This is a genomic window from Microbacterium sp. JZ31 (genome assembly GCF_016805985.1).
Lineage (GTDB): Bacteria > Actinomycetota > Actinomycetes > Actinomycetales > Microbacteriaceae > Microbacterium.
The window spans coordinates 2,653,635-2,768,667 of the sequence record NZ_CP017661.1 but is presented as its reverse complement, the minus strand read 5'-3'; the positions used below and the strand labels follow the sequence as shown (position 1 = coordinate 2,768,667).

Annotated in this window: 93 protein-coding genes, 1 tRNA gene and 4 pseudogenes (2 of these 98 only partly in view); 57 read left to right on the top strand and 41 right to left on the bottom strand. The window is 71.3% G+C overall.

Translation table 11 applies throughout. From position 1 onward, the window contains the following. Positions 1-956, bottom strand: partial view of a branched-chain amino acid ABC transporter permease gene (locus BJP60_RS13150; RefSeq protein WP_203136260.1) — the 5' portion only. 25 nt of this gene lie to the left of the window's left edge; 956 of the gene's 981 nt are visible here — the first part of the coding sequence; its start codon is at positions 954-956; its stop codon lies beyond the left edge, outside the window. 9 nt (positions 957-965) lie between these two features. After that, a complete protein-coding gene (locus BJP60_RS13145; protein WP_203136259.1) occupies positions 966-2,294 on the bottom strand; it encodes a branched-chain amino acid ABC transporter permease in 1,329 nt (442 codons plus the stop codon). A 280-nt stretch (positions 2,295-2,574) separates the two neighbouring features. Between BJP60_RS13145 and guaB the strand changes: the two genes are divergently transcribed. The 4 genes from guaB (at position 2,575) to BJP60_RS13125 (ending at position 6,544) form a co-directional block, all read left to right on the top strand. Beyond that, positions 2,575-4,077 (top strand): IMP dehydrogenase, encoded by a 1,503-nt coding sequence (gene guaB / locus BJP60_RS13140; protein ID WP_203136257.1) that lies wholly within the window; start codon positions 2,575-2,577, stop codon positions 4,075-4,077. A gap of 127 nt (positions 4,078-4,204) precedes the next feature. Next, on the top strand, positions 4,205-4,474 hold the full coding sequence (locus tag BJP60_RS13135; RefSeq protein ID WP_203136256.1) for a DUF2277 domain-containing protein: 270 nt from the start codon (positions 4,205-4,207) through the stop codon (positions 4,472-4,474). 86 nt (positions 4,475-4,560) lie between these two features. Then, positions 4,561-5,682, top strand: coding sequence for a GuaB3 family IMP dehydrogenase-related protein (locus BJP60_RS13130; RefSeq protein ID WP_203136255.1), 1,122 nt, complete (start codon positions 4,561-4,563; stop codon positions 5,680-5,682). Continuing rightward, positions 5,672-6,544, top strand: a complete 873-nt coding sequence (locus BJP60_RS13125) for an SURF1 family protein (RefSeq protein ID WP_203136254.1) — start codon at positions 5,672-5,674, stop codon at positions 6,542-6,544. The genes BJP60_RS13130 and BJP60_RS13125 overlap by 11 nt, the downstream gene beginning before the upstream one ends. On the opposite strand, the gene BJP60_RS13120 is transcribed toward BJP60_RS13125, so the two are convergent. Then, positions 6,541-7,056, bottom strand: a complete 516-nt coding sequence (locus BJP60_RS13120; protein ID WP_238439435.1) for a nitroreductase/quinone reductase family protein — start codon at positions 7,054-7,056, stop codon at positions 6,541-6,543. The genes BJP60_RS13125 and BJP60_RS13120 overlap by 4 nt on opposite strands. A 103-nt stretch (positions 7,057-7,159) precedes the next feature. On the opposite strand from BJP60_RS13120, the gene BJP60_RS13115 reads away from it, so the two are divergent. Continuing rightward, positions 7,160-7,639: a DUF3817 domain-containing protein gene (locus tag BJP60_RS13115; RefSeq protein WP_203136252.1), complete on the top strand. Its 480-nt coding sequence runs from the start codon at positions 7,160-7,162 to the stop codon at positions 7,637-7,639. Continuing rightward, complete coding sequence (guaA, locus tag BJP60_RS13110; RefSeq protein ID WP_203136251.1) at positions 7,636-9,231, top strand: glutamine-hydrolyzing GMP synthase; 1,596 nt, start codon at positions 7,636-7,638, stop codon at positions 9,229-9,231. The genes BJP60_RS13115 and guaA overlap by 4 nt, the downstream gene beginning before the upstream one ends. 41 nt (positions 9,232-9,272) lie before the next feature. Here the strand turns inward: guaA and BJP60_RS13105 are convergent, their stop codons facing one another. The 4 genes from BJP60_RS13105 to BJP60_RS13090 are packed head-to-tail and all read right to left on the bottom strand — an operon-like array spanning position 9,273 to position 14,512. Next, positions 9,273-10,940 (bottom strand): dipeptide ABC transporter ATP-binding protein, encoded by a 1,668-nt coding sequence (locus tag BJP60_RS13105; protein WP_203136250.1) that lies wholly within the window; start codon positions 10,938-10,940, stop codon positions 9,273-9,275. Next, positions 10,937-11,803, bottom strand: a complete 867-nt coding sequence (locus BJP60_RS13100; protein ID WP_203136249.1) for an ABC transporter permease — start codon at positions 11,801-11,803, stop codon at positions 10,937-10,939. Before BJP60_RS13100 ends, BJP60_RS13105 begins: the two co-directional genes overlap by 4 nt. Then, the gene (locus BJP60_RS13095; protein ID WP_203136247.1) at positions 11,800-12,840 is read right to left on the bottom strand and encodes an ABC transporter permease; all 1,041 of its coding nucleotides are present in this window, start codon (positions 12,838-12,840) and stop codon (positions 11,800-11,802) included. The genes BJP60_RS13100 and BJP60_RS13095 overlap by 4 nt, the downstream gene beginning before the upstream one ends. 31 nt (positions 12,841-12,871) lie before the next feature. Beyond that, positions 12,872-14,512: an ABC transporter substrate-binding protein gene (locus BJP60_RS13090; RefSeq protein ID WP_203136245.1), complete on the bottom strand. Its 1,641-nt coding sequence runs from the start codon at positions 14,510-14,512 to the stop codon at positions 12,872-12,874. Positions 14,513-14,701: 189 nt separating this feature from the next. Here BJP60_RS13090 and BJP60_RS13085 point away from each other — a divergent pair, with 189 nt between their 5' ends. From BJP60_RS13085 to BJP60_RS13075, 3 genes are read left to right on the top strand one after another with little or no spacing between them, the layout of a single operon-like run. Next, the gene (locus BJP60_RS13085) at positions 14,702-15,769 is read left to right on the top strand and encodes an acyl-CoA dehydrogenase family protein (RefSeq protein ID WP_203136244.1); all 1,068 of its coding nucleotides are present in this window, start codon (positions 14,702-14,704) and stop codon (positions 15,767-15,769) included. Beyond that, the gene (locus BJP60_RS13080; RefSeq protein ID WP_203136243.1) at positions 15,718-15,975 is read left to right on the top strand and encodes a hypothetical protein; all 258 of its coding nucleotides are present in this window, start codon (positions 15,718-15,720) and stop codon (positions 15,973-15,975) included. The genes BJP60_RS13085 and BJP60_RS13080 overlap by 52 nt, the downstream gene beginning before the upstream one ends. Before the next feature lie 47 nt (positions 15,976-16,022). Next, complete coding sequence (locus BJP60_RS13075; protein ID WP_203139360.1) at positions 16,023-17,387, top strand: NtaA/DmoA family FMN-dependent monooxygenase; 1,365 nt, start codon at positions 16,023-16,025, stop codon at positions 17,385-17,387. Positions 17,388-17,443: 56 nt separating this feature from the next. On the opposite strand, the pseudogene BJP60_RS13070 reads toward BJP60_RS13075, so the two are convergent. The 3 genes and pseudogenes from BJP60_RS13070 to BJP60_RS13060 form a co-directional block, all read right to left on the bottom strand. Beyond that, positions 17,444-17,976: pseudogene (locus tag BJP60_RS13070) on the bottom strand (ClpP family protease). 106 nt (positions 17,977-18,082) lie between these two features. Beyond that, positions 18,083-18,709 carry a ClpP family protease gene (locus BJP60_RS13065; protein WP_203136242.1) on the bottom strand — a complete coding sequence of 209 codons (627 nt, stop codon included), beginning with the start codon at positions 18,707-18,709 and terminating at the stop codon, positions 18,083-18,085. A 75-nt stretch (positions 18,710-18,784) separates the two neighbouring features. Further along, positions 18,785-19,141, bottom strand: a complete 357-nt coding sequence (locus BJP60_RS13060; RefSeq protein ID WP_203136241.1) for a helix-turn-helix domain-containing protein — start codon at positions 19,139-19,141, stop codon at positions 18,785-18,787. A 224-nt stretch (positions 19,142-19,365) separates the two neighbouring features. Here BJP60_RS13060 and BJP60_RS13055 point away from each other — a divergent pair, with 224 nt between their 5' ends. Further along, positions 19,366-19,809, top strand: coding sequence for a nitroreductase/quinone reductase family protein (locus BJP60_RS13055; protein WP_203136240.1), 444 nt, complete (start codon positions 19,366-19,368; stop codon positions 19,807-19,809). Between the two features lie 7 nt (positions 19,810-19,816). On the opposite strand, the gene BJP60_RS13050 is transcribed toward BJP60_RS13055, so the two are convergent. Continuing rightward, on the bottom strand, positions 19,817-20,728 hold the full coding sequence (locus BJP60_RS13050; RefSeq protein ID WP_203136239.1) for a transglutaminase domain-containing protein: 912 nt from the start codon (positions 20,726-20,728) through the stop codon (positions 19,817-19,819). Positions 20,729-20,762: 34 nt separating this feature from the next. Here BJP60_RS13050 and BJP60_RS15415 point away from each other — a divergent pair, with 34 nt between their 5' ends. From BJP60_RS15415 to BJP60_RS13025, 5 genes are all read left to right on the top strand, one after another. After that, the gene (locus tag BJP60_RS15415; RefSeq protein ID WP_203139352.1) at positions 20,763-20,978 is read left to right on the top strand and encodes an SIP domain-containing protein; all 216 of its coding nucleotides are present in this window, start codon (positions 20,763-20,765) and stop codon (positions 20,976-20,978) included. Positions 20,979-21,094: 116 nt separating this feature from the next. Next, on the top strand, positions 21,095-21,982 hold the full coding sequence (locus tag BJP60_RS13040; protein WP_203136238.1) for a formate/nitrite transporter family protein: 888 nt from the start codon (positions 21,095-21,097) through the stop codon (positions 21,980-21,982). Positions 21,983-22,071: 89 nt separating this feature from the next. Then, complete coding sequence (locus BJP60_RS13035) at positions 22,072-23,370, top strand: sensor histidine kinase (RefSeq protein WP_203136236.1); 1,299 nt, start codon at positions 22,072-22,074, stop codon at positions 23,368-23,370. Continuing rightward, positions 23,358-24,035 carry a LuxR C-terminal-related transcriptional regulator gene (locus BJP60_RS13030; RefSeq protein ID WP_203136234.1) on the top strand — a complete coding sequence of 226 codons (678 nt, stop codon included), beginning with the start codon at positions 23,358-23,360 and terminating at the stop codon, positions 24,033-24,035. Before BJP60_RS13035 ends, BJP60_RS13030 begins: the two co-directional genes overlap by 13 nt. Continuing rightward, a complete protein-coding gene (locus tag BJP60_RS13025) occupies positions 24,032-24,910 on the top strand; it encodes a hypothetical protein (protein WP_203136232.1) in 879 nt (292 codons plus the stop codon). Before BJP60_RS13030 ends, BJP60_RS13025 begins: the two co-directional genes overlap by 4 nt. Positions 24,911-25,074: 164 nt before the next feature. On the opposite strand, the gene BJP60_RS13020 is transcribed toward BJP60_RS13025, so the two are convergent. The 6 genes from BJP60_RS13020 to BJP60_RS12995 all read right to left on the bottom strand — a co-directional run bounded on the left by BJP60_RS13020 (position 25,075) and on the right by BJP60_RS12995 (position 31,361). Then, positions 25,075-26,487 (bottom strand): aspartate aminotransferase family protein, encoded by a 1,413-nt coding sequence (locus BJP60_RS13020; RefSeq protein ID WP_203136230.1) that lies wholly within the window; start codon positions 26,485-26,487, stop codon positions 25,075-25,077. Between the two features lie 20 nt (positions 26,488-26,507). Next, positions 26,508-26,975 (bottom strand): Lrp/AsnC family transcriptional regulator, encoded by a 468-nt coding sequence (locus BJP60_RS13015; protein ID WP_203136228.1) that lies wholly within the window; start codon positions 26,973-26,975, stop codon positions 26,508-26,510. An 87-nt stretch (positions 26,976-27,062) separates the two neighbouring features. Beyond that, on the bottom strand, positions 27,063-28,244 hold the full coding sequence (locus tag BJP60_RS13010) for a glycoside hydrolase family 1 protein (protein ID WP_203136227.1): 1,182 nt from the start codon (positions 28,242-28,244) through the stop codon (positions 27,063-27,065). A 13-nt stretch (positions 28,245-28,257) separates the two neighbouring features. Next, positions 28,258-29,130 (bottom strand): carbohydrate ABC transporter permease, encoded by an 873-nt coding sequence (locus tag BJP60_RS13005; RefSeq protein ID WP_203136226.1) that lies wholly within the window; start codon positions 29,128-29,130, stop codon positions 28,258-28,260. Position 29,131: 1 nt separating this feature from the next. Continuing rightward, on the bottom strand, positions 29,132-30,058 hold the full coding sequence (locus tag BJP60_RS13000) for a carbohydrate ABC transporter permease (RefSeq protein ID WP_203136225.1): 927 nt from the start codon (positions 30,056-30,058) through the stop codon (positions 29,132-29,134). Positions 30,059-30,062: 4 nt separating this feature from the next. Further along, positions 30,063-31,361: a sugar ABC transporter substrate-binding protein gene (locus tag BJP60_RS12995; RefSeq protein WP_203136224.1), complete on the bottom strand. Its 1,299-nt coding sequence runs from the start codon at positions 31,359-31,361 to the stop codon at positions 30,063-30,065. A gap of 151 nt (positions 31,362-31,512) precedes the next feature. Between BJP60_RS12995 and BJP60_RS12990 the strand changes: the two genes are divergently transcribed. The 3 genes from BJP60_RS12990 (at position 31,513) to BJP60_RS12980 (ending at position 35,118) form a co-directional block, all read left to right on the top strand. Then, positions 31,513-32,157 carry a TetR/AcrR family transcriptional regulator gene (locus BJP60_RS12990; protein WP_203136223.1) on the top strand — a complete coding sequence of 215 codons (645 nt, stop codon included), beginning with the start codon at positions 31,513-31,515 and terminating at the stop codon, positions 32,155-32,157. A gap of 74 nt (positions 32,158-32,231) precedes the next feature. Next, a complete protein-coding gene (locus BJP60_RS12985; RefSeq protein WP_203136222.1) occupies positions 32,232-33,755 on the top strand; it encodes a glucoamylase family protein in 1,524 nt (507 codons plus the stop codon). A 79-nt stretch (positions 33,756-33,834) separates the two neighbouring features. Continuing rightward, on the top strand, positions 33,835-35,118 hold the full coding sequence (locus BJP60_RS12980; RefSeq protein ID WP_203136221.1) for an alpha/beta fold hydrolase: 1,284 nt from the start codon (positions 33,835-33,837) through the stop codon (positions 35,116-35,118). A 154-nt stretch (positions 35,119-35,272) separates the two neighbouring features. Here BJP60_RS12980 and BJP60_RS12975 read toward each other — a convergent pair whose 3' ends face one another. Next, positions 35,273-36,181 carry a Bax inhibitor-1/YccA family protein gene (locus BJP60_RS12975; protein WP_203136220.1) on the bottom strand — a complete coding sequence of 303 codons (909 nt, stop codon included), beginning with the start codon at positions 36,179-36,181 and terminating at the stop codon, positions 35,273-35,275. 135 nt (positions 36,182-36,316) lie between these two features. On the opposite strand from BJP60_RS12975, the gene BJP60_RS12970 reads away from it, so the two are divergent. The 4 genes from BJP60_RS12970 (at position 36,317) to ligD (ending at position 42,250) form a co-directional block, all read left to right on the top strand. Further along, positions 36,317-37,327: a glycerophosphodiester phosphodiesterase family protein gene (locus BJP60_RS12970; protein WP_203136219.1), complete on the top strand. Its 1,011-nt coding sequence runs from the start codon at positions 36,317-36,319 to the stop codon at positions 37,325-37,327. A 47-nt stretch (positions 37,328-37,374) separates the two neighbouring features. Next, positions 37,375-39,795 carry an ATP-dependent helicase gene (locus BJP60_RS12965; protein ID WP_203136217.1) on the top strand — a complete coding sequence of 807 codons (2,421 nt, stop codon included), beginning with the start codon at positions 37,375-37,377 and terminating at the stop codon, positions 39,793-39,795. Between the two features lie 83 nt (positions 39,796-39,878). Next, positions 39,879-41,153: an SseB family protein gene (locus BJP60_RS12960; RefSeq protein ID WP_203136214.1), complete on the top strand. Its 1,275-nt coding sequence runs from the start codon at positions 39,879-39,881 to the stop codon at positions 41,151-41,153. 47 nt (positions 41,154-41,200) lie between these two features. Further along, complete coding sequence (gene ligD, locus BJP60_RS12955) at positions 41,201-42,250, top strand: non-homologous end-joining DNA ligase (RefSeq protein ID WP_203136213.1); 1,050 nt, start codon at positions 41,201-41,203, stop codon at positions 42,248-42,250. Here the strand turns inward: ligD and BJP60_RS12950 are convergent. Continuing rightward, positions 42,247-42,783 (bottom strand): ATP-dependent zinc protease family protein, encoded by a 537-nt coding sequence (locus BJP60_RS12950; protein ID WP_203136211.1) that lies wholly within the window; start codon positions 42,781-42,783, stop codon positions 42,247-42,249. The genes ligD and BJP60_RS12950 overlap by 4 nt on opposite strands. A gap of 33 nt (positions 42,784-42,816) precedes the next feature. Between BJP60_RS12950 and BJP60_RS12945 the strand changes: the two genes are divergently transcribed. Continuing rightward, the gene (locus BJP60_RS12945; RefSeq protein WP_203136210.1) at positions 42,817-44,010 is read left to right on the top strand and encodes a RimK family alpha-L-glutamate ligase; all 1,194 of its coding nucleotides are present in this window, start codon (positions 42,817-42,819) and stop codon (positions 44,008-44,010) included. 305 nt (positions 44,011-44,315) lie between these two features. Here BJP60_RS12945 and BJP60_RS12940 read toward each other — a convergent pair whose 3' ends face one another. Next, positions 44,316-45,374, bottom strand: a complete 1,059-nt coding sequence (locus BJP60_RS12940) for an ATP-dependent DNA ligase (protein WP_203136208.1) — start codon at positions 45,372-45,374, stop codon at positions 44,316-44,318. 164 nt (positions 45,375-45,538) lie between these two features. On the opposite strand from BJP60_RS12940, the gene BJP60_RS12935 reads away from it, so the two are divergent. Beyond that, a complete protein-coding gene (locus tag BJP60_RS12935) occupies positions 45,539-46,444 on the top strand; it encodes an alpha/beta hydrolase (protein WP_238439433.1) in 906 nt (301 codons plus the stop codon). A 119-nt stretch (positions 46,445-46,563) separates the two neighbouring features. Here BJP60_RS12935 and BJP60_RS12930 read toward each other — a convergent pair whose 3' ends face one another. Together BJP60_RS12930 and BJP60_RS12925 are read right to left on the bottom strand one after the other, a co-directional pair. Next, the gene (locus BJP60_RS12930) at positions 46,564-48,015 is read right to left on the bottom strand and encodes a phytoene desaturase family protein (RefSeq protein WP_203136206.1); all 1,452 of its coding nucleotides are present in this window, start codon (positions 48,013-48,015) and stop codon (positions 46,564-46,566) included. Positions 48,016-48,095: 80 nt separating this feature from the next. After that, on the bottom strand, positions 48,096-49,325 hold the full coding sequence (locus tag BJP60_RS12925; protein ID WP_203136204.1) for an acyl-CoA dehydrogenase family protein: 1,230 nt from the start codon (positions 49,323-49,325) through the stop codon (positions 48,096-48,098). Positions 49,326-49,449: 124 nt separating this feature from the next. Here BJP60_RS12925 and BJP60_RS12920 point away from each other — a divergent pair, with 124 nt between their 5' ends. From BJP60_RS12920 to sucD, 3 genes and pseudogenes are all read left to right on the top strand, one after another. Continuing rightward, complete coding sequence (locus BJP60_RS12920; RefSeq protein ID WP_203136203.1) at positions 49,450-49,611, top strand: hypothetical protein; 162 nt, start codon at positions 49,450-49,452, stop codon at positions 49,609-49,611. A 150-nt stretch (positions 49,612-49,761) separates the two neighbouring features. Further along, a pseudogene (sucC, locus tag BJP60_RS12915) lies at positions 49,762-50,927 on the top strand (ADP-forming succinate--CoA ligase subunit beta). 30 nt (positions 50,928-50,957) lie between these two features. Next, positions 50,958-51,859, top strand: a pseudogene (sucD, locus tag BJP60_RS12910) (succinate--CoA ligase subunit alpha). A gap of 231 nt (positions 51,860-52,090) precedes the next feature. On the opposite strand, the gene BJP60_RS12905 reads toward sucD, so the two are convergent. Continuing rightward, positions 52,091-53,554 (bottom strand): NCS2 family permease, encoded by a 1,464-nt coding sequence (locus BJP60_RS12905; protein ID WP_203136201.1) that lies wholly within the window; start codon positions 53,552-53,554, stop codon positions 52,091-52,093. Positions 53,555-53,679: 125 nt separating this feature from the next. Here BJP60_RS12905 and BJP60_RS12900 point away from each other — a divergent pair, with 125 nt between their 5' ends. Continuing rightward, positions 53,680-54,120, top strand: a complete 441-nt coding sequence (locus BJP60_RS12900) for a nitroreductase family deazaflavin-dependent oxidoreductase (RefSeq protein ID WP_203136199.1) — start codon at positions 53,680-53,682, stop codon at positions 54,118-54,120. Positions 54,121-54,126: 6 nt separating this feature from the next. On the opposite strand, the gene BJP60_RS12895 is transcribed toward BJP60_RS12900, so the two are convergent. The 3 genes from BJP60_RS12895 to BJP60_RS12885 form a co-directional block, all read right to left on the bottom strand. Then, positions 54,127-54,864 carry a methionine ABC transporter permease gene (locus BJP60_RS12895; protein WP_249420942.1) on the bottom strand — a complete coding sequence of 246 codons (738 nt, stop codon included), beginning with the start codon at positions 54,862-54,864 and terminating at the stop codon, positions 54,127-54,129. Continuing rightward, positions 54,861-55,886, bottom strand: a complete 1,026-nt coding sequence (locus BJP60_RS15455; RefSeq protein WP_203136197.1) for a methionine ABC transporter ATP-binding protein — start codon at positions 55,884-55,886, stop codon at positions 54,861-54,863. The genes BJP60_RS12895 and BJP60_RS15455 overlap by 4 nt, the downstream gene beginning before the upstream one ends. A gap of 62 nt (positions 55,887-55,948) precedes the next feature. Then, positions 55,949-56,788 carry a MetQ/NlpA family ABC transporter substrate-binding protein gene (locus BJP60_RS12885; protein WP_203136196.1) on the bottom strand — a complete coding sequence of 280 codons (840 nt, stop codon included), beginning with the start codon at positions 56,786-56,788 and terminating at the stop codon, positions 55,949-55,951. Between the two features lie 211 nt (positions 56,789-56,999). Here BJP60_RS12885 and BJP60_RS12880 point away from each other — a divergent pair, with 211 nt between their 5' ends. From BJP60_RS12880 to BJP60_RS12805, 16 genes are all read left to right on the top strand, one after another. After that, the gene (locus BJP60_RS12880; protein ID WP_203136194.1) at positions 57,000-58,235 is read left to right on the top strand and encodes an acyl-CoA dehydrogenase family protein; all 1,236 of its coding nucleotides are present in this window, start codon (positions 57,000-57,002) and stop codon (positions 58,233-58,235) included. After that, entirely contained in the window at positions 58,232-59,599 is a 1,368-nt protein-coding gene (locus BJP60_RS12875) for an NtaA/DmoA family FMN-dependent monooxygenase (protein ID WP_203136193.1), read from the top strand. Before BJP60_RS12880 ends, BJP60_RS12875 begins: the two co-directional genes overlap by 4 nt. After that, complete coding sequence (locus tag BJP60_RS12870) at positions 59,596-60,828, top strand: acyl-CoA dehydrogenase family protein (protein ID WP_203136191.1); 1,233 nt, start codon at positions 59,596-59,598, stop codon at positions 60,826-60,828. Before BJP60_RS12875 ends, BJP60_RS12870 begins: the two co-directional genes overlap by 4 nt. A gap of 79 nt (positions 60,829-60,907) precedes the next feature. Then, positions 60,908-62,224, top strand: coding sequence for a cell division protein PerM (locus BJP60_RS12865; protein ID WP_203136189.1), 1,317 nt, complete (start codon positions 60,908-60,910; stop codon positions 62,222-62,224). A 4-nt stretch (positions 62,225-62,228) separates the two neighbouring features. Next, entirely contained in the window at positions 62,229-62,816 is a 588-nt protein-coding gene (purN, locus tag BJP60_RS12860; RefSeq protein WP_203136188.1) for a phosphoribosylglycinamide formyltransferase, read from the top strand. Positions 62,817-62,869: 53 nt separating this feature from the next. Further along, positions 62,870-64,480, top strand: coding sequence for a bifunctional phosphoribosylaminoimidazolecarboxamide formyltransferase/IMP cyclohydrolase (gene purH, locus BJP60_RS12855; protein ID WP_203136186.1), 1,611 nt, complete (start codon positions 62,870-62,872; stop codon positions 64,478-64,480). 352 nt (positions 64,481-64,832) lie between these two features. Beyond that, entirely contained in the window at positions 64,833-65,870 is a 1,038-nt protein-coding gene (locus BJP60_RS12850; protein ID WP_238439432.1) for a LacI family DNA-binding transcriptional regulator, read from the top strand. Positions 65,871-65,897: 27 nt separating this feature from the next. Beyond that, positions 65,898-67,190, top strand: coding sequence for an extracellular solute-binding protein (locus BJP60_RS12845; protein ID WP_203136184.1), 1,293 nt, complete (start codon positions 65,898-65,900; stop codon positions 67,188-67,190). 1 nt (position 67,191) lies between these two features. Next, the gene (locus tag BJP60_RS12840) at positions 67,192-68,163 is read left to right on the top strand and encodes a carbohydrate ABC transporter permease (RefSeq protein ID WP_203136182.1); all 972 of its coding nucleotides are present in this window, start codon (positions 67,192-67,194) and stop codon (positions 68,161-68,163) included. Next, positions 68,160-68,999, top strand: a complete 840-nt coding sequence (locus tag BJP60_RS12835) for a carbohydrate ABC transporter permease (protein ID WP_203136180.1) — start codon at positions 68,160-68,162, stop codon at positions 68,997-68,999. Before BJP60_RS12840 ends, BJP60_RS12835 begins: the two co-directional genes overlap by 4 nt. A 2-nt stretch (positions 69,000-69,001) precedes the next feature. Further along, entirely contained in the window at positions 69,002-70,060 is a 1,059-nt protein-coding gene (locus BJP60_RS12830; RefSeq protein ID WP_203136178.1) for a glycoside hydrolase family 130 protein, read from the top strand. Positions 70,061-70,214: 154 nt separating this feature from the next. Beyond that, positions 70,215-72,176 (top strand): hypothetical protein, encoded by a 1,962-nt coding sequence (locus BJP60_RS12825; RefSeq protein WP_203136176.1) that lies wholly within the window; start codon positions 70,215-70,217, stop codon positions 72,174-72,176. A 108-nt stretch (positions 72,177-72,284) separates the two neighbouring features. Then, a complete protein-coding gene (locus BJP60_RS12820; protein ID WP_203136174.1) occupies positions 72,285-73,766 on the top strand; it encodes an AlkA N-terminal domain-containing protein in 1,482 nt (493 codons plus the stop codon). Continuing rightward, positions 73,763-74,266 carry a methylated-DNA--[protein]-cysteine S-methyltransferase gene (locus tag BJP60_RS12815; protein WP_203136173.1) on the top strand — a complete coding sequence of 168 codons (504 nt, stop codon included), beginning with the start codon at positions 73,763-73,765 and terminating at the stop codon, positions 74,264-74,266. The genes BJP60_RS12820 and BJP60_RS12815 overlap by 4 nt, the downstream gene beginning before the upstream one ends. Positions 74,267-74,656: 390 nt before the next feature. Further along, on the top strand, positions 74,657-76,522 hold the full coding sequence (locus BJP60_RS12810; protein ID WP_203136172.1) for an ABC transporter ATP-binding protein: 1,866 nt from the start codon (positions 74,657-74,659) through the stop codon (positions 76,520-76,522). Continuing rightward, positions 76,519-78,333, top strand: a complete 1,815-nt coding sequence (locus tag BJP60_RS12805) for an ABC transporter ATP-binding protein (RefSeq protein WP_203136171.1) — start codon at positions 76,519-76,521, stop codon at positions 78,331-78,333. Before BJP60_RS12810 ends, BJP60_RS12805 begins: the two co-directional genes overlap by 4 nt. 181 nt (positions 78,334-78,514) lie before the next feature. Here the strand turns inward: BJP60_RS12805 and BJP60_RS12800 are convergent, their stop codons facing one another. The 3 genes from BJP60_RS12800 to BJP60_RS12790 all read right to left on the bottom strand — a co-directional run bounded on the left by BJP60_RS12800 (position 78,515) and on the right by BJP60_RS12790 (position 82,159). Then, complete coding sequence (locus BJP60_RS12800; protein WP_203136170.1) at positions 78,515-78,964, bottom strand: GNAT family N-acetyltransferase; 450 nt, start codon at positions 78,962-78,964, stop codon at positions 78,515-78,517. A gap of 87 nt (positions 78,965-79,051) precedes the next feature. Next, entirely contained in the window at positions 79,052-80,575 is a 1,524-nt protein-coding gene (locus BJP60_RS12795) for a L,D-transpeptidase (protein ID WP_203136169.1), read from the bottom strand. Between the two features lie 153 nt (positions 80,576-80,728). Beyond that, a complete protein-coding gene (locus BJP60_RS12790) occupies positions 80,729-82,159 on the bottom strand; it encodes a family 20 glycosylhydrolase (protein ID WP_203136168.1) in 1,431 nt (476 codons plus the stop codon). Between the two features lie 114 nt (positions 82,160-82,273). Here BJP60_RS12790 and BJP60_RS12785 point away from each other — a divergent pair, with 114 nt between their 5' ends. The 6 genes from BJP60_RS12785 (at position 82,274) to BJP60_RS12760 (ending at position 88,642) form a co-directional block, all read left to right on the top strand. Then, positions 82,274-83,422, top strand: a complete 1,149-nt coding sequence (locus tag BJP60_RS12785) for an ROK family transcriptional regulator (protein WP_203136167.1) — start codon at positions 82,274-82,276, stop codon at positions 83,420-83,422. An 81-nt stretch (positions 83,423-83,503) separates the two neighbouring features. After that, positions 83,504-84,778 carry an extracellular solute-binding protein gene (locus BJP60_RS12780; protein ID WP_203136165.1) on the top strand — a complete coding sequence of 425 codons (1,275 nt, stop codon included), beginning with the start codon at positions 83,504-83,506 and terminating at the stop codon, positions 84,776-84,778. A 148-nt stretch (positions 84,779-84,926) separates the two neighbouring features. Beyond that, complete coding sequence (locus BJP60_RS12775) at positions 84,927-85,874, top strand: carbohydrate ABC transporter permease (protein ID WP_203136163.1); 948 nt, start codon at positions 84,927-84,929, stop codon at positions 85,872-85,874. 74 nt (positions 85,875-85,948) lie between these two features. Next, on the top strand, positions 85,949-86,824 hold the full coding sequence (locus BJP60_RS12770; protein ID WP_203139343.1) for a carbohydrate ABC transporter permease: 876 nt from the start codon (positions 85,949-85,951) through the stop codon (positions 86,822-86,824). Next, positions 86,821-87,870: an ROK family protein gene (locus BJP60_RS12765; RefSeq protein ID WP_203136161.1), complete on the top strand. Its 1,050-nt coding sequence runs from the start codon at positions 86,821-86,823 to the stop codon at positions 87,868-87,870. Before BJP60_RS12770 ends, BJP60_RS12765 begins: the two co-directional genes overlap by 4 nt. Next, a complete protein-coding gene (locus BJP60_RS12760; protein ID WP_203136160.1) occupies positions 87,863-88,642 on the top strand; it encodes a glucosamine-6-phosphate deaminase in 780 nt (259 codons plus the stop codon). The genes BJP60_RS12765 and BJP60_RS12760 overlap by 8 nt, the downstream gene beginning before the upstream one ends. Positions 88,643-88,702: 60 nt before the next feature. On the opposite strand, the gene BJP60_RS12755 is transcribed toward BJP60_RS12760, so the two are convergent. The 5 genes from BJP60_RS12755 to BJP60_RS12735 form a co-directional block, all read right to left on the bottom strand. After that, positions 88,703-89,539: an alpha/beta fold hydrolase gene (locus tag BJP60_RS12755; RefSeq protein WP_203136158.1), complete on the bottom strand. Its 837-nt coding sequence runs from the start codon at positions 89,537-89,539 to the stop codon at positions 88,703-88,705. A 231-nt stretch (positions 89,540-89,770) separates the two neighbouring features. Then, positions 89,771-91,129, bottom strand: coding sequence for an FAD-binding oxidoreductase (locus tag BJP60_RS12750; protein WP_203136156.1), 1,359 nt, complete (start codon positions 91,127-91,129; stop codon positions 89,771-89,773). Positions 91,130-91,132: 3 nt separating this feature from the next. Beyond that, positions 91,133-91,495, bottom strand: coding sequence for a YrdB family protein (locus BJP60_RS12745; protein ID WP_203136155.1), 363 nt, complete (start codon positions 91,493-91,495; stop codon positions 91,133-91,135). Between the two features lie 236 nt (positions 91,496-91,731). Further along, positions 91,732-92,841: a hypothetical protein gene (locus BJP60_RS12740; protein WP_203136154.1), complete on the bottom strand. Its 1,110-nt coding sequence runs from the start codon at positions 92,839-92,841 to the stop codon at positions 91,732-91,734. A gap of 128 nt (positions 92,842-92,969) precedes the next feature. Further along, complete coding sequence (locus tag BJP60_RS12735; RefSeq protein WP_203136153.1) at positions 92,970-93,389, bottom strand: hypothetical protein; 420 nt, start codon at positions 93,387-93,389, stop codon at positions 92,970-92,972. A 142-nt stretch (positions 93,390-93,531) separates the two neighbouring features. Here BJP60_RS12735 and BJP60_RS12730 point away from each other — a divergent pair, with 142 nt between their 5' ends. The 5 genes from BJP60_RS12730 to BJP60_RS12710 all read left to right on the top strand — a co-directional run bounded on the left by BJP60_RS12730 (position 93,532) and on the right by BJP60_RS12710 (position 97,591). Further along, positions 93,532-93,855, top strand: a complete 324-nt coding sequence (locus tag BJP60_RS12730; RefSeq protein ID WP_203136152.1) for a hypothetical protein — start codon at positions 93,532-93,534, stop codon at positions 93,853-93,855. A gap of 76 nt (positions 93,856-93,931) precedes the next feature. Continuing rightward, complete coding sequence (locus BJP60_RS12725; RefSeq protein WP_238439431.1) at positions 93,932-95,389, top strand: FAD-dependent oxidoreductase; 1,458 nt, start codon at positions 93,932-93,934, stop codon at positions 95,387-95,389. Between the two features lie 191 nt (positions 95,390-95,580). Continuing rightward, complete coding sequence (locus BJP60_RS12720; RefSeq protein WP_203136151.1) at positions 95,581-96,087, top strand: hypothetical protein; 507 nt, start codon at positions 95,581-95,583, stop codon at positions 96,085-96,087. Between the two features lie 146 nt (positions 96,088-96,233). Beyond that, positions 96,234-96,794: an NADPH-dependent FMN reductase gene (locus tag BJP60_RS12715; protein WP_203136150.1), complete on the top strand. Its 561-nt coding sequence runs from the start codon at positions 96,234-96,236 to the stop codon at positions 96,792-96,794. An 80-nt stretch (positions 96,795-96,874) separates the two neighbouring features. Then, complete coding sequence (locus BJP60_RS12710; protein ID WP_442923426.1) at positions 96,875-97,591, top strand: NUDIX hydrolase; 717 nt, start codon at positions 96,875-96,877, stop codon at positions 97,589-97,591. Positions 97,592-97,646: 55 nt separating this feature from the next. On the opposite strand, the gene BJP60_RS12705 is transcribed toward BJP60_RS12710, so the two are convergent. The 4 genes from BJP60_RS12705 to aceA all read right to left on the bottom strand — a co-directional run bounded on the left by BJP60_RS12705 (position 97,647) and on the right by aceA (position 103,092). Next, positions 97,647-98,816, bottom strand: coding sequence for an RtcB family protein (locus BJP60_RS12705; protein ID WP_203136149.1), 1,170 nt, complete (start codon positions 98,814-98,816; stop codon positions 97,647-97,649). A gap of 334 nt (positions 98,817-99,150) precedes the next feature. Next, positions 99,151-99,960 (bottom strand): alpha/beta fold hydrolase, encoded by an 810-nt coding sequence (locus BJP60_RS12700; RefSeq protein WP_238439430.1) that lies wholly within the window; start codon positions 99,958-99,960, stop codon positions 99,151-99,153. A 124-nt stretch (positions 99,961-100,084) separates the two neighbouring features. Then, positions 100,085-101,746, bottom strand: a complete 1,662-nt coding sequence (aceB, locus tag BJP60_RS12695; RefSeq protein WP_203136147.1) for a malate synthase A — start codon at positions 101,744-101,746, stop codon at positions 100,085-100,087. A gap of 44 nt (positions 101,747-101,790) precedes the next feature. Then, positions 101,791-103,092, bottom strand: a complete 1,302-nt coding sequence (gene aceA / locus BJP60_RS12690; RefSeq protein ID WP_203136145.1) for an isocitrate lyase — start codon at positions 103,090-103,092, stop codon at positions 101,791-101,793. A gap of 147 nt (positions 103,093-103,239) precedes the next feature. Between aceA and BJP60_RS12685 the strand changes: the two genes are divergently transcribed. Then, positions 103,240-104,688 (top strand): XRE family transcriptional regulator, encoded by a 1,449-nt coding sequence (locus tag BJP60_RS12685; protein ID WP_203136143.1) that lies wholly within the window; start codon positions 103,240-103,242, stop codon positions 104,686-104,688. Between the two features lie 34 nt (positions 104,689-104,722). Here BJP60_RS12685 and BJP60_RS12680 read toward each other — a convergent pair whose 3' ends face one another. Further along, the gene (locus tag BJP60_RS12680) at positions 104,723-111,799 is read right to left on the bottom strand and encodes a DUF11 domain-containing protein (protein ID WP_203136141.1); all 7,077 of its coding nucleotides are present in this window, start codon (positions 111,797-111,799) and stop codon (positions 104,723-104,725) included. A 209-nt stretch (positions 111,800-112,008) separates the two neighbouring features. Here BJP60_RS12680 and BJP60_RS12675 point away from each other — a divergent pair. Then, positions 112,009-112,097 (top strand) — tRNA-Ser (locus BJP60_RS12675). 94 nt (positions 112,098-112,191) lie between these two features. On the opposite strand, the gene BJP60_RS12670 is transcribed toward BJP60_RS12675, so the two are convergent. Then, the gene (locus BJP60_RS12670; RefSeq protein WP_203136139.1) at positions 112,192-114,528 is read right to left on the bottom strand and encodes a transglutaminase family protein; all 2,337 of its coding nucleotides are present in this window, start codon (positions 114,526-114,528) and stop codon (positions 112,192-112,194) included. Further along, positions 114,515-115,033 (bottom strand): annotated as a pseudogene (locus BJP60_RS15335) (DUF58 domain-containing protein); its annotated part runs 105 nt beyond the window's last position; the annotation flags it as partial. The gene BJP60_RS12670 and the pseudogene BJP60_RS15335, both read right to left, overlap by 14 nt.

The following is a 115,033-nucleotide window of genomic DNA, read 5'->3' as shown; positions in this document are numbered from 1 at the left end:
TTGTCGCCGAGGATGCCCTGCGGCATGAAGACGACGAGCAGCATGAGAGCGACACCCACGAGGATGAAGCGCAGCGTACCCGCCTGAACGGTCGACATGAAGGGCAGGATGCCCGCGTCGACCAGCGCGGGGAGGACGTTCGACAGGAACGTCTGGATCACCCAGAACACGAGCGATCCGAGCAGCGGACCGAACACGGTGGCCGCACCGCCGAGCAGCAGCGCCGTCCACACGAAGAACGTCAGCGACGTCACGTACACGCCCGGGCTGACGGCCGAGGGGAGCGCGTACACGACGCCGCCCGCGGCCATGATGACGCCGCCGAGCACGAGCGACTGCATCTTGTACGAGAAGACGTTCTTGCCGAGCGAGCGGATCGCGTCCTCGTCCTCGCGGATGCCCTTCATCACGCGGCCCCACGGGCTGCGCGTGAGCATCCACATCACGAGCACGGCGAACGCGAGGGTCAGCAGGCCCATGATGCGCACCCACCAGCCGGTCTCGTTGTAGGTCCACGGTCCGAAGCCGTACGTGCCGGGCGGGATCGGGTTCATCTCGCGGAAGCTGCCGTGGTAGCCCGACAGGCCGTCGGCCGATCCGGTCACGTCCGCGAACTGCGTCGTGAGGAACAGCAGGCGCAGCACCTCTGCCGCAGCGATCGTGGCGATCGCGAGGTAGTCGCCGCGCAGGCGCAGCGTCGGGATGCCCAGGATGAGCGCGAACACGGCCGCGGCCGCGAGCCCGACGAGCGCGGCCAGCCACCAGGGGAAGCCGAACGTCAGGACCGAGATGGCGTAGCCGTACGCGCCGAGGGCCATGAAGCCCGCGACACCCATGTTGATCAGGCCGCCGTAGCCGAAGTGCATCGCGAGGCCGAGTGCGGCGATCGCGTAGCCCAGCGTCGCGGGGCTGAGGACCGAGGACAGCGTGTTCTCGAAGATCTGCAACCAGTTCATGAGCGCCGCCTATCCGATTCGCTCGCGGCGGCCGAGGATGCCCTGCGGCCGGACCAGAAGGATGATGATGAGGACCACGAGCGCACCGGCGTATCGCAGGTCGGCCGGGATCCAGAGGCTCGACGCCTCGGTGAGGATGCCGATGATGATCGCGCCGATGAGCGCGCCGAACGCGGTGCCGAGACCGCCGAGCGTGACCGCCGCGAACACGAGCAGCAGGATCTGCGCACCCATGTCCCAGCGGATGCCGGGGCGGTAGTAGGCGTACAGGATGCCCGCGAGACCCGCGAGCGCGCCCGAGATGATCCACACGATGCGCACGACGTGGTCGACGTCGATGCCGGACGCCGCCGCGAGCGACGGGTTGTCGCTGATGGCGCGGGTCGCCTTTCCGAGCCGGCTGCGCGTGAGCCACAGCGCGAAGGCGACGATCACGACGATCGAGATGCCCATCGAGATCAGGTCGTTGAGCGTCGTGGTCACGGCGCCGAACAGCGGGATCGTGACCGAGGGCACGATGGCCGGCAACTGGGCCGTGTCGCCGCCGATGAAGTACTGGAAGATGTAGCGCATCGCCAGCGACAGGCCGATCGACAGGATCATCAGCTGCACGACGCCCGTCCCCTTGCGCCGCAGGGGGCGCCAGATGATGACGTCCAGCACGAAGCCCAGTACCGCGCTCAGCACGATCGCGACGGGGATGCCGAGCCACACCGGCAGGGCGAGGGTGGCGGGGCCGACCAGGAACAGCGCCGCGACGGCGCCGAAGGTCACCATCTCCGCGTGCGCGAAGTTCGAGATGCCCGTGGTGCCGAACACCAGCGAGAGTCCGACGGCGGCGAGCCCGAGCATCAGACCGAAGTTGATGCCCTGGAAGATGCGCTGCACCAGCTGGTCGAAGAAGCCCGTGACGTTGCGCTCCGCCTCGCCGATGAAGAAGTTGGCGGCCGTGATGCCGCCGGGGCCGACCGTCACCTCCTTCACGTTCGGGGTGTCGTCCTCGCCGGTCTCGTCGACGACCGCGATGCCGTCCGGCAGGGTCGACTCGTCGAGCGTGACGACGTACACCGAGTCGTTCTCGGGTACCTTCACGCCCCAGCGGCCGTCCGCGTCGGTCACGACCTCCTGGACGCCGCCGGCGCCGTCGACCGTGAGCTCGACGCCCTCGAGGGGCTCGCCGTCGAGCCGCACGTTGCCGTTGATGGAATAGGGGTCACCTTCCGCCGCGTGCGCGGCCGCGGGCAGCAGCAGCGCGGCGAGGAAGGCGGCGAAGAACGTCGCGAGAGCGACGATCGCGCCGGATCGGGTACGCCTCAAGGAGGCGGTTCTGGGGTTCATTGATCCTCCGGTCCGCGGGCGGCGGGTGGGGTAGCGCCGCACCGGGGTGCGTGAACGGGTCGTTCAAACGTAAGACCCTAATATGACGGGATCGTTTCGGGCGTGTCCCATCCCGTGGTCATGAGCAATCTGCACACAGCAGATCCCTCTTCGTCGAGCGATCTGCATCCGGAATATCTCCAGCCCCGCGAGCCTTAGAATTCCTATACGGGGGAGGATGGCACACCCGGCCCCTTCCGCGATACGAGCTCATCCACATCGCTCAGGCGGGAGAATCGTCTTGACTGACCACGATCCGTTCGGCTTCGTCGGACTCACCTACGACGACGTGCTGCTCCTTCCGGGCCACACGGACGTCATCCCCAGCGAGGCCGACACGTCGTCGCGCCTCACGCGCAACATCCGCGTCGCGGCCCCGCTGCTCTCCAGCGCGATGGACACCGTGACCGAGTCGCGGATGGCGATCGCCATGGCCCGTCAGGGCGGCATCGGCATCCTGCACCGCAACCTCTCGATCCAGGATCAGGCGAGCGCGGTCGACCGCGTCAAGCGCAGCGAGTCGGGCATGATCACCGACCCGATCACGACGACCCCCGACGCGACGATCGAGGAGGTCGACGCGCTGTGCCGCAAGTACCGGATCTCCGGTCTGCCGGTCGTGGACGAGTCGGGCCGCCTCGTCGGCATCGTCACGAACCGCGACATGCGCTTCGTCTCGGAGTTCGAGCGCACGACGACGCTCGCGAAGGACGTCATGACGGCCGAGGGTCTTGTGACCGGCCGCGTGGGCATCTCGCCCGAAGAGGTCGTGGCGCTCTTCGCCAAGCACCGCGTCGAGAAGCTGCCGCTCGTCGACGACGAGGGCAAGCTCACGGGCCTCATCACCATCAAGGACTTCGACAAGAGCGAGAAGTACCCCAACGCCACCAAGGACGCGCTCGGTCGCCTCCGCGTGGGCGCGGCCATCGGCTTCTTCGGCGACGCCTGGGAGCGGGCAGAGGCGCTGCGCGACAAGGGCGTCGACGTGCTCGTCGTCGACACCGCGAACGGCCAGTCGCAGGGCGTGATCGATCTCGTCAAGCGGCTGAAGGCCGATCCGACCTTCGCGCACATCGACGTCGTCGGCGGCAACGTCGCGACGCGCGAGGGCGCGCAGGCGCTCGTCGACGCGGGCGTCGACGCGGTCAAGGTCGGCGTCGGCCCGGGCTCCATCTGCACCACGCGCGTGGTCGCGGGTGTGGGCGTGCCGCAGGTCACCGCGATCTACGAGGCGTCGCTCGCCGCCCGCCCTGCGGGAGTGCCGGTCATCGCCGACGGCGGCCTGCAGTATTCGGGCGACATCGCCAAGGCGCTCGTCGCCGGTGCGGACACCGTGATGCTCGGATCGCTGCTCGCGGGCACCGAGGAGGCGCCGGGAGACATCGTGTTCCAGGGCGGCAAGCAGTTCAAGCTGTACCGCGGCATGGGGTCGCTCGGCGCGATGCAGACGCGCGGCAAGCAGACGTCCTACTCCAAGGACCGCTACTTCCAGGCGGATGTGCCGAACGACGACAAGCTGATCCCCGAGGGCATCGAGGGGCAGGTGCCGTACCGCGGCCCGCTGTCCGCCGTCGTGCATCAGCTCACGGGCGGCCTGCGGCAGTCGATGTTCTACGTCGGCGCGCGCTCGATCGACGAGCTGAAGGCGCGCGGCAAGTTCGTGCGCATCACGTCGGCTGGGCTCAAGGAGTCGCACCCGCACGACGTGCAGATCGTGGTCGAAGCGCCCAACTACCGCCGCTGATCCGCTGCAGATCCGAAGGGATCCGCGCATCCGAAGCCCTTTCATCCCGAGACGGCCTTCGGATCCGTGGATCCCTTCGCTTTCGCGGGTCTTCCGAGGGCCGGGTGACCGGACTAGCGTGACCGGCATGTGCCGCAACATCCACACTCTCCACAACTTCGAGCCCGCGGCCACCTCCGAGGAGGTGCACGCCGCGGCGCTGCAGTACGTCCGCAAGGTCGCGGGCACGACGAAGCCGTCGAAGGCGAATCAGGAGGCCTTCGACCACGCCGTGCACGAGATCGCGCACGTCACGCAGCACCTGCTCGACGCGCTCGTGACGAACGCGCCTCCCAAGAACCGCGACGTCGAGGCCGCCAAGGCGAAGGCCCGCTCGGCCGCCCGCTACGCCGCCTGAGCCGAGACCCCGCTACTCGCCCACCGGCGGGCGAGCGGAGCCGGAGACTCCGCAAGGCGTCCCGGGGCGCCGGGTAGGCTGTGACGGTGACGACGGACATCGAGCTGGGCCGCGGCAAGCGCGCACGACGGGCGTATTCGTTCGACGACATCGCGGTGGTGCCCTCCCGCCGCACCCGGAACCCGGAGGACGTCACGACCGACTGGTCGATCGACGCCTTCCACTTCGACATCCCGGTGCTCGGCGCGCCGATGGACTCCGTGGTGAGCCCCCGGACGGCGATCATGCTCGGTCAGCTCGGCGGCCTGGGCGTGCTCGACCTCGAGGGCCTGTGGACGCGGTACGAGGATCCCGAGCCGCTGCTCGCCGAGATCGCGTCGCTTCCCGACGAGGTCGCGACGAGCCGCATGCAGCAGCTGTACTCCGAGCCCGTCAAGCCGGAGCTCGTCACGGCGCGCATCAACGAGATCCGCGCCGCGGGCGTCACGGTCGCCGGCTCGCTCACGCCGCAGCGCACCCAGGAGCTCTACCAGACGGTCGTCGCGGCCGGTGTGGATCTGTTCGTGATCCGCGGCACCACGGTGTCGGCCGAGCACGTCTCGAGCGAGGCCGAGCCCCTCAACCTGAAGAAGTTCATCTACGACCTGGATGTGCCGGTGATCGTCGGCGGCGCCTCGACCTACACCGCCGCACTGCACCTCATGCGCACGGGAGCGGCGGGCGTGCTCGTCGGCTTCGGCGGCGGCGCGGCGTCCACGACGCGCGCGACGCTCGGCATCCACGCGCCGATGGCGAGCGCCGTGGCGGATGTCGCCGGTGCGCGCCGCGACTACCTCGACGAGTCGGGCGGCCGCTACGTGCACGTGATCGCCGACGGCGGCGTGGGCACGTCCGGCGACATCGTCAAGGCGCTCGCGATGGGCGCCGACGCCGTCATGCTCGGCGTCGCGCTCGCGCGGGCGACGGACGCCCCCGGCGCGGGCTTCCACTGGGGCCCCGAGGCGCACCACGCCAAGCTGCCGCGTGGCCGGCGCGTGCGGGTCCCGCAGGTCGGGACGCTCGAGCAGGTGCTCTACGGGCCGGCGCAGCTGGCCGACGGCACGGCGAATCTGATCGGTGCGCTGCGCAAGTCGATGGCGACGACCGGCTACTCCGACCTCAAGGAGTTCCAGCGCGTCGAGGTCGTCGTCGCCCCGTATGACCACTGACCCCGCACCCGAGGTGCTCGACTTCCCGCCGACGCTGCGGGAGGTCATGCTGCGCCCGCGCTGGCTCGCCATGCTCGCGTTCGCGCTGCTGGTCGCCGGTGTGTTCGCCTGGCTGGGGCAGTGGCAGCTCTCGAGCGCGATCGACACGGATCCCGTGCCCGAGGGGGCGACGGAGGAGGTCCGGCCGATCGAGGACGTGGTCGCGCCGGGGCAGTACCTCGAGGAGCCGCTCGTCGGACAGCGCGTCGAGGTGGCCGGCCGCTGGGTTCCCGGCGACTTCATCGTGGTGTCCTCGCGCTACAACGACGGCGTCGAGGGCTTCTGGGTCACAGGCCAGTTCCGCGTGGATGCCGAGCGGCCGACCTCGATCGCCGTGGCCGTCGGCTGGGCGCCGACGCGCGAGCGCGCCGACGCCGCCGTCGAGGCGCTGAACGGCCTGGCGACGTCGGCTCCGGAAGGGTCGGCGGATCCGGTCTCCCTCACGGGCCGCATCATCTCGGACGAGGGCGCCGTGCTGCCGCCGGCGGGCGCCGATCCGCTCGAGCTGACCCGGATGTCGCCGGCCGCGCTGCTGAGCCGCTGGCACGAGCCCGACGGATCGCCCGTCGCGGCGATCGACGTCTACCGGCCCTATCTGACGTCGTCGGACCCGACGGGCGGGCTGGGCGATGCGGGGCTGGAGGCGATCTCGTCACCCGCTCCCGAGCTGGCGAGCCCCGTCAACTGGCTCAACATCTTCTACGCGGTCGAATGGGCGGTGTTCGCCGGCTTTGCCTTCTACCTCTGGTACCGCCTCGCGAAAGATGCTTGGGAGCGCGAGCTCGAGGAGCGCGAAGGCGTCACCGACCCCGACGAGGACTAGCTCGCGCGCGCGGTGCCCCGGCCGTGCGGCTCGAGCACGATCACGGGCGTCTCGCCGGAGCGCAGCGCCGCGAGGTCGTTCAGGTCGCCGTCGTAGCTGTCCATGGCGCGGAACGCCTCCCACAGCCGGTCGCGCTCGGCGCCCTTCGCCTCGGTGGCGATGACCTCGCGCTGCTCGCCGCCGGGCAGGTCGACGGATGCCACGGGATTCGCCTGCAGATTCAGCCACCACGCAGGCGGTGCATCGCCCCAGCCGTTCATCGCCATGGTGACGAGGTTCGAGCCGTCCTCGAAGTACGCGAGGATCGCGATCCGCTCGGCGCCCGAGCGGCGCCCGATCGTGTGCAGCCGCATCATGCCGAACACCCGAGGCGTGGGTCGGCGCAGGCCGAAGCGTCCGCCGGTCAGCCGGTACAGCCCGCGATGCACGCGCCACGCGGTCGTGATGAACCAGCGCGGCGGGATGCGCGGGGAACCGGCGTCGGGGTCCTCGTGCTGCGTGTCGGGTGCCACGAGCGATCCTCTCTTCCCCCGCCTCGAATGGTACCGACGGCGGGGGTCCGCGCAATGCTCCGCGGGGATCGGACGCTCAGCGACCCCACGTAGACTGAGATCCATGCCGCAGCCCAAGCTCGCCACGTTCCCGCAGATCCGTGGGGCGCTGCGGTTCTACCAGATCTGCTCCGTCATCACCGGTGTCGGCCTGCTGCTGCTGTGCGCCGAGATGGTGCTGAAGTACACGCCCCTCGCCGTCGAGCTGTTCTTCCTCGACTCGCAGGGACTGTTCGCATTCCGCGAGGTCGTGCCGCAGGGCGACGAGCTCGTCTCGACGGGCGACGGCATCAACCTGTCGCTCGGCATCCTGATCGTGCACGGCTGGTTCTACGTCGTGTACCTGTTCGCGTGCTTCCGGGTCTGGAGCCTGATGCGCTGGCCGTTCTGGCGGTTCATCCTGCTCGCCGGCGGCGGCGTCATCCCGTTCCTCTCCTTCTTCATGGAGTTCGTCGTCGCGCGCGACGTGAAGCGCTACCTGGCCGAGCGCGAGACAGCGGCCGCCGAGAAGAAGGCCGCGCAGGCCCAGGAGGTCACCCAGTGACGGAAGCCGCAGACGTCTCGCAGGACACCGTCCAGCGTCCCGTTCTGGTCGTCGACTTCGGCGCCCAGTACGCGCAGCTGATCGCGCGCCGCGTGCGCGAGGCCGGGGTCTTCAGCGAGCTGATCCCGCACACCGCCACCGCGGAGGAGATCGCGGCGCACGATCCGGTCGCGATCATCCTGTCGGGCGGCCCGTCCTCGGTGTACGAGCCCGGCGCGCCCACGCTGGATGAGAAGGTGTTCGACCTCGGCGTGCCGACGCTCGGCATCTGCTACGGCTTCCAGGTCATGGCGCAGTCGCTGGGCGGCGAGGTCGCCAACACGGGGCTGCGCGAGTACGGAGCGACCGACGCGGCGCTCGTGGGCGACGGCGGCGTGCTGCTCGGCGGCCTGCCGGCAGCGCAGAACGTGTGGATGAGCCACGGCGACCAGGTCTCGCAGGCTCCGGAGGGCTTCGAGGTGCTGGCCTCCACCGCCGCCACCCCCGTGGCCGCGTTCGGCAACGCCGAGAAGAACTTCTACGGCGTGCAGTGGCACCCCGAGGTCAAGCACAGCGACCACGGCCAGCAGGTCATCGAGAACTTCCTGCACAAGGCCGTCGGGCTGCCGGCCGACTGGAACGCGGGCAACGTGATCGCCGAACAGGTCGAGCGCATCAAGGCGCAGATCGGCGACGCGCGCGTGATCTCGGCGCTGTCGGGCGGCGTGGACTCGGCCGTGTCGACCGCGCTCGTGCACAAGGCCGTCGGCGACCAGCTCACGGCGGTGTTCGTCGACCACGGCCTGCTGCGCAAGGGCGAGCGCGAGCAGGTCGAGAAGGACTACGTCGCCTCGACGGGCGTGCGCCTGATCACGGTCGACGCCGAGGACGTGTTCCTCGGTCACCTCGCCGGCGTCACCGACCCCGAGGAGAAGCGCAAGATCATCGGCCGCGAGTTCATCCGCGCGTTCGAGAAGGTGCAGCTCGACCTCGTCGCCGAGGCCAAGGAGTCCGGCGAGAAGGTCAAGTTCCTCGTGCAGGGGACGCTCTATCCCGACGTCGTCGAGTCGGGCGGCGGCGCGGGCACCGCGAACATCAAGAGCCACCACAACGTCGGCGGCCTCCCGGAGGACCTCGACTTCGAGCTCGTCGAGCCGCTGCGCACGCTGTTCAAGGACGAGGTGCGCGCGATCGGTCGCGAGCTCGGCATCCCCGAGGCGATCGTCGGACGCCAGCCGTTCCCCGGACCGGGCCTCGGCATCCGGATCATCGGCGAGGTCACGCGCGAGCGCCTGGACATCCTGCGCGAAGCGGATGCGATCGCGCGCGAGGAGCTCACGAAGGCCGGTCTCGACAACGAGATCTGGCAGTGCCCGGTCGTGCTGCTGGCCGACGTGCGCTCCGTGGGCGTGCAGGGCGACGGCCGCACGTACGGGCACCCTGTCGTGCTGCGCCCCGTCTCGAGCGAGGACGCCATGACCGCGGACTGGACCCGCCTGCCCTACGACGTGCTGTCGAGGATCTCGAACCGGATCACGAACGAGGTCCGCGAGATCAACCGCGTCGTGCTGGACGTCACCTCGAAGCCCCCGGGCACGATCGAGTGGGAGTGAACAGCTGAGAGGCCGCCCTTTCGAGGGCGGCCTCTCGCGTGTCAGGACGCGGCGCGATCCCGGCCCGGGATGGCCTCGATCAGCCGCACCGTGTACGGATCGCGCGGTGACCGGAACAGCTCGGCGGTCGATGCGCTCTCCACGAGACGACCGTGCTCGAGGACGCTCACCTCCTCCGAGATCTGCCGCACGAGGCTGAGATCGTGCGAGATGAACAGGTAGGTCAGGCGATCCCTGTCGCGCAGGTCCATCAGCAGGTCGACCACCTGCGCCTGCACCGTGACGTCGAGCGCGGAGGTGGGCTCATCGAGGACGAGGATCTCCGGACCGAGCGCGAGAGCCCGCGCGATGGCGACGCGCTGTCGCTGTCCGCCGGAGAGCTCGCGCGGGCGGCGGCCGAGCAGCTCGCGGGGGAGCGCGACGTGGTCGAGCGCCTCGGCCGCCCGGCGACGTCGTGCGGCGGTGGACCGCTCGCCCGCGAGAGCGAGGGGCTCCTCGATCAGCCGCTGCACGGACAGGCGCGGGTCGAGCGCCGCCAGCGGGTTCTGATAGACGAGCTGCAGGCGACGGGCGTGCGGGTTCGCATGCGGGGCGCGTTCGCTGAGCGTGCGGTCGCCGACCGCGACCGTGCCCGCATCGAACCCCGTGATGCCCGCGACGATGCGCGCGATCGTGGACTTGCCGGATCCGGATTCCCCGACGAGGGCGTGCACGCCGCCTCGGCGGATGCGCAGATCGACCCCGTCGACCGCAGGGCGGGGCGCTCCCGGGAAGCTCTTGACGAGCCCGCGCACCTCGATGGCGGCAGGCGCGCTGTCGCTGATCGCGTGGAGGCGATCGCGATAGCGCTCGGGGCTCAGCGCGGGGGCGTTGGCGAACAGCGTGCGCGTGTAGTCGGCGCTCGGCGCGTCGAGCACGTGCGCGGTCTCACCGGCGTCCACCACCCGTCCGGCGTGCAGCACCGCGATCTGGTCGGCGCGGTCGCGCGCGAGGGCCAGGTCATGGGTGATGAACAGCACCGCGAGCCCGAGATCGCGGCGCAGCGCGTCGATCAGGTCGAGGATCGTCCGCTGCACCGTGACGTCGAGCGCCGATGTCGGCTCGTCGGCGATGAGCAGGCGCGGCGATCCGACGATCGCGATCGCGATCAGGACGCGCTGCAGCTGGCCGCCGGACAGCTCGTGCGGGTGAAGCCGCAGCTTGTGCGCCGCGTCCGCGATGCCCACGCGCTCCAGCAGCTCCACGGCGCGCGGGGTGCGCTGGGGCCGCGGCACGCCGCGGCGGCGCAGCTCCTGCCGTAGCCGCGAGCCGATGGTCTGGAGCGGATCGAGCGAGCTCAGCGGATCCTGCGGGACGAATCCCACCTCGCTGCCGCGCAGCCCGCGCCACGCGCGGTCGTCGAAGCCTGTCACGTCGTGGGCGCCGACGCGCACCGATCCGGCGGTGATGGCGCCGTTGCGGGGGAGCAGCCCGGCGGCGGCCAGCGCGATCGTCGACTTCCCGGATCCCGACTGACCGACCAGCGCGAGCGTGCGCCCCGGCGGGATCGTGAGGGACACGTCGGAGACCACGCCGGTCGTGTCGCGACCGCGGCGGTACGCGACCGACAGGCGGTCGATCGCGAGGACCGGCGCGTCCGCGCTGGGACGTTCTCCCGACGCCTGCGCGTCCCCAGGCGCGATGCGGGTGTCCAACTCGGTGATGGTCATGCGTCCCTTCCGTTCCGTGTGTCGGTCAGCAGCCCCGCGACGCGGCCGATGGACAGCACCGTGACCACGATCACGAGTCCGGGCAGCAGCGTGAGCGTCGCGTTGGACGAGATGTACTCGCGCCCCTCGGCGACGAGCAGGCCCCACTCCGGCTCGGGCGGCGGGGCGCCGTAGCCGAGGAAGCTGAGGGCCGCGATCCAGAGGATCGACGAGCCGAACTGCAGGGTCGTCATGGACAGCACGGGCCCGTACGAGTTCGGCAGCACGTGGCGTCCCAGGACGGCGAGCGTGCCGAGACCGAGGTGACGGCTGGACTCCACGAAGGTCAGGGCGCGCACGCGCAGCACCTCCGAGCGCATGAGTCGCGCGAACGTGGCGACCGACGCGATCCCGACCGCGATCGCGGCGTTGATGGCGCCGAAGCCCAGCGCCACCACGATCACCATCGACAGGAGCAGTCCGGGGATCGACAGCAGGACGTCCACCACGCGGCTGATCACGGCGTCGACCGCGCGGCCGAAGTACGCCGAGATGAGCCCGAGCAGGGAGCCGAGCCCCAGGCCGAGCACGACCGCGATGAACGAGGCGAGCAGCGTGCGGCCGGTGCCGTGGATCACGCGCGCGAGCACGTCCCGCCCCAGGTAGTCCGTGCCGAACCAGTGCACGGGCCCCGGCGGCAGCAGCGTCTCGCCGGGCGCGACCTCCAGCGGATCGTACGGGCTCAGCAGGCCGGGCGCCGCCACCGCCAGCGCGAGCACGAGCAGGAAGCCGATCGCGGCGATGTCGAATCCGCCGAGGCGCCGGCGGCGCGACGCGAGTCGGTGGGGGGTCGATCCCGGTGCGGTGTCGATCACGGCGCTCATGCGTTCGCTCCCTGCTTGTCCGGTGCCGCGGCGGTCGCCGGCGTGATGGCGGCCGCGGGCTGGGCGGCGAGTGTCAGCGCGCGGGCGGCGCCGAAGCGGCGGCGCGTCGTGGCCAGGCGCGGGTCGATCAGCGGATACACGAGATCCGTGATCAGGTTCACGGTGGTGAAGACGATGGACACGAACATCACCACCGCGAGCACCACCGGTCCGTCCTGCACCCGCACCGACTGCTCGGTGAGGAATCCCAGGCCGGTGCGGGAGAAGATCGTCTCGGAGATGACCGAGCCCGCCAGCAGCTCGCCGACCGTCAGCCCGAGGAGCGTGATGGCGGGGATGGCGCCGTTCTTCAGGATGTGGCGTCCGATGATCCAGCCCGGCGCGGTGCCGGACGCCCGGAGCACGGTGACGAAGGGCTCATCCGCGGCGCGCGTCAGGCCCTGGATCAGCACCTGCGCGATGGGCGCGCTCACGCCGATCGCGAGCGTCGCCGCGGGGAGCACGAGCGACTTGAACCCCTCGTCGCGGATGGAGGAGAACCAGCCCAGCTGATACGCGAACAGCTGCAGCAGGAACAGGCCGATCAGGAAGCTGGGGGTCGCGAGCGCCAGGACGGGGAGGGTGCGGATCGCCGCGCGCAGCCGCGGCCAGGGCGCGAAGACGGCCGCGACCGCGACGACGAGCGCCAGCACGGTCGAGAACAGCAGCGCCAGCCCGGCCAGCTCGAGCGTCTCACCGAGACCCTGGGCCATGAGGTCGGCCACGAGCCGTCCATCGCGCAGCGAGTATCCGAGATCCCCGCTCAGCACGCGCTGCACCGAGATCAGGAACTGCTCGAGCGGTGGACGATCGAGGTTGTAGTAGTTCAGGATGACCTGCGCCTGCTCGGGCGGGATCGGGTTCTGCGGATTGTCGATGCGGCCCTCGATCGGGTCGCCCGGCAGCAGGAACAGCACCGCGTAGACGAACACGTAGGTGAGGGCCACGACGAGCGCGGACTGCCCGAGCCGCCGTGCGATCGCGAATGCGAGTGTCATGGGTGCCGTTCCTGTCTGCCCGCTCAGCGGGTCACTTCTTGTCGGTCCACGTGTCGTAGAACCACGGCCGCGCCTCGTACGTCGTCCGGAAGTCGTGCACGTGGGGCTGGACGCCGAACACCTGGGTGTCGTCGAGGATCGGCAGCGCGTAGGCCTGCTCGATCACGTAGCGCTGGATCTCGCCGACGATCTCCGCGCGCTCCTCGTCGCTCGTCGCCGCGGCCTGCGCGGCGTACAGTCCGTCGAGCGTCTCGTCGGGCTGCGCGAGGTTGTACGAGTTGGTGCCGGTCGATGCGTAGTTCACGGTCTGGCGCACCCAGGCGTCGGCCTCGGGCCATCCGTTGCGGCGCACGCCGATGCTGCCGTCCTCGAGCGTCGCCGAGTAGTTCGCGTAGTCGGTCTCCTTGATCTCGAGTTCGATGCCGAGCTGCTTCAGCTGCCACTGCACGAGCTGGAAAAGGGGCTTCGCGGTGCTGTCGAACACGTCGACGTAGGTCAGGATGTGCAGGCGCTCGCCGTCCTTCGTGCGGTACCCGTCGGCGTCGCGCTCGGTCCATCCGGCCTCGTCGAGCAGGCGGTTCGACTCATCCGGGTCATAGGCGAGCTCGTCCGAGAGGTCGACGTACCCGAACGTGGTGGGCGTGACGGTGCTCGTCGCGACCTGCCAGTTGTCGGTGTAGAGGTCGTCGATGATCTGCTGACGGTCGATGCCGTGCTGCAGCGCCTGGCGTACGCGGACGTCGTCGAGGTGGGGCGCCGACTGGCGCACATCCCACACGTTCGCGTTGCCGGCACCCTGCACGCCCACCACCTGGATGCCCACGTCCTCCAGGGTCTTCTCCTCGCTCGGCAGGACGTAGCGGATCAGGTCCGCCTCGCCGGAGCGGAGCGAACCGAGCCGCACGCTGTCCTCGGTCACGGGGATCACGACGATCTCGTCGAGATAGGCCTCGCCCTGGTGCTCGAGGCTCGGCGGCGCCCAGTCATAGCCCTCGCGCTTGGCGAAGACGATCTCCTCGCCGTACTTCTCCGACTCGACGACGAAGGGACCCGAGCCGATGATGCCCGTGATCTGCGACTGTTTCTCGATCGTCGAGTCGATCGTCGCGTCCGCCACGAGCGACGTGCGCCAGAACGACAGCACGTTGAGGAACGGCGCGTACGGCTCCTTCAGCGTCACGGTGACCGTCTGAGCCGCGTCGTCCGCTTCGACCGACGCGATCGCGGGGAACCAGGTGTTGGCGGGGATGCCGCGCTCGGTGTCGCCGAAGGCCTGCCACTCGAGGTTGCGTTTGACGTTGGCCGCGTCGAGCGCCGTGCCGTCGCTGTAGGTGACCCCCTCGACGATGTCGAAGGTGTAGACGAGGCCGTCCTCGGACACGGTCCAATCCGTCGCGATGTACGGCTGGAGCTCGCCCGTCTCCGGATCGCGGAAGAGGAGGCGGTCCGTGATGTTCGTCACGTACGCGCTGTCCTGCCACGTGCCGCTCGTCTGCAGCTGGGTGTTGCTGGACAGCTCCGCATCGAGGTAGACGAGCGTGCCGCCGCTCTTGTCCGCCTCGCCACCGGCGGCCTGGGCCTGGGGCGTGACCGAGCACCCGACGAGCAGGGCGCCGACGGCCATGGCGCCGGCCAGGCCGAACGCGAGGCGGCGGGTGTGACGTGTGCGCATGGGTACTCCTTCATGGGGACGGAACAGGATCCGCCGACGGGTCCGGCCGTCGGTCAGGCGTCATGCAAGCACGGCGGGCGCGGCCGCGACGGGTCGAAGTCACGGGCGGTAACCCTGTTACGCAACGCGGCGACGCGGGGCGTAACGTTCCCGCGCCGCGCTCCGGCCGCCGCCCTAGAGTCGGGCCCCATGAGCACTGCAGCACCCGTCGGACGCGTCCGCCCCGCCACCTTGGAGGAGTTCGATCGCGAGCTCGATGCCCTGCTGATCGGGGTCGCCGAGCGTGCCGCGGAACAGGAGCGGACCCGCACGCTTCTGCGCGAAGACGTCCGCGCGCTGCAGGCGCTCGGCTTCGGTGCGCTGCGGCTGCCGAAGGAGGACGGCGGGCTCGGCGCCACGTTCGAGCAGCTCGTCGAGCGGGTGGTGCGGATCGCGGCCGCCGACTCGAGCCTCGCGCACCTGTATCGGGGGCACATCGCGTTCGTGGAGGGGCTGCTCGGCGGATACGACTCCGATCCGGCGCACAACCGGCTCTGGGTCGATCGGATCGCCGCGGGCGACCTGGTCGGCAATGCGCAGTCGGAGCGTCAGGAGACAGCGCAGATCACCACGACGCTCGCGCGCGACGGCGAGCGGATCACGCTGACCGGCCGCAAGTACTACACGACGGGGAGCATCTACGCCGACTGGATCCACCTGAGCGCCCTCGACGGAGAGCAGAGGGTCGGGGTCACGGTGTCCGCCCTGGATCCGGGCGTCGATTCGGTCGACGACTGGGACGGCTTCGGCCAGCTGCTCACGGGCACCGGCACGACGACGTTCGATCGCGTGCCGGTCGATCCCGCCGACATCGTGGTGGCGGGCGAGGACGCCCGGCGCGGCGACCACATCGCCTCCGTCTTCCAGATCGTGCTGCTGGCGGTGATCGCGGGCATCGGTCGCGCGGCGCTGCGGGACACGGTCGAGTACGTGCGCCCGCGGCGCCGCATCTTCGGGTTCGCGGGCGAGGCCGCACCGCGCGCCGACGCGCTCGTCCAGGAGACGATCGGCGCGGTCAGCGCGGCGAGCGAGGCCGCCGTGCGGCTCGTGCTCTCCGCGGCACGCGACGTGGACACCGCCCCGCGCGCCACCGCGCCGGCGAGGACCAGGCGTTCGGCGATCTGCTGCTCGGGGTCTTCCGGCTGCAGCAGGTCGTGGCGCCGCTCGTGCTCGATGCCATCACGGAGCTGTTCGAGGTCGGTGGTGCGTCCGCGGTGAGCCGTTCGATCGCGCTCGACCGGCACTGGCGGAACGCCCGCACCGTGCACTCGCACAACCCCGCCGCGCAGCGCCGCCGGGCCGTCGGCGACTTCGAGCTGAACGGCGCGCGGCCGGAGTGGAGGGGTGCCGCGGCGCACACCCCCGCGCCGCCGGTCGTCGCGGATGCGGTCGTGGCGCACCGCACCCCGGAGGCGGCCTCGTGAGCGGGAACCGTCCGGAGCGGAAGCGGCTCATCCTGAACCTGTTCGAGATGAACACGCCCAGCCACATCACGCACGGGCTCTGGCGGCTCCCCGGCAACAACCGAGAGCGCTTCAACGACATCGAGTACTGGATCGAGCTGGCGCAGCTCCTGGAGCACGGCGGCTTCGACGGCGTCTTCCTCGCCGACGTGGTCGGCACGTACGACACCTTCCGCGACGGTCCGGAGACGGCGCTGCGCGAGGGCATGCAGATCCCGAGCAACGACCCGCTGCTCGTCGTGCCGGCGATGGCGGCGGTGACGCGGCGCCTGGGCTTCGGCGTGACCTTCTCCACGACGTACGAGCCGCCGTTCGCCTTCGCGCGACGGATGTCGACGCTCGATCACCTCACCAAGGGAAGGATCGGCTGGAACATCGTCACGTCGTACCTGCCGAACGCCGCGCGCAACTTCGGGCTGGATGCCGAGGTGCCCCACGACAAGCGCTACGAGATCGCGGACGAGTACCTCCACGTGCTGTACAAGCTGTGGGAGGGCTCCTGGGACGATGACGCCGTCCTGCGTGATCGCGACGGGGGCGTCTACACGGATCCCGCCAAGGTGCGCTACATCGACCACGTCGGCGAGCACTTCAAGGTCAAGGGCCCTCACCTGTCCGAGCCTTCTCCGCAGCGCACGCCCGTGCTCTACCAGGCGACGGGGTCGCCCGCCGGCATCGCCTTCGCGGGCAGCCACGCCGAGGTCGTCTTCACGGGTGGCCGCTCGGTGGACGACTTCCGTCGCAACGCGCAGGCGATGCGCGATGCGGCGATCCTGCAGGGCCGGCGCGGCGACGACGTGAAGTTCGTCGTGCAGGCGGGCGTCGTCGTCGGCCGCACCGAGGAGGAGGCGGCGGACAAGCTGCGCGCGTACCGCGCGCACCAGAGCCTCGACGGGATCCTCGCCCACTCGAGCCTGCCGGTGGATCTGACCGCCTATCCGCCGCAGACGCCGATCGCGAGGGTCGTCGACGACGCGCGCGCATCCGGCGTCTCGCTGCCGTTCCTCGCGGGTGCGACGGGGACGGTCGGCGAGGCGCTGCAGCGGATCATCGCCGGCCGGGAGGACCGCTTCTTCGTCTCCGGCACGCCGAAGGTCGTCGCCGACGAGATCGAGCTGTGGCTCGACGAGGCCGGCATCGACGGCATCAACCTGCGTCAGTACCACTCGTTCGACACGGCCCGCGATTTCGCTGAGCTGGTGGTGCCCGAGCTGCGCCGACGGGGCAGGCTGCGCGAGGACGACGCGCCCGCGACGCTGCGCGAGCGCCTGTTCGACCGCGGGGACCGGCTTCCCGAGAACCACACGGGCGCGCGCTATCGCGGTGGCGCCAACCTGCAGTCGCCGATCGACGAGCTGGCAACGGCCCGCTGAGCCGCGTCGCCTCCACGGCGTGGCCCGCCGCTCAGCCCCCGCGGATCCGATGCCGCTCAGCCGCGCTCGGCGATCACGCGGTCGACGAGGCCGTAGTCGACCGCCGCCTCGGCGGTGAACACCCGGTCGCGGTCCGTGTCGTGGCGCAGCTGCTCGCGCGAGCGCCCCGTGTGCGTCGAGAGGATCGCCTCGAGATCGCCGCGCACGCGCACGAGCTCGTCGGCGTGGAGGATCAGATCGGGGATCGCGCCCCGGCTCTGCGCTCCCGGCTGATGAAGCACCACGCGGGCGTGCGGCAGGATGGCGCGCCGCCCCGCCGCGCCCGCCGCGAGCAGCACGGCGCTCGCGCCGACGGCCTGCCCGATGCACGTCGTCGCGACGGGCGGGCGGATGTACTGCATCGTGTCGTGCACGGCGAGCGCCGCCTGCGGATCGCCGCCCTCGGAGTTGATGTACAGCTGGATCTCCCGCTCGGGGCATCGGCTTCGAGGTGCAGCAGCTGCGCGATCAGCGCGTTCGCGACGCCCGCGTCGATGCCCGTGCCGAGGTAGACGACGCGCTCCGTGAGCAGCTCGGAGTAGACATCCATGATCCGGTCGCCGCGCGCGTCCCGTTTGATCACGTTGGGGATGGTGTACGAGGATTTCGACTCGGTCACTTCGTTCCCTCGCTCAATCTGGTCGCTCCGCGACGCATCATGCCGCTGCCTCCGTATTCGCGCTCAGCCCGATCCGGGTCCGCTGCCGCGGCATGAGCTCGTCGAAGCCGCGCACGACCCCGTCGATGAAGCCGTAGTCGAGCGCCTCCTGCGCCGTGTACCAGTGGTCGTGCAGCGAGTCCTCGAACACGCGCTCGAGGGGCTGCCCGGTGTCCGCGGCGATGAGCCCCAGCACCGTGTCGCGCATGTGCCGCAGGTCGTCGGCCTGCAGCTCGACGTCCACCGCGGTGCCGCCGATGCCCGCCGACCCCTGGTGCAGCAGCACCCGCGCGTGTGGCAGCGCTCGCCGCTTGCCCGGCGTGCCCGCCGAGAGCAGGAACTGCCCCGCGCTGGCGGCCATGCCGATCGCGACCGTGGACACGTCGCACGGCACCAGGCGCATGATGTCCCGGATCGCCAGCATGGCGGGGACGGATCCGCCGGGGGAGTGGATCCACAGCGCGATGTCCGCGACGGGATCCTCGGCCGCGAGCGAGAGCAGCTGCGTGGCGAGCAGCGTGCCGTTGTCGTCGTCGAGCGCGCCGTCGAGCATCAGCACGCGGCGGTGGTACAGCTCGCGGCGCGCCTCCGGGGTGAACTGGGGGATCTTCGGTTCGTCTGCCATGGCCCCAGCGTGCGCGCCTCGGGCGCCGCGTGGGGCGGGTTCCACCGTGGGCGGATCCGCCGACGGCAGAGCGGATCAGGCCGCGAGCGCGAGGACCTGGGCGCCGCCGGACATCGCGGGCGCGGGGGCCGGCGCGCTCGCGCGCAGATCGTCCGCGATGCCGGCGGTCAGATCCAGCAGGCTCTCGCCGAGCGCCCCGAGCACGGCCGCGATCATCTCGCTGGATGCCTCCTTGCGCCCGCGCTCCATCTCCGAGAGGTACTGCACGGAGATCCCGGCGCGGCGCGCGACATCCGCGAGCGTCTCCCCGCGCTCGCGCCGCAGGCGGCGCAGCCGCTCGCCCACGAGGTGGCGCCACAGCGGATCCGGATCGGGCGACGGGCCGCGGCGCGCGTCCTCGCGGCCGTCGGGGAGGGGAAGCAGCTCGGCCATGCCCTCACGGTAGGCACCCGGCCGCGCGGGCGCATCCGGTTCCGCCCAGGGCAGAACGGCGACGCGTGAGGCGAGGTCGCCTCCCCTGGCCGTTGAGCGAGCGAAGCGAGTCGAAACGGGGTGACGACGCCCGAGGCTTCAGCCGGTGGCGGTCCGGGCCGTTTCGACTCGTCGCTTCGCTCCTCGCTCAACGGACAGGGGTGTGAGGCCGCTAGGTTGATCGCGTGGCGAGGTACGTGAGGCCCACGGCGGCCGACGCGGTGTTCAACGGGCTTGTGGGCTTCCTGACGCGGATCGGGCTGCCCCTCGCGGGCAGCCGCCTGCTCGCGGTGCGCGGCCGGTCGAGCGGCGAGTGGCGCACGACTCCGGTCAACCCGCTCAGGGTCGCGGGCGAGCGTTATCTGGTGGCCCCGCGCGGGCACACGCAGTGGGTGCGCAACCTCCGCGTCGCGGGCGCGGGGGAGCTGCGCTCGGCGCGCCGGGTGGAGCCCTTCGTTGCGGAGGAGGTCCCCGACGCGGACAAGGCGCCGATCCTGCGCGCCTACCTCGTCGCGTGGGCGTGGGAGGTCGGCCGCTTCTTCGAGGACCTCGACAAGAACGCGACGGACGAGCAGCTGCGCGCCGCCGCGCCGGGGTTCCCCGTCTTCCGCATCCGTCCCATGCGGTGAGGCGGGCTCACACCGCGCGCGTGAGCGGCACCCGGATCGGCTCGTCCTCGAACGGCGACGCCTGGACGACCACGTCGCGCGGGTTCAGCCCGTCATCCGTGCGGTAGCGCTCGAGAAGCCGGGACTCGGCGTCGGCATCGCCCGCGTCGGCGGCGAGCAGCAGGGCGGCGACGTCGTCGATCCACGCCGCCTCGCCCTCGCTCACGCCCCCGCCGGGCGGCTCGATGCGGCCCCAGCCGTCCCACAGCAGCAGCTCGTCGCCGAAGCGGTGCGCGACCTCGTAGATGACCTCCTCGAGCAGAAAGCGGTCGCCGCGCAGCATCGGCACCTCCGGTGCGACGCCGAACGTGTCGGGATCCAGCTCCCCCTCGCGGAAGCGCGCCCAGGCCTGTGCGGCCGTCAGGAAGCCGCGCGCCTGACCGAACGCGATGTCCGTGGGATCGGGGAGCCCGGGCAGCGGGCCCTCGACCTCGGGGTCGAAGCGCCGCCAGCGCCCGTCCAGCCAGGCCTCGACGATCACGTGGTCGTGATGCCAGCCCGGCGTGAAGTAGCCGGCGAAGCCCACGCGGCTGCGCGCGGGGATGCCGTGCTGGCGCAGGGTCGCGACGCACAGCAGCGTGTGGTCGCGGCAGCAGCCCTGCACGCGCGCCGTCGGCGGCCGCGGCCGGTCGAGCGGCGCGGGGTGGCGCGCCTGATCGGTCGACAGGATGTCCTCGACCCAGCGCAGGCAGATGTCGCCGCGCGTCTCGGTGGGCAGCTCCTCGCCCGACGCGCGGTAGTGCACGATGACGTTCCGCGCGATCGCCGACAGGGCGGCAGGATCGCTCGGCAGCGCGTCGAGCAGGGCCGCGTGCGCGCCCGGGGCGGAGTACGGGGTGTGCGCGGCGTGATCGACGGCCGTCACCGGGGTCTTCTCCATGGCGGCATGATGCCACTCGTGCGCTTCGCCGGCCATAAGCTCAGGGTCGCCCAACCTCCGATCCGACGGGAGTCGCCGTGACCTTCTCGCGGTCGAGGCGCACCCGCCCGCCGAGCCGCACGCCCTGACGGCGTACCTCGCGGGCGAGCAGGCGCTCGTCGCGGCCGCCCGGCGCCACCTCGTGTCGGTCGGCGTGCCGAAGCAGCGCATCTCGTTCACGGGCTACTGGCGCATCGGCCGCGCGGGCTGATCTCACATCGCGCCCCGGCGGCGCGTGAGGGATGTGTCACCGGCCGTAACGCGGAAGGGGCGGTGGCGGAAACGACCGCACGGGACGCTGGGGGCAACCGTCCCCGAGGAGCCGCCATGTCGTACGTGAAGCCCGCCGAACTGATCACCGCCATGATCGACGCCGGTGAGTCGAAGATCCTGATGTCCACCCGCGACACGCTGATCCGCGGATTCATGGGAGGCGCGACGCTCACGATCGCCGCCGCGTTCGCCGTGACCGTCTCGACGAACACGGGTGAGCCGCTGATCGGCGCGCTGCTGTTCCCCGTCGGGTTCGTGCTGCTCTACCTGCTCGGGTACGACCTGCTGACGGGCGTGTTCACGCTCGCGCCCCTCGCGCTGTTCGACCGCCGCCCCGGCATCACGCTCGGCGGCATCGGCCGCAATTGGGGGCTGGTGTTCCTGGGCAACTTCGCCGGGGCCTTCACCGTCGCGGTGCTCATGGCGATCTACTTCACGTACGGCTTCACGACCGAGCCGAGCGCGGTCGGGCACGCGATCGGCGAGATCGGTCACGGGCGCACGCTCGGCTACGCGGAGCACGGCTTCGGCGGGATGCTCACGCTGTTCGTGCGCGGCATGCTCTGCAACTGGATGGTGTCGATGGGCGTGGTCGCGGCGATGATCTCGACGTCCGTCACGGGCAAGGTGCTGGCGATGTGGCTGCCCATCATGCTGTTCTTCTACATGGGCTTCGAGCACTCGGTCGTGAACATGTTCCTGTTCCCCGTGGGCCTGCTGCTCGGCGCCGACTTCACGATCATGGACTACCTGATCTGGAACGAGATCCCGACCGTCGTCGGCAACCTCGTGGGCGGCCTGACCTTCGTCGGCCTGATGATCTTCGCGACCCACGGCCGCACGGGCCCGAAGCGCGTGGTCGTGACGCGGCCGAACGGCAAGAGCTTCGCGGCGTCGCCCACGCGCGTTCCCGACCGCCTGCTCGCGCAGGCGCGCGACTGACAACCCGCGGTAGCGGTTCCGGATATCCCGAACCGGGATGTCCGGATCCCTCGGTGGGGCGGGCGGCGGCGCCGTCCTAGCTTTAGGACATGACCACTCAGGCTCCCTCCTCACCGGCCGTCCCGGCCCCGGGTGCTCCCGCCCGACGCCGGCTGCCGGCCCACTCATCGCCGCTGCGGCTCGCGGGCGCTCTCGCGCAGCTCGCGGCCCTCGGCGTCATCGGCCCCATCCTGGCGGGCGCCATCGGGCTGCTGCTCGGCCTCGGCATCGGCCTGCTGCCCGTGCTCGCGATCGGCGCCGTGTTCCTGCTCGGCCTCGTGTATCTGCTGTTCGCGATCGGCTGGATCGAGATCGCCCGCATCGACGGCCTGTACGACGCGGGCCTGCCCGCGCTCCGGGCGCGCCGCATGCCGCGCCGCACGTTCGGCGGCTTCCTGTCGATGGTGTGGCACCAGTTCATCGACGCGCCCATGTGGCGCGCGATCGCCAACCTCGCGATCGCGACCATCCTCGGCTGGATCACGCTGTGGCTGTTCCAGACCCTCGTGTCCTCGGTCGCGCTGGCGTTCGCGCCGCTGTACGCACCGGACGGCGTCGCCGGCTTCCTCGGCTTCGACGTCATCGCGGGCTGGGCGCCGCTCGTCGGCATCCTGACCTTCGTCGCGTCGGCGGCCGCGCTCGTCGGCATCGCGCTGTTGCACGGCGTGCTCGCCCGCGTGATCGTCATCCCGACGCGCGAGGCGCAGCTGGCAGAGCAGGCTCGCGTGTCCGACGTGCAGCGCGCCGGTGCCCTCCGCGCCTCCGAGGTGGAGCGCACGCGCATCGAGCGCGATCTCCACGACGGCGTGCAGCCGCGGCTCGTGTCGGTCGGCATGACCTTGGGACTCGCGCAGCAGAAGCTCGGCGACGACCCGGACGGCGCCCGCGCGCTGATCGAGGAGGCGCACACCTCCACCAAGGCAGCGATCACCGAGCTGCGGCAGCTGGCGCGGGGCATCCACGCCTCGGTGCTCGACGACCGCGGGCTCGACGCGGCCCTGTCGGCGCTCGCCGGACGGTCGCACATCCCCGTGCGGCTCGACGTGCGCCTGGACGGACGGTGCAGTCGCGACGCCGAGGCCGCCGTGTACTTCGCGATCGCCGAGTCGCTGACCAACGCCGCGAAGCACTCGCGGGCCAGCGAATGCCGCGTCACGGTGCGCGTGCGCGACGACGGCACACTGTGGGCCCGCGTCGAGGACAACGGCCTGGGCGGCGCCCGCGTGCTGCCGGGCGGCGGTCTGGACGGCATCTCCAACCGCGTGCTCGCGGCCCGCGGCACCGTGCGGCTCGACAGCCCGCTCGGCGGGCCCACCGCCCTGGAGGTGAGCGTGCCATGCGCATCCTGATCTGCGAGGACTCCGTCCTGCTGCGCGAGGGCCTCGTGCGCCTGCTCGACGGCAGCGGCCACACGGTCGTCGCGGCACTGCCCGACGCATCCGGCCTGCAGGCCGCGGTCGACCAGACGGCCCCCGAGCTCTGCATCCTCGACGTCCGCCTCCCGCCCACCTTCACGGACGAGGGCATCCGCGCCGCGGTGCAGCTGCGGGCCCGGCGCCCCGAGCTTCCGGTGCTCGTGCTGTCCCAGTACGTCGAGGAGCGCTACGCGAGCGAACTCATCACCGGCCAGGGCGGCGCGCTCGGCTACCTGCTCAAGGACCGGGTCGCGGACGTCGCCGAGTTCCTGGCGTCGGTCACCCGGATCGGGCAGGGCGCGACGGTGCTCGACCCCGAGGTCGTCGCACAGCTGCTCACCCGTCGGCGCGAGGACGACCGGATGTCGCGCCTGACCGAGCGCGAGCGCACGGTGCTCGCACTGATCGCGGAGGGCAAGTCGAACCAGGCGATCGCCGGGATGCTCTTCCTCTCCGAGGCGAGCGTCGAGAAGCACATCACCGCGATCTTCCAGAAGCTGGGCCTCGAGCCCGACGAATCCGGCAACCGCCGCGTGCTCGCGGCGCTTGCGCACATCGAGAGCAGCGGCGGATCGCCGCAGACAGGAACGGCACGATGAACACGACCGTCACGCCTCCGCCTCCCGCGCCGGCCTCGTCGCCGGCTCCGGCCACGCCGCCCCGCAGCGGTGGTCCGGGCAAGCCCGTCGCGATCATCCTGATCGTGATCGGCGCGCTCCTCCTCCTCGGCACGATCGCCGGCGCGATCCGATCGACCGTCGCGGCGGCCACGCGCGTGACCGACACGCTGACCGCGGAGGTGTCCGGCGTCTCGTCGCTCGACGTGCAGGCGGACGCCGCCCAGTTCCGCATCGAGTTCGCCGACGTGGAGGAGGCGACGCTCGAGATCACCGACTCGCAGAGCGAGTGGACGATCCGCCGGGACGGCGACGAGCTGCGCGTGTCCAGCCGCGACGGCCTGCTCGACGGCTGGGGTCGCTGGGACGGCCCGCGCTGGGGCTGGGGCTGGGGCCGCGACGAGGAGCGGGTCGTGCTGACGCTCCCCGAGTCGCTCGAGGGCGTCGACGCACGGCTCGCGGTCTCGGCCGGCGCTCTCGACAGCGACGGGTCGTTCGGCGCGCTCGAACTCGAACTGGGCGCCGGCAGCCTCGACGTCCGCGGTTCGGCCGAGTCGCTCGCCGCCGACATCAACGCCGGCGCGGCGCGCATCGCGCTCGCCGAGGTCGGCGAGGCGCAGTTCACGCTCGCGGCGGGCCGGCTCGAGGCCGAGCTCACCGGGGCACAGCCGGAACTCGTCGACATCGGCGTGAGCGCGGGCTCCCTCGACCTCACGCTGCCGGCCGGCGAGTACGACGTGCAGGAGGACATCTCGGCCGGGGCGATCGACAACCGCCTCGAGACCGCCAGCGCGTCCGAGCACCAGGTCGCGGTGGACATCGCCGCGGGGCACGTGAGCCTCCGCTCCGCCGGCTGATTCCGCGATCCGGACCGCCGGCGGCGCGAAGCCGTCGGCGGTCCGGGCCGTTTCGACTCGGTCGCTGCGCTCCCTCGCTCGACGAACAGCCAGCTGCTGTGTTCGTTGAGCGACGAGCGCGAGGAGTCGAAACGGCGCAATCCCCGCCCCGGCCGCATGCGGGCTCAGAGCATGGCGGACGCCTCCGACAGCACGCCGCGCAGAATGTCGGTGATCTCCTCGAACTCGGCCTGTCCGCACGTCAGCGGCGGCGCGAGCTGGATCACGGGGTCGCCCCGGTCGTCCGCGCGGCAGTAGAGGCCGGCGTCGAACAGCGCCCGCGACAGGAAGCCGCGCAGCAGACGCTCGGACTCGTCGGCGTCGAACGTGGCCTTCGTGCCCTTGTCCTTCACGAGCTCGATGCCGAAGAAGTACCCGTCGCCGCGCACGTCGCCCACGATCGGCAGGTCGAGCAGCGTCTCGAGCGAGGCACGGAACGCGGCGGAGTTCGCACGCACGTTGTCGTTCAGGCCCTCGCGCTCGAAGATGTCGAGGTTCGCCATCGCGACGGCGGTCGAGACGGGGTGCCCGCCGAACGTGTAGCCGTGCAGGAACGTCGTGGTGCCGGTCGCGAACGGCTCGTAGATCCGGTCGCTCACGATCGTCGCGCCGAGCGGGGAGTAGCCGCTCGTGATGGCCTTGGCGCACGTGATCATGTCGGGCACGTAGCCGTACGCGTCGCACGCGAACATGTGGCCGATCCGGCCGAACGCGCAGATCACCTCGTCGCTGACGAGCAGGACGTCGTACGTGTCGCAGATCCGCCGCACGCGCTCGAAGTAGCCCTTCGGCGGCGGGAAGCAGCCGCCCGCGTTCTGCACGGGCTCCAGGAACACCGCCGCGACGGTCTCGGGACCCTCGAACAGGATCATCTCCTCGATCCGGTTCGCGGCCCAGATCCCGAACTCCTCCTCCGTGCCCGTGAAGCCCATCTCCTCGGCGCGGTAGAAGTTCGTGTTCGGCACGCGGAAGGCCCCGGGCGTGAGCGGCTCGTACATCTCCTTCATGGCCGGGATGCCGGTGATGGCGAGCGCGCCCTGCGGGGTGCCGTGATACGCGACCGCGCGCGAGATGACCTTGTGCTTGGTGGGGCGGCCCTGCAGCTTCCAGTAGTGCTTGGCCAGCTTGAACGCGGTCTCCACCGCCTCGCCGCCGCCCGTGGAGAAGAACACGCGGTTCAGGTCGCCGGGCGCGTAGTCCGCGAGGCGGTCGGAGAGCTCGATCGCGTTCGGGTGGGTGTAGCCCCAGATCGGGAAGTAGGCGAGCTCGGCGGCCTGCTTCGCCGCGACCTCCGCGAGCTCGCGGCGGCCATGGCCCGCGCCGACCACGAACAGGCCCGACAGGCCGTCGAAGTAGCGCTTGCCGCGGCTGTCCCAGATGTAGTGGCCGTCGCCCTTCACGATCATCGGCACATGCCCCGCCGCGAGCGCGGACTGGCGGCCGAAGTGCATCCACAGGTGGTCGGCGGCCTTGGCGTTGAGCGCCTCCGTGTCGTAGCGGGCCGTGTCGGAGGCCAGGTGCTGCTGGGTGTCGGTCATTGCGATCCTCCTCGGATGCGTCAGCGGGTTCCCCAGTCGTAGAGCTGCTTGCGCAGCTTCAGGTAGACGAACGTCTCGGTGGAGGCGACGCCCTCGAGCGAGCGGATCCGGTCGTTGAGCACGTCGAGCAGCTTCTCGTCGTCCTCGGCGACGACCTCGACGAGCAGGTCGAAGCTTCCGGCCGTGAGCACCACGTAGATCACGTCGGGGATCTCAGCGATCTGGTCCGCGATCGTGCGTGTGTCCCCCGAGACGCGCACGCCGATCATCGCCTGGCGGAGGAATCCCATCTGCAGGGGGTCGGTCACGGCGACGATCTGCATCACGCCTGAGTCCATCAGGCGCTGCACGCGCTGCCGCACGGCGGCCTCGGACAGCCCGACGGCCTTGCCCACCTCGGCGTACGAGCGGCGCCCGTCGACCTGCAGCTGCTCGATGATCGCCTTCGAGATGTCGTCGAGCGGGGCCTTGGCGTCGCGAGGGGGCATATGACCATATTGACAGTGGATCCCAGGTCAGACAAGGGATTCCGCAGTTGCGGCGGGGGTGTGCTTGCGGAATCGGCAGGATCCGGCTCAGTGCACCAGGCCTGTGCGGGCGACCTCCCCGAGCCACGCGAGGCTGGGCTTCGGGCGACGCTCGAACGTGTCGGGGTCCCAGGCGATGAGGCCGAACGTGGGCGCGAAGCTTCCCCACTCGTAGTTGTCGAGCGCGCTCCAGTGCAGGTAGCCGCGCACGTCCACGCCGTCGGCGATCGTGCGCGCGACGGCCTCCAGTGCTCCGCGCGTGTAGTCGATGCGACGTGCGTCGTCGGCGGTCGCGATGCCGTTCTCGGTCACGTAGACCGGCACGCCGGCGCGTGCCCACGCGTTGCGGATCCCCTCGCCCACGGCGGGCGGGTAGTACTCCCAGCCCGTCAGCGTGCGCTCGGCGTCGTCGCGGATGGGGAGCGGCCCGTCGGGTCCGATGCGCGTGCGCGTGTACGCCTGCACGCCGATCCAGTCGTCGCCTTCCGCGGCGTCGAGGAAGACGTCCTCGCGCGAGCGTCCGTACGCGGCCGCGACCGACTCCGCTCCCGGTTCGGGCTGATAGGCCTGCGTCGCCACCGACCATCCGGCCCGGGCTCCCGCCCCGCGCACCAGCTCGGTCGCGCGCCGGTGCGCCGCGATCAGACGGTCGGTCACGGCCGGCACGCCGGGCGGCAGGCCCACGGAGGGGAATCCGACCGCCGGATCCGCGAGCACCGACACCATGTTGGGCTCGTTGATCGTGCACACGAGCTCGACATCCGCGATCACGGGCAGTGCGGCCTCGACGAAGCGCGCGAACCGGTCCACGGACGCGTCGGTGAGCCACCCGCCGTCGCGCGCGAACCAGACCGGGTTCGTGAAGTGATGCAGGGTCACGAAGGGCTCGAGGCCGAGCGACCGAGCGGTGTCGACCATCCTGAGGTAGTGCGCGATCGCCGCGCGCGACACGAACCCCTCCTCGGGCTCGATGCGCGCCCACTCGATGCTGAAGCGGTAGCTGTTCAGGCCGGCGTCCGCCAGCAGGCGCATGTCCTCCGGGTATCGGTGGAAGCTGTCGGCCGCGTCGCCGGACGGCTCGGCGACCGGCGGGCCCGGCAGGTGGCCGTGCTCGCGCTGCCACCAGTCGGAGTTCACGTTGCCGCCCTCGACCTGGTGCGCGGCGGTGGACGCGCCCCACAGGAAGCCGTCGGGCCAGCGGAGGTCGTCCATCGTGCGGGCGTCGGTCATCCGTCTCTCCTTGCTACTTGATGCCCGTCAGGGCGATGCCTTGGACGAAGTGGCGCTGCAGCGCGACGAACACGACGAGGACGGGCACCACGACGATCACCGCGCCGGCCATCATCAGCCCGTACTCCGCCGCGTTCTGCCCCACGGAGTACAGCGCCAGCGCGACCGGCAGCGTGTACTTGTCCTCGCCGGTGGCGACGACGAGCGGCCACAGGAAGTTGTTCCAGCTCGCGAGGAACGTGAGGATCGTGAGCGTCGCGACCGCGGGCCCGCACAGCGGCATGATCACGCGGAGGAAGATGCGCCACTCGCTCGCTCCGTCGATCCTGGCCGCCTCGATCAGCTCGTCGGGCAGGCCGAGCATGAACTGCCGCATGAGGAACACGCCGAGCGGCGTGATGAGGAACGGCAGGATGAGACCGGGGTACGAGTTGACGAGGCCGAGGTTGGCCGTGAGCACGAACAGCGGCACGAACGTCACGACCCCGGGCACCATGAGCGTCGCGAGCACGAGCAGGAACAGCAGGCGCTTGCCGCGGAACTCGAGCTTGGCGAGCGCGTAGCCGACCATCGACGAGAACACGATGTTGCCGGCCGTGACGCACACCGCCACGACGATGCTGTTGAGGAAGAACGTCGTGAAGTCGAGCCGGCCGAACAGCTGCGTGTAGTTCTCGAGCGTCGGCTCGAGCGGCAGGAATCCTGTGGGGTGCTGCCGGATCTCGGCGTTCGTCTTGAACGAGCCCAGGATCATCCACACGAACGGCATGGCCATCGCGATGAGACCGAGCGTGAGCACGACGTAGAGCCACCAGCGGGGGCGCTCGCCGCGGCGCCGGCGCGGGCTCGGCTCGGCGGCCACGGGCGTCTGCGTGATCGCGGTCATGTCAGTCCCTCCTTCCCAGCAGGCGGAACTGGATCAGCGAGAGTGCGACGATCGCGAGGAAGAGCACGTAGCTCGCCGCGGATGCGTAGGCGTAGTTGCCGAAGCCGAACTGGTTGAACGTGTACATCGCGGTCGACAGGGTCGCGTCGAGCGGGCCGCCGCGCGTCATGACGAACGGCTCCTCGAAGAACTGCAGGAACCCGATGCCCGTGATGACCGCGGCGAACAGCAGCGTGGGACGCAGCGCGGGAAGCGTGATCGACGAGAAGCGTCGGAAGGCTCCCGCGCCGTCGACCATCGCCGCTTCGTGGTGCTCGCGCGGCACGCCCTGCAGGCCCGCCAGGAAGATCACCATCAGCGTGCCGATGTTGCGCCACACCGCCATCAGGATCAGCGACGGCAGAGCCCACGTGGTGGACTGCAGCCAGTCGGGCCCCTGGATCCCGAACCAGCCGAGAAACCCGTTCAGCAGGCCGTCGGGCTGCAGGATGAACCGCCACACGATCGCGATCGCGACGATGCTCGTCACGACGGGGGCGTAGTAGCCCACCCGGAACACGGTCCGGAACCGGGTGATCCCCGTGTTGAGCGCCAGGGCGACCGCGAGCGCGAGCGCCATCGTGAGGGGCACGCCCACGAGGACGAACATCGCGGTGTTCAGCAGCGAGCGCAGGAAGCGCGGATCGGAGAGCAGCCGCGCGTAGTTGTCGAAGCCGATCAGGTTCACGTTGAACGGCGTCTCGAGATCGCGCGTCGTCAGGTCCGTGAAGCTCATCAGCAGCGAGGGCACGATCGGTCCCGCCATGAAGACGAGGAACAGGATGACGAACGGCGCGGCGAATCCCCACGCGATCAGGGTGGTGCGGCCGCTCCGGCGCGACGGACGCGTGCCCGTGCGCGCCGGGGCGGACGTGGCCAGGGCCGACATGCGGTTACTGACCGGTGCCGATCGACTCGGCCTGCTGCTGCACGGCCGCGAGCGCGTCGTCGACGGTCGTCTCGCCGCGCGTGACCTTCTCCAGCTCCTGGTCGATCACCGCCGACACCTGCGCCCAGGTGGGGATCGCGGGCGGCGCCTTCGAGTCGAGCAGCTGCTCGCCGAACACGCTGAGGTAGGGGTCCTCGGAGAAGGTCGGATCGTCCCACGCCGCCTCGACGCTCGGCAGATCCGTCGAGATGTCGTACCAGGCGATCTGCGTCTCGGGCTGGCTCAGCCAGCGCACGAACTTCCAGGAGGCGTCGCGGTTCTCCGTGTCCTCGAACACGGCGAGGTTGCCGCCGCCCGTGAAGCTCGTGCGGCTGTCGGCCCCGGGCACCATCGCGACCCCGAACTTGTCGGCGAACTCCTCTCCGCCCTGCTCGAGCAGCAGGCTGACGTGGAACGGGCCGCTGAAGAACGACCCCACCTCGCCCGAGATGAACTTCTGCTCGATCTCGCCGCCCTCGAGCCGGACGGGCTCCGAGACGCCCTCCTCGAAGAAGCTCGCGTAGAACTCGAACGCCTCCTTCCACTCCGGGGTGTCGAGGGTGAAGGTCGAGCCGTCGTCCGCGAGGATGTCGCCGCCCTGCTGCCAGACGAGGGGCGCCACGTACTGCCACGAGTCGAAGCCGCCCGGCGGCAGGGAGACGCCGGACGTCGCGCCCTGATCCTTCAGCGCCGCGGCGAACTCCTTGTACTCGTCCCACGTGGCGGGCGGCTCGACGCCGGCGGCCTCGGCCAGGTCCGTGCGGTAGTAGAGCACGCGCGTGTCGACGTACCAGGGCACGCCGTACGCGACGTCGTCGACGACCGTCGTGTCCCAGGATCCGGGGAAGAACGATCCCTCGTCCACGAGCCCTTCGGGTGTGGGTTCGAACGCGCCGGTCGCGGCGAACTCGCCCACCCACGTCGTGCCGAGCATCGTGATGTCGGGGGTCTCGCCACCCGCGATGGATGTCGCGATGCGGTCGTGCGCGCTCTCCCAGGGCACGGCCGTCACGTTCACCGTGACGTCCGGGTTCTGCTCCTCGAACTGTGCGGCGAGCTTGCCGAGGACCTCGCCTTCGTTCCCCATCGCCCAGACCTCGATCGTGCCCGTGGCGGGGGAGTCGTCGATCGCCTCGCCCGCGGGGGCGCCCGCGTCCCCGCCCCCGCCTGCATCGCCGCGTCCGCAGCCCGTGAGCACGAGAGCGCTCGCGATCGTGACGGCGCCCGCAACGGCGAGCCTCTTCGCCGCCTTCGCTGACGTCATTCGAAACATCGTCGGCCTCCATTGGTCGCTGTTCGCGCCGGGCGTCCTCGCCGCGGCAGATCCGCATCCGGCGGTGCGCCGGTGCCGACACTGTAACCCTAAAACCGGACATGCGGTAGGTATTGGTCGTTCTCCGGTGTAGATTCGGTGCATGGAGCAGGAAGCGGACGCGACGGCGCGTCCTCGACGCGGTGCCCGCGGCAGCTATGCGAAGGGCCAGGCGAAGCGGCGGCAGATCATCGAGGCGGCGCTCACGGTCTTCGGGCGCAGCGGCTACCACAGCGGGTCGCTGCGGGAGATCGCCAAGCGGGTCGATCTGACCCCCGCCGGCCTGCTCCATCACTTCTCCAGCAAGGAGGAGCTGTTCGCCGAGGTGATCCGCGAACGCGACGCGCGCGTGCAGGCCGCGGCCGGTGACGTGTCGGAGTTCACGCTCCTCGAGCAGGTGCGCAAGGTCGTCGCGTACAACCAGACGACGCGCGGGCTCACCTCGCTGTACACGGTGATCTCGGCCGAGGCGACGGACACCGAGCACCCGGCGCACGACGTGTTCGCCCGCCGGTATGCCGAGACCGCGGCCTCCGCGAGCGCCGTGCTCGCGGACGCGCAGCGCGACGGGCTGATCCGCCCCGACGTCGACCCCGATCACGCGGCGCGGCTGATCTCGGCCGTGATGGACGGGCTCCAGCAGCAGTGGCTGCTCGACGAGTCGCTCGACATGACGGCGGCGTTCGACGAGTTCATCCGCGGCTATCTCCTCGAACCGCGCAGCGGGGAAGCAGATTCCGAGCGCTGAGCACAAAACCTTGCGCTTGCTCGGTATTGGGGTCATGCTTCTCACACCGCACGCGACGAACGAAGGAGTTCCCCATGCGATCGAGACTGCGGACCGCGATCGGATGCGCCCTGGCGGCGCTGCTGCTCGTGCCGATGTCGGCGGCGAATGCCGGTGGACCGCCGGGCGAGCGGACCCTGCACCGCTACGCGGAGGACACCTGGGAGTCGCTCGCCGCCATGACCGACGAGCGCACGGGCCTGATCGCCGACAACATCCCGGGTGATCTGGAGGGCGCGAGCGGCTACACGAGCCCGACGAACATCGGCGGCTACCTGTGGTCGACCGTCGTCGCGCGCGACCTGCGCATCATCTCGCGCGGCGAGGCGCGAGAGCGGATGGCGCAGACGCTGGAGACGCTCGCGACGATCGAGCGGCACGAGCCGAGCGGCATGTTCTACAACTGGTACTCGCCCGCGGACGGCCGCAAGCTCACCACCTGGCCGGCCGACGGCAGCGCCGTGCACCCGTTCCTCTCGACGGTCGACAACGGCTGGCTCGCGACCGCCCTCCGCGTCGTGCGCGAGGCGGAGCCGCGCCTCGCCGACGAGGCCGACGCCCTGTACGAGAGCATGGACTTCGGCTGGTACCACGACCTCGACGCGCGACCCGAGGTCGGGATCAACCGCGGCGGTTTCTGGGTCGAGCCTCCGCCCGGATGCTCCGTGCCGGGCAACTACGGCGACGACGGCCCGGATGTGTACTACACGTGCCACTGGTACGACACGACCGTGAGCGAGGCGCGGATCGCCACCTACCTCGGCATCGCCAACGGCCAGATCCCGCGCGAGGGGCTGTACGGCACCTACCGCACGATGCCGGATCGCGGCTGCGACTGGGGCTGGCAGGAGCAGAAGCCGACGGGGCAGACGCGCGAGTACCTCGGCGTCCCCGTCTACGAGGGCGTCTACTCGTACGCCGGGATGAGGCTCGTGCCCGCCTGGGGCGGCAGCATGTTCGAGGCGCTGATGCCCGACCTGTTCGTGCCCGAGGCGGCCTGGGGCAAGCGCTCCTGGGCCGTGAACCATCCCGCGACCGTGCGCGCGCAGATCGTGCACGGGCTGGAGGAGGCCGGCTACGGCTACTGGGGCTTCTCGCCCGCGTCCGACCCCTACGGCGAGTACCGCGAGTACGGCGTCGAGGTCGTCGGCATCTCGTCGGACGGCTACGCGAGCGACGTCGAGCGGACGAACGTCGACGTCGGGTACGAGGGCTGCCGCGAGGCGACCGATCCGGCGCCGGACTTCGGCGACGGGGTCGTGACGCCGCACGCGGCGTTCCTCGCCCTGCCGTACGCGCGCGACGAGGTGCTCGAGAACCTCGAGGGTCTCGAGCGGGAGCTCGACGCATACGGGCCCGGCGGCTTCTACGATGCGGTCGCGGTCGGCAGCGGCCGGATCGCGGAGCGGTATCTGAGCCTCGACCAGTCCATGATCATGGCCGCGATCGGCAACGAGCTGCTGCATGACCGGCTCAAGCGCTACTTCGTGGACCGCCGATTCGAGAAGGCGGTGCGTCCGCTCGTCGGCGCCGTGCGATTCGGCTCCGACCTCGGCTGACCGCCGGCCGCCGAGCGCTCACCGCGCGGGTGGGCCCTCGGCGCCGTCCGGTCCAACCGCGAGCGGGGAGGATGGAGGCATGACCGTCTCCTCGTATCGGATGCGCGACCGCGTCATCCGCGACCACACCGTGACCGTGCCCCTCGACTGGACCGCACCGGAGGACGGGCGGAGCATCGAGGTGTTCGCGCGCGAGGTCGCGCACGTGCAGCGGCAGGACGCGCCCATCCTGGTGTTCCTGCAGGGCGGTCCCGGCGGCAAGGGGCCGCGACCCATGCCGGGTGCCGACTGGATCGACGAGGTGCTGCGGACGCACCGCGTGCTGCTGCTGGATCAGCGCGGCACGGGCCGCTCGACCCGCGTCGAGGCGGCGTCGATCGCGGGGATGTCGGCGGCCGAGGCCGCGGAGTACATCCGGATGTTCCGGGCCGAGCAGATCATCGCCGATCTCGAGCACCTGCGCCGGACGGTGTTCGACGGCGTGCGCTGGCAGACCCTCGGACAGAGCTACGGGGGCTTCCTGACGCTGAGCTACCTGTCGTTCCATCCCGAGGCCGTGTCGGCCGCATACGTCACGGGCGGGCTGACGTCGTTCGAGCCGGATGTCGTCGACGTGTACCGCCGCACGCTGCCGCGCGTCGGCGACAAGACCGCCGAGTTCTACCGGCGCTACCCGCAGGACGCCGAGGTGATCGCGCGCGTGGTCGACGTGGTGGAGAACACCGAGGTGCGCCTCCCGAGCGGCGACCGGCTGAGCGCGCGCCGCCTGCAGACCCTCGGCATCGAGTTCGGCATGCAGCCCGGGTTCGAGCAGCTGCACTGGCTGTTCGACGAGGCGTTCTCGGCTCCGGGGCGTCTCAGCGACCACTTCCTCGCCGAGATCGACGCGCACACGCAGTACTGGGGCGGCCCGCTGTACGCGCTGCTCCAGGAGGAGATCTACGCAGACGGGCCGGGCGCGACCGCCTGGGCGGCGGAGCGCGTGCGCGCCGAGCTCGGCGGGTTCGAGCCTGACGCCTCGCCCGTGCCGTTCACCGGCGAGATGTTCTTCCCCTGGATGTACGACGAGATCGCGTCGCTGCGGCCCTTCCGGGACGCGGCGCTCGCGCTCGCCGAGCGGGAGGACCATCCGGCGCTCTACGACGCGGCCCGGCTGCGCCGCAACGAGGTGCCGATCGCGGCGGCGATGTACTTCGACGACATGTACGTCGACTTCGGCTATGCGCAGCAGACCGCGCGCGAGGTGCCGAACACGCACCTGTGGGTCACGAACGAGTACGAGCACGACGGCCTGCGTCAGGACACCCGCGTCGTCCGCACCCTGATCGACCGCGTGATCGCGGAGGGCGGGCCGCTGGACTGACCCAGGGGGCGCCGCCGAGGTCAGCGGGCGACCTCGTGGCCGAGGTCGACCTCGCGGTGCGGGTCGTCGCCGAGCAGATTGCGCGCGGCGGATCCTGGCGGGAACGACGAAGGGCCCGTCCCGGAGGACGAGCCCTTCGTGCGAGTGATGCGTATCAGTCGTTGCCGCGCAGGATCGCGATGATGCGCAGGATCTCGACGTAGATCCAGATGACGGTCGCGACGATGCCGAAGGACGCCTTCCAGCCGAGCTTGCGCGGGGCGCCGTTGCGGGCGCCGTTCTGCACGAACTCGAAGTCCATGACGAGCATGTACGCGGCCATCAGCACGGCCAGGATGCCGATGATCACACCGAGCGGCATGCCCATGATCTCGATCGATCGGGCGCCCCAGGCGAGGTCCCCGAACGTGCCGTTGCCGAACGGGATGTTCTGGCCGAAGACCATGAAGCCGACGTTCACGAGGCTGAAGACGAGGTAGCCGAGCGAGGCGATCAGCACGATCTTCGTCATGCGGGGCGACGTGCGCACCTTGCCGCTGGCGAACAGCGCGAGCGTGACGCCCACGACCGCGAGCGTGGCGAGCGTCGCCTGCAGCACGATGCCGGGGAACGCCATCTCCATCCACAGCGAGAACGCGCCGACGAACACGCCCTGCGCGGCCGAGTAGGCGAGCACGAGGCCCGCACCCGGCATGCGCTTGAAGGAGTTCACGAGGCCGAGCACGAAGCCGGCGATGGCGCCCACGACCGCGATGCCCAGGCCCATGCCGGGGTTCATCGTCGTGACGAACCAGCCGGCCGCGGCGGCGACGAGCAGCACCGCGAACGTCGCGAGCGTCTTGTGGATCGTGTCCTCGATCGTCATCCGGCCCGTGTCGACCGCGTCGGCCGAGGGAGCGGAGTAGAGGTTCTCGAGGTTCGCAGCGGGCGGCGGGACGAGACCCGGCGACTGCTGACCGGCGGCGGGGCCGCCAGGGTAGGTCTGCGCCGCGTACGACTGCGGGGCCTGCGGCGGGCGCGTCGAGGTCTGGAACGCAGGATCGTTGAATCCCAGCTTGGCCATGTTCGGTCAACTCCAAAGGGTTGCGGGACAGCACTGTCAGGGCTGTTGATCCACACTACCCACGGTTTCTTATGCCTGTGCTGGGATTTCCGGGTCCCGCCGTACGCCCCCGGCGAACTCCTTAGGCTGGAGCCCATGCCTCGCCGCCTGCCGCTCGTGATCGGCCACCGCGGCGCGCCCGGATACCGCCCCGAGCACTCGCGCTCGTCGTACGACCTGGCGCTCGAGCTCGGCGTCGACGCGGTCGAGCCCGACATCGTGGCGTCGCGCGACGGCGTGCTCGTCGTGCGGCACGAGAACGAGATCTCGGGCACGACGAACGTCGCCGACCGTCCGGAGTTCGCCGACCGCCGCACGACGAAGACCGTCGACGGCGTGAAGCTCACGGGCTGGTTCACCGAGGACTTCACGTGGGATGAGCTGTCGACGCTCACGACGCGCGAGCGCATCCCGGACATCCGCCCCGGCAGCGCGACGTTCGACGACGCGCAGCCGATGCTGCGCCTGACCGACGTGCTCGACCTCGTCAGGGCCGGGTCGCTCGCCCAGGGGCGCGAGATCGGCGTGGTGCTCGAGATCAAGCACGCCACCTATTTCGCCTCGATCGGGCTCGACCTCCTGCCGATGATCCTGCGGGAGCTGAAGGCGACGGGCTGGGACACCGGCGACCTCCCCCTCGTCGTGGAGTCGTTCGAGTCGACCATCCTGCACCGCCTGCGCGAGCAGGGTCTGCCCGCGACGTACATCTACCTGCTGGAGGCGAAGGGGCGGCCGTTCGACCTCGTCGCCGCGCACGGCGACACCGCGCCGTCGTACCCCGCGACGGCGAAGCCGCGCGGCCTCGACCGGCTCGTGGGTGCGGTGGACGGGATCAGCGTGGACAAGCGGATGATCCTCGCGCCGGATCGCCGCGGGCGCGCGACGGGGCCGTCGGCCGTCGTGGCCGATGCGCATGCGCGCGGTCTGCAGGTGTACACGTGGACCTGCCGGCCGGAGAACGCGTTCCTCCTGAAGGAGTTCCGCGGTGCGGGCGGCAAGCCCGCGTTCGGCGAGTACGAGGCCGAGTGGGACGTCATCCGTCGCGCGGGCGTGGACGGCGTGTTCGTGGACCACCCCGACCTGGGGGGCGCGTTCTTCCGGGAGTGAGCGCGCCCGAGGAACTGTCAGAGGCCCGCCGTAGACTCGGAGGCGCAATGAGCGACTCCTCCACGCCTGTCATCGTTCCCGCCGGATCCGGGCCGCGCGGCCCCGTGCCGGGGGCCTTCGACGACCTGCTCGAGGGGCTCAACCCGCAGCAGCGCGAGGCGGTGGAGTATCGCGGTCCGGCGCTGCTCATCGTCGCGGGCGCCGGGTCGGGCAAGACCCGCGTGCTGACGCACCGCATCGCGTCGCTGCTGCGCACGCGCGAGGCGTGGCCCAGCCAGATCCTCGCGATCACGTTCACGAACAAGGCCGCCGGCGAGATGCGCGAGCGCGTCGAGCAGCTCGTCGGCGACAGCGCGCGCGGCATGTGGATCTCGACGTTCCACTCGGCGTGCGTGCGCATCCTGCGCCGCGAGGCCGACCAGTTCGGCTTCACCAAGGCGTTCACGATCTACGACTCAGGCGACTCGCGGGCGCTCATCAAGCGCCTGGTGAAGGAGCACGAGGCCGACGCACTGGGACTGACACCCGCGGCGGTGCAGTCGAAGATCTCCAAGCTCAAGAACGAGCTGCAGGATGCCGACTCGTACGCACGCGACGCGAACATGAACGACCCGGTCGAGCGGATGTTCACCGACCTGTTCCGCGACTACCAGCGGCAGCTGCAGCGGGCCAACGCGTTCGACTTCGACGACCTCATCGCCCAGACGGTGTACCTGTTCCGCGCGTTCCCGCAGGTCGCCGACGTGTACCGCAAGCGTTTCCGGCACATCCTCGTCGACGAGTACCAGGACACGAACCACGCGCAGTACGCGCTCATCCACGAGCTGACCCGCCCCGTGTCGTCGTCGACCGACGTGGGCGGCGGCATGCTCGCCCTGATGGACGAGGCCGAAGGAGCCTCGCTCACCGTCGTGGGCGACTCGGATCAGTCCATCTACGCCTTCCGCGGCGCCGACATCCGCAACATCACGGAGTTCGAACGCGACTATCCCGGCGCGAAGGTCGTGCTGCTCGAGCAGAACTACCGCTCGACGCAGAACATCCTGACCGCGGCGAACTCGGTCATCCGCAACAACTTCGACCGCAAGGACAAGCGGCTCTGGAGCGATCAGGGCGACGGCGAGAAGGTCATCGGCTTCACCGGCTACTCGCAGCACGACGAGGCCCAGTTCGTCGCGGACGAGATCGACAGGCTGCGCCGCACGGGCGTCGACTACGGGCAGATGGCGGTGTTCTACCGCACCAACTCCCAGTCGCGTGCGCTGGAGGAGATCTTCATCCGCGCGGCCGTGCCGTACAAGATCATGGGCGGCACCAAGTTCTACGAGCGGCAGGAGATCAAGGACGCGCTGGCGTACCTCGTCACCGTCGCGAACCCCGCCGACGAGATGGCCCTGCGCCGCATCATCAACAAGCCGCGGCGCGGCATCGGTGACGTGTCGGTCGAGACGATCTCGTCGTTCGCGGAGGCGCACGGCATCACGTTCCGGGACGCTCTCGGGCACTACGCCGAGCTGGGCTTCGGACCGAAGATCCAGGGCGCCATCGCGCAGCTGCACAACGTGCTCGTCGAGGCTCAGGAGATCCTGCTGCCGTCCGACGGGGAGATCCCGCCGCCCACCTCGGTGGCCGAGGGGCTGCAGCTGCTGTTGAACAAGACCGGGTACATGGACGCGCTGCGTGCGAGCCGCGACCCACAGGACGAGGCCCGCATCGAGAACCTCGACGAGCTCGTCGCCGTGACGCGCGAGTTCGCCCGCAACAACCCCGACGGCACGGTGCTCGACTTCCTCACGACCGTCGCGCTCGTCGCCGACAGCGACGACCTCGACGACGCGTCGGGATCCGTCTCGCTCATGACGCTCCACACGGCGAAGGGCCTCGAGTTCGACGCCGTGTTCCTCACGGGCGTCGAGGAGGATCTGATCCCGCACCGCATCTCGGCGAACGAGCCGGGCGGCCCGCAGGAGGAGCGCCGGCTGTTCTACGTCGGCATCACGCGGGCCCGGAAGCGCCTGTACATCTCGCTCGCGATGACCCGTGCGCAGTTCGGCGAGGTCTCGGCCGCGATGCCGAGCCGGTTCCTGCAGGAGATTCCGGCCGATCTGATCGACTGGCGCCAGTCGCCCGGCGATGTGAACTCGCGCGGAGGCACGCAGTCCCGCGCGCTGAACGCGCGCCGGCCCGGCGGTTCCGACCGCTGGGGCGTCAAGCCGCTCGCGCCCGGCGGCGGCCTCAAGCCCAAGTCGACCGCCATGGACAAGTTCCCCGGCATGGTCACCAACAAGGTGCGCGACAACGGCGACCTCGAGCTCACGGCGGGCGACCGCATCCGGCACGACGACTTCGGCGAGGGCCGCGTCGACGCCGTCACGGGTGAGGGCGCGAAGCGCATCGCGCACGTGCGCTTCGACTCCGCCGGTTCGAAGAAGCTGCTGATCAAGATCGCGCCGATCGTCAAGCTCTGACGCCGCGCGGAGTCCCGCGCGATCGAATCGTGCGGGGCTCGCATGGCCGGCTCGGGGGTTGACCCGGCCCTTAGGCTGGGCGCATGGGACTGTTCTCGCGGAAGAAGAAGGACGACGACCAGACGGCCGCCCCGGACTCCGCGGAGCAGTCGTCGGCCGAGACGGAGGCGACCGCGGCGGAGCCCACCGCCGACGTCGCGCCGGATGAGGCCGTTCCGGGAGAGATCCCGCAGGGCGATGCGCAGGACGCGCAGGACGGCGCCCCGGTCGCGCAGGTCGACGCGCCGCCCGCCGGGGAGGACGCCGCGCCGCAGGTGAACATCTCGGTGTCCTCGTTCCGCGGACTCGGCGGAGAGGCGGGGCCCCAGGTCGCGCCCCCGCCCGCGGATCAGCCGCAGCGCGATCCGCGCATCCCCACGCCGAATGACACCCTGCGGCCCGGCACGGCGGCCGCCGCCGAGGCGGCTCAGCCGGCCGCGCCCGCGCCGCGCGAGCTGCCGCTCGCCCCGGCCGCACCGCCCGAGCGACTGGAGACCGTGCCCGGCCTGCGGGACAACGCGCTGCTGCGCGACGCGCTCGCCGCGCTGCCCGAGAAGCCCACGGGCGCGCAGCTCATCGGCGTCGTCCGGCAGCTGATGCAGGGGCATCTCTTCCTGCGCGTGCAGGGCAACGCCCGCGAGCAGCTGGCGGAGGGCAACGGCCGGCTGTCCTTCGGCATCGCGCGCGACGGCGACCGCACCTACATGCTCGTGTTCAGCTCGGGCAAGGCGCTGCACGACGCCGTCCGTGCAGACGGCGACGCCAGCACGTCGGCCGTCGGGCAGCCCGTCGGCGCGATCCTGAAGCACCTGATCGAGCAGGACTTCGCCGGCCTGATCGTCGACAACAACTCCGCGCCGCATCGCGCGGTGCTGCCGCGCGAGGTGCTCGAGCGCGCGCTGAACCAGGCCGACCCCGCCATGCGGCTCAAGGCGGCGATCGCGGCCCCGCGCGAGGCCGACACCCCGCACCGCATCGCCGAGCTGATGGCCGAGGGTGTGCCGCTGTGGGTCGCGATCGGCAAGGCCGCCGAGGACCAGACCCAGATGGGCATCGCGGAGGCGCGTCTGGCGAACGGCACGCGCCTGCTGCAGGTGTTCTCGCACCCGCTGGAGATCGCGGCGCAGGGGCGCGAGGAGCGCGCCCTGCCGCTGGCCGCCGCGAAGCTCGGCAAGGTGCTGCGCGACCACGAGGCGGTCGGCGGCGTCATCCTCGACCCCGCCGGGCCGCTCATCACGCTCACGCGCGACGAGCTCGCCCCCGTCATCGCGCTCGCGGACGACGCGGGCGAGGCGGAGGGATCGGGCGCGCCCGCCTGATCCGCAAGCCCTTCCCGCGCGCGCATGCGGGTCCGTAGGGTGGCGGCATGGCGTCGGAACGCATCACCCTGACCATCCCCGGACCGGACGGCCACCGCGAGCTCGGGCTGTCGAGCCCCAACCGCGTGCTGTGGCCCGAGGTGGGGATCACCAAGCACGAGCTCGCCGAGTACGTGATCGCGGTGGCGGACGCCTTCCTCGCGCACAACGGGCACCGCCCGGTGTCGCTCGAGCGGTACCCCGACGCGGTGGGCGGGGAGATGTTCTTCTCCAAGAACCCGCCCAAGGGCGCGCCGTCCTTCGTCGAATCCGAGACCGTGACCTACAACAGCGGGCGACGGCATCCGCAGATCGTCCTGACCGAGCCCGCCGCGATCGCGTGGGCCGTGCAGATGAACACGATCGTGTTCCATCCGTGGGCGTCGCGCGTGCCGGTGACCGACAACCCCGTCGAGCTGCGGATCGACCTCGACCCCCAGCCGGGGACCGACATCACGGACGCGATCCCGGCCGCGCACGCGCTGCGCGAGGTGCTGCGCGAGGCCGGTCTGGAGGCCTGGATCAAGACCAGCGGCAACCGTGGTCTGCACGTGTTCGCGCCGATCGTGCCGGAATGGGAGTTCCTCGACGTGCGTCACGCGGTCATCGCGGCGGGGCGCGAGCTGGAGCGCCGGATGCCCGACAAGGTCACCACCGCGTGGTGGAAGGAGGAGCGCGGCCGGCGCATCTTCGTCGACTTCAACCAGGCCAACCGCGATCGCACGATGGCCGGCGCCTACAGTCCGCGCGCGCTGCCGCACGCCCCGGTCGCGACGCCGCTGCACTGGGACGAGGTCGACGACGTCGACCCGACGCGGTTCACGGTGCGCACGATCCCCGAGCGGCTCGCGCAGGGCGATCCGTGGGCCGGCATCCAGGATGCGCCGGGCCGCATCGACACCCTGCTCGAGTGGTGGCAGCGCGACGTCGAGAACGGCCAGGGCGAGATGCCGTTCCCGCCCGAGTTCCCGAAGATGCCCGGCGAGCCGCCGCGCGTGCAGCCCAGCAAGAAGGTCGCCGAGAACTGGGACGAGGCCGGCAACCGCGTCGCCGACTAGTCGGCGGGGTGGCGGAACGTCCGACGGTGTTCGCGCGCCGGCGCGCGCTTGTTCGCGCGCCGCACGGCGCTCGGCGGGCGGCCTCCCAGGTAGGAGGCCTGCGCGTCGACCAGGAAGCCCTGACTGAGCAGCTCGCGGCCGACGAGCATCCGGAATCCCATGGCATCGCGGCGCGTCAGGGTGACCTCGGCCGGGATCACGCGATCGAGCAGGCGCACGTCGAGCACCACCACGACGCGCTTCTCGGAGTGCCCGGATGAGCTGCGCACGCGACGCCGGTCGTGCACGGGCAGCTCGACCGTCACGGCGTCGTCGGAACTGCGCTGCCAGGGGTGGATCTCGAAGCGCACCCACGCCTCGCCGTCGCGGACGAACTCCTTCAGCCCGAACGCGTGCAGCGACGACGTCTGCGCACCCGTGTCGATCTTCGCCTTGAGCCACTCGACGCCCGCGCTCGGAAGTCCCACCCACTCGCGCCAGCCGACCAGCGCGGGATCGGGCGCGCTCTCCGACGGGGGATGATGGGGGGACACGCCTCCATCCAATCAGGAACCCAGGATCAATCTGTGAAGATCGCCATCTTGTCGCGCGCCCCGCGCGCCTACAGCACCCAGCGACTCCGGGCCGCCGCGCTCGATCGCGGCCACGACGTGAAGGTGCTGAACACCCTGCGATTCGCGATCGATCTGTCCAGTGACGAACCCGACCTGCAGTTCCGCGGACGGCGCCTGTCGGAGTACGACGCGATCATCCCGCGCATCGGCAACTCGATCACGTACTACGGCACGGCCGTGGTGCGGCAGTTCGAGCAGATGGACGTCTACACGCCCAACACGGCCAGCGGCATCGCGAACTCGCGCGACAAGCTGCGCGCGAACCAGATCCTGTCGCGGCACGGCATCGCCATGCCGCCGACCGCGTTCGTCCGCAACCGCGCCGACGTGATCCCGGCGATCGAGCGCGTGGGCGGGGCGCCCGTCGTGATCAAGCTGCTCGAGGGCACGCAGGGCATCGGTGTGATCCTCGCCCCCGAGATCAAGGTCGCCGAGGCGATCGTCGAGACGCTGCAGTCGGCGCGGCAGAACGTCCTGATCCAGCACTTCGTGAAGGAGTCCAAGGGGCGCGACATCCGCGCGCTCGTCGTCGGCGACCGCGTGGTCGCGGCCATGCGGCGCTCGGCGAAGGGCGACGAGTTCCGCTCCAACGTGCACCGCGGCGGATCCGTCGAGCGCGTGGACCTGTCGGAGGAGTACGAGCGCACGGCCGTGCGCGCGGCGCAGATCATGGGCCTCAAGGTCGCGGGTGTCGACATGCTCGAGTCGGACGAGGGGCCGCTCGTGATGGAGGTCAACTCGTCGCCCGGCCTGCAGGGCATCGAGGAGGCGACCAAGCTGGATGTCGCCGGCGCGATCGTCGACTACATCGCCAATCAGGTCGCGTTCCCGCAGATCGACGTGCGCGAGCGGCTGGCCGTGTCGACCGGGTACGGCGTGGCCGAGCTCGTCGTGCACGGCGATGCCGAGCTCGTCGGCAAGAAGCTCGCCGAGTCGGGCCTGCGCGAGCGCGACATCACGGTGCTCACCCTGCACCGCGGCGCGTCGGTGATCCCGAACCCCAAGGGCAGCTGGGAGCTCGAGGCCGAGGACCGCCTGCTGTGCTGGGGAAAGCTCGAGGAGATGCGGTCGATGATCCCCGAGCGCCCCAAGCGCCGCCCGCGCGTGAAGAAGCTGCCGAAGAACCCCCTGCCCGACGAGATCTGAGGCTGCCGGGCGCCTGCGCGCGCTGGCGCGCGCCCGCACGCCTCAGGAGATCTGCACCGTTCCGGACGCGTGCGCGGCATTCGCTCCGGACCCGTGCGGATCTCCGGATCCGTGCGGGTGCCTGCACGCCTCAGGAGATCTGCACCGTTCCGAAGGCGTGCGCGGCATCCGATCCGGATCCCTGCGGATCTCCGGATGCGCGGCAGACGTCCCGATGCGTGCGGATGTCCGGATCCGTGCGCATCCTCGGGATCCGTGCGGACGTCCGGATGCGTGCGGATGTCCGGATCCGCGGACGCGAGCGGTCAGTCGAGCACGTCCGCGAGGTCGTACTTCGCGGGGACCTCGAGCTGGTCGTAGCGGCACGACGCGGGATCGCGGTCGGGACGCCAGCGCTCGAACTGCACCGTGTGGCGGAAGCGCATCCGGAAGGAGGGATCGCCCTCGAGCTGGTCGTAGCGGACCTCGAGCACGCGCTCCGGACGCAGGGGCACGAATGAGACGTCCTTGCCCGAGGAGAAGCGCGACCGCTCGCCCTCGGCCGTGACGATCTCGCCCTCCGCGTCGCGCTCGACCAGCGGCTCCAGCTCGTCGACGAGCTCGAGCCGGCGCTTGTCACTGAACGCCGAGACGCCGCCCACCTGGTGCAGCTCGCCATTCTCGTCGTGCAGGCCGACGAGGATCGAGCCGACGCCGCGTCCGCTCTTGTGCACGCGATACCCCAGCGCGACCACGTCGGCCGTGCGCGCGTGCTTGATCTTCAGCATCGTGCGCTTGCCGGGGGCGTACGGCTGGTCGGCGGGCTTGGCGACGACGCCGTCGAGGCCCGCGCCCTCGAACTCCGCCAGCCACCGCTCGGCGAGCTCATGATCCTCCGTGGCGCGCGTCAGGTGCACGGGATGCGGCGCATCCTTCAGCAGCTGCTCGAGGCGGGCGCGCCGCTCCCGGAACGGCAGCTCCATGAGCGACTCGCCGCCGACCGATAGCAGGTCGAACGCGACGAGCATCGCGGGCGTCTCGGCCGACAGCTTCGCGATGCGCGAGGCCGCCGGATGGATGCGCTGCGACAGGGTGTCCCACGACAGGCGCTGCGAGCCGTGCTCGCCGACCGCGATCACGATCTCGCCGTCGAGCAGGCAGGGCTCGGGCAGGATGCGCGCGAGCGCGTCGACGAGCTCCGGGAAGTAGGGCGTGAGCGGCTTGGCGCCGCGCGATCCGAGCTCGACGGTCTCGCCGTCCCACGACGCCAGCACGCGGAAGCCGTCCCACTTCGGCTCGAACACCAGCCCGCCGGGGTGCTTCGCCGGGTCCGGGATCGCGGCCACGGCCTTGGCGAGCATGGGAGCGGGGATGTCGTGGGGCATGCGGCCATCCTGCCGTTCGGCCGCGCCGGGAATCCACCACTTGACGTCGACGCCGCCGCAGGATGAGCGTGGGGGCAGGATCGCGGACAGTTCTGTCCGGTCTGCCGCTATCGTGGGGCGACGTCCTCTCGTCGCGAGGGGCTCCCATCGTGGAAGAAGGTGCCGTGGATCTGCATCGAGTCCTCCCCGAGTTGCGCCGGCCGATGACGCGCGCGCAGATCAGGCTGCCGCGCTGGTTCGTGCGAATCGCCGTGCGGCTGCTGCGCGTGCCGACCTCGGACGTCGTGCGCGTCAGGACGGCGCGGACGGGATCGACGAGCGTGCGCGTGTACGAGCCGATGGGGCCGCGCAGCGGTGCCGGCCTGCTGTGGATCCACGGCGGCGGTCTGCTGTTCGGCGACGCCAAGCAGGACGAGGCTCTGTGCCTGTCGACGGCGGAACGGCTCGGTCTCGTGATCGTCTCGGCGAACTACCGGTTCGCTCCCGAGCATCCCTTCCCGGCCGCGCACGAGGACGTCCAGCGCGCCTGGCGCTGGTTCCTCGATCACGCGGAGGCGCTCGGCGTGGATCCGCGGCGCATCGCCGTCGGAGGGGAGAGCGCGGGCGCGGGACTGGCGGCGGCGCTCGTGCAGCGCCTCCACGACGACGGCGGCTTCCAGCCCCGTGGGCAGTGGCTGTTCGCGCCGATGCTCGACGACCGCACGGCCGCGCGCCGCGAGCTGGACGCCGAGAAGCACTTCGTGTGGGACAACGCGCGCAACCGCGAGGGCTGGTCGGGCTACCTCGGCACCGCGCCGGGCGCCGAGACGGGGCCCGAGTACGCCGTTCCCGCCCGGCGCACGGATCTCAGCGGCCTGCCGCCGGCCTTCATCACGTGGGGCGACATCGAGCTGTTCGCGGCGGAGGACCACGCGTACGCCGCCGCGCTGGGAGCGGCGGGCGTGCCGGTGACGGCGGATATCGTCGACGGCGCGCCGCACGGGTTCGAGAACTGGGCCAAGGACACACCTGCCGCGCGGGCCCTCGTCGAGCGCGCGCAGGACTGGCTGCGCGCGACGCTGCACGACTGAACCGCGGGCGGACGCGGCAATGGTGCGGCGTGAGCACCTGGGCACCGCGGTCGGCGCGCACAAGCCGCACCTTCGCGCGCGCGCCGCAGCGCACCGGGCCGAAGGGCCCCGCGCCGGCGTCAGAACAGGTCGCGGAGCTTCGCGCGCTCGCCCGCATCGGCGAGCGCAGTACGGGCCGCGTGCCAGCCCGCCATGCCGTTGACGCCGGGGCCGGGCGGCGTGGACGCCGACGCGAGGTACACGCCCTTCATCGGTGTGCGCCACGGCGCCGAGGACAGGACGGGGCGGCGGAACGCCTGCGCCATCGTGAACGCGCCGCCCAGGATGTCGCCGCCCACGTCGGCGGGGTTGACCGCCTCGCGCGCGGAGGCCGGCACCGCGTGCGATGCCAGGATCCGATCGCGGAAGCCGGGCGCGAAGCGCTCGACCTGCCGCGTGATGTGCTCGGTCGGGTCGAGCGGTGAACCGCTCGGAACGTGCATGTACGTCCACAGCACGGCCTTGCCCTCCGGCGCGCGGGACGGATCCAGCACCGAGGGCTGCACCGTGAGCACATACGGGCTCTCCGGCACGCGGCCGCGCGCCACCGCGTTCTCGCTCGCCGCCACCTCGGCACGCGTGCCCCCGAGATGCACGGTCGGGGAGCGGTGGACGTCCGGGTTCGCCCACGGCACCGGCCCGTCCAGCGCGAAGTCGACCTTCGCGGCAGCGGGGCCGTAGCGGAACGACCGGATCGCGCGTGCGTAGCGCGCCGGGACGTCGGGGTGCGTCAGCACCAGGCGCGGCGAGGTGTTGAGCAGCAGGATGTCGCCGGCCGCCGGGTCGCCCCAGTCGAGCCTCGCGAGGTCGGTGATCCGACGCTCGGTCTCGATCAGACCGCCGTGCGCCCGCAGGTCGTCGGCGAGGGCGTCGGGGATGGCCTGGGCCCCGCCGACCGGGTACGCCCAGCCGCGATCCGTGTGGGCCAGAGCCGCCAACAGCAGGCCCGACGCGGATGCCGGAAGCGACGGCAGCGGGCGGTTCGCGTGCGCCAGCACACCGCTCAGGAGCGCCGCGGCCTTCGCGGTGCGGAGCGTGCGGCCGCCGAGCGCCGTGCCCGTCTCCAGCACGCGCAGGCCGAAACGCACGGCCGCAAGCGGGTCGTGCGGCATGCGCAGCAGCTGATTGCCGGTGAAGTCGAGCACGCCCTCGATGCGCCGCGCGAGTGGGCGCATCAGCGCGCGCCACGCGCGGGCATCCGGCCCGAGCTCGTCCGCCGTGCGGTCGATGTCCCGCCAGGCGACCGCAGCCTGCCCGCCGTCGAGCGGCTGCGCATACGACGCGTCGGGGACGATCCATCCGATCCGCTCCTCGATGCCGAACGCGCGGAAGAACGGCGACGTGATGGCCGCGGGATGGATCGCCGAGCAGACGTCCTGCCGGAAGCCCGGCAGCGTGAGTTCGGCGGTGCGCGAGCCGCCTCCGACGGTGTCCGCAGCCTCGAGCACCGTGACCGCGTAGCCGGCCCGCGCGAGCGTCACCGCGGCCGCGAGGCCGTTCGGTCCGCTTCCGACGATCGTGGCGCGGGGCATGGGGTCAGTCTGTCACCGCCTCCGCTCGCTGGGCGAGCGAAGCGAGAGCGCTTGACGTTTCGGCCCCGATGGGGGAGAGCTCAGACGAACGCGCCCATCCCCGTGATGTCCCGGCCGATGATGAGCGCCTGCACGCTCTCGGTGCCCTCGTACGTGTGGATGGCCTCGATGTCGGCGAGGTGCTGCATCACGCGGTTCTCGAGCAGGATGCCGTTGCCGCCCAGCAGGTCGCGGGCGGTGCGCGCGATGTCGCGCGCCGTGCGGGTGTTGTGGAACTTCGCCAGCGACGCCTGCGTCGGGCGCAGCGCGCCGGCGGCCTCGAGGTCGGCGAGACGGCGGCAGTACAGCTGCATCGCCGTGAGCTGGGACAGCATCTGCGTCAGCCGCTCCTGCACCATCTGGAACTTCGCGAGCGGCTTGCCGAACTGGATCCGCTGCGTCGAGTACGCCAGCGCCGCCTCGTAGCACGCGGTCGCATGCCCGAGCGCCGACCACGCCACGCCCGAGCGCGTCGCGAACAGCACGGTCGACGTGTCGCGGAAGGAGTGCGTGCCCGGCAGCACCGCGTCCTCGGCGAGGCGCACGCCGTCGAGCGTGATGTGGGCCTGGTGGATGCCGCGCAGCGACAGCTTGCCGGCGATCACCGTGCCGGTGTAGCCGGGCGTGTCCTGCTCGACCAGGAAGCAGCGCACCTGTCCGTGGTCCGCGTCGCCCTCGCGGTCCACGCGCGCCCACACGAACGTGACGCCGCCGGACGCGCCGTTGCCGATCCACTTCTTGGCGCCGCGCAGGATCCATCCGTCCTCGTCCCAGCGCGCGACCGTCTCGAGGGACGTGGAGTCGGATCCGTGATCCGGCTCGGTGAGCGCGAACGCGCCGGGAACCTCGCCGCGCGCGATCGGACCGAGCCAGCGGGCCTGCTGCTCCGGGCTGCCGAACAGCGCCAGGGTGCGCAGCGCGAGCCCGCCCTGCACCGCGATCACGGTGCCGAGCGACCCGTCCGCGCGCGAGACCTCCATGTTCACCAGACCGGCGGCGAGCGGCGACATGGGAGTGAGGTCGGCGTGCCCGATGCCGTCGACATACAGGTCGGCCTCGCCCAGCGCCGTGAGCGCCTCGAGCGGGTACTCGGCCTTGTCCCACGCCTCGGCCATGCGCGGCCCGAGCGCCTCGCCGACCTCGCGCGCCCGTGTCCACTGCGCGCGATCCGCGCCGTCGACGTCGGAGAACACCGCGTAGTAGTCGGTGTCGAGCGGGAATGTTACGTCGTAGGAGAGGACCTTCTCTCCGGGGAAGAGCTCGGATGCCATGCGGTCAGGCTAGGAGAGCCGCGCGCGGGCACCCGAGTCGTTTGGAGGTCTCCGCCATCCGGGACCGCGGATCGCGTGTCCTAGACTGGACGAGGTTCCCGACGGCGCCCTACGGAGGTCTCGCATGTTCATCATCTCGCTGCTGCTGTTCCTCGGCGGCATGGCGCTGTTCGGCGTCGCGATCAACATCGACGGCTGGCCGGCCGGCTACGTCTTCGCCGCCGGCATCATCGCCATCTGCCTCGCGATGGCGCTGCCCATGCACTTCAGCAAGACGCGGCAGTAGACGCCGCCGTCTTCGACAGCGCGACCCCGGATCATCCGGGGTCGCGTTTTTCTTGCGTCCAGAAGCGCGGGGTAGGCTGGGATCTCGGTCGAGATCTCTCGACGTCGAGACAATCAGTCTCCTCCCGTGGCCCCACCGAAGGATTGCAACGTGGATCTGTACGAGTACCAGGCTCGAGACCTTTTCGAGAAGTACGAGGTGCCGGTGCTCGCCGGCATCGTCGCCGACACCCCGAGGAGGTGAAGGCAGCGGCCGAGAAGATCGGCGGCGTGGTGGTCGTCAAGGCGCAGGTCAAGACCGGCGGTCGCGGCAAGGCCGGCGGCGTCAAGGTCGCCAAGACCCCCGACGAGGCGTACGAGGCCGCACAGGCCATCCTCGGACTCGACATCAAGGGCCACGTCGTCAAGCGCGTCATGGTCGCGCAGGGCGCCGACATCGCGCGCGAGTTCTACTTCTCGGTGCTGCTCGACCGCGCCAACCGCTCGTACCTGTCGCTGTGCAGCGTCGAGGGCGGCATGGAGATCGAGCAGCTCGCGGTCGAGAAGCCCGAGGCGCTCGCGCGCGTCGAGGTGGACCCGCTGGACGGCATCACCAAGGAGAAGGCCGTCGAGATCGCGCGCGCCGCGAACTTCGACGAGGACCTCGTCGAGAAGGTCTCCGACGTCTTCGTCAAGCTCTACGACGTCTACAAGGGCGAGGGCGCGACCCTCGTCGAGGTGAACCCGCTCATCCTGTCCGGTGCGGGCGACATCATCGCGCTCGACGGCAAGGTCACGCTGGACGACAACGCCAGCGAGGTGCGCCACCCCGAGCACGAGGAGCTCGAGGACAAGGAGGCGGCCGACCCGCTCGAGGCCAAGGCCAAGGCCAACGGCCTCAACTACGTCAAGCTCGACGGCCAGGTCGGCATCATCGGCAACGGCGCGGGCCTGGTCATGTCGACGCTCGACGTCGTCGCCTACGCGGGCGAGAAGCACGGCGGCGTGAAGCCGGCGAACTTCCTCGACATCGGCGGCGGCGCGAACGCGCAGGTCATGGCCAACGGCCTCGACGTCATCCTCGGCGACGAGCAGGTCAAGAGCGTGTTCGTGAACGTCTTCGGCGGCATCACGTCGTGCGTCGCGGTCGCGGAGGGCATCGTGAAGGCCCTGCAGATCCTGGGCGACCACGCCACCAAGCCGCTCGTCGTGCGCCTCGACGGCAACCAGGTCGAGGAGGGCCGCGCGATCCTCGCCGCGGCGAACCACCCGCTCGTCACGCTCGCGTCCGGCATGGACGAGGGCGCCGACAAGGCCGCCGAGCTGGCGAACGCCTGAGACGCACGGATCGGATAAGGACTAGAGAAGATGTCGATCTACCTCAACAAGGACTCCAAGGTCATCGTCCAGGGCATCACCGGCGGCGAGGGCACCAAGCACACCGCGCTCATGCTCAAGGCCGGCACGAACGTCGTCGGCGGCGTGAACGCGCGCAAGGCGGGCTCGACCGTCACGCACGAGACGGCGCACGAGGGCGAGGTGGACCTGCCCGTGTTCGGCACGGTCGCCGAGGCCATCGAGAAGACCGGCGCCGACGTGTCGATCGCGTTCGTGCCGCCGGCCTTCACGAAGGACGCGATGATCGAGGCCATCGACGCCGAGATCCCGCTGCTCGTCGTGATCACCGAGGGCGTTCCCGTGGGCGACACCGCCGAGGCGTGGGCGTACGCGCAGTCGAAGGGCAACAAGACGCGCATCATCGGCCCGAACTGCCCCGGCATCATCACGCCCGGCGAGGCGCTCGTGGGCATCACTCCCGCGAACATCACGGGCAAGGGCCCGATCGGCCTCGTGTCGAAGTCGGGCACCCTGACCTACCAGATGATGTACGAGCTGCGTGACCTGGGCTTCTCGACCGCCATCGGCATCGGCGGCGACCCGGTCATCGGCACGACGCACATCGACGCGCTCGAGGCCTTCGAGGCCGACCCCGAGACCAAGGCGATCGTGATGATCGGCGAGATCGGCGGCGACGCCGAGGAGCGTGCGGCCGACTTCATCAAGGCCAACGTCACCAAGCCGGTCGTCGGCTACGTCGCGGGCTTCACGGCCCCGAGGGCAAGACCATGGGTCACGCCGGCGCGATCGTGTCCGGCTCGGCCGGCACCGCCCAGGCGAAGAAGGAGGCCCTCGAGGCCGCCGGCGTCAAGGTCGGCAAGACCCCGAGCGAGACCGCCGCGCTGATGCGCGACATCATCGCGGGCCTGTAAGCAGCGCCCCGACGCGAAACCCCCGCCCTGCTGGGCGGGGGTTTCGTCGTTCCGGCGTGGCGGCGACCGCACAATGCAGGAGCGGGCCGAGCGGACCCCGGCGTGTCGGCCGGGACACGCGGCGATCCGGGTCCGCGTTCCTGCGTTGTGCAGACGCGGGCAGAGGCGGCAGAGGCGCGGGCAGATGCGCGGGCAGATGCGGCAGACGCGTGGGGCCGGAGCGGGGCCGGATCAGGCGCCGACGAGCGCCTGGATCGGGCCGCGCGCGAAGTAGATCACGAAGCCGGCGGCGACGATCCACAGCAGGGGGCTGACAGTGCGTGCGCGTCGGGAGAAGGTCTGGATCAGGACCCAGCTGATGAAGCCCGCGCCGATGCCGTTCGCGATCGAGAAGGTCAGCGGCATGACCGTGACGGTGAGGAACACCGGCAGCAGCACCCCGAAGTCGGTCAGGTCGATGTGCGCGATCTGCGCCATCATCATCGCGCCGACGATCACGAGCGCGGCGGCCGCGATCTCGGTCGGGACGATCGAGGTGAGCGGCGTGAGGAACATCGCCAGCAGGAACATCACGCCCGTGACGACGTTGGCGAGGCCCGTGCGCGCGCCCTCGCCGATGCCGGCGCCCGACTCGATGAACACCGTGTTGGAGGACGACGAGGTCGCGCCGCCCACGACGGCGCCGACGCCCTCGACGATCAGCGCCGACTTGATGCGCGGGAAGTCGCCCTTCTCATCCGCGAGGTCGGCCTCCTTCGCGAGCCCCGTCATCGTCCCCATCGCGTCGAAGAAGTTCGAGAACACGAGCGTGAAGACGATCATCACGAGCGCGACCATGCTGACGCGGCCGAGGTCGAAGCCGAAGTCGATCGCACCCACGAGGCTCAGGTCCGGCAGCGCGAACGGCGATCCGGACAGCGTGGGGACGGTGAGGCTCCAGCCGCCCGCGTTGCCGTCGGCGGCGGCGCCGAGCTGCCAGACGGCCTCGGCGATCACGGAGAGCACGGTGCCGGTGACGAGGCCGATCAGCAGGCCGCCCTTGACCTTCAGTGCGACCAGGATCCCCGTGAGGACGAGCGTGATCACGAACAGCAGGGTCGGGGCGGTCGCGACCGAGCCGCCGACGCCCAGCCCGACGGGCGGGGAGGCCTCGCCGGTGGTCGTCACGAAGCCCGCGTTGACGAAGCCGATGAACGCGATGAACAGGCCGATGCCGACCGTGATCGCGAGCTTGAGCTGCAGCGGCACCGCGTCGAAGATCATCTTCCGCAGCCCGGTCGCCGCCAGCAGCACGATCACGAGGCCGTTGACGACAACGAGCGCCATCGCCTCCGGCCAGGTCACCTGACCGACGACGGAGAACGCCAGGTAGGCGTTGATGCCGAGGCCCGCGGCGAAGCCGAAGGGCAGGCGGGTGACGAGACCGAACGCGATGGTCATGACGCCCGCGGCCAGGGCGGTGGCGGCACCCACCGCGGGGAAGGCCAGCGTGGTGCCCTCGACGTCCGGAGCGCTCGACAGGATGATCGGGTTCAGGATCACGATGTAGGCCATCGTGACGAAGGTCACGAGACCACCGCGGATCTCGGCGCCGAATGTGGATCCGCGCTCCGTGACCGAGAAGAAGCGGTCGAGCGCGTTCCTCGGAGCGGGCTTCGTGGACGGGGCGCCGGGGCCGGCGGGTGCAGCAGTCATCGAGAGAACCTCCCCACCGAATCTACCGTGCGCACCCCGAGCGGCCGATCCAGAAGGTGAAGAGCGCGTGCGGGATCCGGCGCCGTGGCGACCCTTCTCCCGCGGATCCGCAATACCCTGGGGGCATGCCGCTGAAGGGTGAGTACCTGCCGTCCACCGCAGAGTGGGCGCGCACACAGGCCGAGACGTACGAGGCGACGAACGGCGCGGAGGGCAACCTGCTGCGCGGGAAGCCGGTGATCGTGCTGACCACGGTCGGCGCCAAGACCGGCGGGCTGCGCAAGACCGCGCTCATGCGGGTCGAGCACGAAGGTCGCTATGCCGTCGTGGCGTCGAAGGGCGGCGCGCCGGAGCCGCCGCAGTGGTACTGGAACATCGTCAAGGAACCGCACGTCGAGCTGCAGGACGGCGCCGACAAGCGCGACTACACCGCGCGCCGGCTCGAGGGCGCGGAGTACGACGAGTGGTGGCAGCGCGCGGTCGCGGCCTGGCCCGACTACGCCGAGTACCAGAAGAAGACGGATCGCAAGATCGCCGTGTTCGTCCTGGAGCCGGTCGAGGGCTGACGCGCCTCAGCCGGCGACGGCTGCGGGTTCGCTGCGGGCCGTGATGGCGGCGCGGTTGTCGTGCCGGAACCGGCGCGCCAGGGCGCTGCCGAGCGACTGCAGCGCCTGCACGATGACCACCAGCAGCACGACCACGACGAGCATGTACCACTCGTTGTAGCGCTGGTAGCCCTCGCGCAGCGCGAGGTCGCCCAGACCGCCGCCGCCGATCACGCCGGCCATGGCCGAGTAGTTCAGCAGCGAGATCACCGACGTGAACAGGCCGAGCACGATCGCGGGGAGCGATTCGGGCACGAGCACCTTCCACACGATCGCCGACTTCGTCTTGCCGAGCGACACGGCGGCCTCGACGAGGCCGTGATCCACCTCGCGCACGGCGATCTCGACGAGCCGCGCGAAGAACGGGATCGCGGCCACCGTGAGCGGCACGACCGCCGCCCAGAGGCCGAAGGACTTGCCGACGAGCAGCTTCGTGAACGGCAGGATCGCCACCATCAGGATGATGAACGGCAGCGACCGGCCGACGTTCACGACGAAGCCGATCACCGCGTGCAGCGCGCGGCCGAACGAGCGCGAGCCGAACGGCGCATCCAGCACGCCGCCCTTGTCGAGGATCACCAGCAGGATGCCCAGCGGCAGGCCGATGAGCACGGTGAAGACGAGGGCGACGCCGACCATGGCGGCGGTCTCGCCGAGCGCCTTCGAGACGTCGGCGACGAGGTCATTCAGGTCGAGATCGTTCACTGCGATCCTCCTCGGGCGCTCAGGACGAGGGACGGTGCGGCCTCTTCGGCGATCACGTCGACGACGAAGCCGCGGTCGGTCAGGCGGGCGAGCAGCGGCGCGCTCGCCGCGGCGTCGCCGGGCAGGCGCACGTGCAGGCGACCCACCCGCTGGTCGCGGAAGCTGTCGATCTCTCCGCCGAGGATCGCGATGTCCAGGTCGAACTCGCGCGCGAGGCTGGTGATCACCGGGTCGTTCGCCGAGGCCCCCGTGAAGGTCACCTCGACGAGCGTGCCCCCCGTGTGGGCGATGTCGTCCACCGACGCGAACAGCGCGCGGCCGACCGGAGAACCGGGCGTGCGGACGAGATCCAGCACGCGGCCGGACTCCACGATCCGGCCGTTCTCGATCAGCGCGGCGGAATGGCAGATGCGCCTGATCACGTCCATCTCGTGCGTGATCAGCAGCACCGTCAGCCCGAGCTCGCGGTTCACGGTGCCGAGCAGGTCGAGGATGGACGCCGTCGTCTCGGGATCGAGCGCGCTCGTCGCCTCGTCGGAGAGCAGCACACGGGGTTCGGCCGCGAGGGCGCGCGCGATGCCCACGCGCTGCTTCTGGCCGCCGGAGAGCTGAGCGGGGTAGTAGTCGGCCCTGTCCGCCAGGCCGACGAGATCCAGGATCTCGCGGGCACGGGCGCGGCGGCGCGCTGCCGGCACGCGCGATCCCTCGAGGGCGAACTCGACGTTGCCGAGTGCTGTGCGGCCGGCGAGCAGGTTGAAGTGCTGGAACACCATGCCGATGTTCTGCCGCGCCGCGCGCAGGCCCGCCTCGTCCAGCGCCGTCAGGTCCGCGCCGTCCACGACGACCCGGCCGGACGTCGGGCGCTCCAGCAGGTTGACCGTGCGGATCAGGGTCGACTTCCCGGCCCCGGACTCGCCGACGATGCCGTAGATCTCGCCGCGCTGGACGTGCAGGCTGACGTCGTCGAGCGCCGGGAAGGACGCTCCGGGGTAGACCTTGCTGACGTTCTCGATGGTGATCATGCGTGCTCCTGCTCTCGCGAAGGCGGACGGTCGCGCCCGCCCTCGCGGGCTGGGTCTCGGGCTCAGTCGCCGCTCACGGGGATGACGAGGCCGCTCCAGTTCTCCTCGATGAACGCCGACGTCTCATCCGAGTTCAGCGCCTCGAGCAGCGCCTGGATCTCCGGCTCGTCCTCGTCGCCCGCGTTCACCGCGAGGCGGTTGGCGTACGGCGAGCCCTCGACCTCCTCCTGCAGGAGCTGGTCGTCCTTCGTCAGTCCCGCGGGACCGGCGTAGACGAAGTTGACGACGCCCGCATCGGTGTCCTCGAGCGCGCGCGGCAGCTGCGCGGCGTCGACCAGCGCGAACTCCAGGTCCTTCGGGTTCGCGGTGATGTCGTCGAGGTCGGCCGGCGCGTCGGTCGTCTCGATCAGGCCGCCGGCCGCGAGCAGCTCGAGCGAACGGCCGAGGTTCGCGGGGTCGGCCGGGAGCGGGATCTCGGTGCCGTCGGGGATGTCCTCGATCGAGTCGAGCGAGAGCGAGTACAGCGCGAGGGCGGGGAAGTAGACCTTGCCGACGGACACGATGTCGGTGCCGTGCTCCTCGTTGAAATTGTCGAGGTACGGCTGGTGCTGGTACAGGTTCGCATCCAACGAGCCGTCGGCGAGCGACTCGTTCACGATCGTGTACTCCGAGAACTCCGTGATCTCGAGCGTGAAGCCGGCCTCCTCGGCCAGGTTCTCGTTGACGAACTCGAGCACCTCGGTGGCGGGGAACATCGAGCCGATGCGGATGACGGCGGGCTCGCCGGCCGCGGCGGCGGCCTCCGGCTCGGCGTCCGTCGCTCCTGTGCAGGCGGTGAGGGCGGCGGCGGATGCGGCGACGGCGGCGAGGCCGAGCAGGCGGATGCGGGTGGAGCGCGACATGGGGTCTCCTCGGGTCGAAGGGGTCGCGGCCCGTGGCGGAGCGGTGGGGCTCTCCGTCGGATGGGGCGCGGAATCCCGATTGTGGAGGCGCGCGTCGCGGGATCGCGACTCGTGTTCCGTTTTGTTTCACGGCGACCCGGGGATGCCGCCCGGCGGTGAATAGGTTCGATCCGTGCGGTCGCCGACATGGTCCGCACGGAAGGACATCCGGATGAGCGACGACCTGGTTCCGCGGCGAGCGGCGCGGGCCCGGCGTGCGCCGTGGGCCGACCGTCTCGAGGAGGCGGCGACGCAGCTGGCCGACGGCATCGTCCGACGCGAGCGCGTGGGCGAGGCCCCGCACGACGCGTTCGCCGTGCTGCGCCGTCTGGGGCTGATCGGCCTCACGGTGCCCGCCGAGCTCGGCGGGGAGGGCGCGACGCTCGCCGAGACGTCCGAGGCCGCGCGCCGCCTCGCACGCGTGGACGGCGGCCTCGCGCACGCGGTGGGCTATCACTGGGTGTGGCTGTGGTTCGTGTCCGCGTACGGCGTGCACGGGTCCGAGCCCGCGGCGCCGACCGCGCCCGCCCGGGAGCTCGCGCGTCGCACGGCGGTGGACGGTCTGGTCTGGGCCTCCATCGGCTCGGCCTTCGGCGGATCCGGGGGCACGGTGCGGTCGGCGGGGGGATACGCCGTGTCTGCGCGTCGCGGATTCGCCACCGGGGCGCCGCTCGCGGACCTGCTGTTCACGCAGAGCGTGCTCGACGAGGACGGCCGGATGCGCGTGTGGGCGATCCCGACGGACCGCGAGGGCGTCACGGTCTCGGGGGACTGGGATCCGGTCGGCCAGCGTCTGTCCGCGTCGCCTGGGGTCGTCCTGGACGATGTCCGCGCGACCGACGACGATCTGGTGGCGATCGTGAGCCCGCCGTCCGAGCATCCGCTTCCCCTGCAGTCGCTCATGATCCCGGCCTTCCAGTCGCTGTTCGGATGGCTCGCGGTGGGCATCGCCGAGGGAGCGCTGCTCGAGGCGCGCGACTACGTGCGCGGTCACGGGCGGCCCTGGGTGCACTCGGCGGCCGATACCGCGACCGAGGACGTCCACGTCGTCGCGGGGTTCGGGCGTCAGGTCGCCGCCGTCTCGGCGGCCGCCGCCCTGGTGCGCGAGGGCGCGGCCGAGCTGGACGCGCTCGCCGCCGCGCCGACGTCCGTGACGCCCGCGCAGCGCGGCGAGGTCGCCGAGGTCATCGCGGCGGGGAAGATCGCCGCCCACCATGCCGGCCTCGACGCGGCGTCGGCCGTCTTCGACCTGACCGGCGCGCGATCGGCGTCCGCGTCGTTCGGGCTCGACCGGCACTGGCGGAACCTCCGCACCCTGACCCTGCATGATCCTGTCGCCTATAAGCACGAGGAACTGGGGCGGTACTTCCTCTCCGGCGACCTCCCGATCCCGAGCGTGTACCGATGACCTCTTCTCCCGCACCCCTTCGTTTCTCGGCGTTCGTGATGTACACGGCGTCGCACATCCAGCACGGGCTGTGGCGTCATCCCGACGCCCGTCAGGCCGACTTCGAGGATGTCGGCCTGTGGGTCGACCTCGCCCGCACCCTCGAGCGGGGCGGGTTCGACGCGATGTTCTTCGCCGACGTCGTCGGCGTGTACGGCGGCGCCGGCGCGTCGTACGACATCAACGCCCGCGAAGGTCTGCAGCTGCCGTCGCACGACCCTTCGGTGCTGCTGTCGGCGCTCGCCGTGAGCACAGAGCACCTCGGGCTGGCGTTCACCAGCTCGACGTTGCAGGCGCATCCGTTCGAGTTCGCGCGCCGCGTGTCCACGCTCGACCACATCTCACGGGGCCGGATCGGCTGGAACATCGTCACGAGCCACCTCGAGAACGCGGCGCGCAACTTCGGGCACGATCGCCTGCTCGACCACGACGAGCGGTACGCGCAGGCGCAGGAGTACCTCGACGTGGCCTACAAGCTGTGGGAGGGGTCGTGGGACGACGGCGCGCTGCTCAAGGACCGCCGTGGCGCGTACGCCGATCCCGCGGGCATCCACCGGATCGATCACCACGGGCGCTGGTACGACGTCGAGGGTCCGCACCTCGTCTCGCCGTCGCCGCAGCGCACGCCGCTGCTGTTCCAGGCCGGCGCCTCGCCCGCCGGGGCGGCGTTCGCCGCGCGCAACGCGGAGGCGTCCTTCATCCTGGCTCCGGATCGCGAGCGGGCGCGCGAGATCGTCGCAAACGGCAAGCGACTCGCCATCGAGGCGGGCCGCTCGGCGGATGACATCTCCTACTACCAGGGCATCACGTTCGTCATCGGCTCGACCGAGGAGGAGGCCCGGCGCAAGGAGGCGGAGATCGACGAGTACCTCTCGGCCGATGCCTTCTTCGTGCACTCCAACCTCGGCACCGACCAGCGCACGGGGCAGCCGATCCCGCCCGACACCCTGCTCAAGGACGTCCCGACGCAGGGCGGTCAGGGACAGCTCGAGTGGCTGCGGCAGCTGAGCCCCGATCGGGAGCCCACCGTGGCGGACCTCGCCCGGCTGTCGGCGAAGCTGCGCGGCCGGATCGTCGGCACGCCCGAGCAGATCGCCGACGAGCTGGAGGCGTGGCGCGGTGTCGGCGTCGCCGGCATCAACGTCATGAACTGGATGATCCCGTCCTCGTACGAGGAGTTCATCGACCACGTGATGCCCGTCCTACGCCGACGCGGGCTCGCCGCCGAGGGCTACGCGGAGGGGACGCTGCGCCGGAAGCTCACGGGGCGCGACACGCTGCCCGACACCCACCCCGCGGCGCGGTACCGGGGCGCGTTCGCGTGAGCGCCCCGCCCTCGCCGTTCGCCGGATCGCCGTTCGCGGACATCCTGCAGCGGATCGCCGACGGCGCGGTCGAGCGGGAGCGCGAGCGCACCCTTCCCACGGCCGAGCTCGACGAGCTGCGCCGCGCCGGCTTCGGCGCCTTGCGGGTGCCGCCCGAGCTCGGCGGCGCGGGGCTCAGCCTTCCGGAGCTGGCCGAGCACCTGCTCGCGCTCGCGGACGCCGATTCGAACGTCGCGCATGCGCTCCGCGGTCATTTCGCGCAGGTCGAGGTCTTCCTGGCCCGACCCGCCTCGGCGCACCGGGACGCATGGCTGCGCCGGATCGCCGACGGCGCGATCATCGGCAACGCGGCGAGCGAGACCGCCGGCGCGACGCTCGCCGACCTGACGACGACGCTCGAGCAGGACGACGACGGACGCTGGCTGCTCACGGGCCGCAAGTTCTACACGACCGGCACGCTGTACGCGACGCACGTGCTCGCCTCGGCCGCCCGGCCGGGCGAGGGCGGCGACAGGGAGCGGGTGACGGTGCTGGTGCCGACGGATGCCCCCGGCGTCGAGATCGTCGACGACTGGGACGGCATCGGCCAGCGGCTCACGGCATCCGGGACGACCGTGTTCCACGGCGTCGAGGTCGACCCCGCCGACGTGACGCCGTACGCCGGCGGTCCGTCGCTCGGGCCGGCCTTCTTCCAGTTCTTCCTCGTGGCGGTCGTCGCCGGCATCGGCCGCGCCACCGCGCGCGAGGCGGCCGCCTACCTGCGCGGGCGGCGTCGCACCTTCATCACGGCAGGCGCCGACCTGCCGGCCGACGACCCGCAGCTGCAGCAGATCGTGGGCGACCTGTCGGGTGCGGCATTCGCCGCCTCGGCCGTCACGCTCGCCGCCGCCGCCGCGCTCGACCGCGCCCGCGCCGTGCTGCTCGACCCTGCGAGCGATCCCGAGCAGCGGGGCGACGTGGTCGATGCCGCCGAGATCGCGGTGTACAGGGCGCAGGTCGAGGCGATGCCGCGGGTGATCGCCGCCGCGAGCGAGCTGTTCGAGCTCGGCGGAGCGACCGCCGCTTCCCGCCCCGCGGCGCTCGACCGCCACTGGCGCAACGCCCGCACGGTCGCCTCGCACAACCCGATCGTCTACAAGCGGCGCCAGATCGGCCAGTGGGAGCTCGACCGGACGAGCCCCAACGCCGAGTGGCGCAAGCTCTGGATCGCGCGCGACCCCGCCGCCTGAGGATCGCCGGAGGGCGCTCCGCGCGGACCCGGTGCGCCGACCGGGGCGCCGCGGCGGCCGCACGTAGAGTCGATGCGTCATGCATCGCCTTCTCGTCGCACTGCTCGCCGCCCTGGACGCCGCCGTGTCGGCGATCGTCGGATGGGCGGCCGTGCTCGCGCCGCTCACGCTCATGTGGGTGTTCGCGTTCGGCGTCCTCGCCGACTGGTCGGCCCTGTGGCCCGCGACCGTGCGCATCTGGCAGCTCGGCAACTTCGTGCCCCTCAGCCTCACGCTGGACGGTCAGTTCCTGGTCGAGACGGGGCTGCCGGAGGAGGCCGGATCCTTCGTCCTCTCGCTCGCACCCCTCGCGTTCGGCGTGCTGATCGCCGCCTTCGCGGCGCGCTCGGGCCGTCGGGCGCTCCGGTCGGGGAAGTGGGCGACGGGAGTCGCGGCCGGCACGGTCGTGACCGCGCTCGCCGCCGTGATCGCGAACGTCACGTCCGGCAACCCGGTCGCGACCGTCGACGCCTGGCGCGCCATCCTGATGCCGACGCTCGTGTACGCCGTGCCGATGCTGATCGGCGCCGTCACGGGAGCGTGGAGCGAGGGCGACGACGGGATCGTCGACCGGATCCACGATGCCGCCGACCGGCTGCCCTCGGGGTGGCGGGAGTTCCCCGCGCTCATGGTGCGCGGGGGCGGCATGGCGCTCGCGGGCGTGGTCGGCTTCGCCGCGCTCGCGATCGCGACGGCCGTGCCCCTGCGCGGCGGCAGCGTGATCGCCCTGTACGAGACCACGCAGGTCGACCTGACGGGCGCGGTGCTGCTGACCCTCGCGCAGTTCGCCTACCTGCCGACGATGATCGGCTGGGCGATGGCGTGGATGGCAGGGCCCGGCTTCGCGTTCGGTGCCGGCACCGGCGTCACGCCCGCCGCCACGCAGCTCGGCGTGCTGCCGGGCGTGCCCCTGCTGGGGCTGATCCCCGAACAGGGCTCTCCGCTGCTGCTGCTGTCGGTGCTGGCTCCCGTCGTCGCCGGGGCGATCGCCGGCTGGGGCGTGCGGATCGCGTTCCGCGCCGAGGCGTGCGCCGAGCGCGTCGACCACGAGCCGACGGCGCCGCGGGTCGTGCTCGCGGTCGGCATCGCGGTGATCGCGGGAGCGGGCGCAGCGCTGATCGCGGCGCTGACGTCCGGATCGCTCGGGCCTGGCCGCCTCGCCGTCACCGGTCCGGAGCCGGGCGCCATCGCGCTCGCCGTGGGGCTCGAGGTGCTGGTGGGTGCGGCCATCCTGCTGCTCGCCCCGCGCTCGTACGAGCGCCGCCTTGGCGAGTGGGTCCGCGGCGACGACGACGAGGAGGGCGCCTCCGACGAGAACGTCGGCGGCAGGCGGGATATCGCCGCGTCGCTAGACTGACACGGTGCTGAAGGTCGTCGTCCTCATCTCGGGCACGGGCTCCAATCTGCGGGCCCTCCTCGAGGCGGCGGACGACCCCGGCTATCCCGCGCGCATCGTCGCGGTCGGCGCCGACCGCGACGCCGCCGGTCTCGCGCACGCCGAGGCGTTCGGCGTGCCGTCCTTCGTCGTGCCGTTCCGCGCGTACGACAGCCGCGAGGCGTGGGCCGAGGAGCTCGGTCGGCGACTGGACGAGATCCAGCCCGATCTGATCGTGCTGAGCGGCCTGATGCGCCTGCTCCCCGCCGCGCTCGTGGCGCGCTGGCAGCCGCGCATCATCAACACGCACCCGGCGTACCTTCCCGAGTTCCCCGGCGCGCACGGCGTGCGCGATGCGCTCGCCGCCGCCGCCGCGCAGACCGGCGCGAGCGTGATCGTCGTCGACGACGGCGTCGACACCGGCCCGATCCTCGCGCAGGAGCGCATCCCGGTGCTGCCCGGCGACACCGAGGACACGCTGCACGAGCGCATCAAGCCCGTCGAACGGCGCCTGCTGATCGACGTCGTGCGGCGCATCGCGACCGGCGACCTCGCGCTGTCCGCGACATCCTGACCCTGCCGATCCGGCGCGACGCCGGATCACCGCCACACCCGAAGGAGCACCCCATGGCCGGCCCCCGCCACGACCCCTCGCTCTACCGCGACCGCGATGTGGTGCCGATCCGGCGCGCGCTCGTGTCGGTCAGCGACAAGACCGATCTGCTCACGATCGCCGAGGCTCTCGCGGGCGCGGGCGTCGAGATCGTGTCGACCGGATCCACCGCCGCCACCATCCGCGACGCGGGTTTCGACGTCACGGACGTCGCGTCCGTGACCGGCTTCCCGGAGATGCTCGACGGGCGCGTGAAGACGCTGCACCCCAACGTGCACGGCGGGCTGCTCGCCGACCTGCGCCTCGAGCACCACGAGACCCAGCTCGGGGAGTTCGGCATCGCGCCGTTCGAGCTCGTGATCGTCAACCTCTACCCGTTCGTGGAGACCGTGCGCTCGGGCGCGCAGGGCGACGACGTGGTGGAGCAGATCGACATCGGCGGCCCGGCCATGGTGCGCGCGTCCGCGAAGAACTACGCGAACGTCGCGATCGTGGTCTCGCCCGAGTCGTACCCGGCCGTGATCGAGGCCGTCTCCAACGGGGGCACGTCGCTCACGCAGCGCCGCGAGCTCGCGGCCCGCGCGTTCGCCCACACCGCCGCCTACGACACGGCCGTCGCCGAGTGGTTCGCGCAGCAGACCTTCGTCGGGCGCGAGGACCTGCCGGAGCACCTCACCATCCAGGCCGAGAAGCTGGCGAACCTCCGCTACGGCGAGAACTCGCACCAGCGCGCCGCGATCTACACGACCTCCGGCGGCCACGGCATCGCCCAGGCGACCCAGCTGCAGGGCAAGGAGATGTCGTACAACAACTACGTCGACGCGGATGCCGCGCTGCGCGCCGCGTACGACATGGTGCTTCCCGCCGTCGCGATCATCAAGCACGCCAACCCGTGCGGCATCGCGGTCGCGGCGCCGAGCGCGCTCGACCCCATCGCGAGTGCCCACCTGCGCGCGCACGAGTGCGATCCGGTCTCGGCGTTCGGCGGCGTGATCGCCGCGAACCGCCCCGTGACGCTCAAGATGGCCGAGAACCTGCGGGACATCTTCACCGAGGTGATCGTGGCGCCCGACTTCGAGCCGGCGGCGCTCGAGGTGTTCGCCGAGAAGAAGAACCTGCGTCTGATGAAGCTCCCCGCCGACTGGCGGCAGGAGCGCATGGACGTGCGCCTGGTCTCGGGCGGGCTGCTGCTGCAGGATGCCGACCGCTTCCCCGAGGACGACTTCGAGTCGGTCGCGGCGAACTGGCAACTCGTCGCGGGCGAGGTGCCCGAGGACGTCTCCGTGCAGGACCTCGTGTTCGCGTGGAAGTCGTGCCGCGCGGTCAAGTCGAACGCGATCGTGCTCGCGAAGAACGGCGCCACGGTCGGCGTCGGCATGGGCCAGGTCAACCGCGTCGACTCGTGCCGCCTCGCTGTCGAGCGCGCGGGCGACCGCGCGAGCGGCTCGATCGCGGCATCCGACGCCTTCTTCCCGTTCTCGGACGGCCCCGAGGTGCTCATGAACGCCGGCGTGAAGGTCATCATCCAGCCCGGCGGATCGGTGCGGGACGAGGAGACGATCGCGCTCGCGAAGGAGCGCGGCGTCGCGATGTACTTCACGGGAGAGCGCCACTTCTTCCACTGATCGGGAAGGCGGGGACTTTCCTTCCCTGTTCGTTGAGCGAGGAGCGCAGCGACGAGTCGAAACGTCGAGGCGTCGCCTGGGCGCTGTGTGCCGCGGCGAGTCCGTGCCGTTTCGACTCGCTTCGCTCGCTCAACGAACAGGGGGTGGTGCGGGTCCACCACCCTCGACTCGCTTCGCTCGCTCAACGAGCGGGTGAACGCACCTGTTCGTTGAGCGAGGAGCGCAGCGACGAGTCGAAACGTCGAGACGGACCGTGGTTTATACGCCTCTCCCGCAGCGCTGACAAGCCCCTCGGCTGACCGCCTGAACCGGTTCAGACTCCTGCCTGAACCGGTTCAGCAAGGGGAGTTCCGTGACCGTGCACCGCCGCCCCACGATCGCCGATGTCGCGCGCCATGCCGGCGTCAGCAAAGGGCTGGTGTCGTACGCGCTGAACGACCGCCCCGGCGTCTCGAGCGGCAGCCGCGAGCGCATCCTCGCGGCGGCGAGCGATCTCGGATGGACGCCGAGCGTGCGCGCGCGCTCCCTGAGCACGGGGAGGTCGTTCGCGTGCGGCGTGGTGATCGGGCGCAGCACCGACGTGATCGCGGCGGATCCGTTCTTCCACTCGCTCATCGCCGGCCTGGAGGACGTGTTCTCCCAGTCGGGTCAGGTGCTCGTGCTCGCGGTCGCGACGCCGGGGCGCCGGGAGGCCGAGACCTACCGCGGGCTGGCCGAGGACAGGCGGGTCGACGGCGTCGTGATCACGGACCTCCGCGCCGCCGATGAGCGCATCGCCCTCGTCGAGCGGCTCGGGATGAAGGCCGTGACGCTCGGGCGGCCCGATGTCGAGAGCCCGTTCTCCTCCGTGTCGGTCGACGACGGCGCCGGCATCCGCAGCGCGGTCGCGCACCTGGCGGCGCTCGGGCACCGGCGCGTGGCGCACGTCGCGGGCCCCGAGGCGATGCTGCACGGGCGGCGCCGGGCCGAGGCGTTCCTCTCGGCCGCATCCGACGCCGGACTGGAGCCCGTGGTCGTCGACACCGACTTCAGCGCCGCGGAGGGCGCCGAGGCCACCCATCGCCTGCTGAGCCGCCCCGACCGGCCGACCGCGATCGTCTACTCCAACGACCACATGGCGGTCGCGGGGATCGGCGTCGCCCAGCGACGCGGGCTGCGCGTGCCCGACGACCTGTCCATCACGGGCTTCGACGACACCGAGCTCGGGCGCTACGTGCATCCCGCCCTCACGTCCGTCGCGACCGACGCGCGCGCGTGGGGCTCGGCCGCTGCCCGGGCGCTGCTCGACGCCCTGTCGGGCGGAACCGCCTCGCACCGGGAGCTCGACGAGCCCACCCTCATCGTCCGCGAGTCCACGGGACCCGCATCCCCACCATCCCCACGCGGCTGAGGCCGCCCACAGCAAGGAGCAGGAACCATGCAACGACGCATCATCCTCGCGGCCGCGGTGGCCGCCGGCGCCCTGACCCTCTCCGCCTGCAGCGGCGGGGGCGGAGACGGCGGCGGAGGCGATGGCGGCGCGGAGGGCCGCGGCCCGATCACCATCTGGTACTCGAACAACGAGGCCGAGATCGCCTGGGGCACGCAGATGGTCGAGGCCTGGAACGCCGAGCACCCGGACGAGCAGATCGAGGCGCAGGAGATCCCCGCCGGTGCGTCCAGCGAGGAGGTCATCGGCGCCGCCATCACGGCAGGCAACGCTCCCTGCCTGGTGTTCAACACCTCGCCCGCCGCGGTGCCGCAGTTCCAGAAGCAGGGCGGCCTCGTCAACCTGTCGGAGTTCGAGGACGGCGAGGCGTACATCACCGAGCGCAGCGGCGAGCTCGCCGAGCAGTACCGCTCGGAGGACGGCGGCTTCTACCAGATGCCGTGGAAGTCGAACCCCGTGATGATCTTCTACAACAAGGCGCTGTTCGAGCAGGCGGGCCTCGACCCGGAGAACCCGGCGCTGTCCACCTACGACGAGTTCCTCGAGACGGCGCGCGCGCTGAAGGAGGCGGATGTCGCGCCGTACGCGATCAACCCCGCCCCGACCAGCGAGTTCTTCCAGTCCTGGTTCGACTTCTACCCGCTGTACGCGGCGCAGACCGGCGGAACGCAGCTCGTCGAGGACGGTGCGGCGACGTTCGACAGCGACGACGGGCGCGCGGTGGCCGACTTCTGGGCCACGCTCTACGAGGAGCAGCTCGCCGGGCAGGAGCAGTACCAGGGCGACGCGTTCGCCGACGGCCACGCCGCCATGGCGATCGTCGGGCCGTGGGCCATCTCGGTGTACGGCGAAGACGTCGACTGGGGCGCCGTGCCGGTGCCGACCGCCGACGGTACCGCCCCGGAGGAGACCTGGACGTTCAGCGACGCGAAGAACGTCGGCATGTTCACGGCGTGCGAGAACCAGACGACGGCCTGGGACGTGCTGAAGTTCGCCACCAGCGAGGAGCAGGACGGCGTCTGGCTCGAGGAGACCGGTCAGATGCCCATGCGACAGAACCTCACCGAGGCATTCGCCGACTACTTCTCCGAGAACCCGGCGTACGAGCAGTTCGGCGACCAGGCGACCCGCACCGTCGAGGTGCCGAACGTGCCGAACTCGATCGAGATCTGGCAGGCGTTCCGCGACGGATACTCCGAGGCCGTGATCTTCGGCGAGACCGAGGTCGACCAGTTCCTGACCGACACGGCGGCGCGGATCGACGAGCTGGCGGCGGGCTGACATGACCGCGGATGCCGCGCTCGCCGCGGACCGGACGGGAGACGACTCCGTCCGGCCCGCGACGGGCGGCGCCCCGCCGCATCGCGGACGACGGCGGCTGTCCGGCGCGCAGCAGCCTCTGGGGATGCTGTTCTCGGCGCCGTACGTGGTCTTCATCGTGCTGGTGTTCGCGTGGCCGATCCTGTTCGCGGTGTGGATGTCGTTCCAGGACTATTTCTTCGCGGCGCCGGGTGCGGACGTGGAGCGTCCGTTCGTCGGCCTCGACAACTACGCCGCGGTGATCCGGGATCCCGATGTCTGGCAGGCGTTCCGCAACGTCGGGGTCTTCCTGCTCATCAACGTGCCGCTGACGGTGGTCCTGTCGATCGTGCTCGCGACGGCGCTGGATCGCGTGGTGCACGCGCGGACGTTCTTCCGCGTCAGCTACTACGTGCCCTACGTCACCGCGTCGGTCGCCGTCGTGGCGGTCTGGCTGTTCCTGTTCTCGAGCGGCGGTCTCGTCAACAACGTGCTGGGACCGCTCGCGCCGGATCCGTCGTGGCTCGTCAACAGCGCGCTCGCGATGCCGACGATCGCGCTGTTCGTGACGTGGAAGGGGCTCGGGTTCTACATCCTGCTGTATCTGGCGGCGCTGCAGAACGTGCCCAAGGAGCTGTACGAGTCGGTCGCGATGGACGGCGGCGGCCGCCTGCGGCAGTTCTTCTCCGTGACGGTGCCGAGCGTGCGGCCCGCGACGCTGCTCGTGGTGCTGCTGGCGACGATCACGGGCGCGAACCTCTTCACCGAGCCGTACCTGCTGACGGGCGGCGGCGGGCCGAACGGGGCGTCGACCTCGCCCGTGCTGCTGATCTACCAGCGCGGCATCGAGCAGGGGAACCCGGATGTCGCGGCAGCGATCGGCGTGATCCTGATCGTCTTCGTCCTGATCATCGCGGCGCTGCAGCGCCGGTTCGTGGGAGGTGAGGACTCGTGAGGCGCGCGCTCGGCAGCAGGATCGCGCTCTACGTCGTGCTGGGTCTCGGCGCGCTCGCGTTCCTGTTTCCCTTCTGCTACATGGTGATCGGGTCGCTGCAGACGGATCTCGACACCTCCGTACGGGGTGCGTTCCCGGATCCGGGCAACGTGTCGCTCGACAACTACGTCGCGATCGACAGCCGGATCGACCTCGTGCAGGGCCTGATCAACTCGGGCATCTTCACGGGCGGCGTGCTGCTGGGGACGATCGTCTTCGGCGTGCTCGCGGGGTACGCGCTCGCCGTCCTGCACTGGCGAGGTCGGAACGCGGTGTTCGCGCTGGCCCTGCTGGTGCAGGTGATCCCGTTCCAGCTGCTGATGATCCCGCTGTACGTCATGATCGCGCGCGACTACGGGCTCTCGGACTCGTACCTGGGGATGATCCTGCCGTTCTTCATCAACTCGACCGCGGTCGTGATCTTCCGGCAGTACTTCCTGCAGCTGCCGCCCGATCTGTTCTCGGCCGCGCGCATCGACGGCGCGGGGGAGTTCCGGCTGCTGTGGAGCGTCGCGCTGCCGCTCGTGCGCCCCGCGCTGCTGACGGCCGTGCTGCTGACGTTCATCGGCCCGTGGAACGAGTTCCTGTGGCCGTTCCTGATCACGAAGCAGGCGTCGCTGCAGCCGCTGGCGGTGTCGCTCGCGAACTTCATGTCGAACGTCGCGGCGTCCACGTCGAATCCGTTCGGCGCCATGATGGCCGGCGCCGTGGTGCTCGCCGTCCCGGCCGTGACCCTGTTCATCGTGTTCCAGCGGTACTTCACGACGAACGACCTCGGATCCGGAGTGAAAGGATGACAATGGCTGGGATCCCGTATCGACTCACGAGGGTGGGCGTCCTGATGACGCCCGACCCCGACGATCCGCGCGAGGCGGAGGGCGTGCTCAACCCCGCGTCGGGCCGCGGTCCGGACGGCGAGCTGTACCTGCTGCCGCGCCTCGTGGCGGACGGCAACGTCTCGCGCGTGGGACTCGCGCGCGTGGTCGTGGAGGACGGCGCGCCGGTCGGCGTCGAGCGGATCGGCATGGTGCTGGAGCCGGATCGCGGCTGGGAGCGCGGCGTGGGGAACGCGGGCGTCGAGGATCCGCGCACGACGTGGATCGGCGCGCTCGGCCTGCACGTGATGACGTACGTGGCGTACGGGCCGCTCGGGCCGCGCACGGCGCTCGCGGTGTCGCAGGACCTGCGCTCGTGGCACCGGCTCGGTCCCGCGCTGTTCCGGTACGAGGACGCGCTGGACATGGACCTCAACCTGTTCCACAACAAGGACACGGTGTTCTTCCCCGAGCCGGTCACGGCGCCCGACGGCACGGAGGCGCTCGCGGTGCTGCACCGCCCGATGTGGGACCTCGGCGAGACCAGGCCGGGGCAGGGCGTGCGCGTGCCGGCGGGCGTCACGGACGAGCGCCAGTCGATCTGGATCAGCTACGTCCCGCTCGACGCCGTGAGGGCGGACATCCGCAACCTCGCGCTGTGGGAGCAGCACCGGTTCGTCGCGGGCCCCGAGTTCGCGTTCGAGGAGGTCAAGATCGGCGGCGGCCCGCCACCCCTGCGTGTGCCGGAGGGGTGGCTCGTGCTGCACCACGGCGTCACCGGCGTGATCGACAGCGCGTTCTCGCAGCAGCAGAAGGTGAACTACGCCGCCGGCGCGCTGCTGCTCGACGCCGACGACCCCTCGCGCGTGCTGGCGCGCACGCCCGAGCCTCTGCTCGCCCCCGAGACCGACGACGAGCGCAGCGGCATCGTGCCCAACGTCGTGTTCCCCACCGCGATCGAAGAGATCGACGGACGGCTGTTCGTGTTCTACGGCATGGCCGACTCCAAGATCGGCGTCGCTCTGCTCGAGCGCACCGACTGACCATCCCCTGTTCGTTGAGAGACGAGCCATCCCTTGTTCGTTGAGCGAGCGGAGCGAGTCGAAACGGGCCGACATCCGCTCGGTCATGCCGACCGTTTCGACTCGGTCGCTTCGCTTCCTCGCTCAACGAACTGATCGGTGAAGAAGGATCCACATGTTCTCGCACGCACGACGGAGTGCGCGCGCCCTGGCCCTGGCCGGAGCCGCCGCCCTCGCCCTCACCCTGGGAGCCGTGGCTCCCGTCGCGGCCCACGAACGCGCGCCGCTGACCAACCTGGCGCACCTCGACTTCCTGCTGGACGAGGTCACGCCGCCGCCCGGCGTCGCCGGTCACACCACCTACCGGCTCGAACAGGAACCCACCCTCGTGATGCCGTGGACGTACGCCGACGCCAGGGCGGGTGGCACGTTCGAGCGGATCGGCGGCGGCAGCCTCGACCCCGTGACCGGGCACTGGAGCCAGGGCGCGTTCAACGCCGACGACGTGACGCGCGCGGCCGTCGTGTACATCCGCCACTGGCAGCAGACCGGCGAGGAGTCGAGCCGTGACAGCGCGTACGAGCTGCTGCGCGCCGTCGCCTACCTGCAGACGGCCGACGGGCCGGACGCCGGCAACGTCGTGCTGTGGATGCAGCCCGACGGCACGCTGAACCCCTCGGCCGAGCCGGTCGAGCTGCCGGACCCGTCCGACTCGGGACCGAGCTACTGGCTCGCCCGCACGATCTGGGCGCTCGGCGAGGGCTTCGCGGCGTTCGAGCGCACGGACCCCGCGTTCGCCGACTTCCTCGAGCAGCGCCTCGCCCTCTCGGTCGACGCCCTGAACCGGCAGGTGCTCGAGCGCTACGGCGCGTGGGCCGAGAGCGACGGGCTGCGCGTGCCGGAGTGGCTGATCGTGAACGGCGCGGATGCGTCCGCCGAGGCCGTGCTCGGGCTCGCGGCGCGCGTGCAGGCCGAGCCGCGCGACCGCACCACGGCCGATGCGCTCCGCAAGCTCGCGCGGGGCATCGCCGCGATGGGCGCCGGCGACCGTCGTGCGTGGCCGTACGGCGCGATCCTGCCGTGGGCCGAGTCGCGCAGCATGTGGCACGCGTGGGGAGGACAGGCGCCGGCCGCGCTGGCCGAGGCGGCCGTCGCCCTGCGCGACCGCTCGCTCCTGAAGCCCGCCGCGCGCGACGCGGCCGTCTTCACGCCCACGCTGCTGACCGCCGGCGGGCCCGACAACGCCTGGATGCCGACCCCGACCGAGCGCGTGCAGATCGCGTACGGCGCCGACTCGCGCGTGCAGTCGCTGCTCGCGGTGGCCGACGCGACGCGGTCGGAGGGCTTCGAGCAGCTCGCGGCCATGCAGGCCGCGTGGTTCTTCGGCGCGAACCGGTCGGGCGCGGACATGTACGACCCCGCCACCGGCGTCACGTACGACGGGCTGGAGGCGGACGGCAGGGTCAACCGCAACAGCGGCGCCGAGAGCACGATCCACGGCCTGCTGACGATGCTCGCGCTCGATGAGCGCCCGGATGTCGCCGAGCGAGCGACGGGCGTCACCACCGTCGCGGACCGCGACGGGCTGCGCATGGTGGAGGCCGAGGACGCGGTCGCGACCGACGGCGTCGTGTCCGCGCCGACGGCGTGGACCGGCGAGTCGCTCTGGTCGGGTCGGGCGCTCACGCTCGCGCGCGGCGGGCACGCGGTGTTCGACCTCGGCGCGGAGCGCCTGCTCGTGGAGCCCGTCGTGTGGGCGGACGAGGGGGAGCGGTCGACCTCGTCCTGGCGGTCGGGTCGCTGGTCGATCGGCACGCTGCGGGTCACGGGGCCCGAGCAGGGCATCTCCCCGACGCCGGGAGTGCTTCTGCCGTGGTCGCTGCGCGATCCGGCGGGTCGCGACGAGGTGCGCGTCGACGTGACGCGCGGCGAGCTCATGCTCGACGGCCTCCTCGTCCGTCCCCTCGTCTCGCACCTCACGCTCACGGGCGAGGACGGCATGATGCGGCTGCTGCACTCGGCCGCCGACACCCCGCAGCGCATCGACGCGCCGCGCGGCTCGCGCGTGGCGATCTACGACAGCGGGGGGATCGGGTGCGCGGTCACGCCCTCCCGCCGGGAGGCTTCGCCATCGTGACGCGGTAGGCGACGGGCCGTCTCGGCGCGCGCAAGCGCTGAGGCGGCCCGCCACCACCGTGTCCGAAAACCGCTAGCCGCAATCGGGTGGCCATGTCAGGCTTGAGCCATGAGCATGACTTTCGCCGAGCGGTATCGCGCGATCAGTGCGCGCGACCAGCGCTTCGACGGGCAGTTCGTGACGGCCGTGCGGTCGACGGGCATCTACTGCCGCCCGTCGTGCCCCGCGCGTACGCCCAAGGAGGCCAACGTCACGTTCTTCCCCACGAGCGCCGCGGCGCACGAGGCGGGGTATCGCGCCTGCAAACGGTGCCTGCCGGAGGCGGCTCCGGGATCGCCCGACTGGAACCTGCGCGGCGATGTCGCGGGCCGCGCCATGCGGCTCATCGCCGACGGCGTCGTCGAGCGCGAGGGCGTGGCGGGTCTCGCGGCGCGCCTCGGCTACTCGAGCCGGCATCTCACGCGGCTGCTGGCCTCCGAGCTCGGCGCCGGGCCGCTCGCCCTCGCCCGCGCGCACCGGGCGCACACCGCGCGGCTGCTGCTGGTCGGCACCGACCTGCCCGCCGCCGACGTCGCGTTCTCGGCCGGCTTCGCGAGCGTGCGGCAGTTCAACGACACCGTGCGGGAGGTGTTCGGCATGACGCCCACCGAGCTCCGCGCGCGGCGCCGGGGCGTCCCGCCCGCGCCGACCGGCATCGATCTCGCGCTGCCGTACCGCGAGCCGTTCGACCCCGCGGGGCTGTTCGCGTGGATGGGCGTGCGCGCGCTGGCGGGCGTCGAGGAGGGCGACGCGCACAGCTTCGCGCGCACGCTGCGCCTGCCGCACGGGCCGGCGTGGTTCCGGCTCTCGCACGACGGCGGTCGGCTGCGGCTCGAGGCGAAGCTCGAGAGCCTGGCGGACCTGTCGATCCTCGTCGCCCGCGCGCGGCGCCTGTTCGACCTCGACGCGGATCCGCTCGCGATCGACGAGGCGCTTTCGCGCCACCCCGAGCTCGCTCCGCACGTGCGGGAGAACCCCGGCATCCGCCTGCCGGGCACGGCCGATCCGCACGAGCTGCTCATCCGCGCCATGGTGGGCCAGCAGATCTCGGTGGCGGCGGCTCGCACGCACCTCACGCGCCTGACCGAGGCGCTCGGGGAGCGCGTCACGCTCGCGGGGGAGGAGCGCATCCTGTTCCCGACGATGACGGCTATCGCCGAGCGCGGCGCCGAGGTGCTGCGCGGGCCGGCGGCGCGGATCCGCGCGATCACGGCGGTCGCCGCCGCGCTCGCGTCGGGCGATCTGATGCTCACGACCGGTGACGACGGGGCCGCGCAGCGCGGCGCGCTGATGGCGATGCCAGGCATCGGCGCATGGACCGCCGACTACGTGCGCATGCGCGTGATCGGCGATCCGGACGTCGTGCTCACGGGCGATGTCGCGCTGCGCGCCGGTGCGGCGCGCGCGGGCATCCCGTCCGAGCCGCGCGAGCTCGCGGCCTGGGCCGCGCGCACGGCGCCGTGGCGTTCGTACCTCTCCCTTCACCTCTGGCGCCTCGCGGCGAGTCCCGCCGTCGCGACGCCCGCCCCGTCCCCGAAGGAGGCAGCATGACCGCCACCGTCCAGACCGTCGACACCGCCGACGGCGCGTTCACGCTCGTGACTGACGCGGACGGCTCCGTGCTCGCCTCCGGCTGGACGGCGGACGTCGACGCCATGCTGAGCCGGATCCATCCGAGCCTGCGTCCGGAGGACGTTCACGTCGGCGACACGGCGGCGGCCGATGCCGTGCGCGGGTACTACGACGGCGACCTGGCGGCGATCGACGCCGTGCCCGTGCGGCAGCGCGGCACCGAGCTGCAGCTCGCGGGCTGGAGCGCCCTGCGCCGCGTGGCGCCGGGTGCTCCGCTGACCTACACGGGCTTCGCGGCCGCGCTCGGATCGCCGCGCGCCGTGCGGGCCGCGGCGTCGATCTGCGCGCGCAACGCTCCGGCGCTGTTCGTGCCGTGCCACCGCGTGCTGCGCGGCGACGGCTCGCTCGGCGGCTTCGCGTGGGGCCTCGACGTCAAGCGCGCGCTGCTGGCGCGCGAGGGCGGCGAGACGCTGCTCTGACGGCCCTCGACGCGGGCAGCCGGCTCTTGTTCGTTGAGCCAGCGGAGCGATTCGCTGCGCTCCTCGCTCAACCAGCAGAGGGGTGGCGGCGGCGAGCCGCAGCCCTACTCGACCGGGCCGGTGGGTTGTGCCCGGGGGAGGTTCTACGGTTTCGACTCGTCGCTGCGCTCCTCGCTCAACCAGCAGGAAGGGTGGACGTCCATTGTTCGTTGAGCGAGCGGAGCGAGTCGAAACGGCCCGGACCGCCGGCGGGTGCAGGCGCGGGGCATAGAGGACGGCTCAACCCGGGCAGGTCGCAGCGACCCCTGACCGGGCATTGCGGTGCGCCGGAGTCTGGCAATAGGCTGAAAGGCTCCGCCGTCTCCGGCAACAAAACCCCTCACGAGGATCATGACCAGTCCTTCTCCGCGCCTCTCGACGCCCCGCGCGCTGCTGCGCCTGCTCGAATTCGCCCGCCCCGTGCTTCCCCGACTCGGCCTCGGGGCGCTGACCGCGCTCGCCGCCGCCGTCATCTCCCTCATGATCCCGATCGTGCTGGAGTGGCTCGTGGGCGGCCCGATCTCGACCGGGGAGACCTCCGCGGTCGTGTGGGGCGCGGTCGCCGTGCTGGGGCTCGCGCTGCTCGAGGCGCTCATGGTGTATCTGCGCCGGTGGTTCGTCCTGGGGCCCGCGACGCTCGTCGAGTACGACATCCGCCGCTCGTTCTACAACCGGCTGCAGCATCTGCCGGTGTCTTTCCACGACAGGTGGCAGTCGGGGCAGCTGCTCAGCCGCATGATGCAGGACATCAGCCTCATCCGCCGGTGGATGGCGTTCGGCCTGATCCTGCTCGTGGTGAACGTGCTGACCGTGATCATCGGCGCCGTGCTGCTGTTCCAGTGGCACTGGGCGCTCGCGCTGACGTTCGTGCTGTCGGGCGTGCCCCTGTGGATCCAGGGCTTCCTGTTCGAGCGGGAGTACGGCACGCTCACGCGCCTGTCCCAGGACCAGCAGGGCGACCTTGCGACGAGCGTCGAGGAGAGCGTGCACGGAATCCGCGTGCTCAAGGCCTTCGGCCGCGGGCCGCACGCCCTGCGTCGCTTCACGCGTCAGGCCCAGACACTGCGCGACACCGAGATGCGCAAGGCCGGCTCGATCGCGCGCATCGACTTCTGGCTCGTGTTCATGCCGGAGGTCGCGTTCGCCGTGTCGCTCGTGATGGGCATCTGGCTCGCGTCGATCGGCCAGATCGGCATCGACCAGCTGTTCGCCTACTTCGCGATGGCGACCATCCTGCGCTGGCCCATCGAGTCGATCGGGTTCTTCTTCGCGTTCACGATGGATGCGCGCACCGCGACCGACCGCGTGTTCGAGGTGTTCGATGCGCACAACGACATCAGCGACCCGGAGCACCCCGCCGAGCTGGCCCGGCCGCGCGGCGCGCTCACGTTCGACGACGTGCACTTCCGCTACCAGGACGCGGGCGCGAGGGAGCCGGATCTGCTGAACGGCATCCGGCTCGAGGTGCGGCCGGGCGAGACGCTCGCGATCGTCGGGCTGACCGGATCGGGCAAGACCACGCTCACGACGCTGCCCACGCGCCTGTACGACGTCACGGGCGGGCGCGTCACGATCGACGGCGTCGACGTGCGCGACCTGCGGCTCGTCGACCTGCGCCGGATCATCGCGAGCGCGTTCGAGGACGCCACGCTGTTCTCCGCCTCCGTGCGCGACAACGTGCTGCTCGGGCGCGACGATCTCGACCCGCGCTCTCCCGAGGGCGAGCGCGTGCTGCGCGAGGCGCTCGCGGTCGCCCAGGCCGCGTTCGTCGACGACCTCCCCGAGGGCGTCGACACCCTGATCGGCGAGGAGGGAATGTCGCTGTCGGGAGGCCAGCGTCAGCGCCTCGCGCTCGCCCGCGCGGTCGCCGCACGCCCCGCCGTCATCGTGATGGACGACCCGCTGTCCGCGCTCGACGTCGACACCGAGGAGCGCGTGCAGCACGAGCTGCGCCGCGTGCTCGCCGGCACGACCGCGCTGGTGGTCGCGCACCGCCCCTCGACCGTGGCGCTCGCCGACCGGGTCGCGCTGCTCGAGGGCGGCCGGATCACGGCGGTCGGCACGCACCAGGAGCTGATGGCGTCGTCGCCGCACTACCGCTCGGTCATCTCGAGCTTCGAGAAGGAGGAGGCGGAGGAGCGCGCCTGGCGCAGCGATCCCAATCCCACCGCCGAGCTCGACATCATCAGTGCTCAGGACGAGGAGGGCGTGCGATGACGGCCAGTGTGCACGGGACCGCGGGCGAGGACCGCTCCGACTACACGCGCGAGGAGAGCCGCGCCATCCGCCGCCGCTCGCTGAGGCTGCTGTGGTCGCTGCTGTCGCCCATGCGCGCGCAGGTGATCCTGGTCGGCATCGTGGTGGTCGCGCAGACCGCCGTCCGCGTGCTGGGCCCGGTCCTGCTCGGTCTCGGTCTGAACGAGGCGCTGCCCGCCGTGCTGGAGCGCGCCGACTGGGGCCCCGCGTGGCTCGTGGGCGGGGCGTACGTGGCGACCGCGATCGGCGGCGCGGCGCTGCTCGCCTGGTACGACATCCTCGCGGCGCGCGTGACCCAGAACGTGCTGCTCGACCTGCGCACCCGCGTGTTCCGGCACACGCAGCTGCTGAGCCTCGAGTTCCACGAGACCTACACGTCGGGCCGGATCATCTCGCGCCAGACGAGCGACCTCGACACGATCCGCGAGCTGCTCAACGGCGGCCTCACGCAGCTCGTGAACGGCGTGCTGTACGGCGCGTTCACCTTCATCGCGCTCATGATCGTCGACTGGCAGTCGGGGCTCGTGCTCGTCGCGGCCGGCGTCCCCCTCGCGATGCTGATGCGCTGGTTCTATGTGGCGTCGCAGCGCACGTACCGCGACTCGCGCGTGGTGAGCGCACGCGTGATCGTGAAGTTCGTCGAGACCATGACGGGCATCCGGGCCGGCAAGGCGTTCCGCACGGAGCCGCGCAACGAGGCCGAGTTCGGCGGCCTGGCGATGGACTACCGCGACGTCAACATGCGCTCGATCCGGCTGTTCGGCACGTTCGAGCCCGCGCTCATGGCGATCTCGGCGTTCTCGATCGGCATGGTCGTGCTGTGGGGCGGGCTCCGCATCACGTGGGGCGAGTTCTCGGTCGGATTCCTGCTGACCGCCGTGCTGTACGTGCGCAACTTCTTCACGCCGCTGCAGGAGGTGGCGATGTTCCTGAACTCGTTCCAGGCGGCATCCGCGGCGCTCGAGAAGGTCTCCGGCGTGCTCGAGGAGAACCCGACCGTGCCCGATCCGACGAAGCCGGTCGAGCTGCCGCACGCGCGCGGCCACATCCGCTTCGACGACGTCACGTTCGCGTACGGCTCGGGCCGGACGATCCTGCCCGAGTTCTCGCTGGACATCCCCGCCGGTCAGACCGTCGCGCTCGTCGGCACGACCGGCGCGGGCAAGTCGACGCTCGCGAAGCTGGTCTCGCGCTTCTACGACCCGAGCAAGGGCAGCGTGACGCTGGACGGCGTCGACCTGCGGAAGCTGCACCCGCGCGACCTGCGCCGCGCGATCGTGATGGTCACGCAGGAGGCGTATCTGTTCAGCGGCACGGTCGCCGACAACATCGCGCTCGGCCGGCCGGACGCGACGTTCGAGGAGATCCAGGATGCGGCCCGCGCCGTGGGCGCCGACGCCTTCATCCGGAGCCTGCCCGACGGGTACCACACCGACGTCAACAAGCGCGGCGGTCGCGTGTCGGCGGGACAGCGTCAGCTGATCTCGTTCGCGCGCGCGTTCCTCGCCGACCCGGCGGTGCTGATCCTGGACGAGGCGACGGCCTCGCTCGACATCCCGTCCGAGCGCGCGATCCAGGGGGCTCTGCAGACGCTGCTGGCCGACCGCACGGCGATCATCATCGCGCACCGCCTCTCGACGGTCGCGATCGCCGACCGCGTGCTCGTAATGGAGCACGGCACGGTCATCGAGGACGACACTCCTGCCGCGCTGATCGCGGGCAGCGGCAAGTTCGCGCAGCTGCATGCCGCCTGGCGCGAGTCGCTCGTCTGACGAGGTGTGACAAGACGCGAGAGCTGGATCCGAATGGATCCGGCTCTCGCGTCTTCGAAGGGGGCGACGAGGTCTCGATGGGGGAGGGGGATTCGAGACCCCGCCGCCGGCATGAATCTCGGTGCGGGGCGCCGCCCGTCGCGAGTCAGTCGAGTGAGTGTCCCCCGGTCGCTGCCGAGCGTCAGATGCGGATCTCGGCTACCACCTCACCGTACTCCGTCTCGTCCACCGGTGTGAAGCCGACGCGGCGGAAGAACGCCTCGGGGCCGCCCTCGCCGGCCTCGTAGATGACCGTGAGGTGATCGAGCCCGCGGCGGCGCACCTCCTCGACGAGCGCCTCGACCGCGAAGCGGCCGATGCCGCGTCCCTGATCGTCGGCGTCGACGTTGATGCGCAGCAGGACCGAGCGGAAGTGCTCCGACGGCGCCTCCTCGTCGAAGCTCGCACTGACGAAGCCGACCACGTCGTCGCCGTCGAGCACGACGCGTTGCCACGCCTTGGACGGGTTGATGACGGTGGCCGCGATGCCGTACGAGACGGGGGCGAGGAACTGCTCCTGACCGGGCTTCAACGACAGCGTGTTGACCGCGACGATCGTCGCGGCGGAGAGCTCGACCAGGTTCAGCGTCATACGGTCAGGCTAACGGCTCCCCGGACACGAGGGGCAAGCAGATCTCCCCATACGGCGGCGAGACGGGTCGCCGTCCGCGCAGAGCGATCAGTCGTGCACCCACACCTCGGTGCCGACCTGCGCGAAGCGGTACATGTGCTCGGCGGCGGCCTCGGTCATGTTCACGCAGCCGTGGCTGAGGAAGTTGCCCGGGCCGAAGCTGCTGTGCCAGTAGGTGCCGTGGAAGCCCTGGTCGCCGTTGAAGTAGGACACCCACTTCACGTTCGGCGTGCAGTAGTCGTACGAGCCGCCCGGCTTCAGCTTGCCGTCCGGCGTGCAGGAGCCCATGTTCTGCTGCGTGAGCTGGCCGTAGACCGTGAAGTGGCCGGTCTGGGTGTCGAAGCCGGGCTTGCCGAACGCGACGGGGTACGACGCGACCAGCTTCTCCTGGCCGGCGGCGGGGCCCTCGTACATGTACGTCATGCCGGCGCTCTTGTCGACCTCGACGCGGCGGAACAGCGTGATGGTCTCGAACTTCACGACCTCGCCCTGCAGCTCGAACTGCATGTCGCCGGCCTTGAGCGACTCGGCGACTCCGTCCGCGACGCCGTCCGTGGAGGTGATGCCGTAGCCGTCCTGGCCTTCCTTGACCACGTGCAGGCGATCGCCCGCCGAGTTGGTGACGACCTCCTCGTTCACGACGTCCTGGTTGACCTGCTCCGGAAGGTCCTTGATGGCCTCCTCGATCGCGCCCATGTCGGGCGTCACCACGAAGTCGCCCGACTCGGGGTCGGGGGCGATGTCCATCCACGACTGGACGGTGGTCAGCGGCACGCCGTGCGCGCGCTCGTCCTGGAGGAAGAATCCGGCCGTGTCGGCCTGGTCGTTCAGCTTCGTCGCGAAGGCGGTCGCCTCGTCCGTGGTGGCGGCCGGCTCGACCTCGGTCTGCACGGCCTCGATCGCGATCGGCCCGCCCTCGGCGGGCGCCGCCGCGAGCGCCTCGGTGATGCTCGCCGCGAGAGCGTCGACATCGACGCCGAGGCCGGGCTCGCCGGGCGTGGTCGTGTAGCGGCCCGCGTCGGAGTCGAACACGACCTCCGCGTTGACGGACTCCGAGTACAGATCGGGCACCGCCGTGCGCAGCGCCTCGGTGGCCTTCTCGGCGTCGATCGCGACGGGGCCGCTGACCTGGCCCTGGCCCCAGCCGCCGATGTTCCACGCGGGGTACGTCTCGTGCGCCTGGTCGGCGACCGTGCCCGCATCGATCGACAGGCCCAGCTGCTCACCGGTGAGCGTGGCGCCGCCGACCTCGAACTCGGCGTCCGCGAGGTGGGTCGACACGGTCTCGGCCGCCATGCCGGGGGTCATGAGCCCGACCGACGCACCCCCGGCGCGCACGCCCGGGCCGATCAGGAGCAGCGAGGCCACGATCGCGGCGGCGATGATCAGCGCCAGCGGGATGCCGAAGCCCAGCCACAGACCGAGGTGCCGCTTCTTGGGCGGATCGACCTGAGCCCACTGCACGTCCGGGTTCTCTGCGCCCGGTGCGAGGACCGTCGTGGCCGGGTTCGCCGAATCGCCCGCCCCGCTGCCGTCGCTCACGCCCTCGGGCTTGGTCGCCACGTCCGTCACGCTCTACCCCCTGGAAGGCTCGATTCAACACGCCGATCGGCTTGCCGCACAGATGCCGTCAACATAGGGTACGGCCGCAAGGGGCGGCTGAGACGGAGAGCCGGTTACGGTCTGGCTACGATGCGCTGGGCATCCTCCGGTGGTCGCTGTCACTCAGCGAGACACGGCGTCCTGCGCCCACGGGACGTCCGTGGCGCGATGGAAGCCGATGCCCGCGGCGGCCCAGTGCTCGGCGAGGCCGGCGACCCGCTCGCGGAACGACTCCCACGTCCGCTCGGACGTCCCCGCGGCGGCGGACCATCCGGCCTCGGCCGCGGAGGCGACGCGCGGGAACATCAGCAGGTCGATGTCGGCGAGCGTGCGGACGGTCTCGGACCACAGCGGGGCCTCGACACCGAGGATGGCCGACTCGGGCACGCCGGGGATCAGGGTGGACGGCTCCCAGTCGTACGAGCGCTCGACGCTCGTGGCGCCGTCGGCCCAGGTGAGGCCGATCGGGGTGTCCGCGTCGTACTTCATGTCGAGGTAGATGGCGTCGGCGGGGGACAGGATCAGCCGCCCGCCGTTGGCCACGAACGCCCGCGCCCGCTCGGCGTGGTCGTCGCGCGGCAGCCGGTAGTCCCAGTACTGGCCGACGGATCCGGCGGGAAGATCGGCGACGCCCGCCTCGTGCCACGCGACCGGGGTCTTCCCCGTCTCGGCGATCAGCCGCGCGGCGAGTGCGACCATGCGGCGGTAGTCCTCGGGAGAGGTGCCGAGCGCCTCGTCGCCGCCGAAGTGCAGGTACGGCCCCGGAGTGAGCTCGGCGAGCTCGGCGAACACGTCGCGCAGCAGAGGCTCGAGCCCCGGCGCGTCCGCGCGCAGCGACGAGAACCCGACCGCCAGCCCCGTGTACGGCACGCCCCGCTCCGGGAGGCCGCCGCCGTAGATCTCCACGACCTCGCGGATGTGGTCGCTGAGGACGGGATCCGCCACGAGCTCTGGATGACTGAGACCCAGGGCGTGTGTGTGTCCGGGCAGGTCGAACTCGGGCACCACGATCATGTGGTGGGCCGCGGCGTGCGCCACGATGCGCGTGTAGTCGTCGCCCGTGTAGAAGCCGCCGGGGTCGCCGGCGATCGCGGATCCGGATCCGATCTCGGTCAGCTCGGGGTGCGAGCGCAGCTGGAGGCGCCAGCCCTGGTCGTCGGTGAGGTGCAGGTGCAGCGCGTTGAGCTTGAGCGCGGCGGCCCGCTCGATCACCGCCTCGACCGTCTCGACCGGGTGGAAGTGGCGGGCCACGTCGAGCATCACCCCGCGGTGCGGGAAGCGCGGCGCGTCGCGGATGTCGACGGCGGGCACGGTGCCGTCGGGGCGCTCGAGCTGCGCGAGCGTCTGGCGCGCGTAGAACTCGCCGGCGGGGGTGGACGACTCGATGCGGATCGCGTCGGACGTGACGCGCAGCCGGTAGCCCTCGGGGCCGAATCCCTCGGAGTCCTGCGCCGTGTCGACGCGCCCCGGGCGGGTGACCAGACGCGGGTTCACGGGGCCCTCGGCGTCGACGAACGTGACAGCGGCGGGCCAGGGCACCAGGGGGAGCGGCATGCGAGGCACGCTACCCCGACGGACATGCGGCGCGTTGTTACGGTTTTGTAAACATCCCTAGCAAACCTGGTGCCGCCTCTTGCGCCGGAGGGTTAGTAAGTGCACCTTACGAACATGCCTCCTGCCCGCACCCCCTCCGCTCCGACGATCGCCGCCCCCCGTGGGCGCGTCGCGCGGATCAAGGTGCTGCCCGAGCACGCCCGGACGCACAACCGCTCGCTCGTGCTGGCCACGCTGTTCCACGACGGCGCCATGAGCCGCGCCGATCTCGCCCGTGCGACGGGGCTGACCCGGGTGACGACCTCCGACCTCGTCGGCGAGCTCGTGAGCGACGGGCTTGTGGTCGAGCAGGGCACGCGGCAGGGATCACGACCGGGCAAACCGGCGATCCTCGTCGACCTCGACCGGGAGGGACTGCAGGTCGCGAGCCTCGACCTCTCGGACGACCGCGAGTACCGCGGCGCCGTGATCGACCTCGCCGGCTCGGTGGTCGCGCGGCGCGCGCTGCCGCGCCCGGCCGACGGCGACGCCGAGGGCGCGCTCGCCGCGGTGCATGCGCTGTCGGCCGACCTCCTCGCGGCGGCGCCGGGCCGCGTGCTCGGCCTCGGCGTCGGCGCCCCCGGCATCGTCGCGAGCGACGGCGTCGTGCTGAACTCGCCGAACCTGGGCTGGTTCGACCTCCCCCTCCAGCAGGATCTGCGGGAGCGGCTGGGCGTGCCCGTGCACGTCGCGAACGACGCCAACGTCGCGGTGCTCGCCGAGCACACGCTCGGCGGCGCGAGCGGCGACGTCCTCGTCGTGAAGGTCGGCCGCGGCGTCGGCGCCGGCCTGCTCACACGCGGCGAGCTCACGCGCGGCGCCCGCAGCGCGGCGGGCGAGATCGGCCATGTCACGGTCGGAACCGACGCCGGGCCGCTGTGCGTGTGCGGCAAGCACGGCTGCCTCGAGTCGTGGCTGTCCATCCGGTCGCTCGAGGACCGGATCGCCCGGGGCGCGGATCCGGACGACGTCCTGCGCGACGCCGGCGAGCGCCTCGCGATCGCGATCGCGCCCATCGTCGGCGCGCTCGATCTGTCGGAGATCGTGCTCTCCGGCCCCGCCGACCGGCTCGACGGCATCCTGCGGGACACCGTCATCGACACGCTTCGCGCCCGCACGTTCCTCCACGAGGACGTGCAGGTGCGGATGTCCGCTCAGGGAGACGACGTCGTGCTGCGAGGCGCGGTCGTGCTGATCCTCGACGGCGAACTCGGGGTCTCGTAGGCGAGACCCGACGGGGCGACGAAGCCCCGGCGCAAACAGGCGCACCACCCCACCCCACCACACACCCGAAGGACGCATCACATGAACAAGAAGGCACTGGCAGGCATCGGCCTGCTCGGCGCCGGCGCGCTGGCGCTCGCCGGCTGTTCCGCGAGCTCGGCTCCCGGCGGCGAGACGGACGCGCCCGCGGCCGAGAGCGGCGAGCTCACGGTCTGGGTCGTCGGCACCGACACCCCCGAGACGGCGCGGGAGTACCTGGTCGACACGTTCGAGTCGGAGAACGAGGGCTGGACCCTCAAGCTCGAGGAGAAGACCTGGGCGGATGTCTCGGAGACGTACGTCGCCGCGCTGCAGTCGAACGACACCCCGGATGTCGTCGAGGTCGGCAACACGCAGGCCATCGGCTTCATCGACCAGGGACTGTTCTCCGACCTGAGCGACATCCGCGGCGACCTCGGCGAGCTCAACCCCGGGCTCGAGGAGGCCGGCACGTACGAGGACACGTTCTACGCGGCGCCGTACTACGCGGGTGGCCGCGTCGTGTTCTACTCGCCCGAGATCGTGGATGCCGACAGCATCCCGACCACGCTCGAGGAGTACGTCGCGCAGGGCATCGAGTACAAGACGGACGCGATGAGCGGCATCTACGCACCGGGTCGCGACTGGTACAACATGCTCCCGTACATCTGGGCGCACGGCGGCGAGATCGCGGTGCAGGACGGCGACACGTGGGACGCGCAGTTCTCGAGCGAGGAGTCGCTGCAGGGTCTGGAGATGCTGCAGCAGGTCTTCGCCGAGGCGACGAACGCGCCGGCCGACGCCGACGAGACCGACGCGCATGTGCCGTTCTGCGCGGGTGAGACGGCGTTCCTGTCGGCTCCCGCGTGGATGCAGTGGTCGATCCTCGCCGAGCCCGACGCCGAGAACCCGGGCTGCCCCGACACGTTCGGCAAGGACCTCGGCGCGTTCGCCCTCCCCGGCATGACCGAGGGCGAGACGGCTCCCATCTTCGCCGGCGGCTCGAACATCGGCGTCGCGGCGCTGTCGGAGAACCAGGCGATGGCGAAGGAGGTCGTCAAGATCATGCTGTCCAAGGGCTACCAGGACCTGATGGCCGAGGGTGGCCTGACCCCGGCGCTGCTGGAATCGGCCGAGTCGCTGCCCGACACCCCGGTCGCGCAGGCACAGGCCCAGGCGCTCGCCAACTCGAAGGGCGTGCCCACGTCGCCCGACTGGGCTGAGGTCGAGTCGAGCCTGGTGATCCAGGACTCGCTGGTCCGGATCGCGCAGGGCGAGGACGTCAAGGCGGTCGCCGAGGCGCTCGACGCCGAGATCGAGTCGATCCTCAACGGCTGACCTTCCGCCTGCTCGTCGAGCGCAGGAGCCTGCGACCGAGTCGAAACGGCCGGACCGCCGTGGCCTTGACCCCGCGGTCGGTCCGGACCGTTCCGACTCGTCGCTTCGCTCCTCGCTCAACGAGCGACGGGGAGAGAGGGAGACCTTCTTGACCACCACGACCGCCCCGCGCCTGAGCTGGGAGGAACGCGAGCGCCGCCGCGTGCGCCGCGACGCGATCTCGTCCTGGATCCTGCTCGCGCCGTCGATCATCCTGATCCTGCTGATGGTCGGCTACCCGGCCGTCCAGATGGTGTGGCAGTCGTTCACTGACTACCAGGTGCGCCACAAGATCCAGGGCACGGCGCCCGAGTTCGTCGGGCTCGACAACTACATCAAGATCATCACGCGCAGCGACTTCCCCGAGGTCGTCGCCCGCACGGTCGGGATCATGGTCGTCACCACCGTGCTGATCATGGTGCTGGGCGTGCTCGTCGCACTGCTCATGACCAAGATCGGCCGCGGCATGCGCATCACGCTGTCGGTCGGGCTGCTGCTGGCGTGGGCGATCCCGCCGCTGACGGCGAGCGTGGTGTGGGGGTTCATCTTCGACACGCAGTACGGCGTCGTGAACTGGGCGCTCAACACGGTCACCGGCACGCAGGCGTGGCACAACCACTCGTGGCTGCTGAACCCGTGGACGTTCTTCCTGGTGCTCACGATCATCGTGGTGTGGGGCGCGATCCCGTTCGTCGCCTTCACGACCTTCGCCGCTCTGGGCCAGGTGCCGCGCGAGACGATCGAGGCCGCCGAGATCGACGGCGCGGGCGGCTGGGCGCGGTGGTGGAACGTCGTGTTCCCGGCCGTGCGTCCCGTGCTGGGTGGGCTGCTCATCCTGCAGATCATCTGGAACATGAAGCTGTTCACGCAGGTGTACGCCCTGCAGAGCCGGGGCGGCATCGCCGCCGACACGAACGTGCTGCCGGTCTACCTGTTCCGCCAGGGCATCGGCGAGTTCGGCGCCACCAGTGCGATCGGCATGCTCATCGTGCTGATCATGCTCGCGATCAGCTGGTTCAACCTGCGCCAGCTCCTGAAGGAAGAGGACGAGACGTGACCATCCTCGCGCCCAAGGCGCCCCCCGTCGTCACGAAGGCGCTGCCGCCGACGACGACCACCCGCGCGCTGCGGATGCCGCGTCCCACCGCGCCGCCGACCGGTGTGCGCAGCCGCGGCATGCGGATCCTGTTCAACGTGCTCGCCGTGATCGTCTTCCTGTGCGCGGTGTTCCCGGTGTACTGGATGCTGAACCTGTCGTTCACGCCCGGCGACCAGATCATCCAGCGCGACCAGTCGCTCATCCCGCGCGAGCCGACCCTGCTGAACTACGTCACGGCGTGGACCCGGCCCGCCGCTCCCGGGCAGACCGACTTCCCGAACGCGCTCCGCACGAGCCTCACGATCGTGGCGATCGTCGTGCTGTGCGCGCTGCTGTTCGCCTTCCTCGCGTCGATCGCGCTGGCCCGGTTCCGGTTCGTCGGGCGGCGCACGTTCATCGTGGCGATCCTCGTCGTCCAGATGATCCCCGGCGAGGGGATGATGTTCACCGTCTACAACCTGATCGACGACATGCGCCTGATGAACACGTTGGTGGGCCTCAGTCTCGTGCATATCGCGGCCGTGATCCCGTTCACGATCTGGACGCTGCGGGGCTTCGTCGCGGGCGTGCCCGCCGAGCTCGAGGAGGCCGCGCAGATCGACGGCTGCTCCAAGCAGGGCGCGTTCTGGCGGGTGACGTTCCCGCTGCTCGCGCCGGGGCTCGTCGCGACCGGGATCTTCGCGTTCATGCAGTCCTGGAACGAGTTCGCGATGGCGCTGCTGCTCATGAAGGACGAGAACCTCACGCTGCCGACGTGGCTGAACTCGTTCCAGTCGGCGACCGAGGCGACCAACTACGGCGCGGTGCTGGCGGGCTCGACGCTCATCTGCATCCCCGTCGTCATCTTCTTCCTGATCGTGCAGGGCCGGATGACCGGCGGCCTCGCGGCGGGAGCCGTCAAGGGATGAGCGTGCCGAAGCTCGTGCAGTCCGACACCACCTCGCCCTCCGTGCTGGTCGAGCAGCAGGATCGCTCGTCGAGAGGGCGGAGCGAGTCGAGACGTCCCGGCCTCTCCGCTGCGGCAGGGGCCGCGCCCACCCGCATCGGCATCGACATCGGCGGCAGCAAGGCCGAGGCCGTCGCGGTCGGTCCCTCGGGCGCGATCGTCGCGCGCACCCGCCGCGCGACCGAGCGCGGGTCGGAGGGTGTGCTCGCCACCGCACGCGCAGCGATCGCGGACCTCGGGGCGGCGGATGTCGCGTCGGTCGGCATCGGCATCCCCGGGCAGATCGTGGGCGGCGTCGTGCGCAACGCGGTCAACCTCGGCGTGACGGAGCTCGACCTGGCGGGTGAGCTGGAGCGGTCGCTCGGGGTGCCCGTCGCGGTGCAGAACGACGTCAACGCGGCCGCGCTCGGCGCACACGCGCTGCTCGCCCGCGACGAGGCGGTGCGGCCGGCCGGCGAGCTGTTCGCGTACCTCAACCTCGGCACGGGCATCGCGGCGGGCGTCGTGCTCGACGGCCGGCTCTGGCGCGGCTGGGGCGGCACGGCGGGCGAGGTCGGGCACGTCTCGATCGATCCGGCCGGGCCGGAGTGCCCGTGCGGCCAGCGCGGCTGCATCGAGACGTTCGCGGGAGGTGCGTCGGTCGCGCGCCGCTGGGGCCGTGGCGGCGACCTGCCCGTGCGCGACGTCTTCGACGCCGCCGACGCGGGCGATCCGCACGCGCTCGTGCTGCGTTCGGACCTCGCTCGGGGCGTCGCGGCGGCGGTGCACGTGCTCGTGCTGACGATGGATCCGGTCGCCGTCGTGATCGGCGGCGGCGTCGCGCGGCTGGGGGACCGGCTGCTCGACGTCGTCCGGTCCGAGCTGCGCGAGCGCTCCGCGCGGTCCGCCTTCCTGACATCCCTTCGCCTGCCTGACAGGATCGAACTGCTCCCGCCCGACTCGGCGGCGGGAGCCCTCGGCGCCGCGCTCGGAGGCGAGGTCGAGTCGCGAAAGGCGTTGCATGGCTGAGATCGTGGTCGTGTCCGACCGGGCGGACGCCGGAGCGCTCGTCGCCGATGAGATCGCGGCACTCGTCGCGCGGCGGCCCGACGCGGTGCTCGGGCTCGCGACGGGTTCCACGCCGCTGCCGGTGTACGAGGCGCTGCGCCCCCGGCTCGCGGGCGTCGACGTGTCCCGCGTGCGGGGCTTCGCGCTCGACGAGTACGTGGGCATCGACCCGGCGCATCCCGAGAGCTATCGATCCGTGATCACGCGCGAGGTCGTGGAGCCGCTCGGGCTGGATCCGGCGCGCATCCGCACGCCCGACGGGACGCTCGAGGGCATCGAGCATCACGGCGAGGACTATGAGGAGGCGATCGCCCACGCCGGCGGCGTGGACCTGCAGATCCTCGGCATCGGCACGACCGGTCACATCGGCTTCAACGAGCCGGGATCGTCGTTCGCGTCGCGCACGCGCGTGAAGACGCTCACGCAGCGGACCCGCGAGGACAACGCGCGCTTCTTCGACTCGATCGACGACGTGCCGACGCACTGCATCACGCAGGGCCTCGGCACGATCCTCGACGCCCGCCACCTCGTGCTGCTCGCCTTCGGCGAGGGCAAGGCCGAGGCCGTGGCCGGAGCCGTCGAGGGCCCCGTCACCTCGTCCCTGCCGGGGTCGGCGATCCAGCTGCACCCGCACGTCACGGTCGTGGTCGACGAGCCCGCCGCCTCCCGCCTCGCCTACGCCGACTACTACCGCTACGCCTACGCGCACAAGCCGGAGTGGCAGGGACTGTAGGCACCGCGCGCGAACGCGGCGCGTCCCGGAGGTCCGGGCCGCGCCGCGCTGCGGACAGGCTTACTGCTGGATGAAGGCGAGGATGTCGGGGTTGATCACGTCGGCGTGCGTGGTCAGCATCCCGTGCGGGTAGCCCTCGTAGATCTTGAGGGTCGCGTTGCTGAGCAGCTCGGCCTGCTTGAGGGCCGCGGCCTTGTAAGGCACCACCTGGTCGTCGTCGCCCTGGATGACGAATACCGGCACCGAGATCGCCTTCAGGTCCTCCGTCTGGTCGGTCTCGGAGAAGGCCTTGATGCCCTCGTAGTGCGCGAGCGCGCTGCCCGTCATGCCCTGGCGCCACCAGTTGTCGATCACGGGCTGCGACGGCGTCACGCCGTCGCGGTTGAAGCCGTAGAACGGGCCGGACGCGACGGCCTCGAAGAACTCGGCGCGGTTGGCGGCGAGAGCGCTGCGGAATCCGTCGAACACCGACAGCGGCGTGCCCTCGGGGTTCGCCTCGGTCTGCAGCATCAGCGGCGGCACCGCCGCGACCAGCACCGCCTTGGCGACACGCCCCTGCGGCTCGCCGTACTGGGCGACGTAGCGGGCCACCTGACCGCCGCCGGTCGAGTGCCCGATGTGGATGGCGTCGCGCAGGTCGAGGTGCTCGACGACCGCGTTCATGTCGCTGGCGTAGTGGTCCATGTCGTGGCCGGTCGCGATCTGCGAGGAGCGGCCGTGGCCGCGCCGGTCGGTCGCGATGACGCGGTAGCCCTTGCCCAGGAAGTAGAGCATCTGCGCGTCCCAGTCGTCGGACGACAGCGGCCACCCGTGGTGGAACACGATCGGCTGGGCATCCGGGCTGCCCCAGTCCTTGAAGAAGATCTCCGCACCATCGGCTGTGGTCACGTACGGCATAGTCGAGCCTCCATTGTGTCGTCGCCCGGGGATCGCTCGGGCGATGTCTGAGCGTGGATAGGGGTGAGCGGGGTGGGACCTCATCATGCGATGAGGGTCGGTCCGCTGAGGGGCGGGGCGCCTTCGCAGCGGCCGACACCTGCGACGCTATGACGCTCGGCCGGCCCTGTCGTGGCCCCGGCAGTACCACCCCCGATGCCGCGCCCGCGGCGCGGCACGGCGTGCGCCTTGTCAGGCGTCGAAGACCTTGCCCGGGTTGAGGATGCCCTGGGGGTCGAAGACGCGGGCGACGTCGCGCTGCAGCCGCCACTGGTCGTCGCCGAGCTCATCGGCGAGCCAGCGGCGCTTGAGCACGCCGATGCCGTGCTCGCCCGTGAGCGTGCCGCCGAGGCGGATCGCGGCGCGGAAGAGGTCGTCGGCCGCGGCCCAGATCCCCTCGGGCACCTCGTCGCCCTGGAAGATGAAGTTCGGGTGCAGGTTGCCGTCGCCCGCGTGCGCGACGGTGGGGATCCCTACGCCGTGCTCGCGCTCCACGCGCGCGATCTCGTCGAACATCGCGGCCATCCGCGAGCGCGGCACCGATACGTCCTCGATCAGCGCGGTGCCGAGGGACTCCATCGCCGGATGCATCGCGCGGCGGATCGCGAGCAGACGCTCGCCCTCCTCGCGGTCGTACGTGATCGTGACGGTGCCGCCCGCCCGGCGCAGCACCTCGGCGACCGCATCGGCCTCCGTGCGGGCGGCGGGTCCGTCGGTCTGGATCGTCAGCTGCGACGCGCCGGCCGTCGGAGCGGGAAGCGCGAGGAGGGCGTGGGCGGCGGCGAGGCTCGTCGCGTCCATCAGCTCCATGATCGCGGGCTGGATGCCGGCGGCCGTGACCGCGGAGGATCCGGATGCGGCATCGCGCACCGTGGGGAAGGTCGCCGCGATCGTGCAGACGTCACCCGGGACGACCCGGCGCAGCTTGAGCGTCGCACCCACGATCACGCCGAGCGTGCCCTCGGAGCCGATCATGAGCGAGGTCAGGTCGAGGCCCGTGACGCCCTTGACGCTGCGGTGCCCCATGCGGATCAGGCGGCCGTCCGCCAGCACGACGTCGACCCCGAGCACCGCGTCGCGCACCACGCCGTACTTCGCGCACAGCAGGCCACCGGCACCCGTGGCGATGTTGCCTCCCACGGTCGAGATCGCGCGGGAGGCGGGGTCGGGCGCCCACCACAGTCCGTAGGGGGCGAGCTCGGCGTTCAGATCGGCGTTCAGGATGCCGGGTTCGACCACCGCGAGCAGGTCGTCGGGGGAGACCTCGAGGATGCGCGTCATGCGCCGCACGGACAGCGCGATTTCGCCGCCGCCCGCGTTCGCCGCGCCGGCGAGCCCGGTGCCCGCCCCGCGGGTGACGACCGGCGTCCCGGTCGCGCTGGCGATCCGCATCGTCGCCTGGACGTGCTCGACCGTCTCGGCGTGCACGAGCGCGAGCGGGGGAGCGGAGGAGCGGTGCCCCGACTTGTCGGCACGCGCGTCCTCGAGCGCTGCGGCGCTCGTGTCGACGAGATCGCCGAGTTCGGCGCGCAGCTGCTCGAGGACGTTCACGGATCAGCCCACGCTGCGCCGCGCGACCATCACGCCCACGGCGACGCTGACGACGCCGACCGCGAGCCCGACCCACGGCTGGCCGAGCGCCCACCACGCGAGCGTCGCGGACAGGAAGATCAGCAGCTCGACGATGATCCGCACGAAGGGGTGCACCGCGAGCACGGCCTTCGGCGACACGAACAGCGCCCACAGCAGGATCGCCAGCGCCGGCGCTCCGAGTCCGAACACGAAGTTCCACGGCAGCGGCCACGCGAGGAAGCCCCACAGCGCGAGGCTGCCGAGGGCGACGAGCTCGGTCAGGAACCGCAGCACATCGAGCGGGGTGATGCGGGGAGCGCGCACGCCGGGAACGTCTTCGGGCATGGGTTCCAGTCTAGATCTGCGTGCAACGCTCCCGCTCCGGCTGCGTGGTCGGGGCTTCGGCTCGGGTCGTCCAACGGTTTCGACTCGGTCGCTTCGCTCCCTCGCTCAACCAGCAGAAGGCTTCTTGCTGGTTGAGCGAGCGCAGCGAGTCGGAACCGCCCGAGCGATGCCCAGGCAGAGGAAACCCCGCCCGGCCGGGACGATGCCTCCGGCCGGACGGGGTGATCTCAACCGCCTCAGCTGGTGGCGCCGGGCTGGCCCTCGTCGACGTCCGTCGGCGTGCTGCCCGAGACGATCTGGCGCGAGAGCTGCTCGATCTGCTCCACGTCGGCGCTGATGCCGGCGTCCGTGAGGCGACGCTCGAGCACGTCCTGCACCTCGGCCTCGGCGAGGCGCTCGGTGCCGAGGTCGCCCTGCATCTGCACCACGATGCCCTGCACCTGCTGAGCGACGTTCGTGCTGTTGAGGTCCTGGCGCGGGCTCGTCTGCTCGCCGGCTCCGCCGGGGCCGACCGCGTCCGGGACGCCCGGGATGTCGCGATCCGCCGAGTCGTGCGCGGTCGGGGCGTCCTCGACGTTGTTCGCGTCGGCTCCGGGCTCGGCGGCCGAGTTGCCGGCCGACGGCTCGTTCTCGCTGGGATCCACGGGTGCCTCTCCTCCTGTGCTCACGTCGCCCGCGTCACGGCCCGAAGCGGGGCCGACGCCGGCGATGTCGTTCTGGCTGGAGCGCTCGACGTCGGGGCTCGAGGCGCCCTCGACGCCGACGCTCTCGACGGCGCCGGAGTCGGCGCCCTCGCGGCCCGGCGGGACGCTGGCCCCGCCCGCGGCGCTGGTGGCTCCGCCGGCGGCGTCGATCGGCGAGACGCCGGCCGTGCTGGACGTCGCGTGCACGGGCTCCTGCTGCTCGACCGTGCCCGCGCCGCGCTCGGCGCGCGCGTCCGCGCTCGGCGCGATGGTCTCGATGCCGGATCCCGTGTCGCCCGTCCCGGACGGGGTCGCATCCGTGTCCAGCGAGGACTCGCCCGTCGCGCCGGGGGATCCGAGAAGATCCGGGTCGACCTCGCGGAAGTCGTCGGCCGAGCGGGGCATGGTGTCGACGTTCGAGCCGCCGTAGATCACGTCGCCCGCGCCGGGCGCGAGGCCCGCGCCGGCATCCGGCGACGTCGTTCCGACGTCCTCGAGGTCGGAGTCGAGCACGTCGTCCTCCAGGCGGACCGAACCGCCCTCGTCCACGCCCTGCTGCTGCGGCAGGTCCTCGGGTGCGAGGTCGCCCTGACCGTCCGGGCCGAGCTCGGCCGCGACGGGGTCGGTGCCCTGCGTCTCGGGGTCTTCGTAGTAGCCGCTCATGTCGCCTCCTGCGTCGGAATCGGTGGTCTCTGCCATCGTGCTTCCCCGGGCGCGGCTTCTGAACGGGGTTGACGCGAGGCGCGAGCGCACCTAATGCCGGGCCCGCGCGCCGCGGGCCCGGCATGAGGTCACAGGCGGCGGCTGGCGCCGGGCTCGCCGTGCGCGATGTCTGTCGGGGCCCGCTCCGACAGGATCAGGTTGGCGAGCTTCGCGAGCTGCTCGGCGTCGCAGCCGATGCCGGCCTGGCACAGGCGCTCCTCGAGCACGAAGCGGGCCGCCTCGGGCTTCAGGCGTCCGGTGCCGATGTCGGCCTCCATCTGCACGACGAGTCCCCGCAGGCGCTGGTCGTGCGTGGCGATGTTGAGCTGCTCGCGCGTGCCCATGCGCTCCGCCGCGTCCTCGACGGCGACCGCGTACAGGCCGGGCGGCGCCGCGAGGTGTCCGGCCGCGCGGGCGTCGGCCGTGGGGAAGTACTCCTGGATGATCGATCCGCTCTCACCGGTGCCGGTCGGCACCCGGTTGCCCCGCAGATCCTGCTTGGTGCTCATATCCGCCTCCTCAAGGTGGGGACCCTTCCAGTGTGCGCCTCATCCTCGGTGCACGCGAGATAGCTGGCACCTCGGAAGGTGTCAAGCCTCTCGCTCTCGGGACGGCGTGATCGCACACTCGATCTGGAGGTGGTGACACACCATGGATACCTATCACCAGCTCGAGCTCGTTCCCCTGATCGAGGGGGCCTGGCGTGTGTGCGACCGCAGTGTGGCGGCATCGGACGCGGCCAGTGTGATCGCCTACGTCGAGCAGGTCCCGACGGAGGATCGCAGCGAGCTGAGCTACGAAGTCGTGTGGGTGCAGGGCGCCCGCGGTACGACACGGCACACGTCGATCGAGAGCGTGCTGCTGATGGCCGCCGATCTGATGGCGGCGCAGGGCTCGGTCGGGCCCGCCAAGCCGAAGCCGATCGCGCACTTCCCGCCGGGTCGCCAGCGTCCCGTCGCCCCGCTCGCCGGATGAGCAGGCCGGTGGTGGGCGCGGGACGCCCCGTCGAGGTTTCACGGGCGAACACCGTCGACCCTTCCGGAGGCCCCACGTGACCACCACCCGCTCTCTCTGGCATGCCACGTCGCCCCTGATCGAGGTCGACACGACGCTGCCCTCGAAGGTCGACGTGGTGGTCGTCGGCGCAGGTCTCGCCGGCCTCTCGACCGCTGCGATCCTCGCCCGCGCCGGACGCTCCGTCGCGGTGCTCGAGGCGCGCGAGGTCGGGGCGGTCGCCACCGGGAACACGACGGCGAAGCTCAGCCTGCTGCAGGGCGGGGTGTTCTCCGGCATCCGCTCGCACGCGGGTGACGAGGCGCTCGAGGCGTATGTCGCGGCAAACCGCGCGGGGCAGGACTGGCTGCGCGCCGAGCTCGCGGGAGAGCCGGAGGCCATCGAGCAGCGGGACGCGTTCACGTACGCCACGACGCGCGAGGGTGCGAAGAGCGTGGATCAGGAGGCCGAGGCGCTCGCCGCGGTGGGCTTCGACGTCGACGTGCTGGGCGAGGGACAGGACGCGGGCCTTCCATACGCCGTGACGCGCGCGATCCGCATGCGCGGCCAGTGGCAGATCCATCCGATGCGGGCACTCGCGAAGCTCGCCGCCTCGGTGCGCGATCACGCCGGATCCGTCGTGACCGGATGCCGGGTGCTCGGCACGGACGAGACGGACGACGGCGTGATCGTGCACACCTCGCGCGGCGCGGTGCTCGCCGACCGGGTGGTCGTCACCAGCGGCTTCCCGGTGATCGACCGCGCCGGCTTCTTCGCGCGCCTCAAGCCGTCGCGCTCCCTCGCGGCGGCGTATCGCGTGCCCGGCGATGTGCCGCGGGGCATGTACCTGTCGGTGGATCCGCAGGAGCGCTCGCTGCGCACCGCCGAGGGACTGCTGGTCGTCGGCGGGCCGGCGTGGACGACGGGTCGCGAGCGCGACACGGATGCGCTGGTGCGCGAGCTCGACGAGTGGACCGTCGCGAACTTCCCCGGCGCGGTGCGCCAGACGTGGTGGGCGGCGCAGGACTACCAGACGGTCACGCAGGTGCCGTTCTACGGTGCCGTCGGCGAGCGGATGCACGCCGCGACCGGCTTCAACAAGTGGGGAATGACGAACGCGGCGGCCGCGGCGCTGACGATCGCGGGCGACATCCTGGGGGAGCCCGTGCCGTGGGCGCTGTCACCCCACCTGAAGCTGCGCGACGGGGCCGAGTTCGTCGCCGCGCAGGCCGGTGTCGCGGCGTCCGTGGTCAACGGCGTCGTGCGGACCGTGACCCGATCCGGCGAGCTCGCGGAGGGCGAGGGGCACGTCATTCGCGACGGCGTCCACCCGGTCGCGGAGTCGCGCGTCAACGGTGAGGTGTGCCGCGTCTCGGCGGTGTGCACCCACATGAAGGGCATCCTCGAGTGGAACCGTGCCGAGCAGTCGTGGGACTGCCCGCTGCACGCCTCGCGCTTCGCGCCGGACGGGGCGGTGCTGGAGGGGCCGGCGGTCGAGGCGCTCGAGCGGCGCTGAGGCCGGCGGCGCTGGTCACGCGCGTGGTCGCCGTTCGACGGTGAGGGGGATCGACGTCTTCTGCGGGCTCCGCAGGCGTCTCCGGCGATCCCCTCGCCTGGTCCGCTACGTCGAGGCGTTTCCCCCCCCGCTTTGCGGGCGCAACGACCGGCCCGGGCGCGCGCTCAGCCGGGACGGACGACAATGGAGGAATGAGCAGCACGCCCGAGCGATCCATCGACCACGCCAAGGAGGGTCGGGCCGTGCAGATGGCCTCGATCGAGGAGGCGTTCGTGCGCTACGGCACACCCGTGGGCAACCTCGAGCTGCTGCGCGGCATCGCCCAGGGCGTGAACGCGTCCGCGATCGTCGGCTTCCGCACCTACTTCAAGCTCGAGCGCAGCGCCGGCGGCCCCGCGCTCGAGGTGCACGACGGCTACACGACGGGGTTCCGCTCGGAGACGGACGCGGAGCGACTGGCGGGCGACCGTCCGCGCTGGCCCAGCCGCCGATTCCGCGGCGCATGGGGCATCACGCACTACGAGACCCGCGAGCGCCCGCTCGCCGACCGCGCGAAGAAGCGGACGGCGGCACCGCGCACGTCATCCGGCACCACCGCGGCCCCGCGCGCGGGCGCGACCGAGCCGCGCGAGGGCCAGATCTGCATGACCTGCTTCATGCAGATGCCGCTGACCGGGGTCTGCCCGAACTGCGGCTGACGCGGGTGCGGTGAGGTCACCGGGACGCGTAGCGGCGTTTCGACTCGCTTCGCTCGCTCAACGAGCAGGCGGGAGGGCTGTCAAGCCGCGTGCGGATCATCCGGTCTCCTGCGAGCATCGAGGCTCCGACGAACGAAGGAGCTCCGATGACCGACCTCCGCATCGCCGTGATCCTCGGCACCACCCGGCCCGGCCGCAACGGCGAGGATGTCGCCGACTGGGTGATGTCCCAGGCCGCCGACCGGCCCGCGACGTACGAGCTGATCGACCTCGCCGACCATGAGCTGCCGCTGCTCGACGAGCCCATCCCGCCGTCACAGGGCCACTACCAGAATGAGCACACCAAGCGGTGGGCGGAGCTGATCGGGCAGTACGACGGCTACGTGTTCGTCACGCCCGAGTACAACCGGTCGACCTCCGGAGCGCTCAAGAACGCGATCGACTACCTCTACGCCGAGTGGAACGACAAGGCCGCGGGGTTCGTCGGGTACGGATCCATCGGCGGCGCCCGTGCGATCGAGCACCTGCGCGGGATGTGCGGGGAGCTGCAGATCGCCGATGTCCGCACGGCGGTGAACTTCCTGCTGGCGACCGATTTCGTGGACTACCAGGACTTCACACCCGGCGACCACCATCCGCCGATCGCGCAGGAGATGTTCGCGCAGGTCGAACGCTGGGCGGGAGCGCTCAAGCCGCTGCGCGGGTGAGGACCGGCGCGTCGCCGCACGGATCCGGAGATCTGCACCGTTCCGGATCGCGCGGCTCCGTGACATCCGGATCCGTGCGGATGTCCGGATCGGCGCCGGGTGCACCGACGACGGGTAGCGTCGGTGGGGTGACGGACGGAGTGCGCAGCGCGCGGGACGAGCTCGCCGCGCTCGTGGGCACCGACCTCCCGCTGCTCGCCGACATGCCCCGCGCCGCCTCGCCGCGCGCCGCGGCCGTCCTGCTGCTGTTCGGGCGGCTGGATCGTTCGGCCGCCGAGACGCCGGATCCCGTCGTCTCGCGCGACCTCGACGTGCTGTTGCTCTCCCGCGCGGCCACGTTGCGGGCGCACCCCGGCCAGGTGGCCTTCCCCGGTGGGCGGGTGGACCCGGGCGATTCCGATGCCGCCGCGACCGCCCTGCGCGAGGCACAGGAGGAGACCGGCCTGGATCCCGCGGGCGTCGACGTGCTCGGCGCCCTGCCCGAGGTGCCGCTGGCGTTCTCGCGGCATCTCGTGACGCCCGTGCTCGGGTGGTGGCGGAAGCCGTCGCCCGTGCGCGTCGTCGACGTGGGGGAGTCGTCCGCCGTCTTCCGCGCGCCGGTCGCCGACCTGCTGGACCCGGCGCATCGCGGCGTCACGGTCATCCACCGCGACGGGCGCGAGTGGCGCGGCCCCGCGTTCACGGTGGACGAGCACCTCGTGTGGGGCTTCACGGCGATGCTGCTCGACGCGCTGTTCGATCGCCTCGGCTGGGCCGAGCCGTGGGACGAGACGAGGGTGATCCCGCTGCCGGCGTGAGCGTCGACGCGACGAAGGCCCGCATCCTCGATGGATGCGGGCCTTCGCGCGATGGTCAGTCGCCCTTCACGTTGACGAGCTGGCGCAGCGTGTGCCGGATGGTCACGAGATCGGCCGCGTCCGCCATGACCCGGTCGATCGGCTTGTAGGCGGCGGGGATCTCGTCGAGGAACGCCTCGGTGTCGCGGTACTCGATGCCCCTCATCGCCTCGCGCAGCTGCGCGTGCGTGAACATCCGCCGCGCCGCCGACCGCGAGTGCTCGCGGCCCGCGCCGTGCGGCGACGAGTTCAGCGACAGCGGGTTGCCGAGGCCCTCGACCACGTACGACGCCGTGCCCATCGAGCCGGGGATCAGGCCCGCCCGGCCGGCGTCGGCCTGAATCGCGCCCTTGCGCGACACCCACACCTCCCGGCCCGCGTGCGTCTCCTTCTCCGTGAAGTTGTGGTGGCAGTTGATCCGCTCGTGCTCGATCACGTCCTCGCCGAGGAACTCCCCGAGCTGACGTGCGACGCGATCCATCATCTCCTCGCGGTTCAGCAGGGCGAAGTGCTGCGCCCACCGGAGCTCGCGGATGTACCGGTCGAACTCGGGCGTGCCCTCCGTGAGGTAGGCGAGGTCGCGGTGGGGCAGGTCGATCCGCTGCTCCTTCGCGATCCGCTGCGCGACCGCGATGTGATGCGTGGCGATCCTGTTGCCGACGCCCCGCGATCCGGAATGCAGGAACATCCAGATCCCATCCGTCTCGTCGACGGAGACCTCGATGAAGTGGTTCCCGGATCCGAGCGACCCCAGCTGCAGACGCCAGCGACCCGCGTACGTCGCCGGATCGAACCCGGCGCGCTCGGCGCGCTGCTCGAGCTCGGCGACCCGCGGAGCGGCGGTGGCGACGACCTTGCGGTTGTCGCGCCCGGCCGAGAGCGGGATCGCGCGCTCGATCGCCTCGCGCAGCGGCTTCAGGTCGCGGCCGGCGAGGTGCTCGCGGGTGAACTGGGTGCGCACGGCGATCATGCCGCAGCCGATGTCGACCCCGACGGCCGCGGGCATGATCGCCCCGAGCGTCGGGATCACCGACCCGACCGTCGCGCCCTTGCCCAGGTGGGCGTCGGGCATGAGGGCCAGGTGCGGGTGGATGAACGGCATCCGCGACGAGACGCGCGCCTGCTCGAGCGTGAGCTCGTCCAGGAGCGACGCCCACGACAGCAGGTGCTTCGAGAGCCTCTCCATGATTCCTTTCCTTGTGGGGGAGAGCGGCGGGTCCGGATCCGGGTGCTCGCTCCCGCGGCTGCCGGTGGGCGGCTGTGCGGAAAGGAAGACGCCCCGGACCTGTGCGGTGCGGGGCGTGAGGCCAGCGGGATGCTGCCTAGACGACCGGCGCCGGAGGGCACGACTCTTCGCGGTTCCGGGGGTTCCCCAGAACCGGCGTGGGCTGCGGGAATGCGCTCACGGTCGTCCTCTCGGCCTGCCTTTTCGTTCCGCGCCGGCCGGCACGGACTTGCCACCGTATCGGCGACACGCCCGGGATGTCAACGCCGCGCGGGGGTGGGGACGGGTTGACGCGTCACTCCGGCAAGAGCTTCCAGTCGCGCAGGACGCCGATGAGCACGCGAGAGACCGCGTCCGGTGCGTCCCAGGTCACCATGTGGCCGGCATCCGGGATGACGCGCTCGACGATGTCCTCGGCGGCCGCCCACCGCCGCATCGCCGCGGCGATGTTGCCGGTGCGATCCCGCGCGCCGCGGATCAGCGCGATCGGCACCGCGGAACGGAAGCCGGGGTCCGGCGAGACCAATGAGGTGGTGGCCCTCCAGACCTCGAGGAAGCGGCGCTTGGGCATGCGTGCGAACGCCGCTTCCGTGAGCGCGATCGCCTCCGGCGACTGCGCCGATGCACGGGCCATCAGGTGCGGGAGGGCGCGCGCGGGAATCAGGGACAAGATGGGGGCCGCCAGGCGCAGTGCGCTCCGCTCGGGCCTCGAGAGCGGACCCGCGTTCCAGGTGGCGTCCAGCACGACCACTCCTGTCACCCGGTCCGGGTGACGCTGCGCGAAGGCCTGAGCGAGGTTGCCGCCGAGCGAGTGTCCGACGAGCACGGGTGCGGCCGTGCCGCAGGCGCGCAGCAGCGCGTCGAGATCGCCGAGGGCATCGCGCGCCGTGAAGCGGGTGCCTTGCGCGATGCTCGACCGTCCATGACCGCGCAGATCCCACAGGATCACCCGGACCCCGCGCTGCGCGAGCGACGCGGCCTGCGCCTCGAACATCGCATGGTCCACTCCCGCGCCATGCGTCAGGACGACATCGGGACGGCCGACGCCTCGGTCCGAGTATGCGATGTCGGCGGTCGGGCGAGCGAGGAGGCGATCAAGGGTCATCAGGACTCCGAATGTAGGGCAGCCGGAGTGGGTGTGTCCGCGCGGGCCTCGTGGGCGCAGCGAGAGGGGCGCCCCGCGCAGCAAGCGGGGCGCCCCGGTGGGCGGCGGATCGCGCCGCCCGGTCTCAGGCGGTCTCGACCAGGAACTCGGCGTAAGCGCGCGTGGTGAGGAACGGGCGGAAGCCCTCCGACAGCGCCACGTCGCGGAACACCTCCGCGGCCTGGTCGAAGCGGTCGCCGTCGCGCCGGTCGACCTCGGCGAGCACCCGGTCGACGAGCGTGGACACGTGCTCGCGCGTGATGAGCGTGCCCTCCTGGGTCGACTTCTCCTGACGGATCCACTGCCAGATCTGCGACCGCGAGATCTCGGCGGTCGCGACGTCCTCCATGAGGCCGTCGATCGCGACGGCGCCCTGGCCGCGCAGCCACGCCTCGATGTAGCGCAGCGCGACCGACACGTTCGCGTGCACGCCCGCGTCGGTGATCGGACGACCGATCCAGAGGTTCAGCAGGTGCCGCTCGAACACCTGCACGTCGTCGCGCTGACGCTCGAGCTGGTTCGGCCGCGAGCCGAGCACGGCGTCGAACTCGGCGCGCGCGACCGGGATGAGGTCGGGGTGCGCCACCCACGTGCCGTCGAAGCCGTCCGCGGCCTCGCGCCGCTTGTCGGCCGCGACCTGCTCGAGCGCACGGGCGTTCGCCTCGGGGTCGCGCCGGTTCGGGATGAAGGCGCTCATGCCGCCGATCGCGTGGGCGCCGCGCTTGTGGCAGGTCTTCACGAGCAGCTCGGTGTACGCCCGCATGAAGTCGACCGTCATGGTCACCTGGTTGCGATCCGGCATCACGAAGCGCGATCCGCGGCCGCGGTAGGTCTTGATGATCGAGAAGATGTAGTCCCAGCGACCCGCGTTGAGCCCCGCGCAGTGATCGCGCAGCTCGTACAGGATCTCCTCCATCTCGAACGCGGCCGGCAGCGTCTCGATCAGCACGGTCGCGCGGATCGTGCCGTGCGCGATCCCGAGGTAGTGCTCCGTGAAGGTGAAGACCTGGTCCCACAGGCGGGCCTCCTCCGCCGACTCGATCTTCGGCAGGTAGAAGTACGGTCCGCGGCCCTGATCGATCAGGGCCTGCGCGTTGTGGAACGCGTAGAGCCCGAAGTCGACGAGCGATCCGGACGCCGCCATCGTGCGTCGGTACTTGTCCGTGAAGTGCAGGTGGTGCTCCTCCAGGTGCCAGCCGCGCGGGCGCATCACGATCGTCGGAGTCCGCTCGGCCGTGACCTCGTAGCGCCTGCCCTCCGGCGACGTGAACGTCAGCTGCCCGCGGATCGCGTCGTACAGCGAGAGCTGACCGCCGATCACGTTGCGCCAGGTCGGGCTGGTGGCGTCCTCCTGGTCGGCGAGCCACACGCGCGCGCCCGAGTTCAGCGCGTTGATCGCCATGCGCGGGTCCGTCGGCCCCGTGATCTCGACGCGGCGATCCTCGAGCCCCGGTCCCACGCCCGCGATCCGCCACGAGGCGTCCTCGCGGATGCGGGCCGTGTCCTCGCGGAACCGCGGGTCGCGGCCGTTGCCGATCTCGTAGCCGTGGCGCATCCGGTCGGCGAGCCTGTCGTAGCGTGCCCCGGCGAAGAGTTCGTGCAGCTGCGCGACGAACGCGAGCGCCTCGCCCGTCAGGATCTCCTCGAACCGGTCGTGCAGCGGCCCGACGACGGTCAGGGTCGGCACGATGCGCTGCGGCTCCTGGCGGATCGCGCGCGGCGGGGGAGCGATGTCGGTGATGGTCATGATGTCCTCCAGAGAAGTGGTTGCGTGTCCGGGCCTGGTGGGCCTCAGTGGAACTGAGCCGTCTCGGTGGAGCCGGCGAGGGCGAGAGTCGCGCTCGCGGGGTTGAGCGCGGTCGACACGTGGTCGAAGTACCCCGTGCCGACCTCCCGCTGGTGTCTGGTGGCGGTGTAGCCGTCGGCCTCGTCCGCGAACTCGGCGTCCTGCAGCTCGACGTACGCGGTCATGCCGCTGTGCGCGTAGCCGCGGGCGAGCCGGTACATCGAGTGGTTCAGGGCGTGGAAGCCGGCCAGCGTGATGAACTGGAACCGGTAGCCGAGCTCGCCGAGCTCGTCCTGGAACGACGCGATCTGCGCGTCGGTCAGCGCGCGGTGCCAGTTGAAGCTCGGCGAGCAGTTGTACGCGAGCATCTTGCCCGGGAACTCGGCGTGGATCGCCGCGGCGAACTCCCGCGCGAGCTCGATGTCGGGCGTGCCGGTCTCGACCCACAGCAGGTCGGCGTAGGGCGCGTAGGCGAGGCCACGGGAGATGACGGGATCGATGCCGCCCCGCACCCGGTGGAACCCCTCGCTCGTGCGCTCGCCCGTGAGGAAGGCGCGGTCGCGCTCGTCCACGTCGCTCGTGAGCAGGTCGGCCGCCAGGGCGTCGGTGCGGGCGATCTGGATGGTCGGGACACCTGCGACGTCCGCGGCCAGGCGCGCCGCGTTCAGCGTGCGGATGTGCTGCTGCGTCGGCACGAGCACCTTGCCGCCCAGGTGGCCGCACTTCTTCTCGCTCGCGAGCTGGTCCTCCCAGTGGATGCCCGCGGCGCCCGCCTGGATCATCGAGTGCGCAAGCTCGTACGCGTTCAGCGGCCCGCCGAACCCGGCCTCCGCGTCGGCGACGATCGGCGCGAGCCAGTCCCGCGTGCGGGTGCCCTCGGCGGTCTCGAGCTGGTCTTGGCGCAGCAGCGCGTTGTTGATGCGGCGCACCACGGCCGGCACCGAGTTGGCGGGGTACAGCGACTGGTCGGGGTAGGTCTGGCCCGACAGGTTCGCGTCGGCGGCGACCTGCCACCCCGACAGATAGATCGCCTTCAGGCCCGCGCGCACCTGCTGCACGGCCTGGTTGCCCGTCAGCGCGCCGAGCGCGCGGATGAACGCGTCGCCGCCGTCGCGGTGCGCCGTGAGGCGCTCCCACAGCACCTCGGCGCCGCGGCGGGCGAGCGTCGCCTCCTCGCGGACGCTGCCGCGCAGCCGGATGACGTCCTCGGCCGTGTAGTCGCGGCGGACGCCGTTCCAGCGCGGGTCGGCGCCCCACTCGAGGCGGAGGTCGTCGGCGGTCTGGATCTGGTCTCCCGGATAGCTCATCGTCGTGCTCCTCGGTTCGGATCCCGCTGGCGGGACGTGGTGTCGATGGATCCACCATGGGCGAAGGATCGGCGGTTCGAACCGGATCGGTGAACAGAAGTTCGCCGCTCTTTCTGCGAAACGGATCTCTGTGGCAGGATCTCCCGCATGCAGCTCGACGAAGAACTGGATGAGGCCGACGCGCTCGCGATCGGGAGGCGGATCCGCCGGCTCCGCGGTGAGCGCGGCATGACGCTCGAAGCGCTCGCCGCGCAGGTCGGGCGTGCACCCAGTCAGATGTCGATGATCGAGAACGGCCGGCGCGAGCCGCGGCTGTCGATGCTGCGTGCGATCGCGAAGGCGCTCGGCACGACGATGGACGCGCTGCTGCAGGCCGAGCCGCTCGACGAGCGGGCCGAGCTCGAGATCGGCGTCGAGCTCGCGCTGCGCGGCGCCAGGCTGCAGGCGCTCGGGATCAGCCCGTTCCGGATCCCGAAGTCGACTCCCGACGAGCTGCTGCGCACCATCCTGCGATTGTCGGGCGAGATCGACCGGCTGCACGACGAGCGGTCGGCCACCCCCGAGCAGGCGCGCCGCGCGAACGTCGAGCTGCGGCGCCTGATGCGCACGCAGGACAACCACTTCCCCGAGCTGGAGAAGGCGGCGCACGAGCTGCTGCGCGCGGTCGGGCATCCCGGCGGACCACTGACCCAGCGCGCGACCAGCGATATCGCCTCCCACCTGGGGTTCACGATCCACCACGTGCCCGACCTGCCGCAGACGACGCGCAGCGTGCTCGACCTGCGCCACGGCCGGCTCTACCTGTCGGACCGCCACCGCGGGGACCCGCGCAGCGCCGTGCTGCAGGCGCTCACGGCGCGCGTGCTGGGCCACGCCGAGCCGACCGACTATGCCGAGTTCCTGCGCCAGCGCGTCGAGCAGAACTACCTCGCGGGCGCGCTGCTGATGCCGGAACGGCATGCGGTCGAGGTGCTCGAGGACGCCAAGAAGCGCAAGGCGATCTCGATCGAGGATCTGCGCGACACTTACTCGGTGTCGTACGAGACCGCCGCCCACCGGTTCACGAATCTCGCGACGCGCCACCTGGGCATCCGGGTGCACTTCCTGAAGGTGCACGAGTCGGGGACGATCACGAAGGCGTACGAGAACGACGACGTGAACTTCCCGGCGGATCCGCTCGGCGCGATCGAGGGGCAGATGTGCTGCCGCCGCTGGACGAGCCGGGTCGTGTTCACGGAGCAGGACCGCTTCAACCCGTACTACCAGTACACGGACACGGGCAACGGCACGTACTGGTGCACGGCCCGCGTCGAGCACTCGGCGCAGGGGGCGCACTCGGTGAGCGTGGGCGTGCGGTTCGAGGACACGAAGTGGTTCGTCGGCCGCGACACCCCGCACCGCGGCCTGTCCCGCCACGCGGTCGAGGTGTGCTGCCGACGCCCGCCCGAACAGCTGGAGCGGACCTGGCGCGACGGCGCGTGGCCGCACGTCAGCACGCCGCGCACGCTGCTTGCGACGCTGCCGACCGGCGCGTTCCCCGGCGTCGACACCACCGAGGTCTACGAGTTCCTCGACCGCAACGCACCCATGGGATGAGGCCGGGGCGCCGCGCCTCCGGCGCCCCGGTCGGTCACACGTCCTGGTCGACCGGGGTGGCCGCGTCGGACGACTCGTCGCGGCGGCGGCGCGAGAACCAGAACAGGCCGGCGCCCAGGGCGAGCGCCACAACCCCCGCGATCACCCAGCCCGCGATGTCCGCGCCGGTCGGCGGCAGCGCACCACCCGGATCGGCCGGTCCCGGACCCGCAGCCGGCGGCTCTGGCGCGGGATCGGTCGGCGTCGGACCGGGTTCCGTCGGCGTGGGCGAGGGCGTCGGTGCCGGCACGCCAAGGATGGTGATCTCCGCCGCGTCGACGTTGTTCGCCTCGACCGTGTCGGGCTCGTCGTGCGCGGTCCTGCCCGTGAACGGCAGGACATCGCCCGGCTCACCGGTGGCCGCGCCCGTGACGGCATAGACCACCTGCTCGCCCGGCTGCAGCGTGCCGACGTCGAACGTCAGGGAGCCGACGACGCCGTCCGGCGGCTGCTCCATGCCGTCCGGCCACTCGATCGCGGTGCCGGAGTAATCGACGTAGCCCGCGGGCGTCTCGAGCACCGCGGTCACGCCGGTCGCGAGATCCGGCCCGTTGTTGCGCACGGTCACGGTCAGATCCGCCCGCTCGCCGTCCCGGCGCTCCTGAGTCGGGGGAGTGATCCCGATCGACACGTCGGTCGCGGGCGGCTCGACGACCGTCGCGCAGTCCTGCGACCAGTTGTTGCCGCCCGCCGTGGTGAGATCTCCGGACTCGGGATCGCTCGGATCCGTCGCCTCGCCCGCGTTCGGATCCAGGGAACCCGATCCGATCATCGCGGCGTTGCAGATCTCGTCGCCGATCTCGACGTCGGGGAGGACGCGCAGCGTGATCGTGATGATCCGCGACCGGTCGTTCGTGACCTCCTCGCCCGCGTCGAAGCCGCCGTCCCCGTCGGAATCCGTGAACTCCGACACGTCGAGCGTGCCCAGATCGCACCGGATGATCGGGTTGTCGTCCGCCGTGTTGCCGGTCGCCTCGTACACGGCGCACGTGCCGTCCGGCACGGTCGCCGACACGAACTCGGTGTTGTCCGGCACGTTGTCCGAGACGGTCACGTCGTCGGCGACCGAGGGGCCGAAGTTGTACGCCTTGATCTGCCACGTGGCCTCGCGGCCCCGCTCGATGTCATCGCCGGACGGCTCCACCAGCGTCTTGACGACCGCGGTGTCCGAGACGTGGTTGACGAACACGTCCACCGACGCGTCGTTGTTCGCGTACGTCGACTCGGGGACGTCGTTCTCGATATGGTCCGCCGTCGTGTAGGTGCCCGTCGGGGTGTCCGCCGGGACCCACATCATCACCGTGTTCGACGTGCCGGCTCCGGCAGCGAACGCGGTGGCGGATCCGCCCTGCACGCCGCAGACCAGGCGGTATTGCCGCGCCGGATCGTAGGTCGACCCCTCGAGCTCCGCGGTCGGCACCGCCGCGCCGTCGTCGGTCGTCGTGACCAGCGGGCTCGTCCACTCGTTGGAGAACGACGACGGGTTGCCGCCGCCCGGCGGCACCGGGGTGCCCGGTGGAGACTCCCAGAAGCAGTCGTTGAACGGCACGCGGGCGCTGACGGGAATGAACCCGGCCGGGAAATCCGTGTACCCGCGCGTGTTGAACGCGTCGGACGGCCCGTTGCTCGTCGCCACGCCGCTGAACGTGATCAGCTGACCGGCCGCCGGGGTCGTGGTGCTCGCGTTGGCGGTGATGGCCACGTCGGCGAGCCGTGCCACGTCGAACGGCGCGGTCGCCTGGTTGTCGCCGAGGTCCGTCTCCCAGCTCACCGCACCCGAGTTGGCCCGGTTCACCAGGGCCTCCGCCAGGCGCTCCAGCCCGCCGTCCTCCGTGTGCGCGACGGTCGGATCGAAGTCCGCGGGCACATTGGCGGTCAGGTGGATGGAGCGCTGCTCCCCGGCTCCGATCGCGAGCACCTGGCACAGCCAGGTCTCCCCGTCGGGGTCGGCTTCGTCGGGTTTGACCGGGTCCTCGAACGGACCCTCGCCGATCACGTGGGTGTCCTTTGCGTCGTAGTCCTCGCACAGCGGGTAGGTCTCGCCGTCCGCGGCCACATAGTCCGGGTTGTCCGGGTTGCCGTCGAGGGCCGGGCTGTCCGGATCCAGCGTCAGGCCGGCCGGGAACGTGTCCGTGATCAGTGCGTGCTGGACGTCGGAGGGGCCCTGGTTGAGGACGGTGAGGGTGAAGCCGATCGAGCCGCCTGCGTTCACCACGGCCTGATCGGCGGTCTTCACGAGCCGCAGGTTCGACTGTTCGATGATGTCGACCGACGTCGACGCCGTTGCGCACTCCTCGATGAACCCGCCCGCGGCCGGCGCATCGTCCGGTGCGCAGTCCGTCTCGGGGTCGAGAAGCGGTGTGCCGGGATCCTCCTCGCTCGTCGCGGGGTAGGCGATCGCCTTGTTCGGAACCTGCTCGGCCGCGCCGTCGAGCTCGTCGTCCGGCACGCCGTCGGGGTTCGCGGTGTTCCACCTCAGATTGGCCTGCGCGTCCACGGTTCCCACGATGTTGACGGTGACGGGCGAGGCCGCGGGCTCGCCGTAGCCGGCGAGGGTGCCGAGGTCGCACACCACGTGGTAGCGCGGGCCGGGGAACTCCGGCGTGAAGGTGCACAGGCCACCGGCGGAGGATGCGCTGGTCGGAACGAACCCGACGGGCAGCCAGTCGTCCAGGACGACCGACCGGGCGTCCGCGTAGCCGGAGTCCTCCTCGCGCGGAACCCGCGCCGTGATCTGGTATCCGAACTGACCGCCCGCGACGAAGGCGAGGTGATCCGGATCCGACGGATCGGGGTTCGTCGTGCCGTAGCCCGGCAGGGGGTCCTTCGTGACCTCCAGACGGGTCGCGGCCGACTCCACCTCGATCTCGTCGACCGCGCGGTTGTTGGTCGACACGGGGTCGGGAGTCGCGGACGACACCTGCACGAAGTCGAGGTAGGTGCCAGGGTCGACTGCCTGCGGGTAGTCACGCGGGTCGGTCGGCTCCGTGAACGCGTCGTTCCAGCCGTCAGCCGCGACGGGGGTGTACGCGTACGTGCCGGTGGGCTGGGCTGACGCGGGCACCGCCACCGTCGGGTCGACGGAGCCCGCGATCACGAGCTCGTAGTCGATGTCGAGCGTGCCGCCCGCGATCAGCACCCCGTCGTACGTGCACTGCAGGACGGTGGTCGTGGGCGTGCACTCCCAGAGCGGATCGTCCGTCCACCAGTCCTCGGCGTACGCATCCAGCGTGCGCGTGATCTGGAACGACGGGTTCACGGCGTCGGACGGGCCGTTGTTGCCGATCTGGAGGTGAACCGCGCGGCGGGAGCCGGGGCCGAGGTAGGTCTGGCCTGCGGGGACCCTGACGTCGAGCTCTCGCGCGACCACGTCGGCCGACTGCACGGTGGGCACGGCAGCGGTGCTGCGGTTGTTCGCCAGGTTCGGCTCGTAGACGGCGAACGCGCCGTAGTCGGCCGACACCACACCGGTGTTCGACACGGTCGGTTCGCCGTAGCCCGGCGGAAGGCTCACGGTGACGGTGAACTCCCACGTGTCGGCGCCGCTGTCGTCGAGATCGCCGGTCGGGCTCGTCGCCGTGAAGCACGCGCGCGACTCGTCGCCGGGCGCGCCCGCGGCGCCGTAGAAGCCCGCCACGCATTCGGCGTACCCGGCTTGGCCCGGGCTCAGGATCGCGGCTCCTGCGGCGTCGCTCGAGACGAAGGTCGTGCCGGCTGGGATCAGGTCGTAGTAGGTCGCGCCCACGACCGGGGCCGTGCCCTCGGTGTCGAGGCGGCTCACCGCGATCTGGAAGGGCAGCGCCGTGCCGGCCGTGGCCGGAGACGCACCAGCCGTCTTCGACACGGCGAGATCGACCACCGGGCTGCCCTGGTGCACGAACTCGGCCTCGTTGTTGGCGTCGTCCATGTCGCCCTCGGCTGCGACGCTCGCGACGTTGGTGATCGTCTCAGGCGACAGCTCGACGATGTCGTCGACGGCCGCGACCCGCAGGGTCACCGTGATCGAGTCGCCCGGAGCGATGTCGGGCAGCGCGCACGTGGCGATCCGCGCGTCGGAATCGGTGATCGTCCAGGTCCCCGCGCCGCAGCCGCTGAGATCGTCCGTGAACACGAGTTCGGCCGGCAGGTCGTCGGTGAGCACCGCGCCGCGCGCCACCGACGGCCCGGTGTTCGCGACCTCGAACTCGTAAGCGAACTCCTGCCCGCCGGTCGACGGGACCGTGGTCTGCCCGGTCGTCTTCGCCACGCTCAAATCGAACTGCGGTACCAGGGGCGTCGTGACGCTCGGGGTGTTCGTGCCCGGATCAGGGTCGATGGTGCCGGGCGGCAGCGTCGCCTCGGCCGTGTTCTCGAGTGCGCCGGCCGCCTCGGCGGCGATGGTGCCCGTGATCGTGACCGTGATGGACTGCCCGGGCGCACCCGGGGCCGTGCCGGCCTGCAGGTCGATGCCGGCGCAGGTCACGGTCTGACCCTCGACCGTGCACGTGCCGCTCGACGAGCTCGCCTGGATTCCCGTGATCGCGTCCGGCAGTGTGTCCGTGATGGTCGCGCCGACGGCGTCGGACGGGCCGTAGTTCGTCGCCCGCAGGGTGTACGTGATCTGCCGTCCCGGCACGGCAGGGTCGGGCGACGCCTCCTTGGTCATCCGGATGTCGGCGCGCGGCTCGCCGATCGTCAGCGGTGCGTCGTCGGCGTTGTTGCCGAGGTTCGGGTCGGGCGTGACGGCCGCCCCGCGCACCGAGTTGAACGCGGCAACGGCGCCCGCCGCGAGAGCGGGGCTGAGGACGCCCGTCACCGTCATGGTCGCGGTCTCGCCGACCGCCAGGGTCGCGAGGCTGCAGAGCGCGGACGCCCCGGTCGGCGCGCATGTCCCACCCGTGCCGCCCGTGATCGAGGCCCCGGTGACGGTGGCGGACGCCCTCGCCGCCAGCGTGTCGTACAGCACCACGCTGCGGGCGAGCGACGGGCCGTCATTGCGTGCGGTGATCGTCCACGTCACCTCCGTGCCGGGGACGACCGGATCCGTCGGTCCCGCCTTCTCGACGACGATGTCGGCTGACGTGTTCAGCGCGACGGTGTCGGAGGAGACGTTGTTGGCCGGGACGTTGTCGTACGAGTCGGTCGTGACCGTCGCGACATTGCTCAGCGAGGTCGCGCTCGTGTCGGATGCGGTCCTGCCGACGAGCGTCACGGTGCGGGTGCCGCCATCCTCCAGCGTGCCGAAGTCGCACCTCAGCGCGCCGTCGGCGATCGCGCAGCCCTCGACGGCGGGGGCGATCGCGACGTCGAGCCAGCCCTCGGGGAGCGGATCGGTGACCACGGTGTTCACGGCCGGGTTCGGGCCCTCGTTCACCACTGTCAGGGTCGCACTGACCTCGGCGCCTGCGGGCGCGGAATCCGGGCTCATCTCCTTCGTGATCGCCACGTCGGCCTGCTGCGCGACCTCGACGGCTGCGGGATTCGTCTGGTACGACGCCGGCGTGTCCGTGGTCTCGGTGACGTAGCCGAGGTTCGCCTGGTTCGTCACGGTCGTGCCGCCCGAGTCGTCGTCAAGCGTCACGTCGAAGGCATAGGCCTGTCGCGAGGTGCCGTCGTCGTTGCAGGAAGCGGTGCCCGAGCACGCCATGCGCCCGCCGCCCGTCGCCGTCGATCCGGCCCCCAGCCCCACGGTGATCGTGCGGGACGCCGCGTCATAGCCGCTGTCGGGCAGGGCGGCGATCGTGGCGCCGGTCGCGGGATCCACCCGGCGCAGCGAGCCCGGCACGAACGTGGTGTCCGCCGGCAGCGGGTCGGTCGAGACGACGTCGGTCGCGGCATCGAGGCCCGTGTTGTTCATGGTGACCGTATAGGTCAGACGGTCGCCCGGACGAGCGGGGCTGTTGCCGTCCGCGTTCGTGACCGTCTTGGTCGAGGTCGAGTAGTCGGGAGCGTAGAGGTTGATCGCCAAACCTACGGCACCGGGGTAGTACACGTCACCGTTCGACGAGAACGTGAATCTCGCACTCGTGGCGCTGTTCGGGATCACGCCCGAGACACCGAAGTTCTTGATGTCGAATCCGAGCATGTTGCGGTGAGCCGGATTACGGGTGCCGGTGAGCGAGCCGTTCATGTCGTTGGTGCTGTTGAAGAAGTTCGAACCGGGCGAGGCGCCCGACGCGAGCTGAGTGTTGTTCAGCATCGTGTAGTCACCGGTGAGGGTGAGATCGCCCTCGTACGACAGCATCGTCAGCTGCGCGTCGACGTTGCCGCTCGGAGGGGCGAGGAAGCCCGACACCGTGACCGTGCGCTGGCCGGCCGCGCCCTGTCGGATGAGCTCGAAGCCGTCGAACACCGTCAGGTTGCGCAACGGCATGCCGGGCGCCGAATAGACCACGGTCATCGCCCACCCTGCGTACCTGTCGGCTCCGAGGCCCGCCGCGACGTCCGCTCCCCAATACGTGCCGCTGCCCTGCTGCTGCACGAGCGATGTGATGTCGAAGAAGCCCTGGTACGCGTTGTAGCTGCTCGTATTGGGGCCGAAGAAGTACTCGGCGCTGAGCTCCCGGTAGGTGGTGCCGTCTCGCGGGCCGCGGAACTTCATCGTCCGCGCATCGGCCTGCGTGACGTTCGAGGCGTTCGTGGCGCCCGTCAGACGGGCGCCCCAGTACAGACCCGCCCAGATGACCGTGGCGCCCGCGGGCAGGTTCAGATCGGATGAAGACGAGTTGCGCGTGCCGCCCAGGCCGTCCACGTCGAGGTCGGCCATCGCGAAGTTGTTGTTGTCGGCGTTGCGCTGTCCGGACTGCGTCTGCGCACAGTTCGCGCCCGAGCAGCTCAGCAGGTTGTTCCCGATCGACAGGATCGCGCCGTTGGCGTTCCAGGAACGCCGCCCGCCCACGGGGTTGCCCTGCAGTGGCGTCGAAGAGCGGTTCACCGATTCGAAGGCGACCGTGTCGGCGGCGCCGGCCGACTGGGGCAGCGCGACCAGGCTCGTGAACGCGAGCATGAGCGCCGCGAGAGCGGCGACACCGGCTCGGGGGAGGCTCCTCCTGCGCGTGCGAAGCTTTCCGGTCCGACCGGTGCGGAGATCCATGCGCCACCACCCTCTCTCACGGGCGAGGATAGGGACCGTCATGTCCGAAGTACAGAGGGCTCTGGTGCCGATGTCGGCAAGCGCGCCGCAGTGTGCGCCTCGTTCGCGCGGATCGCGGGCTTCGAGGCGCGGAAGCCGAGCCGGCCGGCGGTACCGCAGGCGCCTGCGCGGATCATCCGCCCAGGCCTCGCGTGATAAAGTCGCCCTTTGGAAGCGTGTCCGAGCGGCCGAAGGAGCATGGCTGGAATCCATGTAGGCGGGGTAACTCGTCTCGCAGGTTCAAATCCTGTCGCTTCCGCTCCGTGAAGAAGCCCCGCACCTCGTGCGGGGCTTCTTCCGTTCTGCGAGAGGGGCTCCGCGGGGAGGACGAAGCGGAGCGAATCCCCCCGCGGTCAGAGTTCCGTCACGCGCGGGCGCACGACGAGCGAGCGCGGCAGCAGCGACGCGCGCAGCCGCTCGCCGCCCGCGGGAAGCAGCGCGTGGCGCGCCCGCGTGAGCGCGCTCGCGAGCTCCGGTCCCGCGGATCCGGATGCCTCGGAGCGCCCCGTCGGCGCGAAGCTCGCCCGCTCGATGCCCGCCACGAGCGGGTCCAGAGCCGACGACGGCACGCCGTGGTCGCGCGTGAGGTGCGCCGCGAACACCCGCGGCGACTCGCTCTCGTCGACCGTGAGGCCGCCGTCGATCACCAGATCCTGCAGCTCGCGCCACGCCGCGCCGGCGTCGCCCCGGCGCGCGGCGGCGAGTCGCATCCGCCAGCGCGCGGCGCGGACGACGGCGGGCACGACCAGCAGCAGCAGAGCGCCCGCGACGATCGCGAGCCCCCGCAGGAGCGCCGCGGGGTCGAACACGGAGCCGGTTGGGGCGCTCGCATCGCCTGTGTCGCGCTCCAGCTCGCGCGACGCGGTGGGCGCCGGGCTCGGCGCCTGCGACACATCCGGTCCGGTGGTCGGCGCGGCACCCGGCGCGGCCTCCGAACGCAGCGACGTGGGCGTGCCGAGGCCGATGGTCGGCTCGAACGGGACCCAGCCGATGCCGTCCAGGTAGGTCTCGGGCCATGCGTGAAGCTGCGAGCCGAGCACCGCGTACACGTCCTGGTCGTCGACCTCGTCTCCGGTCGCGGTGCCGGGCAGGAACCCGACGACCACGCGCGCGGGGATGCCCAGCGAGCGCGCCATGACCGCGAAGGTCGACGCGAAGTGCGTGCAGTAGCCGCTGCGGACCTCGAGGAACCGCTGGATCGCGTCCATGCCGGATCCGTCGAAGCCCTCCTCCACCGGCGCCTCGAGCGAATACGTGAACCCGCCGCCGCTGCGGAACCACGACTGCATCGCGACCAGCGCGTCGTAGGCGTTCGTCGCGTCGCCGATCACCTCGCGCGTCTGCGCCCGGATCTCCGCCGCGACCGCCTCGTCCGGCAGCGCGAGCGCGTTGAACGAGTAGTTCCTGCCGTCGCCGGGGTGGGAGAGGAAGTCCTCGGACCCGCCCTCGACGCGCGGCATCACGTCGCGGGCCCGCTCGCGCGAGGTCTGCGGATCCTGCGACACCACGACGTAGCGCTGCCCGAGCGCGCTCGTCGTGTCGCTCGTGACCGTGCGGTTCAGGTCGTTCGCCGTCCACTGCCCGACCAGCCCCGTGACCTCGGTCGCGGGGTACGGGACGGGCAGATACTCGCCGGTGAGGCGCGTGATCTCGACGGTCGTCGTGCGCTCCACGACGGTGAGGCCGCGCTCCACCGGCGGGAAGTCGAGCGTGCCGCGCGGCGTGCCGTCGGGCGACCAGGTCTCCCCGTCGAACTGCGTGAGCGTGGCGACGCGCAGATACGGCGGCGACGAGCCGTCGGTCCGCAGCCGCAGCACCTCGACGTCGGCGGGTCGGCGCAGGTCGTCGCCCAGGTCGAGCGAGGCCGAGATCGTGGAGGTGCGTCCGACGCCGCCGCCGGCGGGCTCGGGAAGAGGAACCCCCGGCGCGAGGATGAGCGCGGCGACGACGGAGCCGATGCCCAGCACGGCCGCCCACGTCGACGCGACCCTGCCCGCCTCCATGCCGGGGCGGCGCGAGCGGATCTCCGTGCGCACGAGCCAGAGGATCGCCGCGATCAGGATCACGGCGGAGAGCAGATCCGGGTCTCCCGGCACGGCGAGCTGCGGGATCACGAACACGCCGATGAGGAGGAGTGCGGCCAGCAGCGGCAGCCGCGCCTCGCGCACGATGAGCCCGACGAGGAACGCGAGCAGGCCCCCGGCCGCGATCAGCACGAACGCGAACTCGCGGCTGGGCTCCATGGGGGCGACGCCCTCGACGACCTCCGCCGCGACGAGATCCATGACGCGCGGCAGATCGCCCAGCACGTCGAAGGTGGGCAGCAGGCCGAGCAGGGAGTCATCGTGCCCGAGCGCGATCGTGGCGCACATCGCCCACACGAGCAGCTCGCCCGCCGCGGCGAGCAGGGCGGGAACGCCCGCGCGCCGCAGGGCGTAGTCGGCCAGCAGCACGAGCGAGACGGTCAGGACCGCCCCTCCGAACCACGTCGGCAGGATCAGTCGCGCGATCGGCAGCATCGCGGCGAGCGTCGCGATCCCCGCGCCGATCGTGAGCGCGAGGTCGCCGCGCGCGCCGCGCGCGGCCTGCGGCGCGCGGCGCGGAGCGCTCCGCTGCGCACCCGCGCTCTCGAGTCGCGGGGCCCGGTTCGCATCCGACCGGGGGGCTGCGGGAGCCTCAGTGACCGCCATGCGCACTCACCGCCTCGTGTCGCACATCCTGCTCCGCCCGCGTCGCCGCGACCCACGCGGCCTCGACATCACGGTCGAGCCGCGCGGCGTGCCATCCGGCCCGGGTCGCGCGCTCGAGCGCGCCGCCCTGAGGATCCGCGCACAGCAGCACGGCGCGCGAGGCCTGCGCCACGACCGCGCCGAGCCCCGCGACATCCTCGTCCGTCACGCGACCGGCGACCAGGATCACCGGCGCGGCCGACCAGTTCGCCAGAGACGTCGACATCCGCTGCAGCGTGTCCTCGCCGCGCGGCGCGACGGACGCGAACGTCACCAGCAGGTCGGACATGTCCTCGTGCGACTCGACGAGCGCGATCGGTGCGCCGTCGCTGTCCATCACGCTCACCGAGTAGCCGTCCCGCGCGAGGCTCCACGCGGCCGACACGCACAGTGTGACGGCCGTCTCGAACCGCACGTCGCGGTTGTGCGGCGCATCGTGCCCCCAGCGGGTCATGCCGCGGTCGAA

Bases quoted from the DNA above. Each gene is read 5' to 3' on its own strand.
- BJP60_RS12790 (WP_203136168.1), bottom strand. From the start codon at position 82,159: ATGCCGCTCCCCCTGGTGCCCTGGCCCGCCGCTGTCACGTTCGTCGAC.
- BJP60_RS13030 (WP_203136234.1), top strand. From the start codon at position 23,358: ATGCGCATCCTGATCTGCGAGGACTCCGTCCTGCTGCGCGAGGGCCTC.
- BJP60_RS12970 (WP_203136219.1), top strand. From the start codon at position 36,317: ATGCCTCGCCGCCTGCCGCTCGTGATCGGCCACCGCGGCGCGCCCGGA.
- BJP60_RS12830 (WP_203136178.1), top strand. From the start codon at position 69,002: ATGGCTGGGATCCCGTATCGACTCACGAGGGTGGGCGTCCTGATGACG.
- BJP60_RS12825 (WP_203136176.1), top strand. From the start codon at position 70,215: ATGTTCTCGCACGCACGACGGAGTGCGCGCGCCCTGGCCCTGGCCGGA.
- BJP60_RS12905 (WP_203136201.1), bottom strand. From the start codon at position 53,554: ATGACTGCTGCACCCGCCGGCCCCGGCGCCCCGTCCACGAAGCCCGCT.
- BJP60_RS13105 (WP_203136250.1), bottom strand. From the start codon at position 10,940: ATGACCATCACCGAGTTGGACACCCGCATCGCGCCTGGGGACGCGCAG.
- BJP60_RS12805 (WP_203136171.1), top strand. From the start codon at position 76,519: ATGACGGCCAGTGTGCACGGGACCGCGGGCGAGGACCGCTCCGACTAC.
- BJP60_RS12720 (WP_203136151.1), top strand. From the start codon at position 95,581: ATGAGCAGCACGCCCGAGCGATCCATCGACCACGCCAAGGAGGGTCGG.
- BJP60_RS12705 (WP_203136149.1), bottom strand. From the start codon at position 98,816: ATGGAGAGGCTCTCGAAGCACCTGCTGTCGTGGGCGTCGCTCCTGGAC.
- BJP60_RS12700 (WP_238439430.1), bottom strand. From the start codon at position 99,960: ATGACCCTTGATCGCCTCCTCGCTCGCCCGACCGCCGACATCGCATAC.
- BJP60_RS12875 (WP_203136193.1), top strand. From the start codon at position 58,232: ATGACCTCTTCTCCCGCACCCCTTCGTTTCTCGGCGTTCGTGATGTAC.
- BJP60_RS12980 (WP_203136221.1), top strand. From the start codon at position 33,835: ATGACCGTCTCCTCGTATCGGATGCGCGACCGCGTCATCCGCGACCAC.
- BJP60_RS12840 (WP_203136182.1), top strand. From the start codon at position 67,192: ATGACCGCGGATGCCGCGCTCGCCGCGGACCGGACGGGAGACGACTCC.
- BJP60_RS13095 (WP_203136247.1), bottom strand. From the start codon at position 12,840: ATGACACTCGCATTCGCGATCGCACGGCGGCTCGGGCAGTCCGCGCTC.
- BJP60_RS12960 (WP_203136214.1), top strand. From the start codon at position 39,879: ATGGGACTGTTCTCGCGGAAGAAGAAGGACGACGACCAGACGGCCGCC.
- BJP60_RS13050 (WP_203136239.1), bottom strand. From the start codon at position 20,728: ATGGAGAAGACCCCGGTGACGGCCGTCGATCACGCCGCGCACACCCCG.
- BJP60_RS12730 (WP_203136152.1), top strand. From the start codon at position 93,532: ATGGATACCTATCACCAGCTCGAGCTCGTTCCCCTGATCGAGGGGGCC.
- BJP60_RS13135 (WP_203136256.1), top strand. From the start codon at position 4,205: ATGTGCCGCAACATCCACACTCTCCACAACTTCGAGCCCGCGGCCACC.
- BJP60_RS12685 (WP_203136143.1), top strand. From the start codon at position 103,240: ATGCAGCTCGACGAAGAACTGGATGAGGCCGACGCGCTCGCGATCGGG.
- purH (WP_203136186.1), top strand. From the start codon at position 62,870: ATGGCCGGCCCCCGCCACGACCCCTCGCTCTACCGCGACCGCGATGTG.
- BJP60_RS12800 (WP_203136170.1), bottom strand. From the start codon at position 78,964: ATGACGCTGAACCTGGTCGAGCTCTCCGCCGCGACGATCGTCGCGGTC.
- BJP60_RS15455 (WP_203136197.1), bottom strand. From the start codon at position 55,886: ATGATCACCATCGAGAACGTCAGCAAGGTCTACCCCGGAGCGTCCTTC.
- BJP60_RS12785 (WP_203136167.1), top strand. From the start codon at position 82,274: ATGCCTCCTGCCCGCACCCCCTCCGCTCCGACGATCGCCGCCCCCCGT.
- BJP60_RS12965 (WP_203136217.1), top strand. From the start codon at position 37,375: ATGAGCGACTCCTCCACGCCTGTCATCGTTCCCGCCGGATCCGGGCCG.
- BJP60_RS12755 (WP_203136158.1), bottom strand. From the start codon at position 89,539: ATGCCGTACGTGACCACAGCCGATGGTGCGGAGATCTTCTTCAAGGAC.
- BJP60_RS13060 (WP_203136241.1), bottom strand. From the start codon at position 19,141: ATGGCCGAGCTGCTTCCCCTCCCCGACGGCCGCGAGGACGCGCGCCGC.
- BJP60_RS13020 (WP_203136230.1), bottom strand. From the start codon at position 26,487: ATGACCGACACCCAGCAGCACCTGGCCTCCGACACGGCCCGCTACGAC.
- BJP60_RS12900 (WP_203136199.1), top strand. From the start codon at position 53,680: ATGCCGCTGAAGGGTGAGTACCTGCCGTCCACCGCAGAGTGGGCGCGC.
- BJP60_RS12810 (WP_203136172.1), top strand. From the start codon at position 74,657: ATGACCAGTCCTTCTCCGCGCCTCTCGACGCCCCGCGCGCTGCTGCGC.
- BJP60_RS12925 (WP_203136204.1), bottom strand. From the start codon at position 49,325: ATGGCATCCGAGCTCTTCCCCGGAGAGAAGGTCCTCTCCTACGACGTA.
- BJP60_RS12995 (WP_203136224.1), bottom strand. From the start codon at position 31,361: ATGACGTCAGCGAAGGCGGCGAAGAGGCTCGCCGTTGCGGGCGCCGTC.
- BJP60_RS12920 (WP_203136203.1), top strand. From the start codon at position 49,450: ATGTTCATCATCTCGCTGCTGCTGTTCCTCGGCGGCATGGCGCTGTTC.
- BJP60_RS12735 (WP_203136153.1), bottom strand. From the start codon at position 93,389: ATGAGCACCAAGCAGGATCTGCGGGGCAACCGGGTGCCGACCGGCACC.
- BJP60_RS13075 (WP_203139360.1), top strand. From the start codon at position 16,023: ATGAACACGCCCAGCCACATCACGCACGGGCTCTGGCGGCTCCCCGGC.
- BJP60_RS13000 (WP_203136225.1), bottom strand. From the start codon at position 30,058: ATGTCGGCCCTGGCCACGTCCGCCCCGGCGCGCACGGGCACGCGTCCG.
- BJP60_RS13145 (WP_203136259.1), bottom strand. From the start codon at position 2,294: ATGAACCCCAGAACCGCCTCCTTGAGGCGTACCCGATCCGGCGCGATC.
- BJP60_RS12740 (WP_203136154.1), bottom strand. From the start codon at position 92,841: ATGAGCGGCTACTACGAAGACCCCGAGACGCAGGGCACCGACCCCGTC.
- BJP60_RS12845 (WP_203136184.1), top strand. From the start codon at position 65,898: ATGCAACGACGCATCATCCTCGCGGCCGCGGTGGCCGCCGGCGCCCTG.
- BJP60_RS13040 (WP_203136238.1), top strand. From the start codon at position 21,095: ATGTCGTACGTGAAGCCCGCCGAACTGATCACCGCCATGATCGACGCC.
- ligD (WP_203136213.1), top strand. From the start codon at position 41,201: ATGGCGTCGGAACGCATCACCCTGACCATCCCCGGACCGGACGGCCAC.
- BJP60_RS12780 (WP_203136165.1), top strand. From the start codon at position 83,504: ATGAACAAGAAGGCACTGGCAGGCATCGGCCTGCTCGGCGCCGGCGCG.
- BJP60_RS12990 (WP_203136223.1), top strand. From the start codon at position 31,513: ATGGAGCAGGAAGCGGACGCGACGGCGCGTCCTCGACGCGGTGCCCGC.
- BJP60_RS12940 (WP_203136208.1), bottom strand. From the start codon at position 45,374: ATGCCCCACGACATCCCCGCTCCCATGCTCGCCAAGGCCGTGGCCGCG.
- BJP60_RS12715 (WP_203136150.1), top strand. From the start codon at position 96,234: ATGACCGACCTCCGCATCGCCGTGATCCTCGGCACCACCCGGCCCGGC.
- BJP60_RS12985 (WP_203136222.1), top strand. From the start codon at position 32,232: ATGCGATCGAGACTGCGGACCGCGATCGGATGCGCCCTGGCGGCGCTG.
- BJP60_RS13125 (WP_203136254.1), top strand. From the start codon at position 5,672: ATGACCACTGACCCCGCACCCGAGGTGCTCGACTTCCCGCCGACGCTG.
- BJP60_RS12745 (WP_203136155.1), bottom strand. From the start codon at position 91,495: ATGCCCGAAGACGTTCCCGGCGTGCGCGCTCCCCGCATCACCCCGCTC.
- BJP60_RS13065 (WP_203136242.1), bottom strand. From the start codon at position 18,709: ATGGCAGACGAACCGAAGATCCCCCAGTTCACCCCGGAGGCGCGCCGC.
- BJP60_RS12885 (WP_203136196.1), bottom strand. From the start codon at position 56,788: ATGTCGCGCTCCACCCGCATCCGCCTGCTCGGCCTCGCCGCCGTCGCC.
- BJP60_RS12765 (WP_203136161.1), top strand. From the start codon at position 86,821: ATGAGCGTGCCGAAGCTCGTGCAGTCCGACACCACCTCGCCCTCCGTG.
- BJP60_RS12880 (WP_203136194.1), top strand. From the start codon at position 57,000: ATGAGCGACGACCTGGTTCCGCGGCGAGCGGCGCGGGCCCGGCGTGCG.
- BJP60_RS12760 (WP_203136160.1), top strand. From the start codon at position 87,863: ATGGCTGAGATCGTGGTCGTGTCCGACCGGGCGGACGCCGGAGCGCTC.
- BJP60_RS12975 (WP_203136220.1), bottom strand. From the start codon at position 36,181: ATGGCCAAGCTGGGATTCAACGATCCTGCGTTCCAGACCTCGACGCGC.
- BJP60_RS12815 (WP_203136173.1), top strand. From the start codon at position 73,763: ATGACCGCCACCGTCCAGACCGTCGACACCGCCGACGGCGCGTTCACG.
- BJP60_RS13115 (WP_203136252.1), top strand. From the start codon at position 7,160: ATGCCGCAGCCCAAGCTCGCCACGTTCCCGCAGATCCGTGGGGCGCTG.
- BJP60_RS13035 (WP_203136236.1), top strand. From the start codon at position 22,072: ATGACCACTCAGGCTCCCTCCTCACCGGCCGTCCCGGCCCCGGGTGCT.
- BJP60_RS12770 (WP_203139343.1), top strand. From the start codon at position 85,949: ATGCCGCGTCCCACCGCGCCGCCGACCGGTGTGCGCAGCCGCGGCATG.
- BJP60_RS13100 (WP_203136249.1), bottom strand. From the start codon at position 11,803: ATGAGCGCCGTGATCGACACCGCACCGGGATCGACCCCCCACCGACTC.
- aceA (WP_203136145.1), bottom strand. From the start codon at position 103,092: ATGAGCTATCCGGGAGACCAGATCCAGACCGCCGACGACCTCCGCCTC.
- BJP60_RS12930 (WP_203136206.1), bottom strand. From the start codon at position 48,015: ATGCCCCGCGCCACGATCGTCGGAAGCGGACCGAACGGCCTCGCGGCC.
- BJP60_RS13025 (WP_203136232.1), top strand. From the start codon at position 24,032: ATGAACACGACCGTCACGCCTCCGCCTCCCGCGCCGGCCTCGTCGCCG.
- BJP60_RS12865 (WP_203136189.1), top strand. From the start codon at position 60,908: ATGCATCGCCTTCTCGTCGCACTGCTCGCCGCCCTGGACGCCGCCGTG.
- BJP60_RS13015 (WP_203136228.1), bottom strand. From the start codon at position 26,975: ATGCCCCCTCGCGACGCCAAGGCCCCGCTCGACGACATCTCGAAGGCG.
- aceB (WP_203136147.1), bottom strand. From the start codon at position 101,746: ATGACCATCACCGACATCGCTCCCCCGCCGCGCGCGATCCGCCAGGAG.
- BJP60_RS12820 (WP_203136174.1), top strand. From the start codon at position 72,285: ATGAGCATGACTTTCGCCGAGCGGTATCGCGCGATCAGTGCGCGCGAC.
- BJP60_RS12710 (WP_442923426.1), top strand. From the start codon at position 96,875: ATGTCCGGATCGGCGCCGGGTGCACCGACGACGGGTAGCGTCGGTGGG.
- BJP60_RS13085 (WP_203136244.1), top strand. From the start codon at position 14,702: ATGAGCACTGCAGCACCCGTCGGACGCGTCCGCCCCGCCACCTTGGAG.
- BJP60_RS13090 (WP_203136245.1), bottom strand. From the start codon at position 14,512: ATGCGCACACGTCACACCCGCCGCCTCGCGTTCGGCCTGGCCGGCGCC.
- BJP60_RS13010 (WP_203136227.1), bottom strand. From the start codon at position 28,244: ATGACCGACGCCCGCACGATGGACGACCTCCGCTGGCCCGACGGCTTC.
- BJP60_RS12680 (WP_203136141.1), bottom strand. From the start codon at position 111,799: ATGGATCTCCGCACCGGTCGGACCGGAAAGCTTCGCACGCGCAGGAGG.
- BJP60_RS13005 (WP_203136226.1), bottom strand. From the start codon at position 29,130: ATGACCGCGATCACGCAGACGCCCGTGGCCGCCGAGCCGAGCCCGCGC.
- BJP60_RS12670 (WP_203136139.1), bottom strand. From the start codon at position 114,528: ATGGCGGTCACTGAGGCTCCCGCAGCCCCCCGGTCGGATGCGAACCGG.